We start from the raw sequence: 112,620 nt of genomic DNA, 5'->3' as shown, positions 1-112,620 counted from the left end.
CGCCGTTCAAGGTGAGCCGTCCCTCGCCGGTTTTGGTCAACACGCCCGTACCCGTCACCCTGCCGGACACCGCGAGGAAGCGGTCGCCCGTCACCTCGATGACCGCGCCGGCCGCGCTGAGGGCGACGTCGCGCGCGGTACTGAAGCTGTGCAGCACCTTCAGCGCCGCGCCGTCCAGCGACAGCGCGGTGCCGGCCTTGCCCAGGCTCTCATCGGCATGCACCGCCAGCGTCGCGCCCGACACTGAGGTGCCGCCCGCATAGGTGTTGATGCCACCGAGTTCCAGCGTGCCGCCGCCGGCGAGAAGCAGCCCGCCATCGCCGCCCACCCTGCCGGTGAGTGTCAGCGTAATGCCCGTGCCGACACTGAACCCGCCACTACCGGTGAGCGTCACCGCCCGCGCGCTGGCGAAGGAGGCCGTGGGCGCCAGAACGCCGCCCGCGAGGGTGAGGGAGCCGGCCGCTGCACCGAGATTGCCGTCGGAAGCGACCTGCAGCGTGGCGCCCGAACCGACGCTCGTGCCGCCGGCATAGGTGTTGGCGCCGGTGAGCGTGAGCGTGCCCGCGCCATATTGCGCCACCGTGCCGCTGCCGGAAATGACGCCGCCAAAGGTGACCGCGTCGGCGCGGTTGAAGGCGAGCGTCCCGTCATTGACCACGTTGCCGGTGATCGCTCCCGACGTGCCGCCATTGCCGAGCACCAGCGTGCCGGCGGCGATGCGCGTGCCGCCGGTGTAGCTGCCCGTCCCGGTCAGCACCAGCGCGCCCGTGCCGGCCTGCACCAGCGTGCCCGCGCCCGAAATGGCGCCGGCATAGACAATGTTGTCGGAGCGGTTGAAGACCAGCGTGCCCGCATTCGCGACATTGCCGGAGATCGTCCCGGAGGTTCCGCCGTCGCCGACCTGCAGCGTGCCGGCTTCCACGACGGTGTTGCCGCCATAGCCGTTGCTGCCCGTCAGCACGAGCGTCCCGAGGCCGCTCTTGGTGAAGTCGCCCGTCCCGCCAAGGACGCCGGACAAGGTGAACACCGCCGCATCGGCGACGCGGATTGTGCCGCCGCCGACAAGTGCCACGGTGCGCGCGCTGGCAAAGCCCTGTTCGGCGGCCAGCGTGCCGCCGGCGAGCGTGATCCCGCCGCTCAATGCCCCAAGGGCGGAATCGGCGGTGACGTGAATGGCGCTGCCGGCGCCGATGCCGGTCCCCCCGGCGTAGCTGTTGTCGCCCATCAGGATCAGAGCGCCGGGGCCGACCTGCACCACGCTGCCACTGCCCGAGATGACGTTGTCGAACCGCGTTTCGTCGGAGCGGGCGAAAACCAGTGTGCCATTGTCGACGATCGGGCCGGAGATCCGGCCTGTCGTGCCGCCATTGCCGATCTGAACCGTGCCCTGGTCGATCCGCACCCCACCGATGGCGTCGACATCGCCCGTCACAACCAGCGTGCCGGTGCCTGCCTGCACCACCGTCCCCTGCCCTGAAACGTGGTTGCTGAAGCCGAAATCGTCGCTGCGGTTGAAGGCAAGGGTCGCATCATTGACGATCGCGCCGCGGATCGAGCCCGTGGTGCCGCCATTGCCCAGCTGCAGAACGCCGGAGTGGATCGTCGTCGTGCCTTCATAGTTGTTGTCGGCGGCAAGGATCAGCGTGCCGTCGTCCCGTTTCGTCAGGCCGCCATCGCCACTCACCGCGGAGGTCAGCTGCAGCGTCGTCCCAGTGGCGACGTTGAGCGTGCCGCCTCCCACTAGACCGACAGCGCGGGAGGTGGTGAAGCTCGCCGTGGTGGCGAGCGTGCCCTTCTCGATCACCAGCGGACCGGACACCTGCCCGAGATTGGCATCGGCGCTGACTTCAAGCGTACCGACCGAGACCAGCGTGCCGCCCGCATAGCTATTGGTGCCGGAGAGGACCAGCGTGCCGCTGCCGACCTGCGCCACGCCTCCCGTGCCGCTTATACCGCCCGCGAAGGTGATGACGTCGGAGCGGTAGAACGACAGACTACCATTATTGGTGACATTGCCGGCGATGCTGCCCGAGGTGCCGCCATTGCCGACGACGATCCCGCCAGCGGCAAGGGTGGTGCCGCCGGAATAGACGTTGGTGCCGGTGAGGACGAGCGTGCCCACCCCCTGCTTCACCAGCCCGCCCGTGCCGGTGATGGTGCCGGAGAACGTGGAACTGCTGGCGTCGTAACCCACCTGCAGCGTGTAGCTCTGCAGGTTCACCGCGCCGCTGCCTGCGAGCGAACCGATGCCTTCGTTCGCATCCAGCTGAAGCGTGCCCGCGGCCTCGATCCGCACGGCGGAGGCATCTGGAAGCGCCGCACCGCCTTGGGCCTCCAGCGTGCCCTCGGCGATCACCGTCGCGCCGCCATAGGTGTTGCTGCCGCTCAGTACGAGCGTGCCGAGCCCTTCCTTGCGCAGGCTGCCGGTGCCGGAGATGGTTCCGGAGAGGCCCAGCGTTTCGCCTGATGCCGTCTTCAGGCTACCGAAGCCCTCCAGCACCACCGCGCTGCCGAGAGTGAAGGAGCCGGTCGTCGCCAGCCCGCCGTCGGAAAGGGTGAGCACATTGCCGGCATCGCCCAGCGCCGATGCGCTGGCGACGCTGAGAAAGCCGCCGGAAACCTTGGTGCCACCGACATAGCTGTTGCTGCCGGTGAGGATGAGCGTGCCGGTGCCGATCTTCTCGATGCCGCCCGTGCCGCTGATCGGCGCGCTGATCGTCGCGGTGACGTCATGCCCCTCCACCCACAGCACGCCGCCGCCATCGACATGCAGGCTCGAAGCCGGCTCCGTGCCGTCGGCCTGGAGAACATAGCCGTCGGTGACAAATTCCAGCTTCTGGAAGGTCTGCTCGCCGTGAATCGTGACCGTGCCGGCGGTGCCGGTGAAGACGCCGGTCTGCCCGCCCCACGGGATCGTGTCGCCGCTGGAAGCGAGGTACCAGGTGTCACCGGTGGACGACCAGGTGCCCGAGCCGCCAAAGCTGGTGCCGTTGTCGGTAGTCCAGATCTGCAGCGGGCTGGCATCGCGAAGGAGCAGGTTCACGTGGCCGGGATTGCCGGTCTCGATGGTGCCGGTATAGGAGGCGGAATCGACAAGGCCCGACAGGTCGACCGAGGCGAAGCTGCCGCTGTTGGTGCCGGTATAGGTGAAGACGCGGTAGATGCCGGCGCCGTGCACGGCCTCGCCGGACACGCTCAGCGTGCCACCAAGCGCGAGATCGCCCGTCACCTCGGCGACGCCAGTATTGCCCGCCGCGCCCAGCGCCAGCGCGATATCGGCCGCATTGGCGAGGGTGAGCGAACCGGTGACGAGGGCGATGTGCTGGGGGTTGGGCTGGCCCGTCACGCCGCCGGCCAGCGTGCCGCCGGCCAGCACCGACACCGTGCCGGCGATGGTGCCGAAGCCCTGCAGCGTACCGCTATCCGCGACGCTGACCGAAGAGGTGGCCAGCGTGGCGCCGTAGAGGGCCAGCGTGCCGCTCGTCACCGACGTGCCGCCGGTAAAGCTGCTGGCGCCCGACAATGCGAGTTCGCCGGCGCCGATCTTCGTCAGTCCGCCGCTGCCACTGAAGGCGCCGGCCAGTGTCAGCACGGTGCCAGGCGCGACATCGAACGTGCCGTTGCCGGAACCCAGCGTCACGTTTCGCGCGGAGGTGAAGCTGGCCGTGGTGATGAGCTTGCCGCCATCGAGCGTGAGCCCGCCAATGGCTGCGCCGAGATTGCTGTCGGCCGACACCGCCACCGTGCCGCCGGACACAAGTGTGCCGCCGGTGTAGCTGTTGGCGCCACTCAGCACGAGCACGCCGTCGCCGGACTTGGTCAGCTGCGAGGTCGAAGTCTCGCCAATGGCGCCGCTCAGGGTCAGCGTTTGGCCCGAGGCAACGTCTATGCCGCCGGCCCCGCCGAGCACGACCTCGCGCGCGCTGCTGAAGGAGCCGGTCGCGGCCAGCGTGCCATTGGCGAGGCTGATGCCGCCATCCCCCGCGCCGAGATTGCCGTCGCTGCCGATCGACACCGTCGAGCCGTTGCTGATCGCGGTGCCGCCGGCATAGGTGTTGGCGCCGGACAGGGTCACCACGCCGCCGCCGATGGCGCTCACGCCACCCGTGCCCGAGATCGCGCCGCCGAAGCTCGGCGACGCACTGGAATTGAAGGCGAGCGTGCCGTTGTTGACGATATCGCCGGCGATCGCGCCCGCCACCGCCCCGCTGCCGAGGTTCAGCGTGCCGGCCGTGATGGTGGTGCCGCCCGTATAGGTGTTGCTAGCGTTGAAGGTCACCGGCGCATTGCCGGCATTGATCGTCACCGCGCCCGAACCGGAGATCACGTCCGCCAGCACCAGCTCCTGCGCAGGCGTCAGCACCAGCGTGCCATTATTGACGATGGGTGCGGCCTGGAACGTCGTGGCGGAGACGCCATCGCCGATCTGCACGATGCCGGCGGCGATGGTCAGGGCGGACAGGTCGTAGGTGCCGGTGAGGACCGTCGTGCCCGCGCCCTGTTTGACGAGGCTGCCATTGCTGATCGAGCCGCTGAAGCCCGTATCGGCGCCATTGCCGCCGAGGCTCAGCGTCGTGCCGGCAAGCGTGACCATGCCGCTGCCCGCGAGCCCGCCAATGGTTTCGCTGGCCTGCAGCTGCAATTGCGTGCCGCTGCCCACCGTCACGGCCGTGAGATCGCTGAGCGCCGCGCCGCCGGCCAGAACCAGCGTGCCGCCGCTGATGAGGGTCGGCCCGGTGAAGCTGTTGCTGCCCGAGAGGGTCAGCGTGCCGGTTCCCGCCTTCACGAGGCTGCCGCCATCCCCGGTGATGGCGCCGGCGAAGGTGAAGTCGTTCGCCGCCGCGACCGTGATGGTGGAACTGCCGAGGGAGAGGCTGCCATCGCCGGTGAGGCCGGCAACGGTCTGGTTTGAATTGAGCTGCAGGGTGGAGGACACACCGCCGGAGAAGGCGACGACGGTGCCGGAACCGAGAACAGACTGGGAATCAAGCACCAGCGTGCCGCCGGCGATGGTCAGCACACTCACATCGGCATCGACACCTTGCAGGGTAAGGGTGCCCGAGCCGGTCTTGGTGAGGCCGCCGGTCCCGGAGAAATTGCCCGAGAAGCTGGACGAGGCGTTGTTGGCGCCGACGGTGAGCGTATTGGTGCCGATAATGACGGCGCCGGCACCGGCGAGGCTGCCGGTCGCGATCGAGGTGTTGAGCTGGAGGGTCGCGCCCTCCTGCACCGTCACCGTCCCGTTTGAGCCAAGCGCCGTGGCGGAACCGGCGATCAGCGTGCCATCGGCAACCGTCACCGCGCCGGTGAAGCTGTTCGCCCCGCTCAGCAGCACCGTGCCCTGCCCGCTAAGAGTGAGGCCCCCACTGCTGCTGCCATCGCTGATGTTGCCGCTGATCTGCCCGGTCGTGGCATCAGGGGAGAAAATGGTCACATTGCCCGCGAGGGTGACAGCTCCCGTGAGATTTGTTGCCGGCCCATCCCCCTGAAAGGCGAATTCCAGCATGGTGCCGTCGGCGAGGCTCAGCGTGCCCGGCATTTCACCCAAGGGGAAGGCGCCGGCGACAGAGAGCGTGCCCTGCAGCACCGTGGTGGTGCCGGTGTACGCGTTGCTGGCGTCGAGGGCGAGCATCCCGCCGCCGGTGACGATCAGATTGCCGGGGCCCTGGATTTCCCCGCCGAGAATCAGCACCGTCCCGGTCTCGACGTCGAAGGTCGCGCCCGGCCCGCTGCCGCCGTACAAATCGATCGGCAGGTTGATCGCCATCGAAGCGGTTGTTGTCAGCTGCCCGGAATTGCTGATGAGCAGCTCGCTGGTGGGGTCGAGGGACAGGGGATCGTCGATCGACAGGGCCCCGTCCTGGATGTCCCAGCTCGCCCAGGAATAGGACTCGCCGGTCAGCGTCCAGCTCGTGTCGTCGATCACCTCATATTGGGAAAAACCGGAAAAGCTCGTGCCGATACTGCCGGCATCGAACACGCCGCCGCTGTCCCCGGCATTGCCGCCGAGGGCGAGGATGTTGAAGTCGCCGGAAACGGAGACACCGCCATTGGCGGCATAGCTCTGGGTGAGGACCAGTGTGTTTCCATTGCCGGTGATGGCGATTCCCGCCGACTGGCTGGCGGGATTGCCCCCCTGAATGCCGCCCGATGCCGTGCCAAACAGGGTGAGAACATTGTTGTCGCCCAAGATCAGGATGCCGTAGCCGCCAACGCCGCTGGTTCCCGAGAGAGAGATGCCGCCATCGCCGCCGGTGATCACTTGCCCCGCGTCGATGATCACATTCGTGGAGCTGCCCGCCATGACGAGGCCGTCGCCGCCGATGCCACCGAAGGTCGGGAGCAATCCATGGCCGCCCATGCCGCCATCGCCGCCATTGACGGAGCTCAGAACCTCCACCGTGCCGCCGGAGCCGTAGAGATAGACGCCGACGCCGGCATCGCCGCCATTGCCGGCGCCGCCCTGCAGCAGGACGGGAAAGTCGCCGCCATCATAGGTGAAGGAGGCGCCGCTGCCGCCATCGCCGCCGTCGCCACCGATCACATCATATTGGAGCGCGATGGGTGTCGGGCTGCCCTGAAGCTCGATGACCGCGCCATAGCCGCCCGCACCGGGTCCGCCGCCACCGCCGGCGACCCCCTCGAAATCCGTGTTGAACTCGCCGCCCTCGCCGCCATCACCGCCATCACCGCCGACCACGACGGTGTCCGGCGCGCTGGTCCCGACATAGGCGTGCGCGCCGCCGCCGCCGCCGCCGCCCGAGCCACCCAAATGGCCGTCCCCGCCATCCCCGCCATCCAGAAAGACCGGGCTTAAATCGGGGAGACCCGGCGTGCCGCCATCGCCATTATCCGTGAACCATTGCGGCGAATTGCCCGCCGCGCCCAAGCCGCCGGTCGTTCCACCCCCGCCGCCGCCGCCGCCGCCGCCCGGGGGGACTTCGATATAGGGTAGCCCGTTGCCGCCCGGCCCCGTCGGGTTGGTGGCGCCATTGATGGACTGACCGAGGGCCGGCGCGGCGGTTAGAAGGGCAGCGGAGGCCAGCAGAGCGGCCCGGAGCGAAGCTGTCGATTGTCGGGGTCGGCGCATCATGAATTCCGGTCCGCAACTTCACTGACTTCAGAATCTGCCCGCCGCCACACGCACACAGGCCTCATCTGGCTGGATATGCCTGACAGGTACTGGAGTGCGTCGCAACGCGGCCCCGCGCGCCTGCTCAGGTTGGCATCAGCGTATACTGAGATACCAGGCGATCAAGGGGGCTCCGTCGTTAACACCGCTCAGCTCTCGGCTCGTCCCACGCTCGATTGACTCGTTCAAGAAATCGACATACCGTCTGTTTGTGTTCGTAATATCTCTAGGCGATATGTAGATCGAGATGACCCAGACGGCCACCACACGCTTCCCCTTTTCGATCGGTCACGTGGCCAAGGTCACAGGTGTCGCTGTCTCGACCATCCGCTCATGGGAGACCCAGGGGCTTCTCACCTCCACCAAGTCTTCCGGCGGCCACCGTTCCTATGGCGAGGCGGATATTGAACGCATCCGCCGCATTGACCGCATGCGCCGCGTCGAGGGCCAGAGCCTGTCCGGCATCCGTCGGTTCCTCGAAAGCGAGGAGGAGGCCACCGCCGCGCCGGAGAGCGAAACCGCGCCGGTCGCTGCCTTCAACCATCTCGGCGCCCGCGTCCGCAGCCTGCGCCAGGAGGCTGAAATGTCGCTGCGCGAGCTGTCCGAGCGCACGGACATCGCCTCCTCGCATCTGAGCATGTTCGAGCGTGGCGTGGCCTTTCTTTCGCCGGCACGGCTCAATGCCATTGCCGAAGTCTTTGGCCGCACGCTCGCGGAACTGCTGGGCGGCACCAAGGGGCGTGACTTTCCCGTGGTGCGGCATGGGCAGGGGCGCATCGTCGGCTCCTTCGGCCCCGGCGTCACCATCGAGCAGCTCACCGTCTCACAGCGCCTGATGGATGCCGAGGTCTGGACGATCGACCCCGAGCGCGAGAGCGACGGCTTCTACGCCCATGAGGGCGAGGAACTGATCTATGTGCTGGAAGGCTCGCTCGAACTCGCCCTCGCCGACCGCGACGCGGAGGTGCTGAGCCCCGGCGACGGCGCCTATTTCAACAGCCGCATCGCTCATCGTTGGCGCAACACCGGCACTGTGCCGGCCAAGGTGCTGTGGATCAACACCGACAGCGACCGCCTCTCGACCATGAGCTTCGAGAAGACCGACCGGCGGCTCGGGCTCGGCGCCGGTCTTGGCGGCGGCATCGGCGAGGGAGCGCTCAGCCTCGAACTGCCGCAAGGCGCGCGGACCTTCCGCGTCATTGAGACCCATACCGAGGGGCATCCCACCCATATTCTCATCGAGCCGCTGGAAGGCCTCGACGCGGACAGCGTGGCCGGCAAGTCCCGCCAGTTTGCCGAGCGTTATGACAGCCTGCGGCCCATGCTCCTGCATGAACCTCGCGGCCATTCCGGCGCCTTTGGCCTCGTGCCCGTGGCGTCCAGCGCCGCCGATTTCGGCGCCTTTTTCATCTCGTCCTATGGCTATCCCGGCCTGTGCGGCCACGCGATCATGGGCTACACGGCGGCGCTGCGCGCGCTTGGCCGTCTTTCGCGCCACCCGCGCTTCACCATCGAGGTACCGAACGGCATCCTCACCGTTCATGTCGGGGTCGAGGGCGACGCGGACGCCATCGCGCTCGAAATGCCGCCGGCCATCGTCTCGGAAACTGGCCGGCATGCCCGCGTCGCGGGGCACGACCTCGACGTCGCCATCGCCATGTGCGGCGACTGCTACGCGCTGGTCGATGCCGACGCGACCGGTCTGCGGCTCGATGTGAGCAGTATCGACCATCTGCTCGCTGTCGGCGACGGGCTGCGCCACCACCTGAACGAAGCGTTGCCCCGCCGGCGTGGTGCGCAGCCGGCAGTCGACGCGGTGCTGTTCCATGGCGCGGGCGAGGATGGTGCCGTGCGTCAGTTCCTCGCCATTGATCGCCAGAAATTCGATCGCTCCCCGGGCGTCGCCGGCCTCGCCAGCCTGCTGGCGCTGCGCGGTGCCCAGGGCGCGGCCGCGCCGGGCGCGCGGCTGAACGCGGTCAGCCTGTTCGGCGGGCACCTCTCCGGCGAACTCATCACGACGACCCATGGCGCCGGCGGCGCCGTGGCGGTCACGACCCGGATCACGGGACGCGCGCATCTCAAGGCCGTGGCGACGCTCATCCAGGAAGCGGGCGATCCCCTCGGCAGCGGCTTCCTGAGATAGGCCCACGCCTCAATACCAAACCAGAGAACTAGGGAACCGACGATGATCACAGCCTCGTCCATTCGGCCGGCCCCGGCCGCCAGCTCGCTTTTCCGCTCTTTCGTCCTGCTGTTCGTGGGTGCCGTCGTGCTGGCGCTCTCAACCTTCCAGTCCGCCTTTGCCGCCGATCCGAACCTCGTGCTCGACCGCATCCGCAAGAGCGGCGAGCTGCGCGTGCCGGTCATGATCGGCGAGGAGCCCGGCTATATCCGCGACCGCAACACCGGGGAATGGAGCGGCTTCTACGTCGAGTGGGCCAACGACATCGCCACGCTGCTGAACGTCAAGGTCGTGCCTGTCGAAACCACCTGGGGCAACCTTGCAGCCGACTTCCAGGCCAACAAGATCGACATCGCGTTCGGACTGAACCCGAACCCGAAGCGCGGCCTCGTGGTCGACTATCTCAGCGTCCCGCTGTTCACCGACGCCTGGGCCATCGTCACCAAGCCGGGCTTTACCAAGAAGACCTGGGCCGAGCTGAACGACCCGTCAGTGCGCATCGTCGTGCAGAAGGGCGGCACGATGCAGGTTGTCGCCGAGGCGCTCACCCCCAAGGCCAACATCATCGTGGTGGAAGACCGCCCGCTCGGCATCATGGAGCTGCAGGCCAACCGCGCCGACGCCATGATCCTCGCCGTGTTCGACGCCATCGACGTCTCCAAGGCGATCAACGGCCAGATCGCGCTGCCGAGCCCGATGCTGCTCAACCCGGCGACCATCGGCATGCGCCGCGAGGAAGGCAATGAGGGCTACGAGAACTGGCTCACCAACTGGGTGAACCAGCAGCGCGCCCTCGGCCTCGCCCAGGGCAAGCTGCGCAAGGCCTTCGAGGCGCGCGGCATCGACCTCTCCGTGCTGCCGGCTGAATTCAACTTCTGACGTCGCCCCTCTCGTCGACGTCTCCTACGGTGCCGGCGCCCGCCGCCGGCACCGGCCTTTCCCTCCCCCGTAAGGTCGCCGCGCCGTGTTCGACTGGTCCGTCATCACCCAAAACGCCCATCTGTTCGCCTGGGGACTGGTCGTCACCCTCGAATACACGGTCATCACCTGCGTTCTCGGCCTGATCATCGGGCTGCTGATCGCGCTGGTGCAGCTGTCGCCGATCAAGGCGCTGCGCGTTGTCGGCCGGCTGTTCGTCGAGTTCTTTCGCAATGTGCCGCTGCTGGTCTGGCTGCTGTGGAGCTATTACGCGCTGCCGATCTTCGCCGGCATCAACATCAGCAAGCAGGCGGCGGGTATTCTCGCCCTCAGCCTCTATGGCGGCGCCTACTACGCCGAAATCCTGCGCGCCGGCATCCAGTCGCTCGACCATGGACAGGCGGACGCAGCCAAGGCGCTCGGCATGCGCTCCTGGCAGGCCATGCGCCGCATCATCCTGCCCCAGGCCTTCCGCCAGATGATCCCGCCGCTGGCGGGCCAGACCATCATCCAGATGAAGAACACCACGCTGCTGTCGGTGCTCACCGTGCCGGACCTGCTCTACCAGGCGAGCTACGTGTCGTCGTTCACCTACCGGCCGATGGAAGTCTACACGGTGGTCGGTATCATTTTCCTCGTCATTCTCATTCCCTCCAACTATCTCGCGCGCCGGCTCGAGATGAACTCCCAGTGAGGGCGCGAACCATGACCCGCCTTTCCCCCGATGCCGCGCCGCTGGTCGAGGTGAGCCAGGTGCGCAAGTCGTATGGCTCGCACGAAGTGCTCAAGGGCATCGACCTCACCGTCTATCCCGGCGAAGTGGTGGCGCTGCTCGGCTCGTCCGGTTCGGGCAAGACGACGCTGCTGCGCTGCGTGAACCTCTTGGAGAATCCCAGCTCCGGCCGGATCGCCATCGACGGCTCGCCGATATTCGACCGGGCGGCTGATGGCCACGACAATGCCCGCATCAGCGGCCGCGACGTGGCGGCCATGCGCAGCCGCGTCGGCATGGTGTTCCAGCAGTTCAATCTCTTTCCGCACATGAACGTGCTGGCCAACGTGATGGAAGGCCCGCGCACCGTGCTGGGCGAGGACGACGCCAGCAACCGCGCCCGCGCGCTCGACCTTCTCGCCAAGGTCGGTATGTCGGACTTCGCCGACCGCATGCCCGGCCGCCTCTCGGGCGGGCAGAAGCAGCGGGTCTCCATCGCCCGCGCCCTCAACATGCGCCCCTCGCTGATGCTGTTCGACGAGCCGACCTCGGCGCTCGACCCCGAACTGGTCGGCGAGGTGCTCAACACCATGATCACCCTCGCCCGCGAGGGGATGACGATGCTGGTCGTCACCCATGAGCTGGGCTTCGCGCTGGAAGTCGCCACCCGCGTGGTGTTCCTGGATCAAGGCGCCATCTGCGCGCAGGGAACGCCGCAGGAGGTTCTGCTCCACCCCACCAATGAGCGCGTCCGCACCTTCGTGAACCGCTTCCACGCCACCGCCGAGCTGATGCGCCCGCTGCTGCAGACCTGACGCGCCGGCCGGCGCCTCCCCTCACCTTCCGACGCCGCTGCGTGCCGCCGTTGCACGCCACGCCCCCGCTTTGTCCCGACACACCCGATCAAGAGCCGAGACCGACATGACCAAGACCAACTGGCAGGGCATCCACAGTGTCCTCGTCACGCCCTTCCTGCCCGAGGGCGCCATCGACTTCCCGCGCTTCGAAGCGCTTGCCGAGGCCAATATCGCCAATGGCGCCGACGGCCTCATCGTCTGCGGCTCGACCGGCGAATTCTACGCCATGAGCGTCTCCGAGCGGGTGAAGCTGTTCGAGGCGACGGTGAAGGTCGCCGCCGGCCGCGTGCCGGTGCTGGCCGGCGTGTCCGATCTCCACACCGATGTGGTTCTGGAACTCACCAAGGCCGCCGAGACGACGGGCTGCGACGGCATCCTCGCTTTGCCGCCGATCTACGCCAAGCCGGACCTGCGCGAGGCCGAGCACTTCTACCGCCGCATCTGCGCCGCTTCCGGCCTGCCGGTCATGCTCTACAACAGCCCGGTGCGCATCGGCGTCAACATCACGCCCGATCTGGTGGCGCGCCTCGCCGAGATTCCGAACGTCGTCGCCATCAAGGATTCCTCCGGCGACATCCAGCAGGTCGCCGAGCTGTGCCAGAAGGTGAAGGGCGAGCTGGCGGTGTTCGTCGGCTATGAGACGATGATCCGCTCCTCCCTGCCGCTCGGCGTCGTCGGTGTCGTCGCCATGGCGCACCAGCTCTCCGGCCGCCTCGTGCGCCGCTATTACGACGCCTGCCTCGCCGGAGACACCGCGACGGCGGACCGGCTGGAGCCGGCGCTGTTCGCCATCTACCGCTGCTTCAAGACCGGCAGCTTCTATGCCGGCATCAAGGCGGCGATGAACACGCTCGGCCAGCCAGTCGGCATCCCGCGCGAGCCGCTGCTGCCCTTCTCGGACACCCAGCTGGCCAGCGTGGCGAAGATCCTCGCCGACGCCGACGTCGCCGCCACCATCAACACGCTCGCCTGAACGGACACAGACATCATGCGCTCAACCCGCATTATCCAGGGCATCGATTCCCACACCGCCGGCTGCCCGCTGCGCCTCATCACCTCAGGCTTCGGGCCGATCCGCGGCGCCACCATGGTGGAAAAGCGCGCCGACCTGATGAGCCGCGACTGGCTGCGCCAACTCGTGCTGTTCGAGCCGCGCGGCTCGTTCAACATGCCCGCCGCCGTGCTCACCGAAGCCTGCTCGCCCGACGCCGATATCGGCATGCTGATCCTGGAGCCGGACACCTATCCCCCCATGTGCGGCCATTGCGCCATGGCGGTCGCCACCATCGCCGTTGAGGCCGGCTACATCACCGCGCAGGAAGGCGAGACGCTGGTGCGGCTCGACACCCCGGCGGGCGTCGTCCCGGCGCGGGTGAAGGTGGAGAATGGCCGCGCCGTTTCCGTCACGCTGGAGATGCCGCTGAGCTTCCTCTACCAGCGCGACGTGTTCGTCGAGACCAAGAGCTTCGGCAAGGTCCGCGCCGACATCGCCTTCGGCGGCGATTTCTATCTGATCGTCAAGGGCTCCGATCTCGGCCTCGACCTCACCACCGACAATGCTTGGGCGCTGGTGAGCGCGGCGGCGGAACTGCGCGCCGGGCTGAAGGACATTCCGGTCCAGCACCCGACGCTCGCCCATGTCAACGAGATCTACCAGATCGAGATCGTCGGCGACGGCGACGGCGTGCGCTTCGACGGCAAAAACGTCGTGGTCTGCCCGCCGACCGTGATCGACCGCTCGCCCTGCGGCACCGGCACCGCCTCGCGCATGGCGATGCTGCACGGCAAGGGCGAGCTGAAGGTGGGGGACATTTTCCGCCATGCCGGCATCCTCGACACCGTGTTCACCGGTGCGATCCAGGGCGAAGACAAGGTCGGCGACCTGCCCGCGATCGGCTGCACCGTCACCGGCTCAGCCTACCTCACCGGCACCTTCAACTTCTTCCTCGATCCCAACGACCCGTTCCAGCAGGGCTTCCGCCTGACGGGCGTCTGAGGAAACGGGTGCAGGAGAGGCATATGTCCCACGATTTCGACCCGAACGGCGTCGCCGCCATCACCGATCACCTGATCGACGGGCGACGCCTCGCCGGGGACGGCGCGGAAATCGCGCTGATCCGCCCGTCCGACGGCGCGGCGATCGGCACCCTCCGCGCGGCGGACGAGGCGCTGGTGGACGCGGCCATGCGCAGCGCCGCCAACGCCCGCACCGCCTCCGGCTGGGCCACCGCCACGCCGCTGGAACGGGCGCGGGTGCTGAAAGCGTGGGCCGACCTCATCGACGCGCGGCGCACCGAGCTCGGGCGGCTGGAAGCGGCGACGACGACCCGGCCGGTGGCCGACGTCATCACCCGCGACCTCGTCCGCGCGGCGGGCGCCGTGCGCTACTTCGCCGAATGGGCGGACAAGATCGAAGGAACGCTGATCGCCGGTGCGAACAGCGGCACCACCTTCCTCAAGCCGGAGCCCTATGGCGTCATCGCCTCCATCGCGCCGTTCAACTTCCCGGCGATCAACGCCATCTGGAAGTCCGCCCCGGCGCTGGCGACCGGCAATGCGGTGGTGCTGAAACCTTCCGAGCTCACCCCGTCCTCGGCTGTCATGATCGCCGAACTCGCCATCGAGGCCGGGCTCCCCGCCGGCCTGTTCAACGTGGTGCAGGGCGCGGGCGCCACCGGCTCTGCGCTGGTGCGCCATCCGCTCACGGCTAAGATCACCTTCACCGGCTCCTCCGCCACCGGCGCGCGGGTGATGGCGGACGCGGCGATGACCGGCACCAAGCCGCTCACCCTGGAACTCGGCGGCAAGACGCCCCAGTTGGTCATGGACGACGCGCATGATCTCGACGCGCTCGCCGCCACCATCGCCGGCGGGTTTCTGGCCAATGCCGGGCAGGTCTGCACCGCCGGTACGCGGCTGATCGCGCCGCGCCGGCTGCTGGACGAACTGACGGAGAAGATCATCGACATCGCGCAGGCGCGCATCGCCGGCCCCACCTGGGACACGCGCGCAACCCTGCCACCGATCATCAGCGAGAAGCAGGCGGCCCGCATCGACGCCATGCTGGCACAGACGGTGGCCGACGGCGCCACCGTCCTCACCGGCGGCCGGCGCTGCGCCACCATGAATGCCGGGGCCTATGTCGAGCCGACCGTGCTCTCGGGCGTGCCCGACACGTCGGTCGGCTTCCGCGAGGAGTTCTTCGGCCCGGTGCTGTCCGTCTACGCCTATGACGACGAGGACGAGGCGCTGGCGATGGCCAACCATCCCAGCTACGCGCTCGCCGCCAGCCTTTACACCACCAGCGCCGCCAAGGCGCTGGCCCTCCCCGCCCGCCTCAATGCCGGCACGGTCTGGGTCAACGGCCATGGCCGCCAGCCCGATTTCGCCACCCCGCAGGGCGGCTTCGCCGGCTCCGGCTTCGGCAAGGAAATGGGGCGTGCGGGGCTTGAGGGCTTCCTGCGCTTCAAGACCGTCTGGCTCAACCACGGCTGAGAACATGTCCGAACACGCATATGACTACATTGTCGTCGGCGGCGGCGCGGCAGGTGCCGTGCTGGCGAGCCGGCTTTCGGAAGCCTCGAACCTCAAGGTCGCGCTGATCGAGGCCGGGCCGGACACGCCGCCCGGCGCCGAGCCGGCCGACACGCTCGACGCCTATCCGATCGTCGCCTATTTCAACCGGCTCTATCACTGGCAGAACCTGTCCATCCACCTCAACGCCCCCAAGCCCGGCGCGGCGGGGCGGCGCTATGAGCAGGCGCGGGTGATGGGCGGGGGCACCTCGATCAACGGCCAGTTCGCCTTTCGCGGCGTGCCCTGGGATTATGAGCACTGGCGCGAGGACGGCGCCGAGGGTTGGGGCTGGGACGACGTGCTGCCCTATTTCCGCAAGCTGGAAACCGACCTCGATTATGGCGACAGCCAGCTGCATGGCAGCCACGGCCCGCTGCCGCTGCGCCGCATTCCCGAAAAGGACTGGTCGCCCTTCGCCAAGACCGTGGCGAAGGTGCTCGACACGAAGGGCGTGGCCAATATCCGGGACCATAACGGCGTCTTCGACGACGGCTATTTCCCGATGACCATCAACAATGTGGAGGGAAAGCGCGTTTCCACCGCCCGCGCCTATCTCACGCGCGAGGTGCGCGCCCGGCCGAACCTGACCATTCTCGCCGAAACCGAGATGACCGAGCTACTGTTCGAGGGCCGCCGTGTCACCGGGCTGAAGGCGCAGGGCCCGCAGGGGCCGCTCACCCTCAAAGCGCGCGAGGTGATCCTCTCCACCGGCGCGCTGCAGACGCCGGCCCATCTCATGCGCGCCGGCATCGGTCCGGCGGCGCATCTGAAGGAGTTCGGCCTCAATGTGCGGGCGGACCGGCCGGGCGTCGGGCAGAACCTGCAGGACCACCCGATGGTGGCCTTCGCCGCCTATCTGCCAAAAGCCGCGCGCCTGCCGGCCAGCCAGCGCCGCCACATCCAGCTGGGCTATCGCTACTCGTCCGGCCTGCCGGAGACCACGCCGGGCGACATGTTCGTGCTGCCCTCCAACCGCGCGGCCTGGCACCCGCTTGGGCGGCGGCTGGCCTCGATCCTCGTCTGCGTTAACCGGCCGTACTCCACCGGCGAGGTGCGGCTGCAGGGAAGCGACGCCGCGACCGCGCCCTTCGTCAATTTTCGCCAGCTCTCGGATGAGCGCGACCTCGTGCGGCTGGAGGACGGCATGCACCGGCTGTGGGGCATCGTCACCGATCCGGCGATGGACGGGGTGATCGAGAGCATCTTCCCCGCCACCTTTTCCGAGCGCGTACGCAAGCTCGGCGCGGTCAGCCGCACCAACTGGTTCATGACGCTGATGGCCGCCGGCATCATGGCCACCGGCCCGCTGTCCCGCAAGTTGATGATCGAGAATGTCATCACCCCCGGCCTCAAGGCGCGCGAGATGATGGGCGACCGCGAGGCGCTGCGTGCCTGGATCCGGGACAATGCCTGCGGCAGCTGGCACGCCTCGGGCACCTGCCGCATCGGCCGCCCGGACGATCCACGCGCCGTGGTCGACAGCGCGGCCCGGGTGATCGGCGTCGAGGGGTTGCGCGTGGTCGACGCTTCGATCATGCCGGCTGTCATCAGCGCCAACACCATGCTCACCACCATCATGGCCGGCGAGAAGATCGCCGACGCCATCAAGTCCGGCCGCTAGGACAGGGGAACGACATGGCAACCCGCCGCTGGATTTCGACCATCGACAGCCACACGGCGGGCCACCCCACCCGCGTCGTCACCGGCGGCGTGCCGCCGCTCAAGGGCGACACGGTGGAGGCGCGGGCCGAGGACTTCCGCGCCCGCTTCGACCCGCTGCGCACCTTCCTGCTGCATGAGCCGCGCGGCCATGCGGCGATGGTCGGCGTGGTGATGACGGAAAGCGCGCGGGCGGATTTCGGCGCCTTCTTCCTCGGCAGCTACAAATATCTTGAAATGTGCGGCCACGCGACGATCGGGCTCGCGGTGACGCTCGACCATATGGGCCTGATCGGCCCCTCCGACGCACCGCTCAGTTCCTTCACGCTGGAAGTGCCGGCCGGCATCATCACCGTCCATGTCGAGCGCCGCAACGGTGCCGTCGCTGCCGTCACCTTCGAGAACGTGCCGGCCCATGTCGCCGCCTGCAACGTCCCGGTCGCCGCCCTGGGGGTGAACGTGAATGCCGATGTGGTGTGGGGCGGCAACTGGTACGGCCTCATTGCCGCCCGCGCCGCCGGGGTGGAACTGGCGCCGTCCGGCGTCTCCCACGCCATGGCCGTCGGCGCGGCGCTGAAGGCGGCCCTGAACGCCGGCATCAATGAGGGCCGCGTGCCGGGCGCCACCCGGCCGGTCGATTCCATCCTGTTCTACGAGACCGAGGCGGACGATCACGGTCTGGTCAGCCGCCAGCTGGTGGTGCTGGAATCGAACAAGTTCGACCGCTCGCCCTGTGGCACCGGCTCCTCGGCGCGGCTGGCGCAGATGGTAGCGCGCGGCGAACTCGGCCTCGACCAGCCCATCCGCACCCGCAACATTCTCGGCGTCGATTTCACCGCCACCGCGCGGGCGGTCGCGGCGGAGGCCGGCGCCCAAAAGGCCGGCGCTATCGCGCCGCATGTTGTCGGTCTCGCCCATATCACCGGCGAGCACCGGTTCGTGCTCGCGCAAGGCGACCCATTGCCGGACGGCTTCCTCTGCCGCTGACGCTGATCCGCCCCTCATTCCGGCCCCTGGAGACTGCAATGACCGACCTTTCCACCTATGACGAAACCATCGAGCTGCTGATCGACGGCACCTGGTGCCAGGGCTCCGAGGGCAAGAGTGAGCCGCTGGAAAACCCGGCCACCGGCGAGGTGCTCGGCACCGTTCCGCATGCCTCCGACGCCGATCTCGCCCGCGCGCTCGACGCCGCGCAGCGCGGCTTCAAGGTCTGGAAGGCGATGACCGCGCAGGCGCGCTACACGCTGATGATGAAGGCGGCGGACCTCATCGAGGCGCGCAAGGAGCGCATCGGGCGCATCCTGACGCTGGAAAACGGCAAGCCGCTCGGCGAAGCCGTGCCGGAAGTCCAGTTCGCCGCCGACGCCACGCGCTGGTATGCCGAAGAAGGCAAGCGCGCCTATGGCCGCATTGTGCCCGCCCGCATGGCCAATGTGCGCCAGATGGTGCTGAAGGAGCCGGTCGGCCCGGTCGTCGCCTTCGCCGCCTGGAACTTCCCGTCCTCCAACGTCATCCGCAAGATCGCTGGCGCGCTCGGCGCGGGCTGCTCGATCATCATCAAGCCGGCGGAAGAGACCCCCGGCACGGCGGTCGCCATCGCCCGCTGCTTCCAGGAGGCCGGGCTGCCGGCGGGCGTGCTGAACGTGGTGTTCGGTGCGCCGGCGCATGTCAGCAAGGTTCTGATCGCCTCGCCCATCCCCAAGGCGGTGACGCTCACCGGCTCCACGGCCGTGGGCAAGCAGCTGCAGCGCCTGGCCGCCGATACGCTGAAGCGCTGCACCATGGAGCTGGGCGGCCATGCGCCGGTCATCGTCCATGACGATGCCGATCTCGATCTGGCCGCCCGCACACTGGTGGCGTTCAAGTTCCGCAATGCCGGCCAGGTCTGCACCTCGCCGACGCGCTTCTTCGTCCATGAATCGCTTTACCAGCCCTTCGTCGCCCGCTTCGTCGAGCTGGCCTCGGCGCTGAAGGTGGGCAACGGCCTCGATTCCGGCATCCAGATGGGGCCGATGATCGCCCGCCGCCGCCTCGCGGCGATGGAAGAGCTGGTGAACGATGCCGTCGCCAAGGGCGCGAGCCTGAAGCTGGGCGGCAAGCGCATCGGCAATCAGGGGCACTTCTTTGCCCCCACCGTTCTGGCCGACGTGCCGGCCGACGCCGCGATCATGTCGAGCGAGCCGTTCGGCCCCATCGCCCCGCTCACCCCGTTCTCCAGCTTCGACGAGGTGATCGAGCGGGCCAATGCGCTGCCCTATGGCCTCGCCTCCTTCGTCTTCACCCGCTCCGGCGCGCTGGCGGCCCGCACGGAGGAAGCGCTCGACGCCGGCCTCGTCGGCGTCAACCACATGGCAGTGTCGACGCCGGAGACGCCCTTCGGCGGCGTCAACGAGTCGGGCTACGGCTCGGAGAGCGGCATCGAGGGGCTGGACGCCTTCCTGCGCACCAAGTTTGTGTCTGAACTCGCCGCTCTTTGATGATGGGCTGGTCGCGCGCTCGGTCGGCGATTCCCGCCGATCGACCGCGCGAGGCTTTTCGGTGACGAGGGCCGTCTTTCGGCTTCTCGTCACCTGTTCGTTCAAGGCTGGCGTACCTCCGGGCACCTCGACGAAAGGCTGGCCCCTCTGCCGGTGATCCACTAGCCTTCGCCAAAACAAGGTGCGAAGCCCGTGGAAACGCCTGACCTGCCCGCCTTGCGGTCCTATCACTCCTGGATCGCCAATGAGACGCTTGAAGACTATTCGTTGCGCTACACCGCGCGCTCCTTCCGCCGCTGGTCGCCCTTCGTCATTGCCAACACGGCGCTGGGGGGCATTTCCTTCCTGGCGCTGGAGACGATCGGCGCCTCGATCACGCTGAGCTACGGCTTCATGAATGCCGGGCTGGCGATTCTCGTCGTGTCGCTCTTCATCTTCGTCACCAGCCTGCCAATCGCCTATTACTCCAGCAAATACGGCATCGACCTCGACCTGCTGACCCGGGGCGCCGGCTTCGGCTATATCGGCTCGACCATCACCTCGCTGATCTATGCCAGCTTCACCTTCATCTTCTTCGCGCTGGAAGGCGCGATCATGGCGCAGGCGCTGAAGATCTACGCCGATGTGCCGTTGGTGCTGGGCTATATCGTCTCCTCGCTGGTCATCATCCCGCTGACGCTGATGGGCATCACCATGATCTCGCGGCTGCAAATGGTGACGCAGCCGCTGTGGCTGGGCATGATGATCCTGCCCTTCGTGATGATCGCGGTGAAGGCGCCGGACGACATCGCGAAATGGGTGGACTTCGCCGGGCTGGAAACCGGCTCGCGCGGCTTCGATGTGCTCGCCTTCGGCGCGGCCGTCAGCATGATGTGCTCGCTGGTGGTGCAGATCGGCGAGCAGGCGGACTATCTGCGCTTCCTTCCTGAGAAGACCAGCGCCAACCGGCTTGGCTGGTGGAGCGCGGTGATCTCGGCCGGGCCGGGCTGGATCGTGATCGGCGGGCTGAAGATCCTCGCCGGCGGGCTGCTCGCGGTGCTGGTGCTCGGCAGCGGACTGCCGCGCCCGGCGGCGCTGGAGCCGATCCACATGTACATCGTGGCCTATGGCCACGTGTTCCAGAACCCCGCTCTGGTGCTGTTCTGCGCCACCTTCTTCGTGCTGATCTCGCAGATCAAGATCAACGTCACCAACGCCTATGCCGGCTCGCTTGCCTGGTCGAACTTCTTTTCCCGCGTGACGCATTACCATCCCGGCCGGGTGGTGTGGCTGGTGTTCAACATCCTCATTTCGCTGCTGCTGATGCTTCTCGGCATCTTCGACACGCTGGAGGTGGTGCTCGCGGTTTATTCCAACATCGCCATGGCCTGGGTGGGCGCGATCGTCGCCGATCTGCTGGTGCTGAAGCCGCTCAAGGTCAGCCCGAGCTTCATCGAGTTCAAGCGCGCGCATCTGCACGACATCAACCCGGTGGGCTGCGGCGGCATGGCGCTCGGCTCGCTGGTGTCGCTAACGGCCTTCACTGGCGTGCTCGGGCCGCTGATGCAGGCCTATGCCGCGCCCTTCTCCTTTCTCATCGCCTTCCTGACCGCGACGCTGATCGGTTTCGCCACCGGCGGGCGCTATTATCTCGCCCGCCCGCCCGTGCATCCGAGCCTCGGCTCCGAGCCCTCGGCGGTGCTGCGCTGCGAAATCTGCGATCATGGCTATGAGCGGGACGACATGGCCTATTGCAGCTTCTATGAGCGGCCGATCTGCTCGCTGTGCTGCAGTCTCGACGCGCATTGCCACGACGCCTGCAAGAAATCGCACCAGGATCTGGAGAGCTCGCGCTCGCGCTATTTCGGCGGCGGCTTCACCCGGCGCATCGCCCCGCACATGCCGCAGCGGCTGCTGAAGGTCGCTGGCGTACTGATTGCGCTCTCCGTGGTGACGGGGGCGCTGTTCCTGCTCACCTACCGGCTGATCGACCCGGGCGAAGACGTGCCGCATCTCGACAATGGCGCGCTGCTGCTGCGCATCTTCCTCGCGCTGCTGCCGCTGCTGGCGATCAGCGCCTGGTGGATCGTGCTGGCCAATGAGAGCCGGGAACTGGCCGAGCGCAATCTCGTCGGCTCGCTGGAAAAGCTCTACGAGACGCGCGAGGAACTGACCCGCAGCGAGCGCCTCGCCGCGCTCGGCCAGCTCACCGCGACGGTGAGCCATGAGCTGCGCAACCCTCTCGGCACGCTCGCCACCTCGGTCGCGGTGCTGCAGCGGGCGGGCGGCATGGCCGGGGAGCGGGAGCGCAGCGAACTCGACCGGATCCAGCGCAATGTGCGCCGCTGCGTGCGGATTATCGACGACCTGCTGGAATTCTCGCGCCGCCCCAATGTCACCATGGTGCCGCTGGCGCTCGACGCCTGGATCGTCGAGCAGGTGGCGGACCTGCGGGCGCTGTCGCCGGTGGCGCTGGAGCTGGAACTGCGTTGCGACCGCATGATCGAGGCCGATGGCGAGCGGCTGCGGCAGGTTCTGGTCAATCTGGTGCAGAACGCCATGCAGGCGGTGCTCGAACGCCCGGAGGCGAGCCCGGCGGGGTGGGTGCGGATCGTCACCGCCTGCGAGGACGAGAGCGTGCGCCTGACCGTCGCCGACAATGGCGTCGGCATGAGCGAGGAGGCGAGCCAGCGCCTGTTCGAGCCGCTTTTCAGCACCAAGCCGTTCGGCCTCGGCCTCGGCCTCGCCCTGGTCCGGCGCCTGGTCGAGCGCCATGGCGGCCGCGTTGTTGTCGCCTCGCGTCCCGGTGACGGCACACGGGTCGACATTTTCCTGCCCGCCGCCCCTGCGGAGCACCAGCATGTGGCATGACGAAAAGCGGCGCGTCCTGATCGTGGACGATGACCACGACTTCGCGGCCAGCCTTGCCCTGCTGCTGGAGTTGGAAGGCTATGAGGTGGTCGTCGCCCATCATGGAGCGGCGGCGCGGGAAGCGGTGGCGCGCGTGCCGGTGGCGGTGGCGCTGGTCGACATTCGCCTCGGCCATGAGGACGGGGTGGCCGTCGCGGTTGATCTCGGGCGGATCCGTCCGGACCTGCTCACGGTCATGGTCACCGCCTATGCCTCGGTGCAGACCGCGATCAAGGCGCTGCAGGCCGGCATCTACGACTATGTCTGCAAGCCGTTCGAGCCCGCCGAGCTGCTGGCGACGCTCGCCCGATGCTTCGACCGGCACCGCCTGGCGGCAGACCGGGCGCAGGCGGAGGAGTTGCTGCGCCGCAGCCGCCGCATGGAGGCGGTTGGCCGGCTTTCGGCTGGCATCGCCCATGATTTCAACAATCTGCTCACCGTTGTCGGCGGAAGCCTCAAGCTTCTGCAGGAGGAAATGGCGCGGGGCGCGGCCGGCGACGCCGCCATCATGCGCGAACTGGTGGTCGACGCCCTGGGGGCGGTGGAGGAAGGCATTCTGGCCAATCGGCGTCTGCTCGCCGTCGGCCGGGCGCAGCCTCTGTTGCCGCGCGTGCTGGATCTCGGCGACGCGGTCGAACAGGTGGTGAGCCGGGCGCGCCACGCCTTTGGCGCGGGGGTGACGCTGGAGCTGCGCCCGTCGCCGCTGGCCTGCCTCGCCCTTGCCGATCCCCATCAGTTGGAGGCCAGCCTGCTAAACTTGATCTTCAATGCCCGCGACGCGGTGGCGGGCGCCGGCACCGTGCGCGTGGCCATCGACACATGCGATCTGCCGCCGGGCTCCGCCCTTCTCCTGGGTGACATGGCGCCGGGCCTCTATGCCGGGATCGTGGTCGAGGATGACGGCTGCGGCATGGCCTCGGATATCGCCGAGAATGCCCTCCAGCCGTTCTTCTCCACCAAGCCGGCCGAGAGCGGTAGCGGCCTCGGCCTGCCCACCGCCTATGGGTTCGCCCGCCAGTCCGGCGGCAATCTCCTCATCGAGAGCGAGGCGGGCGTCGGAACGCGCGTCACGCTTCTGCTGCCGGCGACGCCGCCGCGCCCCTGAAAAGGCCGCGGCCGGGGTCAGTGCCGCAGAGTTCAGTGCGATGGGGGCGGCGTGAAGACATAGCCCTCGCCACGGACGGTCTTGATGATCTGGAAGCCGGTGCCGTCGTCCAGCTTGCGCCGTAGCTTGCCGACCAGCACGTCGATGCTGCGGTCGAACGGCGCCCATTGCCGGTGCGCGACCAGGTCGAGCATCTGGTCGCGGGTGAGCACGCGGCCGGGCCGCTCGGTGAGCGCCACCAGGAGGCGGAATTCGTGGCTGGTGAGGGCGACCCGGCTGGTGTCCGGGCGTATCAGCTCCCGGCCGTCGAGATCGAGCTGCCACGTCCCGAACCGCCGCCGGTTATCAGCCGCCTCCGCCGAGGGGGCGCCCCGTCCCATGCCTCGGGCGCGCCGGAGCAGCGCGCGGATGCGCGCCAGCAATTCGCGCGGCTCGAATGGCTTGGTGACATAGTCGTCGGCGCCGAGTTCGAGGCAGACGATTTTGTCGACCGTCTCGCATTTGGCCGAGAGCACGAGCAGCGGCATGTGCCCGGTCGCGCGCACGGTGCGCGCCAGCGACAGGCCGTCTTCCCCGCGCGGAAAGGTCAGGTCGAGAATGATCAGGTCGAAGCTTGTGACGGCGAGCGCGTCGCGCATGCTGCTGCCATCCAGCGCGAACTCCGCGGAAAAGCCTTCCCGCGCGAGGAATTTGGTGACGAAGCCGCACATCCGTCGGTCATCATCCACCATCAATATGCGCGGCATGCACGCCGTTTCGCCCATGAACCCGCCCCGTGCATTCGCGCACCGAGACGACCGCTTGCGTCGCCTTGCGCCGATCATAGCCTCCCGGCGCCGGCTATGGGCAGTCACCGGGTGGGAATTACAAAACTTTACATTCGCCGGCCCCGGTACGGGCAAGGCGCTTACATACGGCTCCTAGCCTTCCTCGGCAGGGTGCAGGCAGGGCGGCTTCGACCGCCCGCCTTCAGCAACGGCATGAAAGCCGCGGCACCCTCACAGGAGGAAGCTCATGGCCAAGACCGTCTTCAAGATCGATCTCAACAAGGCGCCTGAAGATCAGGACATCAAGACGCATAATCGCTGGCATCCCGACATTCCCATGGTCGAGATGTTCAAGCCCGGCGACGAGTTCCGGGTCGAGTGCTACGACTGGACCGGCGGCCAGATCGGCAACAATGACAGCGCCAACGATGTGCGCGATGTCGACCTGACCAAGGTGCATTACCTCAGCGGCCCGTTCGGGGTCGAAGGCGCCGAGCCGGGCGACCTCATGGTCGTCGACATTCTCGACATCGGGCCGCTCGAAGGCTCGGAATGGGGCTTCAACGGCCTGTTCGACAAGAACAATGGCGGCGGCTTCCTCACCGAGCACTATCCCGATGCGGTGAAATCCTGCTGGGATTTCCACGGCATCTACACCACTTCGCGCCACGTACCGCGGGTGCGCTACCCCGGCCTTGTCCATCCCGGGCTCATCGGCTGCCTGCCCGACCACAAGCTGCTGGCGGAGGCCAACCGGCGCGAGGCCGCCCTTGTCGCCACCAATCCCAACCGCGTGCCCCCGCTCGCCGCGCTGCCCTATTCCGACACGGCGCTGATGGGCCAGATGCACGGCGCCGCCCGCGACAAGGCGGCGGCGGAAGGCTGGCGCACCGTGCCGCCGCGCGAGCATGGCGGCAATTGCGACATCAAGAACCTGTCGCGCGGCGCCCGCTGCTATTTCCCGGTCTATGTGAAGGGTGGCGGCCTCTCTATGGGCGACATCCATTTCTCGCAGGGCGACGGTGAAATCACCTTCTGCGGCGCCATCGAGATGGCCGGCTGGATCGATATCGGCGTCAGCCTGATCAAGGGCGGCATGGCGAAGTACGGCGTCATCAACCCGATCTTCAAGCCGAGCCCGATCGACCCGCATTTCGACGACTACCTCATCTTCGAGGGCATCTCGGTCGACGAGCACACGGGCGAGCAATACTATCTCGACGCGCATGTCGCCTACCGCCGGGCCTGCCTCAATGCCATCGAATACCTGAAGAAATTCGGCTATTCGGGCGAGCAGGCCTACACGATCCTCGGCACCGCCCCGGTCGAGGGGCGCATCGCCGGCATCGTTGACATCCCCAATGTCTGCGCGACCGTGGCGATCCCGACCAAGATCTTCGACTTCGACATCAACCCGAACTCCACCGGGCCCACAAGGCAGGTGTCGGGCGTCGACGTCGCCCGCGCGAGCTGAACCCTTCCGGCAACTTGGCGCCCCGGCTGGCCGGTCCGGCCGGGGCTGAGGAGATCGACCATGCTGCTCGGACTGGGCCTGCTTTATGTCGGCGCGGTGCTTGTGCTCAACGGCCTCTGGCTGCTGGGCAAGATCGAGGATCGCGAAATCATCGTGGTGAACGTCGTCTCCGGTGTGGTGACGCTCGCCATCTCGCTGTTCTGGGCGTTCAATCCGCAGGCGGATGCCGGCTCCATCAAGGGCGCGGCGCTCACCCTGCTGTTCACCGCCACCTATTTCTGGGTGGCCTATAACCGCGTCACCAAGGTGGACGGGCGCGGCCTTGGCTGGTTCAGCCTGTTCGTCGCCATCACCGTGGCGCCAGTGGCGATCCAGTCGCTGCGCGGGGCGGACAGCTCCATCAGCCTCTGGATGGGGTGGAACTGGGTGGGATGGTGCCTGCTGTGGTTCTGCTACTTCCTGCTGCTCACCATGAAACAACCCATCTTGCGCTTTACCGGCGCCTTCACGGTGCTGATCGGCATCGTCACCGGCTGGGTGCCCGGCGTGTCGCTGCTGCAAGGCTGGCTGCAGCCCTGATCGAGCAATGGCCACGGCCATTTGCTCTCCCGGATGGCCCATGGGCCATCCGCTTTCCCACATGGAGCGCGAACATGCCCCTCTATTCCTATGCCTGTGAGGATTGCGGCCCGTTCGAGGGCTGGAGTTCGATGAATGAGGCCGACCGGCCCGCCTGCTGCCCGGAATGCGCCGCCAGCGCGCCACGCGAAATGGCGATGCCCCGGCTCAGCACCATGAATGGCACGCTGCGCCGGGCTCTGGCCCGCTCCGAGGGCACCGCCTCGGAACCGAAGGTGGTCTCGCGCGAGCATCTGGCCGGCTGCGGCTGCTCGCTCTGCGGCGCGCGCAAGAACAAGCCGGCGCCGATCGAACGGCGCTGGTCGCTGGGGCACTGAAGGCGCCCCCACAGCAGCCCCCTGGCGGGGGCGATGCCGGCGCGTCGCTTTCGCCGGCATCGCCCTCTCGACAGCGATAACTGTATATCTTATTCTATATAGAAGTGAGATATCAGGACGCGGCGGTCGGCGATGGGGACGAGTGACGAACTGGTGGCGCTGAGCGGCGGCGAACAGGCGGCGCTGATACGCGAGCGCCGCCTGTCGCCGGTAGAACTCGTGGCGGCCTGCCTGGATCGCATCGAACGCTGGGACGGCCATTTGAAGGCCTGGATCACCGTCGATGGCGCGCGCGCCCTCGCCGCGGCGCGCCAGGCGGAAAGCGAGATCATGGCCGGGCGCTATCGCGGCCCGCTCCATGGCCTTCCCTATGGCGTCAAGGACCAGATGCACGCGGTCGGTTTCCCGACGACGCTGGGCACCCGCGTGCTCGACCCGCAGGAAACCATCGTCCCCGGCAATGCCGCTGTGATCGACCGGCTCGATGCCGCCGGCGCCATTCTGCTGGGCAAGCAGAACCTGCATGAATTCGGCAAGGGCGGCACGCTTGACTTCCCCTTCGGCCAGCCGCGCAATCCGTGGAACCCGGCCTATTCGGCCTCCAGCTCGTCGACCGGGTCCGGCATCGCGCCGGCCGCCCGTATGTGCACCTTCTCGCTCGGCGAGGACACCGGCGGCTCGATCCGTGGCCCTGCGGCGCTGAACGGCGTGGCGGGGCTGCGTCCCACCTATGGCCGGGTGAGCCGTCATGGCGCGGTGATGTCCGCCTATACGAGCGACACGATCGGTCCGCTGGCGCGCTCGGTCGGCGATCTCGCCCATGTGCTGTCCGCCATTGCCGGGCCGGATGAGCGCGACCCGTTGTGCAGCATGCGTCCCACGGAAGATTTCGCCGCCACGCTGGAGCGCTCCGTCCGGGGCCGCCGGCTCGCGGTTGTGCGCGAGATCGCCTGGGGCAACGGCACGGCCGATGAGGTGAAAGCCACCTTCGCCACCGCGCTGGACGTGCTGCGGGACCTCGGGGCGCAGATCGAGGAAGTCTCGCTGCCGCTCGCGCTCTATGCCGTGCCGTTGCAGCTTCTGAGCGCGGATGCCGATGTGGCGGCCTGGTTCCTCGGCAAATATCTGCGCGAGCGCTACCACCGTTTCGATGTCGGCACCCGCACGCGCCTTGCCGCCTCGGCGCTGGTCCCGGCGACGGCCTATAACCGCGCCATGCGGGCACGGGTGCTGGTGCGGCGTCAGGTGCTTGAGGCGCTGGAAGGGGTCGATGCGCTGGTGAGCCCGACCATGATCCGCCCGACCAAGCCGATCGACCAGGAACAGGAGACGGTGGAGACATCCGACGACGCGGTGAAGCGGCTGATGGAACGGCGCATCGGCGTCTATCCCTTCAGCCTCGCCAATGTGCCGGCGGTGTCGGTTCCCATGGGCTTCTGCCGCGCCGGCCTGCCGCTCGCCATCCAGTTCGCCGGGTGTCCCTTTGGCGAGGCGTCGCTGCTGAACATCGCCTTCGCCTATGAGCGCGCGGCGGGCTGGTGGCGGCAGGGCGCCGCGCTGGACGAAACGCTCGCCTCCTGGGCGGCCTGAGAGAACGACGCATCATGAATGTCACCCGCGATTATGTGCGTGCGGCCCTCGAATTGCAGGGCCTTTCGGTTCCCGAGGAGGAGGTGATCAATATTCATCTGCGTCTCTCCCTGTGGATGAAGGCGCTGGACGAGATCGAAGCCGCCATCGGCGACCAGATGGATGATGTCGACCCGGTTCCGCCCGTCTATCCTCATGAAAAATTCTGAGGATTGGGGACGCGATCATGGTGGCGATGACCGAGGCGGCAGATGCGGCCAAGCCGCTCTATCTCCGCATGAAGGAGGATTTGCTGCGGCGGATCCAGAGCGGGGAATGGCGGCCGGGCGAACTGGTGCCGAGCGAAAACGCACTCGCGGCCGAATATGCGGTGAGCGTCGGCACCGCCCGCAAGGCGATCGAGGAACTGGCCGACCAGCGCCTACTGGTGCGCCAGCGCGGGCGGGGCACCACGGTCGCGATGCATAATCATCGCGAGCAGGTGCAGCGCCACTACCGGCTGGAAACCCATGACCATGTAAGGCTCAACCGCGAGGCGACCTATCTCGACGTAACCGCGGCCCGCGCCAATGCGACCGAGGCCAAGGCTCTTGGCATCAATCGCGGCGCCTCGATCAGCCGGGTGCGCCGTCTGCGGGTGGCCAATAGCCGGCCCTATGTGATCGAGTATCTCGTCCTGCGCGAAGATCTGCTGCCGGGCATCGGCGCGCTGATCAACGCGACGCGCCCGCAGATTCTCTACGAACTACTGGAGCGCCAGTACCACATCATGATCGCCAAGGTGGAGGAACGGGTCACGGCCGTGAAGGCCGAGCCGGCCGACGCGGAACTGCTCGGCGTGCCGGTCGGCGAGCCGATGCTGCAGATTGAGCGCATTGGCTACGATCTCAAGGGCGTGGCGGTGGAGCGGCGCATCATGCGCGCGCGCAACGACACCCGGTACGTCTCCGAATCCTGATCCACCGCCGCGCTGCGGCCGAGCTTCCGAACCCGCCCCGCTGTGCCGGCCCTCCGGCGCAAACGCCACCGTTTTGCCCGGAGAACGCCCATGCCAGCTCCATCCCCTGCCCCCTCGCCTGCACCGTCCTCCTCTCCCGCCGCACGGCGCGGCGAAGCGTTGCTCCGCGCATGCCTGACGCGCCGGATCGGCGGGGAGAGCCGGGCATGACCGATCACATCGACGACGACCGCGCGCGGCGCGCGCCGGGCAATGACGATGAGTTCGAGGAAGAAATCGAGCGCGAGATCGAGGCATCGCTGGCCGGCCCCGCCAGCCGCGGCGCGCTGCAGAGCCGGTTCAATCGGCTGCCGGTCTGGCTCCGCATCGCCTGCGGCGGCGTGCTGGCGGCAGGCGGCGGCGTCATTGCCCATCACTTTCACCTGCCGCTGCCCTGGCTGCTGGGCGCCCTGTTCGGTTCGGCGGCGCTGAGCGTGGCCGGCTTTTCACTGCCGATCCCCGCCTTCGTGCGGCAATATGGGCAGACAGTGGCCGGCTTCGCGGTGGGCGTGTTCTTCACTCCCGAGGTTGGCCATCAGGTGCTGGATCTCGGCCTGGTGATTCTCATAGCGAGCCTGGCCTCGATCCTCATTTCAATCGTCCTTTCCCTGCCGCTGGCACGGTTCGGCGGTTGCGACCGGCGCAGCGCCTTCTTCGCGGTGATCCCCGGCGGCCTGGCCGAGATGGCGGGCCTGGCGCACCAGTTCAAGGCGAACATCACCGTGGTCTCGGTGGCGCAGAGCCTGCGCGTGGTGGTGATCGTGCTGACGGTGCCGGCAGCGCTCACGCTCTACATGCACCATGCCCGCGATGCCGGCGTGGTCCATCCGCCTGACATGTCGACGCTGATGCTGGTCATCGGCATCGCGCTCTCGGCGCTGTGCGCCCAGGTGATGAACCGGCTGCGCATCTTCAACGCCTTCCTGCTGGGCGGTCTCGTCATTGGCATGGCGGTGGGGATGACCGCCGAGGGGGCCGTGGCGGCCCCGCCCTATGCCCGCGCCATTGCCCAGATCGCCATCGGCGCTTCGCTCGGTGCGCGGTTCCATTGGCTGACACTGCGCCAGGCCGGGCCGCGCTTCGTGCCGGCGAGCATCGTCGCGACCTTTCTGCTGATCTTCGCCAATGTCGCGATTGCCGCTGCGGTTGCGGCCTATGTCGACTTTCCGACCGCCGTGCTCGCCGCCTCGCCGGGCGGCATCGCCGAAATGGCACTCACGGCGGAGGCGCTTGGACTGGCGCCGCCGATCGTCGCGGCCTGGCACTTCGCCCGCATCCTGCTGGTGGCGCTGCTCACCGCTCCGCTGTTCCGCTTCTGGGAGCGCAGGTTGTAGCCGCGCCCGGCGTTACCGGCATACCCACCCTCGAAGACGTGTTTCCGTGCGCACGCTGCGTGCCGCGCTGTGCGGCGCAGGAACCTCAGCTGCCGCAGCGGCCACTCTGCCCCTATGCGTTGCGAATGCTCAAAGTTTGCGCGGCTTCTGCTTGCCATTCAAGCGCCGCTCACATTGACGCTCTGCCCAAAACGCTAAATGTTAAACACTATAGAACTTGAGTCAGGAGCGGCTGATGAACCGACGTCTCACGTACCGACTGATGGCCGGGCTGGTGGCGGCTGCCTTCGCGGCAGCGCCGGCTTTTGTGCCCGGAACGGCGCTCGCGCAGGGCACGCTGCGCGTGGCTATGACGCTGGCGGATATCCCGCTGACCGACGGCGCGCCCGACCAGGGCACGGAGGGCGTGCGTTTCGCGGGGTACACGATCTACGACCCGCTCATTTCCTTCGACCTTTCCTCGGCGGAAAAGGCGGCGGTGCTGCGCCCCGCCCTCGCCACCTCCTGGGTGCCGGATGCCACTGACAAGACCCGGTGGACCATCAAGCTGCGCGAGGGTGTGAAATTTCACGATGGGTCGGACTTCAACGCCGACGCGGTCATCTTCACTCTGGAGCGCACCTTCAACAAGGATTTCCCGGCCTATGACGCCTCGTTCAACCGGCAGCTGAAATCCTACCTGCCGAGCCTGAAGGGCTGGAAGAAGATCGACGATACAACGGTCGAGCTCACCACCAACGCGCCGGACTCCCTGTTCCCCTATCAGCTCACCCGCCTGCTTATCGTCTCGCCGGCGCAGTATGAGAAGCTCGGCAAGGATTGGGCGAAGTTCCGCGAGCAGCCCTCCGGCACCGGCCCGTGGAAGCAGGTCGCCCTGGTGCCGCGCCAGCGGCTGGAGCTGGATCCGAACAAGGACTATTGGGACAAGAACCGCGTACCCAAGCTGGACAAGCTGATCCTTCTGCCGGTGCCGGAAGTCTCGGCCCGCACCGCCGCGCTGCTCTCCGACCGGGTGGACTGGGCGGAAAGCCCCTCGCCGGACACGGTGGAGCGGCTGAAGGAAGACAAGATCACCGTGTCCACCAACGCGATCCCGCATATGTGGCCCTATACGCTGAGCCAGCTGCCGGATTCGCCCCTGGCTGACATCCGCGTGCGCAAGGCGCTCAATCTGGCCATCGACCGCGAGGGGCTGGTGGAAGTCCTCAGCGGCCTCGCCGTGCCCTCGGTCGGCAATGTCACGCCCGACAGTCCCTGGTTCGGGACGCCCAGCTTCAAGGTTGAATACAACCCGGACGAGGCCCGGCGTCTGCTAAAGGAAGCCGGCTACGGACCCGACAAGCCGCTGAAGCTCAAGGCAGCGATCTCCACCGCCGGTTCGGGCCAGATGTACCCGCTGCTGATGAACGAGTTCATCCAGGAGAATCTGCGCGAGGTCGGCGTCGAGCTGCAGCTTGAGGTGTTCGAGTGGGAGGCGCTGCGCGCCCGCCGCCGCGCCGGCGCCCAAGGCGAGGAGAACAAGGGCATCACCATGCTGAACAACAGCTGGAACAGCATGGACCCCTATGCCGCGTTGCTGCGCTTCCAGACCGAGGCGGAAATTCCGCCGGCCGGCACCAATTGGGGCAACGTCAAGGACCCGCAGATGGAAGAGCTGGTCAGCCAGGTTCGCAACGAGTTCGATCCGGCCAAGCAGGACGCGCTGCTGGCGCAGATCCACACCCGCCATGTCGACCAGGCCAATTTCGTCTGGGTGGTGCATGACGTGGGCTCGCGCGCCCTCTCGCCCAAGGTGAAGGGGCATGTGCACGCCAAGAGCTGGTTCGTGGACTTCTCCCCCGTCTACATCGAGAACTGAACCGAGTATCCCGGCATGCTGCTCTATGTCGTCCGCCGCCTGCTCTATGCCGTTCCGATCGCGCTGGGCGTGACGCTCGTCGTGTTCTCCCTGGTGCATATCGCGCCGGGGGATCCGATCAGCGCCCTGCTGCCCAACGAGGCGACGGAGGAGATGCTGCAACAGGCCCGCAAGGAGTTCGGTCTCGACCGGCCCCTTCCGGTCCAGTACGCGATCTGGCTGGGCCATGCGGCGGTCGGCAATCTCGGCGTTTCCATCGGCAGCGGCCGTCCCGTCGCGGACGAGGTGGCCGCTGCCGTGGTCAACACGGTGATCCTCGCCGTCAGCGCCGGCCTTCTCTCCTGCCTGCTCGGCTTCGTGCTCGGCATGGTGGCTGGGCTGCGCCGCGACGGCCTCATCGATCACCTGGTGAACCTGTTCACCATCTCGGGCGTCAGCCTGCCGCATTACTGGCTGGCGATCCTTCTGGTGATCGTGTTTTCGGTGAACCTGTCCTGGCTTCCCCCCCTCGGCGTGGGCCCGGACACCTCCGATGGCTGGCGACCGGACTGGGCGCATCTGCGCCACCTGATCCTGCCGACGCTGGCCACCGCCGCCATCCCGATGGCCGTCATCGCCCGCACCATGCGCGCGGGCGTGGTCGACGTGCTCGACCAGGATTTCATCGGCACGCTGCGGGCCAAGGGCCTGCCGCCGCGCCGCATCCTCTGGCATGTCGTGCGCAACGCCCTGCCGACCACGCTGGCGGTGATGGGGTTGCAGCTCGGCAACATGCTCGGCGGCTCGGTGCTGGTGGAAACCGTGTTCGCCTGGCCCGGCACCGGCTTCCTTCTCGCCTCGGCGATCTTCCAGCGCGACCTGCCGCTGCTGCAGGGCACGATGCTCGTGCTCGCCATGTTCTTCGTCTTCCTCAACCTGATCGTCGATCTCGTCCAGAGCGCGACCGATCCCCGCATCAGGAGGTCGTGATGCACGGGACGCTCGGCGGACCCGCCACAATCGACGCCGCCGTGGCGCCGGCGGTGAGGCATAACCGCTACGCGACGGTGGTGCTGCTGCGCTTCCTGCGCCAGCCGGTCCCGATGACAGCGGCGGTCATCCTGCTGGTGGTGATGCTCGCGGCGATCTTCGCCGGCTTCATCGCGCCGGCCGACCCGTTCCAGACCCGGGTCGCGCGCCGTCTCGCCGAGATCGGCACGCCCGGGCGCTGGCTCGGCGGCGACGAGCTGGGCCGCGACGTGCTGAGCCGCCTGATCTATGGCGGGCGGATCTCGCTCGCCATGGCGATCCTGCCGGTGGCGGTGGGGCTGTTCGTCGGCGGCTTCCTCGGCGTTCTCGCCGGCTATGCCGGCGGGCGAACCAACATGGCGATCATGCGCGCCATGGACGTGTTTTACGCCTTCCCCTCCATCCTGTTGGCGGTCGCCATTGCCGGCGCGCTGGGGCCGGGGCTGGTGAATGCCATCCTGGCGCTGTCGCTGGTGTTCATCCCGCCAATTGCCCGAATGGCGGAGAGCGTGACCACGCAGGTGCGTTCCTATGAATACGTCATCGCCGCCCGGCTGACGGGCGCCTCGACGCTGCGTATCCTGCGCGAGCATGTGCTGAGCAATGTGGCCGGCCCGATCCTCGTCTTCGCGTCGAGCCAGGTCAGCGTGTCGATCATCGCCGCCTCGGGCCTGTCCTTCCTCGGCCTTGGCGTCTCGCCGCCGAATTCCGACTGGGGGCTGATGCTGTCGGCCCTGCGCCAGTCGATCTACATCAACCCATGGGTCGCCGCCTTGCCTGGCGCCATGATCTTCCTGTGTTCGGTCTGCTTTAACCTCGTCAGCGACGGCGTTCGCCAGGCCATGGAGGTGCGGCGATGAACCCGGATCCTTCCCGCGACCTTTCCCGCATGCCCGCGCCCTTGCCGGAGATCGCGGATCGCGGCGGCCCGTTGCAGCCTCTGCTCAGCGCCACCGGCCTGCGCAAGGAGTTCCGCCTCGGCGGTGGCTTCTTCGGCCCGCGCGCCGTGGTCCACGCTGTCGACGATTTCTCGCTCACCGTGATCAAGGGCGAGACGGTCGGCATCGTCGGCGAATCCGGCTGCGGCAAGTCCACCGCCGCGCGGCTGCTGGCCGGCATCACCCCGGCCGATGACGGCGAGATTATCTTCGACGGCGAGACCTTCTGGACGCCGAGGTCCCGCATTTCCGGCGAGCGCCGCCGCGCCATCCAGATGGTGTTCCAGGACAGCGCCTCCTCGCTCAATCCGCGCATGACGCTGACCGAAACGCTGGCCTTCGGCCCGCGCGCCCATGGCGTGCCGACCGCGACGGCGCGGGCCTATGCGCGCGATCTTCTCGCCGCCGTCGGCCTGCCGCCGGCGCGCTTTGCCGAGCGCTATCCGATCGAGCTGTCCGGCGGCCAGCGCCAGCGCGTCAACATCGCCCGCGCGCTGGCCATCCGGCCGCGCCTGCTCATCTTGGACGAGCCGGTCTCGGCGCTCGACAAATCGGTCGAGGCGCAGGTGCTTAATCTTCTCGTCAGCCTGCGAGATCAGCTGGGGCTGAGCTATGTGTTCATTTCCCACGATCTCAACGTGGTCCGCTACATCTCCGACCGCGTGGTGGTGATGTATCTCGGCCAGATCGTCGAGGAGGCGAGCGCGCAGGACATCTTCGCCGCGCCGCGCCACCCTTACACACGGGCGCTGTTCGCCTCCAAGCCGTCGATCGATCCGCGCCAGCGGGTGACGGCGCCGCCACTGGTGGGCGACCCGCCGGACCCGGTGAACCCGCCCTCCGGTTGCCGCTTCCGCACCCGGTGCCCGATCGTCGAAGCCATCTGCGCCAACGCCCGGCCGCCGCTCAGCGCCATGCCCGGCGCCGGGGGCACCCACCGTGCCGCCTGCTGGGCCGCCTTGCCGGGCAATGAGCATTCCCTCTCGCCACGCCAGAAGGGAGCCCTGCAATGAATGTGCAAATGACCATTCCAGAGGCAGGGCCGAGGGTGGCGACCGCGCCCCTGCTCGACATTGCCGGCCTCCGCGTCGCCTATCGCGGCCTCGCCGGCTGGACGCAGGTGGTGCGCGGGGTCGATCTCTCGCTGGCGCCGGGCCGCACGCTGGTGCTGCTGGGCGAATCCGGTTCCGGCAAGAGCGTCACATTGCGCGCCATTCCCGGGCTGCTGCGCGAGGAGGGTGCGCGGGTCGAAGGGCATGTGCGTGTCGGCGGGCAGGATGTGACCACCCTGCCACCCGCCGAGCTGTTGAAGCTGCGCGGCGGGCGGGTCGGCTTCATCTTCCAGGAGCCGATGACCGCGCTCGACCCGGTGTTCCGCATCGGCGACCAGATCGCCGAGACCATTGTGCAGCATCGCGGGGTGAGCTGGCGCGCGGCGATGGCGACGGCGCGCGAACTGTTCGATCTCGTGCAGATTCCCTCGGCGGAGCGCCGGCTCAAGGCCTATCCGAACGAGCTTTCCGGCGGGCTGCGCCAGCGTGCCATGATCGCCATGGCGATGAGCTGCGAGCCGGAACTGCTGCTCGCCGACGAGCCGACCACGGCGCTTGACGCCACGGTGCAGATCCAGGTGCTGCTGCTGCTGCGCGAGATCCAGCGCGAGCGCGGCACCGCCATGGTGTTCGTCACCCATGACCTCGGCGTCGCGGCCGAGATCGCCGATGAGGTGGCGGTGATGTATGCCGGCCGCATCGTCGAGCGTGGCGGGGCCGAGCAGGTCCTGCTCTACCCCCGCCACCCCTATACGCGCGCGCTCACCAATTGCGTGGTGCAGGGCAGCTACCGCGACCAGCGGCTCGGCGAGTTGAGCGGCGCGCCTCCGGATGTCAGCCGGCTGCCGCCCGGCTGCAGTTTCGCCCCGCGCTGCCCCGCGCGCGCCGAGGACTGCCTGCGCCACGAGCCGGATTTCCGCTCCCTCGCGCCCGGCCATGACGCCGCGTGCCTTCATCCTTCCGGCCCCAGTGCCGACCCATCCTCCAGGCCGGGCGTACCGGCCGGTTCGCCCAAGGGACACTGACATGAACCTTCATTTGCGGGACGACCTGGCGCGCCTGACGGCGCTGGAAGCGCGCACGCGCATCGACGAGGGCAGCCTCACTTCCGAGCGGCTGGTCGCCGCCTGCCTGGAGCGGATCGCGCTGCGCGAACCCGAAGTCGAGGCCTGGACCCACCTTGATGCCGAGGGCGCGCTCGCCCAGGCCCGCGCGCTCGATGCCGGCCCGTCGCAGGGGCTGTTGCACGGCATTCCCTTTGGCGTGAAGGACATTCTCGACACGTTCGACCAGCCCTCCAGCTATGGCTCGCCGATCTACCGCGATCACCGCCCGGCCTGGGACAGTTCCACCGTCGCGCTGTCGCGGGCTCAGGGCGGCATCGCGCTCGGCAAGACCGTCACCACCGAATTCGCCAACCGCCACGCCGGCAAGACCCGCAACCCGCACAACCCGGCGCACACGCCGGGCGGCTCCTCTTCCGGCTCGGCGGCGGCGGTGGCGGATTTCCATGTGCCACTCGCCATCGGCACCCAGACCGGCGGATCGGTGATCCGGCCCGCCGCCTATTGCGGCGCCTATGGCTACAAGCCGAGCCTGCATGTGTTCGGCGAATCCGGCGTGCGCACCAATACCGAACAGTTCGACACGGTCGGCATCATGGCGCGCTCGGTGGCCGACCTCGCGCTGTTCAAGGCCGCCGCCGCCCAGATGCCCTATGTTCCGGTGGCGCCGGACGCGGTGTCGCGACCGCGCCTCGGCCTGTGCCGCAGCCCGCATTGGGACAAGGCCGCCCCCGAGACCCGGGACGCCATCGAGGCCTCGCGCCGGGCGCTGGAGGCCGCTGGCGCGCAGGTGGTGGATTTCGAGCTGCCCGACTTCTTCGACGGCCTCGACAGGGCGCACCGCGTCGTCTGCGGCTTTGAGAGCGTGCGTAACTATGCCGATGAGCTCGCCCGCTTTCCGGCTCTGGTCAGCGACGATTTCCGCCGCGAGCGCGTCGATGTCGGCAACGCTTCGAGCCTCGCCGATTTCCGCGAGGCACTCCGGCTCGGCCTGCGCGCCCGCCGCTGGATCGATGCCGCGCTGGCGGAGGCGGGGATCGATGCGCTGCTCACCCCGAGCGCGGCCGGCGAGGCGCCCGCCGGGCTCGCCTCCACCGGGCAGGCGACCTTCAATTATATCTGGACCCACATGTACATGCCGGCGGTGACGCTGCCGCGCTTCACCGGGCCGAACGGGCTTCCCGTCGGCATTCAGCTCGTCGGCCGCCGCCACGAGGACGACCGTCATCTCACCCTGGCCGCCTGGGCCGATCGCGTTCTCGCCGCGAACTGAGGAGCGTACCCATGAACATCCGTCAGACCGCCGAGGCGGTGACGACCGAGCCCTGCGAGCTGAGCGCGGTCGCGGCCGCCGCCGCCATCGCCCGGGGCGAATTGACTTCCGTTGCGCTGGTGACGAGCCTGTTGAACCGGATCGCCGAACGCCGCGAGGCGGTGCAGGCGTGGGTGTATCTCGACCCCGAGAAGGCGCTCGCCGAAGCCCGCGCCGCCGACGCCCGCACCGCTGACGTCCTTGCGCCCTCCGGCCCGCTGCATGGCGTGCCGGTGGGCCTCAAGGACATCATCAACGTCGCGGGCATGCCGACACGGTTCAACTCGCCGATCTATCCCGACTACATCCCCTTCGCCAATTCGGCCTGCGCGGCGATGATCCGCAAGGCCGGCGGCTTCATCCTCGGCAAGACCGTCACCACCGAATTCGCCAACCGCCATCCAGGCCCGACCATGAACCCGCATGATCCGGCCCGCACGCCGGGCGGCTCCTCCCAAGGATCGGCGGCGGCGGTGGCCGACCGGCAGGTGCCGCTCGCCATCGGCACGCAGACCAGCGGCTCGATCATCCGCCCGGCCGCCTTTTGCGGCATTGTCGGCTACAAGCCGAGCTTCGGCGAGATCAGCCGCGTCGGGGTGAAGCCGCATTCCGGCACGCTCGACACGCTCGGCCTGTGTGCCCGCTCGGTCGGCGATGTCGAGCTGCTGCGGGCGGTGCTGGTCGGCATCCCCTATGAGCCGGTGGCGCCGGCCACGGGGCGGCTGCGCGTCGCGATCTGCCGCGACCATTGGGACGCGGCAGAGCCGGCGGCGCGGGCCTCCGTCGAAAGCGTGGCCCGTCTCATGGAGGCTTCCGGCGCGGAGATCGGCGAACTGGTGCTGCCGCCGGCCTTGTTCCAGGGCTGGCAGGAGGACCATCGCCGCATCGCCAATTTCGAGGCCGCGCGCGGCTTCGGCCATGAAAAGCGGCTGCACCGCGACAAGCTGAGTCGCGAATTCTATGAGGGGCGCGTGCTCGATGGCGAGATGTGCAGCGTCGACGACTACATCGCCGCGCAGCGCCGGTCGGAAGCGATGCGGGTGTGGATCGAGGGGGCGCTGGAGGATATCGACGTCGTGCTGACGCCGGCGGCGGCGGGCGAGGCGCCGCTGGGCCTGGCCCGGACCGGCGATGCCGGGTTCAACTCGCTCTGGACCCTGCTCTATACGCCAAGCCTCACCCTGCCCTGCGGGCGCGGGCCGGCCGGCATGCCGCTCGGGGTGCAACTGATCGGCCGCCGCTTTGAAGACGAGCGGTTGTTCGCCATCGCCTCGGCGGTCGAGCAGATGCTGGCGCGGGTCTGAGCGTTCTCATGGACATGATGGCCAGCTTCGGGTCGCTCAGCCCCGGCCAATTTCTGCTGCTGGGCGCCATCGCCTTTGTCGGCGCCATATTGGGCGGCATTTCCAGCTTCGGCGCCGGCCTCATCGTCACCCCCTTCCTGATGCCCGTGGTCGGGGTGAAGGCGGTGGTGCCTGTGATGTCGATCGCGATGACGCTGGGCAATCTCTCGCGGGTCTGGGTCTACAGGCACGAGATCGACCGCGCCATCGTGCTGCGGATCATGCTCCCGGCCCTGCCCTGCGTGGTGATGGGAACGCTGGTTTACAGCTATCTCCCGCAAGCGCTGCTGGCACTGCTGATCGGGCTGTTCCTGCTGGTCTCCATCCCGCTGCGCCGCTACATGGCCCGCCGCGCCGTCACCCCGACGCCCGGAGCGGTGCTCGGCGTGTCGGGCGTGTTCGGCCTCGTCTCCGGCGCCCTGCCCGGCGGCGGGGTGGTGCTGATGCCGCTGCTGCTCGGCCTCGGCCTGGCACGCGGCGCCATCGTCGGCACCGACGCGCTGATCGGCACGGCGGTGAACGTCACCAAGACGCTCATGTTCGGCAAGCTGGACCTGATGACGACCGAGCTGTTCCTCGCCGGCCTGCTCATCGGCCTGTGCATGGTGCCGGGCGCGTATGGGGCGCGATGGCTGATCGAGCGCATGCATGTGAAGATGCACACCGCCCTCGTCGAAGTGCTGGTCATCGGCAGCGGGTTCTCCTTCGTCTGGACGGGGCTGGTGGCCTGGTGACGTGGTCATGGGGTGAGGGTGTGGGCTTCGCGCCGGAACACACGGCGCGGAAGGTCCTGCCCGGCGGTGCGCGATGGGCGGGATAACCGAGCGGTCGCCTGATTGTTCTTGATTTGTTCAAGATCTTGACGCCAGAGTGCGGCAACTCGGGAGTCGCGCATGACGAAGAAGACCTTCTATGTCGTCCAGCCCTTCGTGGCCGGCAAGCGCGGAGCGATAAAGGCCGGCATCCCGATGGAGGTCCGCAACGCCGCCGACGCCGAACGCATCGCCGAGCGCATGAGCCTTGTGCAGATCGGGGCGATCGCTTTCTCGACCGATGTGGAGCCCGAAAGCGGCGATGCCGATCCACCCGTGCTGATCGCCCGTTTCGGCCAGGTGCCCGACGGGGTGCTGGACCCGAGCTAGAGGCCCGGGAGTTCTGAGCGATCACGCGCCTGAACGGTGCTCCGGCGAATGCGGTAGACGGCGGCGGGCGGCAGATTGGCCAGCGTTCCGCCGATGCGCTCGGCTTCCAGCCCGAGCGGGGCCAGCAGCCGCGGCGGCACCGGGCAGCGCGGGCCATAGGTGAACTGGTAGAAGGCGCCCTCCGGCCGCATCTTGCCGAAAGCCCCCATCAGGATCGCCCGCACCTTGCGCGGGGTGATCGACAGCAGCGGCAGGCCGCTGACCACGGCGCCGGCCGGCGCGCCGCCGAAAAGCTCCACCGTGTCGAGCCGCGCGGCGTCCATCCACAGCGTGCGCGCGGCGGGGAAGCGGGCCTGCAGCGCCACGGCGAATTCCGAGCCGAACTCGATCAAGGCGAGGTCCGCCGGCCGCACCCCGCGCGCGATCAGCGCCCGGGTGAAGGCCCCGGTGCCCGGTCCGAGCTCGATCACCGGTCCGATGTCGGGCGAGATCTCGCTGGTGATCAGGCGGGCGAGCGCGCGGCCCGAGGGGGCGATGGCGGCGACGCGCAACGGGCTGCGCAGCCAGGCCTGGAAGAAGCCGAGGGTCTCGGCCATACGCTGAGAAGACATTGCAGATGTTCCGGAATCGGTTGTCTGGGGCGCGCCCCTGAAGGGCGCTAAAACACGGGACCGCGCGGCGGGCGCAAAGCCCGCGGCCGATCGCGTTCAGCGACGTGCGAAGGTGGCGGCGATGCGGCGGTTGGCGACCAGCATGGCGAGCGCGGTGGCGATGGTCGCCACCGGAACCGTCAGCAGGCCAAGCGCGAGGCCGTTCGGGATCTGCGCCGCACTGGCGGCATCGCTGACCATGCCGACGATCAGCGGTCCCAGCGCCGGCCCCATCAGGCCGGAGCCGACCATGACGATGCTGGTCGCCTGCGCCTCCCGGCCCTTGCCGGCGACGAGATGGGAGGCGCCGAAGGCGAAGGGCAGCATGAAGGCGAAGGAGAGCATGCCCGGCACCAGCAGGCCAACGGACAGCCAGCCGACGGGGGTAAACAGCGCGGCGGTGGTGGTCACGCTGGCGAGGAGGAACAGATAGGCCGGCGGACCCAGCACCCGGCCGGTGCCGGACTGCACCGCACGGTCGAACATCCGCCCGCCGGTCACGGCGCCGATGATGCCCATCAGCCCCTGCAGCAGGCCGAAAGCCAACCCCGCCTCCCCGGCGGTGAAACCGTGGATGCGGATCAGAAACGGCCCGGCAAAAGCATAGAACGGCGCCGAGGCGAAGCCGACCGCGATGGCGCCGACGAACAGCCAGCGGAAGGCGGGCCCCGCCAGCAGCCGCGCGCAGGAGCGCAGGAAGCTTTCGCCGGTGGCGGCGGACTGGCGCAGCGGCCGCGTCGGCCCGATGACGAGGAGAACCAGCAGGGCGATCACCCCGCCAATCGCTCCCGCGCCGACAAGCACCACCCGCCAGCCCAGCTGGTCGGCGATGGCGCCGCCGGCGGCGAAGCCCACCATGGAGCCGAGTGGCAGGCCCAAGGCGAAAAGCCCGATCGCCAGCCCGCGCCGCTCCGGCCTTATCGTGCGGGCGATGATGGCATGGCCGGCCGGGAAGGCGCCGGCCTCGCCCGAGGCCACGCCGAAGCGGGTAAGGGCCAGAACGAGGAAACTCGCGGCCACGCCGCCCAGCGCCGTCATCGCGCTCCAGGCCAGGAGGCACAGCACAAGCACGCGGCGCGGCGAGCCGCGATCAGCGGCCCGGCCCAGCGGCAGCGACAGGAGGGTGTAGCAGATCGCGAAGGGGATGCCGGTAAGCAGCCCAACCTGCGTGTCACTCAGCGAAAGCTCGGCCTTGATGGCTTCCGCCATAATGAAAGGCAGGATACGATCGGCCTGTGAGATCGCACTCACGAGGAATAGTGTCAAAAGTGTAGCATAGACTTGCCACCCGCTCACGTATTCGCTACCGGATTCAGCGGATGGATAAGGGATATCCTTCGATCCATCTATTGATCTCAGGGTGCTTTCCGTCATTCTGGGCAGGCTCCTCAGCTTGGTTCGCACCAATAGGCTAGAAGGAGTGCCCAATGATCAGAATGCCCGAAACGTCAATAAACCTGCCTATTCCTGCAGTCCCCCCTGCCTCTTCCGGTGGGCGAGCCGGGCGCGGCAGGTCGCGCAACGCACCGGAGGCCTGTGTGCCGTCATCGCTGCTTGAGACCGTCACGGCGTATATCGACAGCAGGGGCGGCGGGCAGGGCCTGTTCCCCACGCCGATGCCGGGGGTCAACATCATCCGTTCCTTCCAGGAAGTGATGCCCCACCGCAAGATCTATCAGCCCTCCCTCTGCATCGTGCTGCAGGGCGCCAAGCAGATCCTCTTCGGCAATGAGACGCTGGATTATGGCGTCATGGAATGCCTGGTCGTGAGCATCGCGCTCCCGGGCACGGGCCGGATCGTCAAGGCCAGCGAGACCGAGCCCTTTGTCGGCCTCACCGTCGATCTCGACATCGCGGTGGTCCGCGACATGGTCGAGCGGCTGGAGGCGCTGCCGGCCGCCCCCGCCAGCGGTGGCCCCTGCGCCTTCGTGGCGCAGATCGACGAACCTTTCGCCGAGTGCATCCAGCGTCTGGTGCGGATGGCCGACAGTCCGAAGGCGGTTCCCATTCTCTACCCCTCGGTCATGCACGATATCTGCTACTGGCTGCTGAGCGGGCCGCATGGGGCGGAGATCTGCAAGCTGTCCCTGCCCGCCTCCAACACCGAGCGGGTGGCCAAGGCCATTCACCTGCTGCGCGAGAACATCGCCCAGCCCATGCGGGTGGAACAGCTGGCCGAGGCGGCGCGGATGAGCCCGTCCTCCTTCCACCAGCATTTCAAGGCGCTGACCTCGATGACGCCGCTGCAATATCAAAAACAGCTGCGCCTGCTGGAGGCGCGGCGGCTGATGGTAGCGAACGCCGCCAGCGTGGCGGATGCCTCCTACAAGGTCGGCTATGAGAGCGCCTCACAGTTCAGCCGCGAATATTCCCGCATGTTCGGCATCGCCCCCAAGCGGGACGTGATGAACCAGCATCGCCTGTATCGTTCATTGACCGGCCGCGACATGCCGACCTCCCCAGCCTCCCCGATCAGCCCGGCCGCTTCGCCCGCCTGACGCGCCCGCCCTCTCGCGCCGCCCGCCCCCCTCAGCTGGAACGCGCCCCCTCGTCAGCCCGCGCGGCCTGACGAGGGGGCGTTTTTTTGGCACGCCGACAGGCGGCGGCCGGTCGGCCCTCTATTCCCCGGCGACATCGACATCCGGCACCCCTGCCCGTCCAAAGCATTTGGAGAATCAGGCAGGTTTTCTGTGCGTTCCGGCATTCGCCCGCGCTCCCTCGGCGGCTAACGTCCCGCTCCGATGACCACGCCAAAAGGCGTAGTTGCCCGGTCCGTCCGCACCGGGCCCGGCCCTCCCTGCGCGCCGGCGGCACGGCTTTGATCGCCGCTCCCCGCGCGCCCTCTCTCCACAGGAGCCCGTCATGTCGAACGCCCTCAAGGCATGCCTCTTGGCCGCCGTCGCGGCCGCGGCCCTCGCCTTCACCACCATTGAGGCCGCCGCGCAGGCCGCCTCGCCGAACCAGATCGTCGGGGTCCGGGAGGCCGAGAACGGCGCCATCAAGCTGGAAATGTTCGATGCCGGGGGCAGTTACGCCGCCCGCATGCTCTATGGCCGGCAATTGATGGAAGCCGACGGCACGACCTTCAAGAAGGACACGCTGAACCCGGACCCGGCGCTGCGCGGGCGCTCGCTGGAGGGCATCGTCTTCGTCACCAACCTCACCTGGGACATGCGGGACCGCCGCTGGGAAGGCGGCGATTTCTATAGCGGCCTCACCGGCCGCACCATGTCAGTTCAGGCCGAACTCGTTGGCGAGACGATGCAGGTGCGCGCCTATATGGGCGCACCGCTGCTCGGCCAGACCATCGTCTTCCGCCGCGTGCCGTGAGGCCGCCCGAGCGACGCCCGTCCGGGCGCCCGCCGCATTGGAGGAATGGGCATGTTTTATGCGCGTTCCGGCATGGCGATTCCCGGCGCGGCCGTCACTCTTGCGCCGAAGCGCGGTCGGCCGGACCCGGCCCTTCGCGCGGCCCTTTCCAACTGCCAAGGAACGACCATGACACGATGGACCACGCGGGACATTCCCGCCCAGCACGGCCGCGCGGCCCTCGTCACCGGCACGGGTGGCCTCGGCTATGAGGACGCGCTGGCCCTCGCCCGTGCCGGCGCCAATGTGGTGATCGCCGGGCGCAACCCGGCCAAGGGGGCGGCGGCGGTGGCCGCGATCCGGCAGGCGGTTCCCGGCGCGCAGGTGCGGTTCGGCGAGGTCGACCTCGCCAGCCTCGCCTCGGTCGCCAGCTTCGCCGCCCGGCTCGCGGGCGAACAGGATAGCCTCGACCTCTTGATCAACAATGCCGGCGTGATGACCCCGCCGCAGCGGCGCGAGACGCGCGATGGCTTCGAGCTGCAGTTCGGCACCAATTATCTCGGCCATTTCGCGCTCACCGCGCAGCTGATGCCGCTGCTGAAGAAGGGGCGCGATCCCCGCGTCGTCACCGTGGGCAGCATCGCGGCGCGCCGGGGCACGATCGATTTCGACGACCTGCAGGCGCAGCGCAGCTATCGCGCCTTTCACGTCTACGCCCAGTCGAAGCTGGCCTGCCTGCTGTTCGCCTTCGAGCTGAACCGGCGCAGCGCTGCCGGAGGATGGGGCGTGCAGAGTTTGGCGGCGCATCCCGGCCTCTCGCGCACCGATCTGCTGTTCAACACCCCCGGCGGGCCCACCCGCACCATCTATTTTCTGCGCCGCGTCTTTCGGCTGCTGTTCCAGCCAGCGGCGCAGGGGGCGCTGCCGACCCTCTTCGCCGCCACCGATCCGAACGCGCGCGATGGCGCCCATTACGGCCCCGACCGGCTGGCGGGAACACGCGGCTATCCCACCGAGGAGCCGGCGCCGCCACGGGCGCTGGACAAGGCCGTGGCGGTGCGGCTGTGGGAGGTGTCGGAGAATTTGGCGAAGGTGCGGTTCGCGTGAAGAGCCGCGACTTCCGTAGAGGCATGGCCCAGAATCGCCGTCCCGGCCCGCGCTCTATTGGTTAGAGTTCTTTAACAGGCTGGTCATGACTCGCTAAATTGTGGCGTCTGCGAACCGGACGTATCGTAACGGCAGATGAGGCGAACGGCTTTAGCCGTTTTGACCTCGGCCCGGCGCCGGTGGTGTCATCCTGACAGTGCCGCTTCCGATAATGCCGGGCCGCTCTTCGCATTCACCGCCAACCAACAGGGATGGCACGTCCGAACGACATGCCGCGCCCTCGCGCCCTCCCCCCACGCCGCTTCGTGCGGGGGGCAGGACAGCCGCGCGCGCAGATTTGAGGAAACCGACATGCGACGCATCTGCACCACCCTGCTTCTCGCCGCCACGACACTCGGCACGACCCTCGCCACGCCGGCCCTCGCCCAGACTCCGGGCGAAAGCCCGTCCGCGCCCGCCTGCGTAACGGGAGCGGCGCGGCAGTCGGCCGAACCGGAAGCGCAGGCCGGCAACCGGCAGATTGTCACCGAGGCCTTCAATCGCTGGCAGGCGGGGGGCTCGACCTTCTTCACCGACCTCCTGTCCCCGGACGTGATCTGGACAATCGAGGGTTCCGGCCCGAGCGCCGGCCGCTATGAAGGGCGCGAGCCCTTCATCGAACGCGCCGTCCGCCCATTTGTCGCCCGGCTGTCCAGCCCGATCCGGCCGGTCAGCAAGACGGTCTGGGCCGATGGCGACCATGTGATCGTGAACTGGGAGGGCGTCGGCACCGCGCAGGATGGCCAGCCCTATGCCAACAACTATGCCTGGATCCTGCGCATGCAGGATGGCAAGGCGGTCGAGGTGACGGCATTTCTCGACCTTGTCCCCTATGATGACGTGCTGCGGCGCATTCCCGCCCCGCGCCCGGAGTGAATCCGGCAGTGTTTCCGGCGCGGCGGCAAGAACAACCTCCGCACGATCGCGCAGGAATGACGGACGTTGCAGCATAGGCAGCCGGAAGCGCGGCCCTTATCGTGACGATCGATGATGCCTCACGCCGGCGTTACCTGCCGGATCGAAGCCTTACACAGCCCGTCGCAGCCTCCATCGCCGGAATGACTGTGTCCACGCCGCGCGCGCCCTCATGGCCGGGCGCGGCAGGCGTCATCTTTTCAGAATTTCTGGCCGGGAGAGGGAGATGCCGTCATGACCGCCTTCACCATCAATGGGCGCGCCGTCCAGGTCGCCGCCGAACCCGACACGCCGCTTCTGTGGGTGATCCGGGAGAATCTCAAGCTCACCGGCACCAAATATGGCTGCGGCATCGCTGCCTGCGGGGCCTGCACGGTGCATGTCGACGGTGAACCCACGCGCGCCTGCCAGACCCAGCTGCAGGACGTGGCCGGGCGGCAGGTGACAACGATCGAGGGGCTCTCCCCCGATTCCAGCCATCCGCTGCAAAAGGCGTGGATCACGGAGCAGGTCCCGCAATGCGGCTACTGCCAGTCCGGCCAGATCATGCAGGCGGCCGGGCTGCTCGCCAGCACGCCGCACCCGAGCCGCACGGAGATCGTCGCGCATATGGACGGCAATCTGTGCCGCTGCGGCACCTACGACCGGATCGTCAGCGCCATTGAGCGCGCGGCGCAGGAGGGCTGAACCATGGTGACTCGCCTTGAGCCCCACACCACCGCCCTGTCCCGGCGCAGCTTTCTCGTCACGCTCGGCGGGGCCGGCATCGCCGTGGCCTTTGGCGGCCTCGTCCCCGTCGCGCACGCCGCCACCGAGACAGGCGCCGCCGAAGGCCTCACGCTCAATGTCTGGGTGACGATCGCCCCGGATGGCATCGTCACCCTCGTCTCGCCCGCCGCCGAAATGGGCCAGGGGGTGAAGACCGCCCTTCCCCTGCTGATCGCCGAGGACATGGATGCCGACTGGGACAAGGTGCGGGTCGTGCAGGCGCCCTCCGACGCCGAAACCTACGGCAATCCCGGATTTTACGGCATCCAGCTGACCGGCGGCAGCGAGACGGTGCGCGGCTATTACCAATTGCTGCGCCTTGCCGGCGCGCAGACGCGCAAGATCCTCCTCGCCATCGCCGCGACGCATCTCGACGTGCCGGTGGGCGAACTCACGACCGAGCCCGGCCTTGTCGTGCATGCCGGCAGCGGGCGCACGCTCTCCTATGGCGCGATCGCCGCTCATGGCGTGCTGCCCGACCCGCTGCCGCAGGCGAGCGAGGCGGACCTGAAGCCGGCCGACCAATGGCGCTATATCGGCCGCCGCGATGTGGACCGCGTCGACGTGCCCTCCAAGGTCAACGGTACCGCGCAGTTCGGCATCGACATCAATCTGCCCGACATGCTGCATGGCGCCGTGCTGCGCCCACCCGTGCCGGGTGAGCGGCCGGAGCGCATCGACGACGCAGCGGCGAAGGCGGTAAAGGGCATCACCCGCATCGTGCCGCTGGCCTATGGCATCGGCATCATCGGCGAGAGCACCGACGCGGTGCGACGGGCGAAGGAGGCGCTGGTCGTCACCTGGAGCACCGACTCCCGGGCGCGGACCTATGACAGCGCGGCGCTGGCACAGGCTTATCGGGACATTGGCCGCGATCTCGCCCGGCAGGGCGTGCCCGCCCGTGCCGAGGGCGATGCCCCCGCCGCCATCGTCGGCGCCGCGCGGGTTGTCGTCGCCGACTATGTGACGGACCTCGTCTATCACGCGCCGATGGAGCCGATGAACGCCACGGCGCGTGTGATCGGCGACCGGGTCGAGGTGTGGGCGCCGACGCAGGGCCCCACGGGAACGCAGGGCTTCGCAGCCGCCGCCGCCGGCACGACCCCGGACAAGGTGACGGTGCACACCACCCTGCTTGGCGGCGCTTTCGGCCGCAAGGCCGAGGCCGATTTCATCACCGATGCCGTGCTGCTCGCCAGGGAGGTCGAGGGCCGTCCGGTCAAGATGATCTGGAGCCGCGAGGACGATGTGCGGCACGGCAAATATCGGCCGCTCGCCACCCAGCATGTCGAAGTGGGCCTCGATCGCGCCGGCGCCATCACCGGCTGGCGCCACCGTGTCGTCGCCGACTCCATCTTCGCCCGCACCCTGCCGGAGATGTTCAAAAGCGATGGCGGGCTCGACACCGTCGTCACCGATGGGACGATCTTCAACTACCGCGTTCCCGCCCATCTGGTGGAGTACATCCGGCAGGACAGCGGGCGCGATGTCGGCTTCTGGCGCGCCGTCGGCTATGGCCAGAACGCTTTCGGCGTGGAGTGCATGATCGACGAGGTGGCGGCCGCCAGCGGCGTCGATCCGGTCGCGCTGCGGCTGCACCTGCTGAGCGATCAGCCCCGCGCGCGCAAGGTGATCGAGGCGGTCGCGCGAAAAGCGGACTGGCCGCGTCCGCGTGAAGGCCGGGCGCTCGGCCTCGCCTATACCGACGCCTTTGGCGGGCATTGCGCCGAGGTGGCGGAGGTCTCGCTCGATCGCGACAGCGGCGAGATCCGCCTGCACGAGGTGTGGTGCGTGATCGATCCTGGCGTCGCGCTGCAGCCGCGCAATATCGAGGCGCAGATCACAGGCGCCATCGTCTTCGGCGTCAGCCACGCGCTCTATGAGCAGATCAACATCGTCGCCGGCGAGGTGCAGGAAAGCAATTTCGACAGCTACCGCATCCTGCGCCTGTCGGAGATGCCGCGCATCCATGTCGAGGTGACGCCGACGCCGGAGAACAAGCCGGCCGGCATTGGCGAAATCGGCCTGCCGCCGATCGGCCCGGCCATCGCCAATGCCGTGGCCCGCCTCACCGGCGGCGTGCGGCTGCGCCATTACCCCTTCCTGCCCGACCGGGTGAAGGCGGCGCTCGCCGGCTGAATGGGCCGGGGCTGGGGGGCCTCGCTCACACCTAGGGAAACACCACATGCAGAGGCCCGACGGCAGCTGGGACCCTTTCGACGACCACGTCATCGACTTCGCCCTTGCCCGGCTGCGGCAGGGCGAGCGGGTGGCGCTGGTCACGCTGTTTGCCATCGATGGCGCCTCCCCGAGCCCGCTCGGCGCCCAGATGGCGGTTACGGCCGGCGGCGAGAGCGTCGGCTACCTCTCCGGCGGCTGCCTGGAGCGCGCCGTGATCGCCGAGGCGCAGGAAGCGATGCAAGCGGGCGCCAACCGCCTGGTTCGCTACGGCAAGGGCTCGCGCTATCTCGATATCCAGCTGCCCTGCGGCAGCGCGATCGACCTCTATTTCGACGTGTCGGTCACGAGCGCCGCTCTGGCGCGGATCGAGCGTCCGTATCGCGCCCGCAGGGAGAGCACGGTCGAGATCGGCCCGGCACCGGGGGAAAAGGGCCCGGTGCTGCGGCGCCATTACCGCCCGCAAACCCGGCTGCTCGTCGCCGGCACCGGCGCGGCGGCGGTTCAGCTCCTGCTGCTGGGCCGGGTCAGCGGCTTCGAGCCCCAGTTGCTCTCGCCGGACGCGCCGACCCGCGCGGCGTGCGAACGGGAAGGGATAAGCGCGCGGTCGATCCCCAGCACCGGTGCGGCCCGGGATTTCGTGGCGGATGCCTACACCGCCTTCGTGCTGATGTTCCACGATCACGACTGGGAACACGATTTTCTCACCGCCGCGCTGGCGAGCGAGGCGTTCTATCTGGGCGCGCAGGGCAGCAGGAGCGTGCATGCGGCCCGCCGCCAGCGCTTGCTCGCGGCGGGCCACAGCGCGGCGCAGGTGGCGCGGCTGCGTGGGCCGGCGGGGCTGTTCCATGGCGGCAAGAGCGCCTATGCCATCGCCGCCTCGATCCTTGCGGAGATCATGGAGGCGGAGCAGCGGCGCTTTCCCTCGCTCGTCTCGCTGGCGTCGTCGCCGGTGGCGCGGCGCTACTCCGCCGCCCGGGCGGCCGACGGCGCCGTGCGCCCATAGTGGCGGGGCGAGCAGCCCATCATCCGCTTGAACGCCGTGCTGAACGCGCTTTCCGATTCATAGCCCACCGCCAGGGCGACCGTCCCGACCGGGTCGCCGCTGTTCTCCAGCCGGTCGCAGGCCAGCAGCATGCGCCAGCGGGCGACATATTGCATCGGCGGTTCGCCCACGCTCTCGCGGAAGCGCAGGGCGAAGGTCGTGCGCGACATGCCGGCCTGCTCGGCCAGTAGCTGCAAGGTCCAGCCATGGGCGGGATCGGCATGGATCGCCCGGATCGCCGCCCCCAGCTGCCGGTCCGCCAGCGCGGAGAGCCAGCCGACGCCGGCGCCGGCCTCCAGATGCACCCGCAGCGCCTGCACCAGCATCATGTGGGCGAGATGCTGCAGCACCAGCGCGTTGCCGGCCTGGCGCTCGCGCAGTTCCTTCATCATCTCCTCAACCGACCAGCGCAGCGCCGCCTGTCCGGCCTGGCCGGTGATATGGACGATGGGTGGCAGCAGTCCCAGCAGCATGTCGGCATGGTGGCCGCGCACGCCGAAGCGGCTGCCGACAAGGGCAAATCCGCCGCCGCCATTCAGCCGCACCACCCCGCCCCGCTGGGCGGGCGGAAAGATCTGGCCGGAGGGCGTGGCCGGCAGGTCGAGAGCGCTGCCCATGCGAAACGGCCGGCCCCTCGGCAGCACGAAGCATTCGCCGGCCTCCAGCCGCACCGGCGCGCTCACCCCCTCGACGGCGAGCCAGCCGCCGCCCGCGACGACCGCGTAGCATTTGATCAGCGTGCTCTGGTCGCCGAACTGCACCGCCCAGTCGCCCCCGGCCTCGAAGCCGGACGACACATAGGCATGCGGCTTCAGCAAGGAGAGGACGTCGGAGAGCGGATCCATGAAATCCCCGGGGTCAGAGCGATTGAATGAAAGCCGGCAAATGACCATTTCATCGCCGCCATTGCGTGCACTTTGGCGAGTTTGGCGGCGCGCCTAGGCGCCATTACAAAGCCGACTTATCTTCTCGCTATCGGCAGCACGCGCCGGCACATAGGCCATCAACCGCAGGTCCGGCCGTCCATCGATGGCAAAGGAGGAGAATTCCAGCCTCAGCTCGCCCACCACCGGGTGGCGGATGGTCTTGGCGCCCTCCCCGGTCATCTGCACGTCGTTCTCGCCCCACAGCCGGGCGAAGTCGGCGCTTTGGGCTGACAGTTCGGCGACGAGTGCGCCCGCCCGCTCATCCTCGCCCACCCGGGCGGTCTCGGCACGAAACGTCGCCACCAGGAACCGCGCCACCGCCTCCCAGTCGCCCTGCGCCGCGCGCGTGGCGGGGTCGAGAAACATCCGCCGCAGGATGTTGCGCGCCTCGGGCGCCATCGCCTCATAATCGGCCAGCACGAGCCGCGCCGCCCGGTTCCAGCCGATAATGTCCCAGGTCGCGGTGGCGACGGTGGCGGGAATCGTCGGCATCGCGTCGAGAAAGCGCTGCAGCCGGCCGGAAATGCCCTGCTGCGAAGGGGCGCTCGCCTTGGGGCGATGGCCGATGCCGACCAGGAACAGGTGCTCGCGCTCCGCTTCCGTCATCATCAGCGCCCGGGCGAGGCTGTCGAGCACGCGCGGGGAAGGTGCCCCGCCCCGCCCCTGCTCCAGCCATGTGTACCAGGTGGTGCTGATATGGGCCCGCTGCGCCACTTCCTCGCGCCGCAGGCCCGGCGTGCGCCGTCGCCCGCCAAAGCCGAGCGCGGCGGCGTCAAGCCGCTGCCGGCGATCCCTCAGGAACGCGCCGAGCCGGTGCTGGTCGCTCTCATCGTGCAACATGGTAGTCATTATACCCGTATAACGTCACTTCTTTAACTGGGTATAGTTTGGCTGTCATTCTCCTCGCCGACAAGAAGGAGAAGTTGTCATGCAAGTATTTGTGACCGGCGCGACCGGGTTTGTCGGTTCGGCCGTAACCGCCGAACTTCTGGCCCATGGGCACCAGGTTATGGGTCTGGCCCGCTCGAACAAAAGCGCGGACGAACTCGTCCGCAGCGGCGCGCAGGTGCTGCGCGGCGATCTCGAAGCGCCGGAAACGCTGCGCGAGGGCGCGCAGTCTTGCGACGCGGTCCTCCATGCCGGCTTCATCCACGACTTCGCCGACTATGCCCGATGCTGCGCCATAGACAGTGCCGCCATTGAGACGCTGGGCGCCGCCATCGAGGGCACGGGCAAGCCGTTCATCGTCACGGCGGGCCTCGCCGGTCTCGCCGTCACCGGCAACGCCGTGACCGAGGACGATGTCGCCCCGCCGCCTTCCGAGATCTACCCCCGCGCCTCCGACAGCGCGGCGCGGGCGCTCACCGCGCGCGGCATCCCCACCATGATCCTGCGCCTGCCGCCCTCCGTGCACGGCAAAGGCGACCATGGTTTCGTGCCGATGCTGATCCAGCGGGCAAGGGAAAAGGGCCGCTCGGCCTATGTCGGCGCCGGCGACAATGCCTGGCCGGCGGTGCATGTGACCGATGCAGCCCGCGCCTATCGCGTCGCGCTGGAGCGCGGCCCGAGCGCTGACACGTTCCACGCGGTAGGCGAACAGGGCGTGCCGTTCCGGGCGATCGCGCAGGCCATTGCTGTCGGTCTCAACCTGACCTGCGTGTCGCTGAGCCCGGAGGAGGCGCGCGAGCACTTCGGCTGGATGGCCCGCTTCACCACGCTGGACCAGCCCACCGCCAGCGAACGGACCCGGCATGTCCTGGGCTGGCACCCCACGGGACCGGGCCTTCTGACCGACATCGCCGAAGCCGGCTATTTCCCGGTTGCCGCCGGCTGAGAGCGGCGGCGCGCCCGACGCCAAGAAGGCCGTCGGGCGCCTCACTTTGTATCAATTCTTATCAGGGTCTGCCCTTGCGACAGGTCGCGACAATCCAGCACGCGGGCGGCACGCTTCTGCGACACCGCGTGCCTAGCCTCTCCCGGTCGACCAATGCCAGCCGCTACGCGCCGGGCCCTCATGGCCGAGGCCAGCGCGGCAGGCTCCGTTTCTCCAGCCGGGAGGCCACCATGGTCCAGCTCACCGTCAACGGGCAGACGCACGACATCGAGGCCGAGCCCGATACGCCGCTTCTCTGGGTGCTGCGCGAGCAAATCGGCCTCACCGGCACCAAGTTCGGCTGCGGCATCGCCATGTGCGGCGCCTGCACGGTGCACATTGACGGGGTGGCGACGCGCTCCTGCGTGATGCCGCTCTCTGCCATCGAGGCCAGCCAGAAGATCGTCACCATTGAGGGCCTGTCGCCGGATGGTTCGCACCCGGTGCAGAAGGCCTGGCTGGCGCTGGACGTGCCGCAATGCGGCTATTGCCAGACCGGCATGATCATGGCGGTAGCCAGCCTGTTGGAGAGCAATCCCACGCCGAGCGACGACGACATCAACGCCGAGATCACCAACATCTGCCGCTGCGGCACCTATAACCGCGTCCGCGCCGCCATCCACATGGCGGCCGACGGCAAGGCCGGCTGAGGGAGAGCGCCATGAGCATTGTTCAGTCGGTCTCGCGCCGCAATTTCATCGTCGGCTCCGGCGCCACCGTGGCCGGCCTGTCGCTCGGCTTCCATGTGCCCTTCCTGGCCTCGGCCTCGGCGCAGGAGGCGGCCGCGACGCTGCCGCCGGAGATCAATGCCTGGGTGGTGGTGAAGCCTGATGACACCATCGTGGTCCGCATCGCCCGCTCCGAAATGGGCCAGGGCACGCTCACCGGCCTCGCCCAGCTGGTCGTCGAGGAGCTGGAAGGCGACTGGTCGAAAGTGACGACCGAATATCCCCCGCCGGGCGAGAACCTGAAGCGCGACCGCGTCTGGGGCAGCTATTCCACCGGCGGATCGCGCGGCGTCCGCGATTCGCATGACTATGTCCGCAAGGGTGGCGCCGCCGCCCGCCACATGCTGGTCGCGGCGGCGGCGGCGCAATGGGGCGTGCCGTCAAGCGAATGCGCGGCGGCCAACAGCGTCATCACCCACGGCCCCAGCGGGCGCACGCTGCGCTTCGGCGAAGTCGCGGAAGCCGCCGGCCGCCAGACGCCGCCGGCCGAAGTCGCTCTGAAGGACCCGAAGGACTGGAAAATCGCCGGCAAGCCATTGGCGCGCCTCGACACGGTAGAGAAGCTCACCGGCAAGCAGGTCTATGGCGCCGATCTCAAGCTTCCCGGCATGCTGAGCGCCGCGATCAAGGCCTGCCCGGTCTTCGGCGGCACGCTGGTGAGCTTCGATGCGGCGGCCGTTGAAAAGATGTCCGGCGTGAAGAAGGTGATGAAGGTGGATGAGCGCTCCGTCGCCGTCGTCGCCGACACCTGGTGGCGCGCCAAGACGGCGCTGGATGCGCTCCCCATCATTTGGGACGAAGGCCCCAACAAAAGCCTCTCCAGCGCCGATATCAGCGCCATGCTGGCGGAAGGGCTGGAGGCGGAAGAGGCCTTCATCGGCAACAGCCAGGGCGATGCGAAGGCCGAACTCGCCCGCGTCGCGGCCGCCGGCGGCAAGGTCATCACCGCGACCTATGCCTTCCCCTACCAGAACCACGCCACCATGGAGCCGATGAATTCCACCGCGCTCTGGACGGCGGAAAAATGCGAGGTGTGGGTGCCAACCCAGAATGGCGAGGCCAGCCTTGCCGCCGCAGCGGAGGCCGCCGGGCTGCCGGTCGGCCAGTGCGAGGTCTACAAGATCCATCTCGGCGGCGGCTTCGGCCGGCGCGGCAATTTCCAGGACTATGTCCGCCAGTCGGTCAGCATCGCCAGGCAGATGCCGGGCACGCCGGTAAAGCTGCTCTGGACCCGCGAGGAGGACATGCTGCACGGCGCCTATCACCCCACCACCCAGGCCAAGCTTACCGGGGCGCTGGATGCCGACGGCAACCTCACCGCGCTGCACCTGCGCATTTCCGGACAGTCGATCCTGGCGGCGGTGCGGCCGCAGGGCATGCAGGGCGGCATGGACCCGGTGGTGTTCCAGGGGCTGACGGCGAGCCTGCCGGAGGGCCACCTCGCCTACACCGTGCCGAACCTGCTGATCGACCACGCCATGCGCAACCCGCCGGTGCCGCCCGGCTTTTGGCGCGGGGTCAACCTCAACCAGAACGCCATCTATGTGGAGTGCTTCATCGACGAGCTGGCCCATGCTGCCGGCACCGAGCCGCTGGCCTTCCGCCGCAAGCTGATGGCGAACCACCCCAAGCACCTCGCGGTGCTGGAGGCGGCGGCCAACGGCATCGGCTGGGATACGCCGCCCGCGCCCGGGCGCCATCGCGGCCTCGGCCAGATCATGGGCTTCGGCTCCTATGTCGCCGCCGCCGCCGAAGTGTCGGTGGAGAATGGCGCGCTGAAGATCCACCGCATCGTCGCCGCCACCGATCCCGGCCATGTGGTGAACCCGGCGCAGGTGGAGCGGCAGGTCGAGGGTTCCTTCGTTTATGGCCTCTCCGCCTGCCTCTATGGCGAATGCACCTTGGCCGGCGGGCGGATGCAGGAGGAGAATTTCGACACTTATGAGGTGCTGCGCATGGCTGAGATGCCTGCGGTGGAGACCATCATGCTGCCCTCCGGCGGCTTCTGGGGCGGGGTGGGCGAGCCGACCATTGCGGTCGCCGCGCCGGCGGTGCTGAATGCGCTGTTCGCCGCCACCGGCAAGCGCTACCGCACCATGCCCTTGAAGAATCACGAGCTTGCCTGATGCGCCTGTTTCCTCTCATGCTGCCGGCGCTGGCGCTGTTGATCTCAGCCGCGCCGGCAAACGCCGCGCCGCCACGCGGGGCGGCCTCCTGCTCCGGCTGTCATCCGCGCACCGACACCAACGGGCCGGTGCCGAGCCTGAACGGCCAACCGGCCGAACAGATCGTGGCGGCCATGGCCGCCTTCCGCTCGGGCGAGCGCCGCTCGACCGTGATGACGCGCATTGCCAAGGGTTTCACCGATGAGGAAACACAGGCCATCGCCGCGTATTTCGCTGCGGGAGGCAACGCGCCCGCTCAGCCGTAGGCGCGTGCTCGGCGCCTTCGCGGCGGGGGCCTGTGCCGCGCTCGCAGGCCCTGCCGTGCTGGCGCAGGCGGCGCCGCGCGTGGTGGTGATCGGCGGCGGCTTCGGCGGGGCGAGCCTCGCCCGTGCGCTGAAGCGCGAAGACCCCGGCATCGCGGTGGCGCTGGTCGAGCCCAACGCCCATTACACCGCCTGCCCGCTCAGCAATGCGGTGATTGCCGGGTTGCGCGACATGAAGGCCCAGCATTTCGGCTATGCCGGGATCGAAGCCGACGGCATCACCCATGTGCCGCAGAAGGCCGTGCGCGTCGAGGCGGACCAGCGCCGCGTCGTGCTCGCCGACGAGGTGCGGCTCAGCTATGACCGGCTCGTCATCGCCCCGGGCATTGACCTCAACTTCGACGCCCTCCCCGGCTATGACGCGGCCGCGAGCCAGCTGATGCCGCACGCCTGGAAGGCGGGCGAGCAGACCCTGCTGCTGCGCCGCCAGCTGGAGGCGATGGAGGATGGCGGGCTGGTGGTCATCTCAGCGCCGACCAATCCGTTCCGCTGCCCGCCCGGGCCCTATGAGCGGGCGAGCCTGATCGCGCATTACCTCAAGGCGCACAAGCCGCGCTCGAAGATCCTCATCCTCGACGCCAAGGACGGCTTTTCCAAGCAGCGCCTGTTCGAGGCTGGCTGGGCCGCGCTCTATCCCGGCATGATCGAATGGGTCGGGTTGTCGTTCGGCGGCGCCGTCACCGGGGTCGACGCCGCGACACGGACGCTGCGCACCGATTTCGGCGAACACCGCGCGGCGGTGGCCAATGTCATTCCCCCCCAGCGCGCCGGCGCCATCGCGGCGCTGGCCGGCGTCGCGGACCGCACCGGCTGGTGCCCGATCGATCCTGTCAGCTTCGAATCGCGGCTGGTGCCCAACATCCATGTCATCGGCGACGCCGCCATTGGCGGGGCGATGCCGAAATCCGCCTTCACCGCCAACGCCCAGGCCAAGGCCTGCGCCAGCGCCGTCATCGCCCTGCTGCGCGAGCGAAATCCCGCCGAGCCGAAGCTGATCAACACCTGCTACAGCCTGCTGGCGCCGGATTACGGCATCTCCATCGCTGGCGTCTACGCCCCGCAGAACGGGCTGCTGGCGGAGGTCGAGGGCGCCGGCGGCACCTCCCCGCTCGACGCCCCGGCCTCTGTCCGGGCCGAGGAGGCCGCCTATGGCGAGGCCTGGTTCCAGACCATCACCACCGAGGCCTTCGCGTGAGGCAGGCGCTCGTGGGCGCCGCCTTAGCCCTCGCCTGCGGCGGAACGGGGAATGCCGCGCGGGCGGAGGAACCGGCCGGGCCGGAGCGCTATGTCGTCACGGGTGACGCGATAATTGAGCCGCTGGCGGGCAGGCGCGGCGATGCCGCCCTCGGGCAGGCGCTGATCGGCGAGCGGCACCGCAGCCTGTGCATCCTGTGCCACGCCGTCCCGGGCGGCGCGGCGCAGCTGCAGGGCACGCTGGCACCGAGCCTTACCGGCATCGGTTCACGGCTTGACGAGGGCCAGATCCGGCTCAGGATCGTCGACATGAAGCGGCTCAACCCGGAGAGCCTCATGCCCACCTATCATGCGCCGCCTGATGGCGCACGGATCGCGCCGGCCTGGCAGGGAAAGCCGGTGCTCGGCGCCGCAGAGATCGAGCACCTGGTCGCCTATCTCGTGACGCTAAAGGAGTGAGCCGATGACAGAACCCATCGCACTGGAACCCGCCGGCGGCCCCTCGCTCGGCCGGCGCGCCGTGCTGGCGGGCGGGGTCGGCATTCTCGTCATGGCGCTGCCGCTGCGCGCGCTGGCGCGGCCCTCGCTGGAGCAGGCGGTGGCCGGCTTCACCGGCGGCGTGCCGGTCACGGCCGGCCGGGTGAAGCTCACCGTGCCGCCGCTGGTGGAAAACGGCAATGCGGTCGGCGTCACCGTCGAGGTCGAAAGCCCGATGACGGACGCCGCCCATGTCCGCCGCATCGGCCTGTTCAATGAGAAGAACCCGCAGGCGGATGTCGCGATCTTCCGCCTCGGCCCCCACAATGGCCGGGCGCGGATTTCCACCCGCATAAGGCTGGCGACCTCGCAGACCGTGCTCGCCGTCGCCGAGCTCAGCGACGGCACCTATTGGTCGAGCGAGGCGAATGTCATCGTCACCCTCGCCGCCTGTATCGAGGATTTGTCATGACCCGCGCGCTCGTCAGTGTGCCGCCGGAAGCCAAGCGCGGCGAGATTGTCGACGTCAGGGCGATGATCGCCCACCCGATGGAGACCGGCTACCGCATGGGGCCCAATGGGGCCGAGATCCCCCGCGACATCATCACTCGCCTCACATGCACCTATGGCGGCGCGGAAGTGTTCTCGGCCGAGTTCTTCCCGGCCGTCTCCGCCAATCCCTTCGTGTCGTTCAGCCTCATCGCGACGGAGAGCGGCACGGTGGCGTTTGAATGGACCGACGACAAGGGGCAGACAGAGACCGCCAGCGCCGAGATCGTGGTCAGCTGATGCGCCGGCCGGCCGCGCGCCTGCCCGTCTTTGCCGCTCTGGCGCTGGCGCTGCTGGGCGGCGACGCGTCGGCGGGCGAGATCGCCCCGGGAGAGCGGCGCTCAGGCCGCGCCTTCATGGCGCCGCAGACGCAGGCGATGCAGGCGGATGACACCAGTAATCCCGGCATGCTCTGGGTGCTGCAGGGCGCCAGCCTGTGGGAAGAGAAGGCCGGCGCGTCCGGCCGCTCCTGCGCCGGCTGCCATGGCGCGGCGGAGGCGATGCGCGGCGTCGCCACCCGCTTTCCCGCCTTTGACGCCGCCAGCGGAAAACTCATCGACCTCACGGGACGCATCCGCCAGTGCCGCAGCGAGCGGCAGGGCGCGCCGGACCTGCCGCGCGACAGCGACGCGCTGCTGGCGCTCACCACCTTGGTGGCGCATCAATCGCGCGGCCTGCCGATCGCGCCGCCGAAGGAGCCCCGGCTCGCCCCCTATCGCGAGACCGGCCGACAGATCTTCACCACCCGCATGGGCCAGCTCGACCTTTCCTGCGCCAATTGCCACGACGACCATTGGAACCAGCGCCTTGCCGGCAGCGCGGTCACGCAGGCGCACCCCACCGGCTATCCCCTCTATCGGCTGGAATGGCAGGGCATCGGCTCGCTGCAGCGCCGGCTGCGCAACTGCATGATCGGCGTGCGCGCCGAACCCTTCGCGGCGGGCTCCGAGGAGTTCATCGCGCTGGAGCTCTATCTCATGCAGCGCGCCGCGGGCATGGAGATCGAGACGCCGGCTGTGCGGCCGTAGTCAGAAGCGGGCGGGCAACATCACTCCGCCGGCGTGCGGGCGCCGAGGACAAGGCCGGGCCGACGCGACGCGCGCACCGGGCCTTTCGCTTCCGGCCCGGCGATGGCGGCATGGGGCAGGCTGATGGTGGCGCGCAGCCCCTGCCCGGTATTGGCCAGCGTGATGTCGCCGCCATGATGGCGCACCATGTTGCGCGAGATCGACAGGCCGAGGCCGATCCCGCCGGTTTCGCGGTTGCGCGAATGCTCCATGCGGAAGAACGGCTCGAACACCTTCTCGGCGATGTCGGCGGGAATGCCCGGACCGTCATCCTCGATCTCGATCTCGATCGCCTGCGGCGTTGTGCGCAAGGTGACGCGGGCGCGCTCGCCATAGCGCACAGCGTTCTCCACCAGATTGCGCACCGCCCGCTTCAGCGCGTCCGGCCGGCAGCGATAGCTGATCTTCGGCCCTTCGACGCAGGTGATCTCATAGCCAAGCTCGATCAGGTCGTCGCACAGGCTGCCCACCAGCGCGGTGAGGTCGACATTGCGCGTGACCTCCTCGGTCGCCTGCTCGCGCGAGAAGGCCAGCGTCGCCTCGGTCATGGCGCGCAGCTCGTCCAGCGTGTCGAGCATCTTCTCGCGGGTCTCGTCCTCGGAGACGAATTCCGCCCGCAGCCGCAGCGAGGTGATCGGCGTGCGCAGATCATGCCCGATCGCCGCCAGCATGCGGGTGCGGTCCTCGACGAAGCGCTGCAGCCGCGACTGCATCAGGTTGAACGCCACCGCCGTGTGGCGCAGATCGTCCGGCCCCTTTTCCTGCAGCGGCGCCACGCTCTCGCCCCGGCCCAGCGCTTCCGCCGCCGCCGCCAGCCGCCGCATCGGCTTGGTCATGGTGCGGGCGATGAAGGCCGCGCACAGCGACAGGATGAACGCCGTCACCCCCAGCGAGATCAGCGAGCGGGCGGAGAGCATGCTGTTCGACATCTTCTTGGAGAAGGCGCTGTTGAGCCAGGAGCCGTCCTTCAGCTGCACGGCAAGGCCCATGCCGGTGGCATCGCCCCAATACATGAACTTGGCCGCCCGCGAGAGCGGCCAGGCATGCGCCGGCAGGTCGAGCCAGGTCGAATAGGGCGCGCCGCTGGCAGGGGTCGGCGAGGCGACGGTGACGCTCACCGGCTGCGGCGCGAGCGCCGGCGCCGCCGCCCTCTCCACCACCGTTTCCGGCCCCCCCTGTTCGGTGCCCGCCAGATTGGCCAGCGTCGGCAGCGGCTCGGCGAGCTTGTCCTTCGCCTCCACCCGCCAGCTCTCGACATTGCCGGGGAAGGTCGGCGTCACCCAGAAGCGGGTGTAGCTGGTGCCGCTGGCCTGCAGAATATCGTGCTGCACGGCGGGCGGGGTGGTTTCCAGCACCTGCGCCACCGAGGCGCTGCGGCTGAGGAATTCGGCCTTGGCCGCGCGCAGCAGCACGCCGCCCATCTCATCGGTGAACAAAAGGAAGCTGATGCCCTGCGAAACCGCGAGCGCCAGCAGCATCACGGCGACGAAGCGGGCGGTCAGGCTGCGGTTCCACATGGCGATCATTGGCCTTCCACCTCGGCCGAGAAGCTGTAGCCGCCGCCCCAATGCGTCTTGATGAGCGCGGGCGATTTCGGGTCGGTCTCGATCTTTTTGCGCAGCCGGCTCACCTGATTGTCGATCGCCCGGTCAAACGGCTCGGCGCTGCGCCCCACGGTGAGGTCAAGCAGCTGGTCGCGGCTCAGCACCAGCCCGGCATGGTCGAGAAAAACGCTCAGCAGCCGGAATTCCGCCGTGCTCAGCGGCACGGTCAGCCCGTCCTGGTCGATCAGCTCGCGCCGCCCGACATTGAGCGCCCACCGGTCGAAGCGCAGTTCCTTCGCCTTCAGCTGACCGCGCTGCGGCGGCAGGCTCTGCACCCGGCGCAGCACCGCCTTGATGCGGGCGAGCAGTTCGCGCGGGTTGAACGGCTTGGAAAGATAGTCATCGGCGCCCAGCTCCAGCCCGACAATGCGGTCGGTCTCCTCCGCCATGGCGGTGAGCATGATGACCGGCAGGCTGGTGGATTCTCGGAGATAGCGGCACAGCGAGAGCCCGTCCTCGCCCGGCATCATCACGTCGAGCACCACGAGGTCGAAGGCATTGCGCTCCATCAGCCGGCGGAACGCGCTCGCGTTCTCGGCCAGCGAGGTGCGGTAGCCGTGCCGGTGCAGATATTTGCCGACCAGATCGCGAATGTCGCGATGGTCGTCGACGATGGCGATGTGCGGTACGGCGTCCATGCGAAAACTCCACGCCTTTTACATACTGCCATCGCCCTTTGCCCGCTGGGAAAAATTGTAACAAAGCGTATAGCGCCGATCGGCTGCGACAGGCCGAGACAATTGGCGGCTCTTTCGCAAGAAGTTCTGCGACATCTCTCCCCTAGATTGGCTTCATCGGACGACGGCAAGCCGATGCCGCGCCGGACACCCGAGTAAACGCAATTACTCGCTTCACCTATACGCATTCTCCTGCGCACCGAAAATTCGGAACAGGAGATAACCAAAATGGAGAGAAGATTATGACCACGTTCAACTGGAAGATGACCCTCACCGCCGCCGTTCTTTCCCTTTCCGCCGCCGGCCTCGTCAACACGGCGCTGGCGGAAGGACGCGACCCGGTGGAAAAGGCCGGCTATGACGCCGCCGTCCGCAGCGCCAGCGAGGCGCGGGCCAATGGCGGTGCCGGCGCGCCTGTTATCGAGGGCCGCAACACCTATGTGCAGCAGCCCGCCACCCAGAATGTCGAGCCCTACATCCAGCGCCAGATCGAGCAGAACGCCCGCTCCACCCGCTGAGAGCTTCGTCAACGGCAAACGCAAGGGCGCGGTCCGCGAGGTCCGCGCCCTTCGCACGTGCGGCAATGTCACTCCCCTTGCCGGCGAGTCCGGAGTCCCTACATCACCCGCGCAGGCCGCAAATGGCCGCATGGGGAATGAGTATGTCGTCGCGTTACGTCCGCCTTGATCCGGAAACCGTCCGCCTTCTCGACCGATGCATCGCCCAGGCGCAGGACGCCGCCACGCGGCTCAATCGCGACGGGGTCGACGAGGTGATGCGGATGCGGCTGGCCTCCGCCCTGATGGAAGCCCTCCGCCTTGGCGAAAGGGATGAGGAGCGGCTGGTCGCCTTCGCCCTGCAGGTGCTGCCGGCCTATCGCGAGCAACTGGCCAAGCCCGCTCATTCGCCCGCTCACGCGCCCGCTCATGCGCCTGATCCTTCGCCGGTTCCCGGGGCGGCGGGCGCTGCACGGCGCCAGGTCGCCGTCGCGCCCGGCCGGTGAACGGGAGAGGTTGCGCAACCAGACAGCCCTTGCGCCCCAGCCTGCCGGGAGGCGATACATCGCTACCCCCTCGGTAGCGGACCCACCCCCATGGATATCAGCGAGCTTTACGATCAGAGCGACGCCGTCGCCCTTGCCGAGCATGTCGCCAAGCGCGACGTCACCCCCGGTGAGCTGCTGGACGAGGCGCTGGCCCGCGTCGCCGCGCTCAACCCGCAGCTGAACGCGGTGACGCTGCTGCAGGAAAAGGTGGCGCGGCGGCTGATCGAGGAAGGCCTGCCCGAGGGGCCGCTGCGGGGCGTGCCGTTCCTGCTCAAGGACCTTGGCGCCGAGGCGATCGATTTTCCCAGCAACAACGGCTCACGCCTGTTCGCCGACACCCGCTATGCCAAGGATTCGGCGATCTATGCCCGGCTCCGGGCGGCCGGCCTCGTCACATTCGGCCGCACCACCTCGCCCGAGGGCGGCGTTGGCCCGACCACCGAGTCGGCGGTCTATGGCGGGCCGACCCGCAACCCGTGGAATCTCGACCACACGCCGGGCGGCTCGTCCGGTGGCGCCGCCGCCGCCGTCGCGGCCGGCATCCTCCCCGCCGCGCATGGCTCGGATGGCGGCGGCTCGGTGCGGATTCCCGCCTCCTCCTGCGGGCTGTTCGGCTTCAAGGCCACCCGCGCCCGCACCCCGGATGGGCCCTATGTCGGCGAGGGCTGGGCCGGTATGGCGATCGACGGCTTTCTGACACGCTCGGTGCGCGACAGCGCGGTGCTGCTCGACGTGACGCAGGGCCCCGACCTCGGCGCACCCTATGTCGCGCCGCCGCTGGAAGCCTCGTTCGGCGCGGCGCTGGCGCGGCGCGACGGGCCGTTCACCATCGCCTTCACCACCACGACCCTGACCGGCGATCCCATCGCGCCGGACTGCAAGGCGGCGGTAGAATCAGCGGCGAAGCTGCTGGAGAGCCTCGGCCACCGTCTGGTCGAAGCCCGGCCGGAGGCCGATACGGCGGGCATGATGGCGGCCTGGACCAAGATTGTCGGCTGCGGCACCGCCCTGACGGTGGAAGGCGCGGTGCGGCGGCGCGGCCGGCCGCTGGAGGACGGCGAGATCGAGAGCGTCGCCCGCTCGGCGGTCGAGTATGCGCGCGGCATCAGCGGCGCCGACTATCTCGAAGCCGTCAACAAGGTGCACGCCTATGGGCGGGAGATGGCGGCGTTCTTCCAGCGCGCCGATTTTTTCCTGACCGCCACGCTGGCCGAGCCGCCGGCGAAGCTCGGGCGTTTCGACCATGTCGGCCGGAATTATCTCGATTACCGGATGGGGCCGGACGGGGTGTTCGCCTATTCGCCCTTCACCGCCGCCTTCAACGCCTCCGGCCAGCCGGCCGCCTCGCTGCCGCTGCACTGGACGGCGGAAGGGCTTCCCGTCGGCATTCACCTCGCCGCGCCCTTCGGCCATGACGAGGCGCTGCTCGGCCTGTGCGCCCGCATCGAGGAAGCCGCGCCCTGGGCCGGACGCCGCCCGCCGATTGCCTGCAAACAGGACGAGCCAAAAATATGATCACATTCGGCGCCACCCCGCTTGCCGGATGAAGAGGGCTCACATACGCTGCTTCACGATAGCGCCGTGAGCGGTGTGTTCGCCTTCCCTGAGAAGGCTCGTGTCTAGCAACGGGTGAATAATGCCGGAGCCTGCCGCTGTACCGGACGCCCGCATCGCTGTCGAATGCAGGGGTATCGTCAAGCAATTTGGCGAAGGACCGCGCGCCTTGCGCGCGCTGGACAATGTTTCCGTCGCCATTCGCGAGAATGAATTCTTCACGTTGCTGGGTCCTTCCGGCTGCGGCAAGACCACGCTGCTGCGGATGATCGCGGGATTTGAGTATCCCACCGAAGGCTCCATTCGCCTGCATGGCGAGGACATTGCCGGCCTGCCGCCTTTCAAGCGGCCGATCAACACCGTGTTCCAGAGCTACGCGCTGTTTCCCCACCTCACCGTTTGGGAGAATGTGGCGTTCGGCCTGCAGATGCTCGGCCGGCCGAAGGGTGAGATCGCCTCCCGCGTCGCCGAGATGCTGAAGCTGGTGCATATGGAGGAGCTGGCGCAGCGCCGCACCGACCAGATTTCCGGCGGCCAGGGCCAGCGCGTCGCCCTCGCCCGGGCGCTGGCACCGGCGCCGAAGGTGCTGCTGCTGGACGAGCCGCTCTCCGCGCTCGACTACAAGCTGCGCAAGGAGATGCAGATCGAGCTCAAGCGCATGCAGAGCGAGACCGGCATCACCTTCATCTTCGTCACCCACGACCAGGAAGAAGCGCTCACCATGTCCGACCGCATCGCGGTCATGTCCAAGGGCAAGGTGCTGCAGATCGGCACGCCCTGGGACATTTACGACAAGCCGGCCGAGCGCTTCGTCGCCGACTTCATCGGCGAGACCAATTTCCTCCCCGCCGCCATGGTCGGCATCGAGGCCGGCATGGCGCGGGTGCGGCTGCCTTCCGGCGTCGAGATGTCCGCCACCCTCGCCGATGGCTATGTGCCCTCAGGCGAGGCGACGCTGGTGGTGCGGCCCGAACATGCCCGCGTGGTCGCAAGCGGCGGGCAACTCTCCGGCCTGGTGGAGAACGTCGTTTATTTCGGCACCGATACCCACATCCATGTGAAGCTGGACGAGGGGATCACCTTCATGGTGCGCCAGCAGAATTCGCGCAGCCAGTCCTGTGGCGCCGAAGTCGGCGCGCGCGTCGGCATCGAGATCGCGCCCGATGCCGCGCAAGTGCTGCGGGACTGAGCCATGGCCAGCGCCGCAGAGATCGCCCGCCGGGACGAACAGGGCAAGATCCGCTCGCGCTGGCTGCTCTCGGCGCCCGCGCTGCTCATCGTCTTCATCGCCTCCATCGGCCCGCTCTTCGTCATGTTGGCCTATTCCTTCATGGCCAAGGGCGATTATGGCGACGTGAAGCCGGGCGAGTTCTCGCTCGACGGCTGGTTCTCGGTCTTCTTCCAGCGCGACATCTTCGACGACACCCTGTCCCTCGCCGACGCGCATCTGTCGATCCTGTGGCGCTCGGTGCGGCTGTCGGTCATCACCACCGTGCTGACCCTCGCGCTGGGGTTCCCGACCGCCTATTTCATCGCCACCCGGCCGCGCCACAGCCGCGAGATCTGGGTGTTCCTGGTGACGATCCCGTTCTGGACCAATCTGCTCATTCGCACCTTCGCGATGCAGCAGGTGATCCGCAATGAGGGCGTGCTGAACACGCTGCTCATGTGGCTCGGGGTGATCCAGGAGCCGATCCCGATCATGTACACCGACTGGGCGATCCTGTTCGGCATGGTCTATGTCTATCTGCCGCTGATGGTGCTGCCGCTCTATGCCAGCCTCGAAAAGCTGGATTTCCGGCTGATCGAGGCGGGGTACGACCTCTATGCCGGCCGGCTCGCCGTGCTGCGGCGGATCATCATCCCGCTGGTGAAGCCCGGCATCGTCGCCGGCTCGATCCTCGTCTTCATCCCCTCGCTCGGCGCCTATGTCATTCCGCGCGTGCTCGGTGGTGGCAAGAACCTGATGCTCGGCAATCTGATCGAGCTGCAATTCGGCGCCGGCCGTAACTGGCCGCTCGGCGCGGCACTGTCGATCACGCTGATGGTGCTGGTGATGGTGGCCATGCTGTTCTATGTGCGCAACGCCGCGCGGTCGGGAGGCGGGCATGGCTAGGGCGCTGTTTGATTTCCGCACCCGGGGGCGGTTCGACATCCGCTCCCAGCCCGGCTTCGGCGCCATCGCGCTGTTCACCTTCGTGCTGCTCTATCTGCCGATCATCACCCTGGTCGTCTACGCCTTCAACGCCAGCGACTCGCTGTCCTCCTGGGGCGGGTTCTCGCTGCACTGGTTCGCCGCCGCCGCGCAGAACCAGTCGGTGCAGGACGCGGCGTGGCGCTCGCTGATCATCGCGGCGAGCGCGGCAAGCATGGCGACCATCGCCGCCACCATGGCGGCGCTCGCCACCACCCGCACCCCGCCCTATCCCGGCCTGTCGTTCAAATACGCCTTCATCAACCTGCCGCTGATGGTGCCGGAAATCGTCACCGCCGTGGCGCTGCTGATCGTGTTCGCGAAGGTGAAGGTGTGGACCGGCTATACGGGCCTGGGCTACCTCATCCTCGCGCACACCGCCTTCTGTATCCCCTTCGCCTATCTGCCGATCCGCGCCCGGCTGGAGGGGATGGACCAGTCGCTGGAGCGCGCGGCGGCGGACCTCTACGCCCCGCCCTGGCAGGTGTTTCGCCGGGTGACGCTGCCGCTGCTGCGGCCCGGCATCATCGCCGGCTTCATGCTGGCCTTCGTCATCTCGCTGGACGACGTGGTGATCTCCGAATTCGTCAAGTCGGGCGGGCAGGACACGCTGCCCACCTATATGCTCGGCCAGCTGCGCCGGGCGGTGACGCCCGAGATCAACGCCATCGCCGCCGCCTTCCTCGTGCTGTCGGTGGCGCTGGTAACGATGTTCTTCTTCATCAACCGCAAAAAAGCCTGAACCAACACAGGACGGAGTGGGACCATGAGCTTGAAATCGACGACGCTGGCGGCGGCGCTCGCCCTTCTCGTCAGCGCGGGCGCGGCCAGCGCCGAGGGGCAGCTGAACATCTACAACTGGGGCGACTACACCAGCCCCGAGTTGATCAAGAAGTTCGAGGAGACGCACAAGGTCAAGGTGACCGTCACCGACTACGATTCCAACGATACCGCGCTGGCCAAGATCCGCGCCGGCGGCCATGGCTTCGACATCGTGGTTCCCTCGGCCAATTACCTCCCGATCTGGATCAAGGAGGGCCTGCTGCTGGAGGCCAGGCCCGACCAGATGCCGAACTTCAAGAATGTGGACGCGCGCTGGGTGAATGTCGCCTGGGATCCGGGCCGGCACTATTCGGTGCCGTGGCAGTGGGGCCTGAGCGGCATCGGCGTCAACAAGAAGGTCTATGGCGGCGACATCAACACCTCCGCGATCTTCCTCGATCCGCCGAAGGAACTGGTCGGCAAGATCAATGTCGAGCCGGAAATGAACGACGTGCTCTACGCCACCATCCGCTATCTCGGCGGCGAGTGGTGCACCACTGACAAGGCGCTGCTGAAGCAGGTGCGCGACAAGCTGCTGGAAGCCAAGCCGAAATGGCTGGCGATGGATTATTCCGTCACCGAGAAGCTGCCCTCGGGCGACTATGCCGGGGTGTATTACTGGAACGGCGCCATCCTGCGCGCGCGCCTGAAGAACCCCGATGTCGCCTTCGGCTATCCCAAGGAAGGCTATCCGCTGTTCATGGACAGCGTGACCATCCTCAAGGACGCCAAGAATGTTGAGAACGCCAAGGCGTTCATGAACTTCATCATGGAGCCGGAAAACGCGGCGATGATCTCGGCCTTCGCCAAATATGCCAACGGCATCAAGGGTTCGGAAGCCTTCTTCCCCGCCGACATGAAGGGCGCGCCGGAGCTGAACGTGCCGCCGGAATTCGAGAAGGCCGGCCAGTTCCTGGAAACCTGCTCGCCGGAAGTTTCCCAGCTCTATGCCCGGATCTGGACCGACATCAACAAGTGACGCCTCAGGGCATCGGACAGGGGGAGGGCCAAACGGCCCTCCCCTTTTTGTGTCCGGCGAGGGGCGGAGAGAGCAACCGGACGTGGAATGCGTCCAGCGGCGTCATCCCGGAAGGACTGCAGGTCCTGTCCGGGATGCTGGCCTTTCCTGGCGGACGATCCCGGCGCGCCGCCTTGCGGCGGCGGCCGGGATGACGGAGGCCCGAGGCCCCCGGCTTGACGACAGAATGAGCGGCCGGCAAGAGCGCCCGCAGGAGCGGCAGTCAGCAGGCGGCAGTCAGCAGGCCGCAGTCAGCAGCGGCCGGCATTTGGCACCGGCCGCCCCGCTCGCGCTTCAGTTCTTCACCGTCTCTTCAAGGAAGAAGCGGCCCAGCGGGTTCTGGTGGAAGTTCTCGATATTCTTGGCGGTGACGTTGATATAGGGGCTGTAATAGAGGTCGATCCAGTTGACGTCGCCCTTGGCCAGCTTCTGCAGCGTCACATACATCGCTTCGCGCTTGGCCGGGTCGGTTTCCAGCCGGGCGGCTTCCACCAGCGCCTTCACCTCGTCATTCTTGTAGCGGGTCATGTAGTTCATGTTGGTGTCGTGGCCGAGCACGAAGGTGGTCTTCTGGTCGACATCGAGAATGTCGTTGGTCCAGTACATCACCGAGATGTCGTAGTCGCCGTTCACCAGCATGTCCCAGCTCTGGCTGGGGTCGACCTTCTGCAGCGTCACGCCGACGCCGGCCTTGGCCAGCTGCTGCTGCACGAGAACGGCGATCTGCTCGTCCGTCTCCTTACCGGCATTGACGACGTAGTTCAGCGTGAGGCCGGAGGCGCCGGCATCGGCCAGCATCTTCTTGGCCTTTTCCGGGTCATAGGGCCGGCGCAGATTGTCGGCATAGTGATAGAGCGCGCCCTTGGGCACATAGGAATAGGCGACCTCGCCCAGCCCGAAAGTGGCGGCCTCGACGATCGCCTGCTTGTCGATCGCCATATCAAGCGCCTCGCGCACCTCCTTCTTCGCCAGCGCGCCATGCTCATGGTTGATGAGCATGTGGTCCTCGCGGGTCGAGGGATCGCTGATGACCTTGAGGTCCGGATTGGTCTTCAGCTCGGCGACGCGGGAGAACGGCACGGTGATGGCGGCATCCACCTCGCCGGCCTGGATCTTCAGCATGCGGGTGTTGTCGTCGGGAATGACCAGCCATTCCACGCCGTCGAGGCTCACCTTGGCGGCGTCCCAGTAATTGGGGTTCTTCTTCAGGATGATGCGGTCGCCGCGGCGCCACTCCACCAGGCTGAAGGCACCCGAGCCGACCGGCTTCTCGGCGAAGGCGTCGGCGGCGGCGCCGTCCACCAGCTTCTTCGGCAGCACCGAAGCGTTGGGCAGCGCCATCATCGACAGGAACGGCACCGACTTGCCCTTCAGCTTCACCACCAGCGTCTTGGGGTCGGTGGCGGTGGCGGTGTCGATCACCTTGAAGCTGTCGCCCCAGAGCGAGCCCTTGTCGTCGCGGATGCGGATCAGCGAGAAGGCGGCGTCCTCGGCGGTGACGGGGGCGCCATCGGAGAACTTCGCGTCGCGCAGCTTGAAAGTGTAGGTCAGGCCGTCATCGGAAATCGTCCAGCTCTCGGCAAGGCCCGGCACCAGCTTGGTGCCGCTGGCGTCCACCCGCACCAGAACGTCGAACACGTTCGAGAACACCCAATTGTCGACATTCTGCGCCGACTTGATCGGGTCGAACGTGGTGGAATCCTCGTTGCGGGCGATGGTGAGCACGCCGGCGGCGTGGGCATAGCTGGTCGACAGCGAAAGAAGCGCGGCAAAGGCCGCGAGGCGGGATTTGCGGAAGGCGGTTTTCACGTGTTTCTTCCTCTGGTGGTTAGCTGGCTAACTTCTCCACCGGCGGCGCCAGCAGGCGCCGGTCCGGATCGATGTCGGGAATGGCGGCGATGAGCGCGGCGGTGTAGGCCTCGCGCGGCCGCTCGAACACCTCGGCGCAGGGCCCCTCCTCCACGATGCGGCCGTGATGCATCACCACCACCCGCGCGCAGAGATGGCGCACGATGGCGAGGTCGTGGGCGATGAACACCAGCGTCAGTTCCATGGTCTTCACCAGCCGCTGGAACAGCGCGACGATCTGCGCCTGGATGGTGACGTCGAGCGCGGCGACGCATTCATCGGCGACGATCAGCCGGGGATCGACCGCCAGCGCCCGGGCGATGCCGGCGCGTTGGCACTGGCCGCCGGAGAGCTGGCGCGGCCGGCGGCCGGCGAGTTCGGGGTCGAGTTCCACCAGCGCCAGCAGTTCCGCCACCCGTGCCGGAATAGCGGCCGAAGGCACCTTGCCCTGCACGCGCAGCACCTCGGTCAACGTCTGGCCGATGGTCAGGCGCGGGTTGAGCGAGTTGAACGGGTCCTGGAACACCATGGCGGCCTGGTGCCGGATCTTCGCCAGCGCCACCCCCGGCTGCCCCCGCAGGGTGGTGCCATCGAAGCTGATGTGCCCGTCGGAGATCGGGGTGAGGCCGAGCATCGCCCGCGCCAGCGTCGACTTTCCCGAGCCGCTCTCGCCGACAATGCCGACCGTCTCGCCGGGCCGGATCTGCAGTGACACCCCGTCCACGGCGCTGAAGCTGCGGCGGCGGCCGAACAGGCCGCCGGGGAGCGGGAATCGGATGTGAAGATCGTCGATCTCCACCAGCGGGCGTGCCGGCACGGCGGAGGAGGTCGGCAGGTTGGCCTCTTTGGCCTCATCGGCCTGATCGTCCACCTCACTGCACTCATTGGTCACGGGCATTGAGGGGTGGCTGGCGATCAGCGCCCGCGTATAGGCATGGGCGGGCCGGGCGAGCAGCGCGCGCTTGTCGCCCGCCTCGACCACCCGCCCCTGCCGCATCACCGCGATGCGGTCGCAGGTCTGCGCGACCACGCCGAGATCATGGGTGATCAGGATGATGGAAAGGCCGCGCGCCTCCCGCAACTCCATGAGAAGACGCAGGATTTGCGCCTGGATGGTGACGTCGAGCGCGGTTGTCGGCTCGTCCGCGATGAGGATTTTCGGGTCGCAGGCCAGCGCCACCGCAATCATGGCGCGCTGGCGCATGCCGCCGGAAAACTCGTGCGGATAGGCGGCGAACTGGCGCGGCGGATCAGTGAATCCCACCTGCCGCATCAGCGCGATCGCCTCCGCCTGCGCCGCCGCCCGATCCAGCCGACGGTGAAAGCGCAGCCCCTCGGCAATCTGGTCGCCGACCCGCATGACAGGGTCGAGATGGCTGCTAGGGTTCTGAAATATCATGCCTATTTCGGCGCCGCGCACCTGCTGCATCTGCGCTTCGCTGAGCGCCAGCAGGTCGCGCCCGCCCATTCTCACCTCGCCCTGGGTGACGGAGATGGCGCGCGATGGCAGCAACTGCACCAGCGACCGGCACAGCAAGCTCTTGCCCGACCCGCTCTCGCCGACAAGCCCGAGAATCTCGCCGGGCTGAAGGTCGAGCGAGACGCGGTCGAGCAGGGTGCGCGGGCCTTGTTCGCCGCGCACCCTGACGGAGAGATCGCGGATCGACAGCAGCGGGGTGCTCATTCGTGCACTCCCATCGCTTCGCCGAGCGCGTCGCCGATCATCGAAAAACCGAAGGCCAGCAGGACGATAGACAGGCCGGGGAACAGGGTGATCCACCAGGCCTGGGAGAGAAAGGCCTGCCCCTCCGCCACCATGATGCCCCACTCCGCCGTCGGCGGCTGGACGCCAAGGCCGAGATAGGAGATCGCCGCCCCCGACAGCAGCACCAGCACCGAATCCGACATGCAGAACACCAGCGAGCCCGCCACCGAATTGGGCAGCAGGTGCCGGAACAGCACGCGGGTGCGCGAAAAACCAAGGCTCACCGCCGCCACGGCGTAATCCGCATTCTTCAGAACGAGAATCTGCGCCCGGATGAGGCGCGCATAAGACACCCAGCCGACCAGCGCCATCGCGATGTAGAAGCTGGAAAGCCCCGGCCCGAGAATGGCGATAATGGAGAGCATCAGCACCAGGAAGGGGAAGGCGAGGATGATGTCGATCAGCCGCATCAGCACCGCATCAACGAGGCCACCGAAAAAGCCAGCAATCGCGCCGATCACGGTGCCGATGACCAGCGGGAAAAACACGCCAATCACGGCCATCTGCAGGTCGACCCGGGCGCCAAAAATGATGCGCGAGAGGATGTCGCGGCCGAAATTGTCGGTGCCGAACGGGTGCGCCAGCGACGGCGGCTGGATGCGCGCCGCGCCATCCTGGAAGATCGGGTCATAGGGAGCGATCAGCGGCGCGGCGAGAGCGGCCAGGGCAAAGCCCCCGACAATCACAAGTCCGGCGAGAAGCGTGCGGTTCATCCGCGTGGCGGAGACGGGCGCGCTCACAGCTTCACCCGTGGATCGGCGGCGACGGTGGCGATGTCGGCGAGGAAGTTCACCAGCACGGTGGCGCAGGCGAACACCATGGCGACGCCCTGCACCACCATGTAATCGCGCGAGAAAATGGCGCGCACCAGCAATTGCCCCATGCCAGGCAGGGCGAAGATGCTCTCGATCACCACCGTGCCGCCGATCAGCCAGCCGATGTTCACCGCCAGCAGGTTGATGGTGGGCGCGATGGAATTGGGCAGCACATGGCGCCAGAACACGATGGACTCGGGCATGCCCCGCGCCCGGGCGGCGGTGGCAACGTCCGATTTCAGCCAGTCCACCATCGCCGCGCGCAGCGAGCGCAGCAGCACGGTGGACAGCGACAACGCGATGGTGAGCGCGGGCAGCGCCAGATGCGCCAGCTTGTCGCCCAGCGTCTCGCCATAGCCGGAGACGGGGAAAATCGGGAACCTCACCGCCAGCAGCATGATCAGCATCAGCCCCAACCAGAAGGGTGGAAAGCCGATGCCGAAAGTGGAGACGACGCGGATCGCGTGGTCGACCGGCCTGCCCTGGTTGCGGGCGGCGAGCGCCGCCAGCGGCACGGCGATGAGGATGGAAAGCAGCACGCTGCACAGGATGAGCGCAAAGGTCGGCTCGATGCGGGTGCCGATCAGCCGCAGCACGTCGATCCGATAGACGATCGACATGCCCATCTCGCCATTGGCGAGATTGCGCAGGAAATACAGATATTGCAGCCACAAAGGCTCGTCGAGGCCGAATTGCGCGCGGATATTGGCGATGGCGGTCGGCGTGGCGCGCGCGCCCAGCAGGACCCGCGCCGGATCGCCGGGGATCATCCGCACCAGGATGAAGGTGATGAGGCTGACGCCGAACACGACCGGCACGAATTGCAGCGGCCGCATCAGGATGAAGGAATAGCGGCGCATCTCTATCGCGATACGCTGGCGAGGAAGTCGAGCAGAGGCGGGTAATAGCCGGCTGGGTTCTCGTAGAACGGCATGTGGCTGGCATTGGCGACGACATTGATCCGCGCCTGCGGCAGAGCGTGCTTCATCTTCATGGCGCAGGCCGGGGTCAGTTCGTCGCGCTCGCCCACCACGATCAGCGTCGGCACGGTGATGCGAGGCAGATCCGGGATGCGGTTCCAGTCCTTCAGATTGCCGGTGTAGAGAAACTCGTTCGGCCCCTGCATGGTGCCATAGGGGCCCATGTTCCAGTCGGCCAGCGAGCGCTGTACCGGCGCCGGCCATTCCGGCAGGCGGCAGACATGGCGGTAGTTCAGCAGCGTGATGGCGGCCTGGTATTCGGGATGGTCGAAGCTGCCGGCCGCCTCGTGCTTCTGCATCATTGCCACCGTCTCCGGCCCGAGCGCGGCGCGCAGCTTCTCCAACTCACTCACCAGATGCGGCATGTCGGCCACCGTGTCGGCGAGGATCAGGCTTTTCAGCGCCTGCGGGTAGGCCAGCGCGTAGTCGATGGCGAGCCACCCGCCCCAGCTATGGCCGAGCAGATGCACCTTTCCGAGGCCAAGCGCGGCGCGCACGGTCTCGGTCTCTTCGACATAGCGCGCGATCGTCCACAGCGCAGGGTCTGTCGGCCGGTCGGCGGCGCCGGTGCCGAGCTGGTCGAACGCCACCACCCGGTAGCCCTGATCGATCAGGCAGGAATGCGCCTCGCGCAGATAGTCGCAGGCCAGCCCCGGCCCGCCATTGAGGAGAAAGACGGTTTCCGCGCCGGTGCCGAATGAATAGGCCACCACCCGGTGCTCACCGACCCTCACCTCATGCCGCTCATGCGGCTCAATCTCCCGCCACATCGTCCGGCCCGTCCCTGCTCAACAAAAAGGCATGCTCAATTCGTAGAGAAAACGGGAGTCCAAACCAGCTATCAGAAGTGATAGGTTTGCCCCTAGAGGCGGGGGACGCTCGGGCGATGGGTGCCGATATCGGAATGATCGAACAGCGGCTGGACGCGGCCACGACGCTGGGCGCGCAGGTCGATCTCCTGTTTGAAGCCATGCACGGTTTCGGCTTCGACGCGCTGATCTATGACTACACCCCGGCGCGCTTTGACCTCGATGGCGCACAGATGATGCCCTCCGTGCTGGAGCTGCGCAATGTCGACGAATCCATGCGCGACTACTGGGTCGGCCAGGGTTATTTCCGCCTCGACCCGGTGCAGAAGGTGGCGCTCGGCACCACACGGCCTTTCGTCTGGAACTACGACGCACGCGCCGAGACTCTGATCCGGGCCTTCATGAACGAGGACAGCGCCCCGGTGGCCGACTTCCTCGCCGCGCGCGGCATGAGCGCCGGCGTCACCGTGCCGGTGCACATGCCCGGCGGCGACTACGCCACCATCACCGGCATACGCTGCGGCGATGGGCGTTTTGCCGAGCGCGAGGCCAAGCACTGCCTGGGCGAATTCGGCCTGCTGGCGCACCTGTTCCAGCACGCGGCGGCCGGCGCGCTGCGGGAGGACCGCCGGCTCGACGGTCTTCCCCGCCTGACCGCCCGTGAGCGCGAATGCCTGCGCCATGCTGCCGAGGGACTATCCGCGAAGGAGATCTCGCGCGCGCTCGGCCGCTCCGTCCCCACCGTGGTGATGCATCTCAACGCCGCCATGCGCAAATTGCAGGCGAAGAACCGCACACAGGCGGCGGTGCGTGCGGCGCGCCTGCGCCTGCTCGATTGACCCTGCGCCCTCCCCTTCCCGCCTATCACTTCTGATAGCTGCCGCACGCTTCGCCGACTGCCTATTTTCCTCGCCATCGACACGGGCGGCAGGGAGATCAGGCATGAACGCAGTGGGCAGCGTGGAGGGGTTTCTGTCCTTCCGAGGATACCAAACCTGGTACCGCGTGACCGGCGCCCTCGACAGCCCGCGCCTGCCGCTTGTTGTGGCGCATGGCGGCCCCGGCTGCACCCACGACTATGTCGATTCCTTCAAGGATATCGCCGCCCTCGATGGCCGCGCCGTCATCCATTACGACCAGCTCGGCAATGGCAAGTCGACCCACCTGCCCGAGAAGGGTCCTGACTTTTGGACCGTGGAGCTGTTCCTCGCCGAGCTCGACGCGCTGCTGGCGCATCTGGGCATCGCGCAGCGCTACGCCTTTCTCGGCCAGTCCTGGGGCGGCATGCTGGGGGCCGAGCACGCGGTGCGCCGGCCGCAGGGGCTGAAAGCGCTCGTCATCGCCAATTCCCCCGCCAACATGCACACCTGGGTCGCCGAGGCGAACCGCCTGCGCCGCGAACTTCCCGCCGAGGTGCAGGCGACGCTGCTCGCCCACGAGGCGGCCGGCACGCTCACCCATCCCGATTACATCAAGGCCTCGATGGCGTTCTACGACCGCCATGTGTGCCGGGTCACGCCCTGGCCGGCGGAGGTCGCCCGCACCTTCGCGGCAATAGATGCGGACAACACGGTTTATCGCCACATGAACGGGCCGACTGAGTTCCACGTCATCGGCACGATGAAGGACTGGACCATCGAGAGCCGGCTGCCGCAGATCGCCGCGCCGACCCTGCTGATCTCAGGCGCCCATGACGAGGCCACGCCCGAGGTGGTGCGTCCCTATCGCGAGAAGGTACCCGATATACGCTGGGTGTTGTTTCCCGAGTCCAGCCACATGCCGCATGTCGAGGAAAAGGAGGCCTGCCTGACGGTGGTCTCCGACTTCCTCCAGCAGCACGATTAAAGCGAGCCGGCCAACCCGGCACACTTGAGGGCATAGCCTCCCGGTCGCTGCGCCGGAACCGCGGGTCGCTGCCGCTACTTGTCCCCGGCCAAAGGGGACACGTACATGCTCGACATCGCGGCCAACCGCACCAGGGGACATGAATCGCTGCTTGGCGATCTGCGCCGCCTTGCCCGCCACACGGCGGTGCTGGACGAAGACGGCAGCTTTCCCTCGCAGGACATCGCACGCCTCGCCGCCATCGGCGCCCTCACCGCTCCTTTCGGCACGAAGGAGGCGGCCGGCATCGCCATCGGCGCGCCGGACGAACTGTCGGAGGTGCTGCGCCTCATCGGCCATGGCGGCCTGCCGCTCGGGCGACTTTACGAAGGCCACGTCAATGCCGCGGCGCTGATTATCCGCTACGGCACCCGCGCGCAAATCCTTCGCGCCCGAAGCCGGGCGGCCGAGGGGGCTCTGTTCGGCGTCTGGAACACCGAGGGCGCGGATGGGGTGCGGCTGGTGCGCGAGGGCGACGCACACCGTCTTGTCGGCAGCAAGACCTTTGCCTCCGGAGCCGGCCATATCGCATGCCCGCTGATTACCGCCCGTGACGTGGATGGCGCATGGCGGATGGTGCTGCCCCGGCTGGACGACGCCGAGCGCGCCGACCTGTCGGACTGGCGGGCCCATGGCATGCGCGCCTCGGCCACCGGCAGCTTCCGCTTCACCGGGCTGGCCGTGCCGGATGAGGATCTTCTCGGCGGCGCCGGTGACTATCACCGGCAGCCGCATTTCTCTGCCGGCGCCTGGCGCTTCTGCGCCGTCCAGCTCGGCGGCATTGAGCGGCTGATCGACGAGGCAAAGGACTTCCTGCATGCCAACGGGCGGCACGAGGACCCGCATCAGCTCGCGCGCATGGGCGAGGCGCTGATTGCTGCCGAAACCGCCCGGCTCTGGGTCGGGCAGGCCGCCCGCCTGGCCGAGGCGACGGAGGTGGCCGATACGCCCGAAGCGGCGGAGCGCGCCGTCGCTTATGTGAACCTGGCTCGTTCGGCGGTGGAGCGCAGCGGGCTGGAGACGCTGGAGCGGGTGCAGCGTTCAGTCGGACTCGCCGGGTTTCTGCGCACCCACCCGCTTGAGCGCCTGTGCCGGGATCTTGCCACCTATCTGCGCCAGCCGGCGCCAGACCGCGCCTTGTGCGCTGGCGCCGCCCATGCGTTCCGCGACGAGTGGACCGGAGACCTCTGGCGATGAGCCCGACCCTCGGCGATGCGCTGGAGGCCATGGCCGGCTTCCCCGAAATGGAACCGAGCGATTTCGTCCGGCGCGGCCTCCTCGTCATCGCGCCCCATCCCGACGATGAAAGCCTGGGCTGCGGCGGCCTCATTTCCGACTGCCGCGCGGCCGGCCTGCCGGTGTCCATCCTCATCATCAGCGATGGCGCCGGCTCGCATCCGGGTTCGGTACTGTTTCCGCCCCCGGTTCTTGCCAAGCTGCGCCAGCAGGAGGCGATCGAGGCAGCGGCGGCTCTCAGTGTCGGGCCATCGCATGTGCATTTCGCCGGACTGCCGGATCGCCATGTGCCGATGACGGGGCGCGAGGCGGAACAGGCCTGCGACCGTATCGCCACCCTCGCCGCCGCTGCGGACGTGGTCGCCGTCACTTGGCGGCACGACCCGCATGGCGACCACAAGGCCAGCTTCGCGCTGGCGCGCGCGGCGGCGCGGCGCGTACCCGGCGCGACGCTTTGGGAATACCCGATCTGGGGCCTTACCCTGCCGCCGCAATTGCCGCTGCCGGGCGCGCGGCCGCACGGCGTGAGAGTCCGTGTCGCCAATCACCTGCCGGCGAAGCGGCGCGCCATCGCCGCCCATGCCTCACAGACCACGGCGCTCATCGTCGACGATCCCAAGGGCTTCCGGCTCACGCCGGATATGCTGGCGCGTTTCGACACGGATTGGGAAACCTTCATGGAGTGCCCGCTATGAACCCTTCCCTGCCCACTACCTATTTCGACACCCTCTATGAACGCTCGCCCGACCCCTGGTCGTTCGAGACCAGCCCCTACGAGCAGGCGAAATATACCGCGACGCTGTCCGCTCTGCCCCGGCCACGCTATGCGCGGGCGCTGGAAATCGGCTGTTCGATCGGCGTGCTGACCGAGCGACTGGCATCCCGTTGCGATGAGCTGATCGCGATGGAGCCGGCAGCCATCGCATTGGGGCGGGCGCGCCAGCGCTGTCGAGGCCTCAGCCAGATCGCCTTTCTGGAAGGCAGCGCTCCGGCCACCTGGCCAACGGGCACGTTCGACCTCATCCTGCTGTCGGAGGTTGTTTACTACCTTGACCCAACCGACGTGTCCCGGCTCGCGGCGCGCGTGACGGATTCGCTCCGTCCCGGCGCCCATGTCGAGCTCGTCCATTGGGTGCGGGAGACGGATTATCCGCTCTCAGGCGACGACGCTGCCGAGCTCTTCATCGCGGCCACTGCCGGAACCTTGGCGCCGATAACTCAGCAGCGCACCGAGGATTATCGCCTGGACCTGCTTGTCGTCGCCTGAGGCGCTATCGAGTGCCCGCAGCAGCTGGCGGGCGGCGACGAGATGGCGCTCCATTTGCGAGGGCCGTAACGGGCGCCGCGCGAGATGAGGGCTGTGAGCCTCCACTCTCGCCCACGCCTCGCCGAATTGAAGGCGCGCCGGGCTCTCCAGCGTGCCGGCCTGCAAGGCCAGTCGGTGCTCCCACGCCGGCGCGTCGAGACCTTCGGCGACGGCCCGCCGCAGGCGAAGCCGTAGCACCATGCGGCGCAGGGCGACGGGAAGCGCCTCCAGTCTGTCGTCGCCGGGCATATCGTGGTGTTCGAGCCGCTGGCGCAGCGTCGCGGCGCACCCGCCGCTCGCTCGCCCCTCCAGCCGCGCGGAGGTGGTGACAAGGATGTCGGGGTCGTGCCGGATCGGGATGTCATGGCGCGCCAACGCCGCCGCCAGCGCCTGGTCCTCGCCGACCTCCACCTCCGGCTGGCCGCCAATTCGGCGATAGGCGGCAAGGCTCACGGCGAAGCTGGCGCCGGACGCGGTCCAGTGATTCGGCCAGGGATCGTGCGGCAGCGGGTCGAGCCGTCCCGCCAGCGCCAGCAGCGCCGCCTCATAAGCGGCCTCAATCCGGCGACGCCTCCGCAGCGCCGATGGCAGCGCCGATGGCAGCGCCGCCGCTTCGACGGGATCGAGCTCGAACCGGCCAGCCACCGCGCCGCACCCGGCCGAAAGCCCGGCGAGATTGCGCGCCAGCCAGTCCGGCGCCACCACCGTATCGGCATCCGTGGTCAGCAATGCCCCCTGCGCCCCGCCGCGCTCGACCCAGGCGCCGGCAAGGTCGAGCGCCAGCCCGCGTGCAAAGCCGGCATTGGCATGGGTGGGCGGCACATCGAGGCTAAGGACCCGATGCGGCAGTCCGGCAGCGGCAAGCACGTTCCGCGCCCGAGGCACCGTATGGTCACGGCAATTATTCGCCAGAACCAGCACCCCGAAGGCGCCGAAATCACCCTCCGCCCGGCGCTGTCCGGCGAGCGCGGCAAGGCAGCGCTCGATGCGCCCCTCCTCGTCGCGGGCAGGCACCGCGACCACCACGCGCGGCGCAAAGCGCGAGAAGCCGGCCTGTCGTTCGAGCAGGCGGGCGAGACCGAGACGGAGCGGCGAGATGGATGGGGACACGGAAGACCTCTGGAGCACAGCGCGAACGCTCATGCGGGCCTTCCGGTTCCGTCAGCCCCCTCTCCGGAGGGGTGCGGGCTCCGTGACGCTCAGGGGCGCTCACCTCGGGCGAGACGGCCATTGATGGCGGCGAGCACCGGCAGCAGGTCGGCGACGCCATCGATCACGTAATGCGCCCCGGCGGACGCCAGCTTGCCCACCGCCTGCGCCCGGCGCGCGGCGAAGTCGTGCGCCGAGAGGGCGTCGGTGTCGGCCCGCGACAGGCCGAAGACATTGCCGGTGACGGCGACGCCGACGGTCCAGGCCCCGCAATTGAGCCCCTCGCTGATACCCACTTCGGTATCGTCGATCTTGACCACGGCCCACGGCGGATAGATTTCAAGCTCGGTCAGCACCTTCCACATCAGGAAGGGCGTCGGACGCCCGTCCGGAACGTCGCCGGTGCAGGCCATGGCATCGGCGGAAAAGCCCTGCGCGGCGGCGATCGGGGTGATCCGCGCCATGATCTCGCGGGTATAGCCGGTGGTGCTGCCGATCTTCAGCCCCTCGGCCCGCACGGCGGCTGCCGTCTCCGCCGCGCCGGGAATAAGATCGGCGTAGCTTGCCGCCACGGCGATGTTCTTCGGCACGAACACAGCGTAGACCGCATCGATGTCCGCCTCGGTGGGGGCGTGGCCATGCACGCGCTGCCATTCGCCTGTGATGCGCGGCATGGCAAGCAGTGCCGCCACATGCGGGCGCTTGGCCATGCCCATCGGCACACGCGCCTCGTCAATGCTGATCGCGACATTGAACTCGGCGAAGGCATCGACAAAGGCGCCCATCGGGGCGAGCGACCCGAAATCGACGACAGTGCCGGCCCAGTCGAAGACGACGGCCTTTAGGCGAGACAGTGACATGGCGTTCATCCGGTTGAAGGCATGTGCTCCGGCGCCCGACGACCCGGGCCGAACGCACGGCGCTAGGCTATCCCGCTGTTTCATGTCACGTGCAAGGGCTAGGCGGCCTTGCCTGACTGTCCTTTTTCGCCAGCGCCTCACCGTCGCCGCCGGCGCCGGGAAACGATGCCGGCGGCCGGCACAGCTAACGCGGCTTGCGCAATATGGGGCAGCCATAGTCCGCTCCACCCCGGCCGCCCGCGTCCCGTGAGCAGCGCATCGGGTTGTGCGCCGCCTTGGGGCAGCTGCTGACCATGCGAACCAGCTCGACGGGCGACTGCACGCCCATCTTGTGCAGCAGATTGATGCGATGCCCCTCGACCGCCTTGACGCTGAGATTCAACGCATGCGCCGCCACCTTGTTGGGCTGGCCGCGCAGCATGCATTGCAGCACCGATTGCTCGCGCTCGGTCAGCGTCGCCAGCTTGGCGCGAATGTCGTCGCAGATCAGCTCGCAGGCATAGTTCTGCGAATCCCAGCGTATCCAGTGCTGCACCAGCTGGAGGAGGACGGTATCGTTGACCGGCTTCTCCAGAAAGTCGCGCGCCCCCGCATGCAGCGCCCGCACCGCCATCACCACATCGGCATGGCCGCTGATCATCAGCACCGGCATGGTCCAGCCGATCCGCCCCACCTGCTCCAACACCTCGATACCGTTGATGCCAGGCAGGCGAACGTCGAGCAACAGGCAGGACGGCCGGCTGATATGGGTGAGTTCCAGAAAGGGCTGGGGATGCTGGAACATCTCGGTCTTCAGGCCTACAGACCGAAACAGCGCTGCGAGAGAAGCATTTAGACCGGGATCGTCATCGACAATGTAGACCGCCGGCTCACGCATCGTGCGCCTCATCTTCGCCGCGGCAAGGCAGGCGAATGGTGAAACGACTGCCTTCGCCCGACTCCGCCGCCGCTTCGATGCTGCCGCCCAGCCGCTGGGCCAGCGTGCGGGCGATGGACAGGCCGAGCCCGGAGCCGTTCACCTTGGTGGTGATGAAGGGCTCGAATATCCGCTCGCCAAGCTCTGCCGGCAGGCCGATTCCCGTGTCGCGCACATCGACCCGAACCTTCGAGGCGCCCTCGCGCGTGGTGCGAATGTCGAGATGGCGCCGACCGACGGGCTGCGGCCCCATGGCCTGGATGGCGTTCGTCACCAGGTTGAGGATGATCTGCTGGAGAATGATCTGGTCGCCCTGCACCGGCGGCAGCTCTGGGGCCAGTTGCAGCCGGAAATCGATGGATTGCTCGCGCATAGCCGGCTCGGCAAATCCAAGAACCACCTTCACCGCAGCGTTCAGGCAGGCATCGGTCGAGGGCTGCGGTGCGCCCTTGAGAAAGGAGCGCAGGCTCTTGACCACATCGCCGGCCCGGGCGGCCTCGGCGCCGATATTGATCAGCACCTCGTCCAGTTCGCCGGCCCGCACGGCCCGCCCGGTGAGCGAGCGGCGGGCGGCACCGGCGAAATTGACGATGGCGCCCAGCGGCTGATTGATCTCATGCGCCAGCGCCATGGCCATCTCGCCCAGCGCCGCCTGACGGTCAGCGCGCAGAAGCTCTTCCACCAGCACCTCGGTGGAGCGCTGGGTGGCCCGCCACGACGTCTCGTCGATGAAGGACAGCGCCCGCAACGCCCCCGCGCCCTCCCCCTGAATGGCGAAACGTCGGACCCGCAGATCCTGAGGCAGCTGACCGGCGGCGGTCCGTACCAGATCGATGTCCTCGACCTGCTCCGCCGCCTCCGAGAGCAGCGCCTCGATATCGCTGGGGGCGAAAGCCAGGCGGGCGAGAACCCCCTGCACGGGACGTCCGACGAGCTGGGCGCGCGTCAACCCGAACAGCCTGGAGAATGCGGTATTGGCCGACCGTATCGTGCCGCGCCTGAAGCTGATCACGCCCTCGGGGAAATTGGCCAGCACGGCATCGACAGACTCCCCCAAAGGCAGCTTCCTGGAGCGCGCCCTGGCGACAGATTTCGACGGATGTACCGGAGACTTTGGCTCAGCATCAAATATTATCGGCGATTTCATTTCAATTTTCCCAATAAACTCTCGCCCCCGAGACCGTTTATCGCAAGACGTTTGGGCTATGAATATGATCGATCGGCTGCTTCGGTACAGCTGTATTCGGAATTATGCAAATGATTATTTCATTTAAGCGACATGGTCACGGCCACGTCTTTCGAGCGCTGGGCGCGACTCGTCGCATCGCGAGCCCCCGGCTTTCGCCTGCCGGCATCGCGCACCGGTTGAATGACCCACCGTCGCCCCCCGATAATACCACCCCTTGATGTGGTGGGAAGCGGTTCTTGAGCAATCCAGCCGCCCCGCGCCCGGAGCACCCTCGGGTTTTCCCTAGTCCGGTGGGGGATTACCCCCTGTTGGTGCCATGTTCCTCCGCCACCATGGCGGGTTTCCATACCGCCAAGGGGGGATCATGTGCCTTTCGCTCCGGGGTGGGTCCATCGCAGTGTTGCGTCGCTCGAAGGCTCCGTCGGAGGCTCTGTCGGAGCTCGTTCGGTGACATTCGGGAATTATCCAGCTTTCATTCTGAGGAGGTTCAAATGGCCGTAGAGAAGATCAACGCCTCGAGCAGCCTCGCCGAAGTCGTGGATCGTATCCTCGACAAGGGCGTGGTGGTCGATGCCTGGGTTCGCGTTTCGCTCGTTGGTATCGAGCTGCTGGCCGTCGAGGCCCGCGTGGTCGTCGCCGGCGTCGACACCTACCTGAAGTATGCCGAGGCCGTCGGGCTCACCGCGAGCGCCCAGGCCGCGTGAGGCCGGGCCGGGCGGATCGCCTGATCCGCTCAGCTCGACCTCCCGGAACGAACCCTGCGGCACGACATGAGTCACTGCGTGCAGGGTTTGGAAGCCGGCACCGATCGGTCTGCGTGCAGACTGATCGGTGACTTCGGCACGTGGTCCGCCAGCCTGGATGGCTGCAGTGCCCTTTCGGGCATCCAGCGGCGACGTCAAGAACCCCGTCAACTTGGGCAAGGAGCATCCGAGCATGTCTTTGGCCGGCCAGATTTCGAACACCGTCGCGACCCTTGCCTCCACGCGCGAGGCGCGCCACGGGGCGCTTGGTCGCATCCGCAAGGATACTGCCCGTCATCTCAGCGATGCGCAGGCTTCCCGGCGCCGAATGGCTTCGGAGCAGCAGCATCGCCTCGGCGAGGCATTGCGCACTATCAAGCTTGGAACCGCGATCCTCCTCGGCGAGGCGGATGAGCGGATCGATCGTTACCGCAAGGAGCGCGTCCAGCAGGCCGCCCGCCTCGACCGCGCGCTCGCCGAGGGCTTGGCGTCCCTGCGCGGCAACACCCGCAAATGGCTCGGCACGCAATCGGCGGCGCGGAGTACGGAAGCCGCCAGGTCGCTTCGCCAGCGACAGCAGGACCGCAAGGACCTCGGCACGACGGTGCAGGAATTGACGGCGGACAACCTCGCCTTCCTTGCCGCGCTGACCAAGGACCGGCAGCAGGCCGCCAGCCTGTGGCATGGGCGCGCGACGTCGGTTTCCAAGACCCCGTCGGCTTCAAAGACCCACGCCAGCGCGCCGGTCGCCAAGGCCGAACCTGCCAAATCGGAACCTGCCAAATCGGAGCCTGCCACGCCCGAGCCGGTCAAGGCAGCGGCGGTCGAGGAGCCGGCCAAGCTCGCTCCCGCCCCGGTGGAAGCCGCGCCCGCCGAACCGACCAAGGTGGAAGTCGCCAAGGTCGAGCCGGCCAAGACCGAGTCCGCGAAGCCGGAAGCGTTCAAGGCCGACGCGCCCGACAGCGCGGCCGCCAAGCCCGCCACGACCATGGCCGACAACAAGCCCACCGGCTCCAAGCCGGCAGGCGACAAGATGTCGTCCGGAAAGTCCGCGTGACTTTCGACGACGTCTCCATCGACCACGAGCGCCGGCGTCTTCGCTACGCCGGCGCTTGGCAGCTAGCGGCAACCACGTGTTCGGGCAACGACGAGGAGTTTCGGCATGACCAGTGAGGCCGCATCAAAGGACCCGATTTCGGTTCTGTCCGGGTTTGGCAGCGGATCGTCGACGAGCGCGTCGAAGACCGGCGGGCGTTCCGCCCCGTCCGCGCTGACACCGCGTCCGCGCACCGGCTTTGTCGAAACCGAGCAGGTCCGCGACCTGACGCGGCGTGGTCTCGGTTTCCTCCATGCTGGCTACCCCCTGCATTTCCGGGGCCCGGCGGGAACCGGCAAGACCACGCTGGCACTGCATGTGGCGGCGCAACTCGGACGGCCGGTCATCATCATTACCGGCGACAATGAACTGGGCACGGCCGACCTCGTCGGCTCGCAGCGCGGTTATCATTATCGCAAGGTGGTGGACCAGTTCATCCACAACGTCACCAAGCTGGAAGAAACCGCCAACCAGCACTGGACCGACCATCGGCTGACCACGGCCTGCCGCGAGGGCTTTACCCTCGTCTATGACGAGTTCACCCGTTCCCGGCCCGAGACGCACAATGTGCTGCTCGGCGTGTTCGAGGAGAGGATGCTGTTCCTGCCGGCGCAGGCGCGCGAGGAATGCTACATCAAGGTCCATCCTGAATTCCGGGCGATCTTCACCAGCAACCCGCAGGAATATGCCGGCGTTCATGCCAGCCAGGACGCTCTCGCCGACCGGCTCGCCACCATCGACGTCGACTATCCCGACCGGGCGATGGAACTGGCGGTGGCGTCCGCCCGTACTGGCATGCCGGAAGCCAGCGCCGCGCGGATCATCGATCTGGTGCGGGCCTTCCGCGCTTCCGGCGACTACCAGCAGACCCCGACCATGCGCGCCAGCCTGATGATCGCCCGCGTGGCGGCGCAGGAAGGCCTAGAGGTGTCGGTCGACGATCCGCGCTTCGTGCAGCTGTGTTCCGATGCGCTGGAATCGCGGATCTTCTCCGGTCAGCGCGCCGAGGCTGTCGCTCGCGAACAGCGTCGCGCGGCGCTTTACGCGCTCATCGAAACCCATTGCCCGTCGGCAGCCAAGCCGCGCGCGCGCCGCGCCGCCGGCGGCCGCCCCGGAGTGGAGGGTGCGCTGCCATGAGCACCGACAGCAAGACGGCGCGCACGCGAGGGCTGCGGGACGTCGCCACGGTGCAGACCCGGCTTACCCGCGCCACACCTTCCAATCGCACGCAGGCGGTCAGCCGCTTCGCGCGGCTGGAGAATGAACGCACCCGCCTCCTGCGCGAGTTGGAGGCGTGGAACGCCCGACGGACGGAAGCGGAGCGGATGCTGGCCAAGGTCGACGAGGAACTCGCCACGATGCGGGCGATACTTCTCGATGCCCCCGCCTCGCCGCCGCGCGAGGCCCCGGCACCGCGCCGGCGGCGGGAACGCGACGAACCCGCCGCCGCGCCGACCACCCATTCACACGCACTCATCGAATACTAGACCTCCAGTTCCGCGAAGGGGATTGGCACCATGACCCGCAAGGACGACACCAAGGACAAGGACGAGGGCCCCCGCAAGAAGGCGGGCGCCCGGCCGGACAGCGACCCGAAAGCCGAGGCCATGGCCGATCTCGGCGCCGCGTTTCGCGGCCTTGGCGGGCTGGTCGAGATGCTTGGCTCGCTGGTGGAGAAGGCCGAGGACGTGCAGCGCGAGGGCGAGTTCAAGGTCAAGGGTCTCGGCGACCAGGCCCGGGGCGTCTATGGCTTCAGCCTGCGCACGGGCATTGGCGGCGTGCCGCAGGTCCGGCGTTTCGGCAACATCAATCCCACCGCCAAGGGCCCGGCGGTCGACGATGTGCGTGAGCCGCTGGTCGATGTGTTCGACGAGGACGATGAAGTGATCGTCACCGCCGAGATCCCCGGCGTGGCAGAAAGCGAAATATCGCTCTCGCTGGAGGAGAACCGCCTCTCCCTCTCCACCACGGGCCGCCACCTCTACGCCAAGACGGTGACGCTGCCGGGCACGATCGACCCGGCCTCGCTGGAGCGCAGCCATCGCAACGGCATCCTTCAGGTCAAGCTGCGAAAGGTCTGACCCGATGACCGGCATGGCGGAGGGAGTCGGCGCGTTCAACGTCGGTGCGGCCCAGGTCCGGGTTGTGACCGACTGCGCGGCCGACATCTCGGCCATCGTGCAGGCGGAAGAGCGCGTCGTGCGCAAGCTGGTGGACCAGGGCGTTTGGCCACACGAGACTGTGACGCTGTTCGTCCTCGACGATCTGGCACCCCTGGTCGGCCAGCTGGCCCGCACCCACCGGCTGCTGGCGGATGATCTCGTGCGCCTGCCCCAGCGTCCCATGGTCAATCTCTACGATCCACGCCACGCCATGGAGTGCTTCGTCTTCGTCAACCGTCACATCATGGAGGCAGAGGGCTTCTGGGGCGACGGCCTCGCCGCAGAGGCCCTGCTCGCGCATGAGCACGCGCACCCGCTGTCGGAAGCACCGGCAACAACGGCCGCACGCGCCCTGCAGGTGGAAGCGGACGGCCCGGCCGCGCTCGCCCCCCTCGCCGCCGAACTCGGGCGCACGCTCTCCACCGGCGCGGTGACGGAGTTGCTCGCCAATGCCTATTGCATCGCCCATGGCTTCGCCGACGCCCTGCGCCATCTCGACCGCACCACCCTGGCGCGGGCGGTGAACAACTTGGCCCAGCGCGACGAGCTGGAGCGCCGCGCCGGCGCGGCGGTGGCGGCTGGCACACTGCCTACCGAACATCTGCGTCCCTTGCTGCGGCTCGCCGATGCGCAGATCGCCCTGCCCTTCGCGCTGGAAGTGGTTCCGTTTGTCCAGGCGGGTCGGTCCGCCGAGGCCGCCGAACTGGAGGCGCTGCTGGTCGAGGGGCTGATGCCGCGCATGGCGGCCGAGGTAGCGGGCATCTACCGCGACCTGCGTGAGTGCTTCCTTCACCTGCGGCCGGAATGGGGGGCCGAGGCGATCGCCGCCTGGTGCACGCGCATTCTCCGGCGCCTCTCCGATTTTCTCTCCGCTGGCGGCGAGCGCCTCAGCCTGCGCCTGGCCGGGTCGCCGCCCCCCAATGCTGAAGGCCTGCCATGAGCGCCACAATCACCGCCCCCGGCACCGCCAACGCCGAGGTCAACGCAGCGGCCGAAGGCAAGTATCTCTACGGCATCATCGAGGCACCGGCCCCCGCCACCTTCGACGTCCCGGCGATCGGTGGGCGGGGCGACGAGGTGCACACAATCACGCTCGGACGGCTCGCGGCGGTGGTGAGCAATTCGCCCCGCATCGACTACGACAACAGCCGCCGCAACATGCTGGCCCACACGAAGGTGCTGGAAGCGGTGATGGCGCGCCACACGCTGCTGCCGGTGTGCTTCGGCACGGTCGGCTCGGACGCCGAGGTCATCGTCGAGAAGATCCTGCGCGAGCGCCGTGACGAACTCGCCGGCCTGTTGGGCCAGATGCACGGGCGGATGGAGCTCGGGCTCAAGGCGTCCTGGCGCGAAGAGGTCATCTTCGAGGAGGTGCTGGCGGAGAACCCGGCCATCCGCAAGCTGCGCGATTCACTGGTCGGCCGCTCGCCGGACAAGAGCCATTACGAGCGCATCCAGCTCGGCGAGCTGATCGGCCAGGCGCTGCAGCGCAAGCGCCAGGACGATGAGGAGCGCATCCTGGAGCGGGTGCGCCCCTTCGTGCACAAGACACGGCTCAACAAGGTCATCGGCGACCGCATGGTGATCAACGCCGCGTTCCTCGTGGATGCGGCCGTCGAATCCCGGCTCGATGCCAGCATTCGCGCCATGGATGAAGAATGGGGCGGGAGGCTGACCTTCAAATATGTCGGCCCGGTGCCGCCCTACAACTTCGTCACCATCACCATTCACTGGTAGGAGGAGGCACCATGAGCATGCTGACAGATGTCGTCTTCGCGCCAGCCGTGGGTCCCCTCAAGGGTGTGCTTTGGCTGGCCCGCATCATCGCCGAGCAGGCCGAGCGAACGCTTTACGACGAGGGCGTCATCCGCGCCGCACTGTTGGATCTGGAGCAGCAGCTTGAGGCGGGCGAGATCGACGAGGACGCCTATGAGACGCAGGAAACGGTTCTGCTGGAGCGCTTGAAAATCGCCCGCGAACGCATGCGCAGCGGCCTCTAGCGAAACCGGCGACTGAGCGGAGCCCCGGCTTCGCTCAGCACGCGGACAATCCTCGGCACAGGTGAAAGGCCCCACGGCACGGCCGCGCGGAGCCAGGAGACTAGGCATGGCAACGACACTGGAACTGATCCGCAATGTGAAGACACAGGTGCAGGAACTGACGGGTTTCTCTGCAGACAGCGTTTCCGAATTCAATGCCACCGACGGCGGGTGGGAAATGACCGTCAATCTGCTGGAGCTGAAGCGCATCCCGTCTTCGACCGACCTGCTGGCGGCCTATCGCATCACGCTCGATCCCGTCGGCAATGTCACCAGCTATCACCGCACGCGCCGCTATCTGCGCGACCAGGTGATGGAGGACGCACCGTGAGCGCAGCGGCGCGCATCGTCGGTCCTGCCGGCATCTTCGCGCCGCGGGAGGCCGAGATGCGCCGCCACACCGAGGCCCTCACCCCTGCGTCCGGCGCTTCGGCGCGGGCGGGGTTGGCGCGCCAGCTGCAAAGCGTGGCGGAGGCTCTTCTCGGCTACGCCGGCCAGCGGCTGGGCAACGTCAATGACCGCCTATGCCAGCACGTTTCGCGCCTGCGGGAGAACGCCGCCGGTCTCATCCGGCGCGCGGCACGGCTGGCGTCCTGAAATACGCCATGCGCCGCTGCGGCGTGTGGAAGCGGAGTGGACCGAGATGAACGAACAGCGGATGGAGCATTCCCTTCAGGCCGTGGGGCTGGCGGACATTCTCGAGCGCGTGCTGGACAAGGGCATCGTGATCGCCGGCGACATCACCATTTCGCTGGTCGAGGTGGAACTGCTGAACATACGCCTGCGCCTCGTGGTGGCGTCGGTCGACAGGGCGATGTCGATGGGCATCAACTGGTGGCAGAGCGACCCTCACCTCAATTCCCATGCCCGGGAACTGGCGGATGAAAACAAGCTGCTGCGCGAGCGGCTGGATCGGCTGGAGGCGGCCGTCGTCCCGCCCGTGCTGCCTGCGGACGCGGCACGGGAACCATCCCTCACCGGCGAGGAGGCGTGTCATGGTGGATGAACCCGCCCCGGCCAGCTTCCGTGTCTGCGAAGCGCCCACACGCGATGTCGGCCGCGGGCTGATCCGCCTCGATCCCGAGGACATGGCACGGCTCGGCGTGGAGGTGGGCGACGTGGTGTCCATCATCGGCCGCCGCACCACCGTGGCGCGGGTGATGCCTGCCCATGCCGGCATGCGGCGCCAGAGCCTGGTGCAGATGGACGGCCTCGCCCGGGTCAATTCCGGCGCCAGCCTCGACGAGCAGGTGACGCTCCACCCCGCGACGGTGGCGCAGGCGCGCGCCGTCACCCTGAGCCAGGTGGGCGCGCGGACCCGTCCCCCGGATGCGCGCACCCTGACGCGGCTGCTGGACGGCATCCCCATGCTGGCCGGCGACCGGGTTCGCACCTCGCTGGTCGGCGCCCAGACCCGCGAATTCACCGTCGACAGCTCCGACCCGCCGGGGCCGGTGATGATCGGCCCGGACACCCAGCTGCGCTGTCTCGACGGCACCGCCGAGGGCAATGCCGTCACCTATGAGGATGTGGGCGGCCTGTCCAAGGAAGTGCGCCGCATCCGCGAGATGATCGAGCTGCCGCTCAAGCATCCCGAGGTTTTCCAGCATCTGGGCATCGACCCGCCAAAGGGCGTGCTGCTGTGCGGGCCTCCGGGCACCGGCAAGACGCTGATCGCCCGCGCCGTGGCTCGCGAGGCCAATGTCCATTTCATCCATGTCAACGGCCCCGAGATCATCGACAAGATGTATGGGGCAAGCGAGGCGCAGCTGCGCCGCATGTTCGACGAGGCGGAGAAGAACGCCCCGTCCATTATCTTCATCGACGAGCTGGACGCGATCGCCCCCAAGCGCGAGGAGATGAGCGGCGACCGCCAGGTCGAGCGCCGGGTGGTGGCGCAGCTTCTAGGTCTGATGGACGGCCTGCAGTCGCGCGGGCAGGTCATCGTCATCGCCGCGACCAACATTCCCAATGCCATCGACCCCGCCCTGCGCCGGCCGGGACGTTTCGACCGCGAGATCATCGTCGGCGTGCCTGATGAGAACGGGCGCCGCGAGATTCTGGAGATCCACACGCGCGGCATGCCGCTGGCCGGCGATGTAGATCTCGGCCGGCTGGCTTTCCGCACGCCCGGCTTTGTCGGCGCGGATCTGGCGGCCCTGTGCCGCGAGGCGGCGATGAGCGCGCTGCGGCGGCTGATCCCCGACATCAACTTCGCCGATGGCCGGGTGTCGGACGAAAAGCTCGCCGCCCTCGTGGTGACGGCGGACGATTTCGTCGCTGCCCAGGCTGGCACCCAGCCGAGCGCGCTGCGCGAGATCGTCACCCAGGCCTCGCACAAGCGGTGGTCCGATGTCGGCGGGCTCGACGACATCAAGCAGTTGCTGGTGGAGGCGGTGGAGTGGCCGACCCGCCACGCCGCCCTCTATGCCGCGGCCGGCATCCAGCCGCCCAAGGGCATCCTGTTCTATGGCGGCCCGGGCACCGGAAAGACCTTGCTGGCAAAGGCGCTGGCGGGCGAGAGCGGCGCCAATTTCATCGCTGTGAAGGGCCCGCAGCTGCTGTCCATGTGGGCCGGAGAATCCGAGCGCGGTGTGCGCGAGGTGTTCCGCAAGGCCCGCCAGACCGCGCCCTGCATCATCTTCTTCGACGAGATCGACACCCTCACGCCCAATCGCGGCGGCACAGGCGGCGCCCTCACCGACCGGGTGGTGGCGCAACTGCTCACCGAGATCGACGGTATCGAGGATCTGCGGGGGGTCACCGTGCTGGCCGCCACCAACCGTCTCGACCAGATCGACGCCGCCTTGCTGCGCCCCGGCCGCTTCGATTTTCTCGTCGAGTTCCACGCGCCGGACCTGCCCGGCCGCCGCGCGATTCTGGATGTCCATGCCGGCCGGATGCCGCTGGCACCAGAGGTCGATCTCGCCGCACTGGCCGAGGCGACCGAAGGCATGGTGGGGGCGGAAATCGAAGCACTGTGCCGCCATGCCGGCGTGGCCGCCATCCGCGATGTGGTGACGCGCGATGTCCCGGTCGAGGGCGACACCGGTGCCACCACTCTCCGGGTGACACCCCGCGACTTCACCGAAGCCCTGATCGCCATGAAGAGGGAACGTGCCGCATGACCGACCTTCTCGTCTTCGCCGTGGTGCCGGCCGACAGGTTCGATCCCGCGATCCTCGCCGCGGGGGAAGGACTACTGCCGGGGCTGCGATCGATCGCCGCCGGCCCACTCGCGGCCGTCGTCGGCGCGGCGCCGGAAGGCGGGCTCAAGGGCCGGGAGCGCAGCGCTCTGCTGCCCTGGTTGCTCGCCAGCCAGAAGGTGATGGAGCGTCTTCTGGTCAGCGCCCCGGTTCTGCCGGTCGCCCTGGGCACGGTGGTGGAGGATGAGGGCCGCGTCCGCCATATGCTGGACGCCGGCGCGGCCGTTCTCGGCCAGGGTTTTCAGGCGGTCGGCGAGGGCATCGAGATGAACCTCGCCGTCCTGTGGCACCTCGACACGGTGGTGGCCCGGCTGCTCCCCAGTGTCGCCCCGGAGTTACGGCAAGCCGCCGCCGGCGGCGACGAGATTGAACGGCGGGTGCTCGGTACGGTGCTTGCCGGCCTGGTCGCGGCCGAGCGGCGCCGCGTGCGGGCAAAGGTCGTCGAGGAGCTGCAGGCGGTAACACGGGATTTCGCCATCAGCGAACCGACCGAGCCCGGCGGCGTCGTCAGTCTGGCGCTGCTGGTCGATCGCGCGGCGGAGACGGCGCTGGGGGCGGCGCTGGAGGCGCTCGACGCCGAATTCGACGGCGCCCTGACCTTCCGACTTGTCGGCCCGCTGCCGCCCTACAGCTTCGCCTCGGTGCAGGTCCATCTAGCGCCAGCGACGAAAGTCTGCGGAGCGCGCACCGCCCTTGGGGTTGAGCCGGGCGCCAGCCCCGCGGCGGTCAAGGCGGCCTATCACCGGGCGGCACGGGACAGTCATCCCGATCTCGTACCGATGAATGGCGACGAGCACGACGAGGGCGGCGTCGCGGCGATGGCCGACGAGACGGCCCGCTTCGTCACGCTTTCCGATGCCTACCGGGTGCTGGAAGCCGAGTACGCGCCGGTGTCGCTGCGCCGGCTGGATTCGATCCTGACAGAGTGAAAAGCGTGCGGCACCGCTGGCGGCAGACCGTGCTGCACGTGGTGAAAGAAGAACCGCCGCAAGCGGTCGTGAGGGGCACATGGCCCCGGGGGAACGGGTCTGCGCGGCGCGCAGGCGGGAGGTGAGCATGCTGTATGTCTATGCCATCACGGCCCACCACGCCGCAGGAGCGGAACCGCGCCTGCCGGAGGAAGGCATTCTTCCCGGCGTGGCGGTTCAGCATTTCGCGGCGGGTCCGCTCGGCGCTGTGGCAAGCACGGTGCCGGACAGCATCTTCGGCAAGGAGGTGCTGCAGGCCCTGCTCAACGACGCCGACTGGACACGCGCCCGCATTCTCGACCATCAGCGCGTGGTCTCGTCCCTCCTGCCGGTGGCCACCGTGCTGCCGCTGAAATTCGGCACCCTGTTCGCCGGGGAAACCTCCCTTATCAGCGCCCTCGCCTCGCAGCGCGAAGTGTTGGAAGCCACGGTCACCCGTTTGCGCGGCACGCGGGAATGGGGCGTGAAACTGTTCTTCGAGGCCCCCACCCGACCCGTCCGAACCGCCGAACCTGTCGGCGCCGGCTCGGGCCTGGCGTTCTTCCGTCGCAAGAAGGAGGAGCAGGAAGCCCGCGCCGCCGCCGAGGTCGCCCTCGACCACTGCGTGGCGGGCAGCCATCGCCGTCTCGCCGCTCTTGCACGCGCGGCGGTGGCCAACCCGCTGCAGCCGCCGGAACTGCACGGGCACGCCGGCACGATGGGGCTGAACGGCGCCTATCTCGTCGCGTCGGAAACTGAGGCGGCGTGGCGGGCGTGCCTGTCGGAACTTGAGACGACCTATGCGGCCGATGGCGCCCGCTACGTGCTGACCGGCCCATGGGCCGCGTATAATTTCACTGGAGGCGGGCTTGTCTGAACTTCCCCCCATGCCATCGCGCCATTCCGGCGAGATTGCCGTTGCCGATCTTCTCGACCGCGCCCTGCACAAGGGACTCGTGGTCTGGGGCGAGGCGACGATCTCGGTGGCCGGCGTCGACCTGGTCTATCTCGGCCTCAAGCTCCTTCTAACCTCGACTGACACCGTCAATCGGATGCGCGAGGCGGCCAACGCCACGCCGGACGAGCGGCACCTTCACGCCGACTAGGGCTACGCCCATGCTGTACCTCTACGCCATCCTGGAATCACCGCCGCCGCAGAAGCGGCTACCGCCCGGCATTGGCGGGGCGGCGCCGCTCTTCGTGGAATCGCACGGGCTCGTTAGCGCAGTCAGCGAGGCGGCCGATGCGGCGATCGCGCCCGAGCCGTCGCAGATCTGGCGCCATCAGGAGGTGGTTGCCGCGCTCATGGAGGGCCGGCCGGTGCTTCCGCTGCGGTTCGGAACCGTGGTGGAGGACAGCGCCGCCTGCCTGCGGCTGCTGGCGCGGCACCATGCCGAGCTCAGCGCCCAGCTCGACCGGGTGCGCCATTGCGTCGAGTTCGCGCTGCGGGTGGCGGGCCTGCCCGAACTGCCCGATCCCGACCCAAGCTCGAACCTTGCGGGACCGGGTCCCGGCACGTCGCATCTTCGCACGCTGGTCCGTCGCGAGCGCGGCTGGCCCACCTCCAGCGCCGCATTCCCCCATGACATGCTCAGCGCCCATGCGGCGTCCCGGCTGCTGTGGGCGCGCTCGCCCTCGCAGCCGGATCTGCGGGCCTCCTTCCTGGTCCAGCGCCGCAGCGCCTCGGCCTTTCTCGACGATGTTGGCACGCTCCAGCGCCTGCGGCCGGATCTCGGCATCACCGTCACCGGCCCCTGGCCGCCCTATTCCTTCTCCGACCCCGACCTGTCTGGAGGCCGCGAATGAACGCGCCATGCACGGCCGAAACCCTCGAAAACGCCCTGCGTGGTCGTATCGACATCGACCCGGAAAAGGTGGAGCAGGGCCTCGTCAAGCTGGTGCTGATGCTGGTGGAAACGGTGCGACAGGTGGTGGAGCGTCAGGCGATCCGCCGGGTGGAAGGTGGCACGCTGACCGAGGACGAGACCGAGCGCCTCGGCCTCGCTCTGATGCGGTTGGAAGAAAAGATGGCCGAGCTTCGCCTGCATTTCGGCCTGGAAGAGGGCGATCTCGACCTCAAGCTGAAGCTTCCGCTGGGCGAACTCTGAATCTCCCGGTCGGCAGCTCCGTGCTCCTGTAGCGCGACATCAGCGGCGACCCAGCACCTGAAGGGCGCCCGGCGTTCCTCGCTCGACCGGCGGGGCGTGAGCCGCCCCTTGCACACACCCGCCGTATAGGGTACCCCCCTATCCTATGTCCCATCTCTCCACGCCCAACCCCGCCTTGCTTGCCCGTGTCCAGCGCATCGCCGGGCAGGTGGCGGCGATCGAACGCGGCCTCGCCAGCGGCGCGGACTGTACAGCCCTGCTGCACCTCGTCGCCGCCACCAAGGGCGCCATCAGCGGCCTGATGGAGAAGATCGTCGAGGAGCATTTGCACTCGCATGTCGCCGATCCCGACCTCTCGCCCGACGCACGGGCCGAGGGCGCGCGCGAACTGATGGACGCCATCCGCCGCTACTCCAAATAGGTCATGCTCATGAACCCGCTACCGGACACGCAGGCCTTCACCCATCCGCACCTGTTCCTCAGTGCCAGCCATGACGAGAGTTCGCGGCGGACCCTCCTCGTTGCGATCCTGACCGCCGTCATGATGGTCGGCGAGATTGCCGCGGGCTTCTACACCGGCTCGATGGCGCTGCTGGCCGATGGCTTCCACATGGCCACCCATGCCGGCGCGCTCGGCATCGCCGCCCTCGCCTATGGCTATGCCCGCCGGCACGCCGGGGATGCCCGGTTCAGCTTCGGCACCGGCAAGGTGGGCGATCTCGCCGGCTTCGCCTCGGCCGCCATCCTCGCGATCGTCGCCGCCGTCATGGCCTTCGAATCGGTGCTGCGGCTGTATGACCCGGTGGAAGTGGCGTTCGGCGACGCCACCTTGGTCGCCGTGCTCGGCCTCGGGGTCAATCTGGTCAGCGCGTTCCTGCTGGGGGGCGGCCATTCGCATGGAAATGGCCATGGCCATGGACATTCCCATGGCCACAAGGCTCACGCGCACACGCCGCATGATCACGACCATCCACATCACGATCATCCGCACAACGATCATCCCCACCATGGCGAGGCCCAGCCGGCCGCGGCACGCGGCCAGGACAACAATCTGCGTGGCGCCTATCTGCATGTGCTGGCCGATGCGCTCACCTCCGTGCTCGCCATCGTCGCTCTGCTTGCCGGGGGCGCGCTCGGCTGGGTGTGGCTCGACCCTCTCATGGGCATTGTCGGCGGCCTCGTCATCGCCCGCTGGGCCTGGAGCCTGATGCGCGACACCTCGGCCGTCCTGCTCGACCAGACCGACAGCCAGCTCGCCGGCGAGGTGACGGAAGTCGTCGAGGGGCCGGGCGATGTGCGCATCGCCGATCTTCATGTTTGGCGTATCGGGCCCGATTCGCACGCCGCCATCATCAGCGTGGTGGCCCCGCTGGGCCTAACCTGCGACGCCATCCGCGCCCGTCTGGCGCCCGTGCACGAGCTGAAACACGTCACCGTCGAGTGCCGCCACGCCGCATGAGGCGTGGGGCGATCACAGCCTCGCGAAGGCGTCCCGTCCTAACGGTCTGGAAACCATGACGGCATTAATCGGGGGTGTCCGGCGGCCCGGGCGCCCCTCGCCGCGCGCGCGCCGTCGATCCGCCTTGTTGCGACGCTAGCCGAGCTGACATGAACCTGTTGCGCACCGCCTTGCTGCTCTGCCTCGCCGTCCTCCTCGCCGGTTGCGCGTCGATGGATGGCGATGATCGCGGCTCGATTCCCATTCCGCAGAAGCTGATGCAGGAGATGGCGGCGAAGGGCATGAGCCCCGACGACCCGATCATGGTGCGGATTTACAAGCAGGAGAGCGAGCTGGAGGTGTGGAAGCGCACCCGTTCCGGGCGCTATGCCCTGCTCAAGACCTATCCGCTCTGCCGTTGGTCGGGCAAGCTTGGCCCCAAGACCCGCGAGGGCGACCGGCAGGCGCCAGAAGGCTTCTACACCATCACGCGCGGCCAGTTGAACCCGCGCTCGCAATACTATCTCTCCTTCAATCTCGGCTATCCCAACGAGCTGGAAGAGGCGCTTGGCTATACCGGCAGTGCGCTCATGGTGCATGGCGCCTGCACCTCCGCCGGCTGCTATGCCATGACCAATGACGGCGTCGGGGAGGTTTATGCGCTGGCGCGCGAGGCGCTGGCCGCCGGCCAGCCGGGCTTCCAGGTGCAGTCCCTGCCCTTCCGGATGACTCCTGCCAACATGGCTGAGCACCGCGCCAACCCGAACATGCCTTATTGGCGCAACCTGAAGGAAGGCACCGACCTGTTCGCCGTCACCCGCGTGCCGCCGAATGTGTCGGCCTGTGGCGGGCGCTATCGATTCACATCTGGCACCCAGCCGGCGCAGCCGATGGCCGATCCGCTCGCCCCCTGCCCGCTGCCGGTTGCCGATGCCGCGCTGATGGCGGCGACGAACAAGCAGATGCAGGACGAGCAGAGCATCGCCGTCCTGGCGGCCGCGCGTCCGCCCGCCAACGCCACCTATATCGATGGCGGCATGCATATGAGCTTCCGCGACATTCTGCGCCGCTCCGGCCCGCAGAAGCTGGCGGCCATGACATCGGGCGGCAAGATCCCGGTCAGCGAGCCCAATGCCGCCCTCGCCGATCCCTACAAGGGCGCCGAACAGCACTATGAGGAGGGCGACACCGCCAATTAGCGCGGTCGCGGGCACTTCCCCCTGACGCCGCTTTGCGGCAGATAGGCGTCTCATCCCTTCGTATGAGGCGACGATGCACGAGGCAAAGATGCACGAGGCGATATGGCGACCCGAATGACCCCGAACGAGATGCTGGCCACGGCCCGCGATCTCCCGCGCCTGTCCTTCACGGAAGCCGACCTCGCCCTCATCCGCTCCGGCACGCCGGCGGTGGCTCCGAAGCTGTCAGCGAAGTACGAGCCCTCCGAAGGCCTCTATTATCTCGCCGCCCCCTCGCTCCACATGGAGTTCGTGGTGGTGAAATCGGAACGGATGCGCCTGCCCTTCCTGACGTTGCCGCGCTACACCATCATGATGGGGTTCGAGCATGGCGATGTCTGGGAGAAGGGGCCGGTGGTCAACCGGCTTCGCGCCGTGCCGTTCATCTTCAAGCGGATGGCGGCAGCCGATAACTGGCTCGACGACGAGTTCGGTCGCAAGAAATAATGCCGCGCGCCGCGCCTTTGGCTCAACCTGCCGGAAAGGATCGGCGCGTAACGGATTGATCCCGCTCGCCGATTCGCGCCGTCGGCGGCCGGCCGCCGACCAGCAGCAGGTCGCTCTCATCCTTCAGGCTCACGCCGGTGAGCTGCCGCGCCAGCGCCTCCTTCAGCAGCCAGGCGAGCTTGAAGGCGGCGAGCTCGTGCGAAAGCCCCTCGCCGCGCACATTGGAAATGCAGTTGCGCTCGGCGTCCGAGCGCCCGGCGCGCGGGGCGAAGGTGAGATAGAGACCGAGGCTGTCCGGCGAGGACAGGCCGGGCCGCTCGCCGATCAGCACCACGCAGGCGCTGGCCTTAAGTCGCTCGCCGACTTCGTCCCCAAGCGCCACCCGCGCCTGACTTGCCACGCACACGGGCCCGACACTCCAGCCCGCCTCGGCGATCCGGGCCTTGAAGGCGGTGAGGAACGGCACCGCCTGTGCATGGATGGCGGTGGAGGACAGACCGTCGGCGACGACGAGGGCGACATCCACCGGTGCCCCCGCCCGCGCCTCCAGCAGCGCCCGGCTCTCCTCCGACAGCCGGCGCCCGAGATCGGGCCGGCGCAGATAGGCGTCGCGCGCCGGGGCGGCGGAGGTCAGTTCCAGCGTCTCGAAGCCGAGCGCCGCGATATCGCCCGCCATGCGGGCGGACTCGAAGGGCAGATGCACCGCATCGCGCGCCTGCGCATGGGCGAGTGCAAACCGCAGCACCTCGCGGGTCGGCATTCCGGTCCCGGCCCGCCCCAAGGCGATGCGCGCGGGGGTAACGCCGGCCAGCCGGCGCCAGCTATCCTCGATCACCGCCCCCTCGATAGCCGCCCCCTCGATAGCCGCCCCCTCGCTCGCCGGGGCCTCGCTCACCGAGTCGGCCGTGAGATCGCCTTCACCCGCCGGCTCGCTCATGCCGCCAGCTCCGGCGCGGCGGCGAGCAGCGGGTGGCTTCCGCGCTGCGTCTTCAGCCGGCCATCCGGCTCGGTGATGCCCATGCGCTGCAGCCACGCCTCGAATTCCGGCGCCCGCTTCAGGCCCAGCACCTCGCGCAGATAGAGCTGGTCGTGGAACGAGGTGGACTGGTAGTTCAGCATCACGTCGTCCGAGCCGGGAATGCCCATGATGTAGGTCACGCCCGCCGCGCCGAGCAGCGTCATCAGCGTGTCCATGTCGTCCTGGTCAGCCTCGGCGTGGTTGGTGTAGCAAACGTCGCAACCGAGCGGCACGCCCATCAGCTTGCCGCAGAAATGGTCCTCGAGGCCGGCGCGGATGATCTGCTTGCCGTCGTAGAGATATTCCGGGCCGATGAAGCCGACGACCGTGTTCACCAGCAGCGGCTTGAACGGCCGGCACACCGCGTAGGCGCGCGCTTCCAGCGTCTGCTGATCGACGCCGTAATGGGCGTTGGCGGAGAGCGCCGAACCCTGCCCGGTCTCGAAATACATCACATTGTCGCCAAGCGTGCCGCGATTGAGCGACAGCGCCGCCTCACGGCCCTCGCGCAGCGTGGCGAGGTCGATGCCAAAGGAGGCGTTCGCCTTCTGCGTGCCCGCAACCGATTGGAACACGAGATCAACCGGCACGCCGCGATTGATCACCTCGGTGGAGGTGGTGACATGGGTTAGCACGCAGGCCTGCGTCGGAATGTCGAAACGCTGGATGATGCCGTCGATCAGCTTGAGCAGTTCGCTCAGCACCGGCACGCTGTCGGAGGCCGGGTTGATGCCGATCACCGCGTCGCCGCAGCCATAGAGCAGCCCGTCGAGGATAGAGGCGGTAACACCCGCCGGGTCGTCGGTGGGATGGTTGGGCTGAAGCCGCACCGCCATGGTGCCGGGCAGGCCGATCGTGTTGCGGAACCGCGTCACCACCCGGCACTTCTTGGCGACGGCGATCAGGTCCTGGTTGCGCATCAGCTTGGACACCGCCGCAGCCATCTCAGGCGTCACGCCGGGGGCAATGGTGGCCAGAACCTCGCTGGTGGCACTGCCAGACAGCAGAAAATCGCGAAAATCGCCGACCGTCATGTGCGAGAGCGTCCGGAAGGCCAGCGCGTCATGGCTGTCGATGATGAGGCGCGTGACCTCGTCTTCCTCATAGGGCACCAGCGCCTCGTTGAGGAAGGTTCTCAGTGGCACGTCGGCGAGGCACATGCGCGCCGCCACATTCTCCTCGGCCGTGGCGGCGGCGACGCCGGCCAGCATGTCGCCGGAGCGCAGCGGCGTCGCCTTCGCCATCAAATCCTTCAGGTCGGCGAAGGCGTAAGTCTGCGATCCAGCGACGGTGCGATAGGCCATGGTGCGGTCCCTGCGGCGCCCTGTGCTCAACGCGGCGCCATGGGCAAAATGTACCCTGCCGCCACGCGCCGGCAAAGCGCAACTTCGGTCCAGTGAGCGCGACTTCTGGCATGCCACGCTGGACGCGGCACGTCCCGGCCGCTACCACGCGCCACGGATTTTCGGAGGAAACGCCATGGCCACCTTCATTCTCATCCACGGTTCCTGGCACTGGGGCGGCTGCTTCCAGAAGGTAGCGAACCTTCTGGGCGCCGCCGGCCATGCGGTGATAGCCCCGGACCTCGCCAGCCATGGCTTCGACCCCACCCCCACCGCCTCCGTCACCGACATTGCCATCTATGCCGCCCCGGTGCGCACCGCACTGGAAGCGATCGAGGGCAAGGCGATTCTCGTCGGCCACTCCGTGGGCGGGGCGACCTGCACCTGGCTGGGCGAGGAAATGCCGGAGCGCGTTGAGGCGCTGGTCTACCTCACCGGCTTCATGGCGCCGCACGGCAAGAGCGCCCGCGATTTCGTCATGACGCCGACCTATCTCAAGGACCCCGCCATCGTCGAAACGCAGGGCATGCTGCGGCTCGGCAAGGAAGGGCTCGGGCTCGATCTTTCCCGCCGCGACCTCATCGCCCGCTCGCTCTATTCCGACTGCACCGCGCACGACATCGACCGCGCGCTGCCCAATCTCGTGCGCCTCACCCCGCACGCGCCCTTCGCCGCCGTCTCGGCCATCACCCCGCACCGCTTCGGCAAGCTGCGCCGGCACTATATCGAGTGCCTGCAGGATCGTGGCCTGCCGCTCGCGGTGCAGCGGGAAATGCAGGTGGCCGTGCCGGGCGCGAAGGTGCATGCGCTCGACACCGGCCATTCGCCCTTCCTCAGCGCCCCGGAAGCGGTCGCCGAGATCTTATTGAACATTTGCTGAGCTCGCGGCGCCACACCTTGCTCTATCCGACGAAGGAGGGGCCCGTGCCCCCTCCCCGGCCGCGCCGGCACAGGCTAGCCTGACCGAACTTCCAGAAGCCGCTAGGCTCACCAAGAGGCACGAATGTCCGATCAGGAAAAGCTCGCCGCGCTGCGGGCGAAATATGCCGGCGTCGGCGGTGGCGTCGTCTATGACGAAACCTTCAAGCGCGTCGCCGAAATGCAGTTCAAGGACGGCGAGAAGCGTGTCTGGCCGTGGGCCGGCGCCGCCACCCTGCTTGACGCCCCCTATCGCCCCGATGTGCAGGAACAGGCCGATTTCGGCGGGCTCGACATGGCGCTGATCGGCGTGCCGATGGACCTCGGCGTCACCAACCGCGCCGGCGCCCGCCTCGGCCCGCGGGCCGTGCGCGCCATCGAGCGCGTCGGGCCCTATGAGCATGTGCTCGGCATGGTCCCCGCGGCCGAGGCGAAGGTGGCCGATATTGGCGACGTGCCGTTCCGCTCGCGCTTCAGCCTCGATTCCTGCCATGAGGACATCGAGGCCTTCTACAAGAAGATCGTGGCGGCAGGCGTCATCCCGCTCTCCTGCGGCGGCGATCATTCCATCACCGGCTCCATCCTCAAGGCGGTGGGCGAGAAGCGGCCGGTGGGCATGCTGCACATCGACGCCCATTGCGACACCTCAGGCACCTATGAGGGCGCGAAGTTCCACCATGGCGGACCGTTCCGCAACGCGGTGCTCGACGGCGTGCTCGATCCCACCCGCACCATCCAGATCGGCATTCGCGGCGGCGCGGAATTCCTGTGGGAGTTCTCCTATGAGAGCGGCATGACCGTGATCCACGCCGAGGAGGTCACTGGCCTCGGCATGCCCGCCATCATCGCCAGGGCGAAAGAGGTGCTGGGCGACGGGCCGGTCTACGTCTCTTTCGATGTCGACAGCCTCGACCCCGCCTTCGCGCCGGGGACCGGCACGCCTGAGATCGGCGGCCTCACCTCGCGCGAGGTGCTGGAACTGCTACGCGGGCTGAACGGGCTCGACGTGATCGGCGGCGACGTGGTGGAGGTGGCCCCGCAATATGACGCCACGTCCAACACCGCCCATGCGGCGGCGCAGGTGCTGTTCGAGATCTCCTGCATGGCGGTGACGGCGCACAAGACGCGGAAGGGCTCGTGATGCGGCTTGCCCTTTTGCAGACGGCGGGCGATCCTGGCAACGACCCCGCCGCCAATCTCGACCGGCTGGACGCGGCAGCCGCGACGGCGGCGGCCGGCGGCGCCGACCTCTTGCTGGCGCCGGAAATGTTCCTCACCGGCTACAATATCGGCCGGGAGGCGGCGCTGGCGAAGGCGGAGCCGGCGGAGGGCCCGAGCGCCCGGCGCGCCGGCGAGATCGCACGCGCGCATGGGATAGGGCTTTGCTACGGCTATCCCGAATTGGGCGAGGGCGGCGCGATCTATAATTCCTGCCTGCTGATCGGCAAGGATGGCGTGCCGCTGCTGAACTTCCGCAAGACCCATCTGTTCGGCGATCTCGACCGGGCGATGTTCGCGCCCGGCGAGGGCTCGGCGGAGGTCGTGTCCTTCGCGGGATACAGGGTCGGCATGCTCATCTGCTACGACGTGGAGTTCCCGGAGGCGGTGCGGGCGCTGGCGCTCGCCGGGGCCGACCTCGTTCTGGTACCGACCGCCAACATGAAGCCCTACGACGCCGTCTCGCATGTCGTCGTGCCGGCGCGGGCCTTCGAGAACGAGCTTTTCGTCGCTTATGCCAATCGCTGCGGGGTTGAAGGCGAGCTCGACTATATGGGGCTAAGCTGCATCGGCGATCCCCACGGCCTCAATCTGGCGATGGCCGGCGATGGCGAGGAACTTCTCGTCGTCGATCTCGACCCCGCGCGGCTGAAGGCGGCGCGGGCGATCAACACCCATGTTCCGGACCGGCGCCCCGAGGTCTATCGCCGGCTGATTCCCTGAGGCCCCGCACTGTGGGCGCGGCATGGGCGGAACCCGATCCACCTATGCCGCGTTCAGTTACCGCTTGGCCTTTCCGCGCGTGGTGGGTGGCCGAGGCAAACGGGGAAAACCATGAATCGTAATATCCTGATCGTCGCCGTCATCGTGCTTGCGGGCGTGGCCGGCTTCTTCGCCTACCAAGCCTATGAGCGGGACCAGAACTCGCTGCAGATCGACGTCGGGCCGGAGGGCGTGAAGGTCGATCCGCCGGGCTGACCGGGCGCACGGCACGGGGGCAGCCAGTGCCACGAAACTCTGGCGCCCCCGGCTGCTTTTCCGGGCCCGATGCTCTAAAAGCGCCTCCAACACCCACCCGGCCGCGCCATGAGGGCGCGCAACCGGCTGCCGTTGCGGAGTGCCTTTATGTCATCCACCCTCGCCGCCGGGCATGCCGGTGCCGTCGCCAATCCCCGCTCGCGCGTCCTGTTGGCGAGCCTGATCGGCACCACCATCGAGTTCTACGACTTCTACGTCTACGCCACGGCGGCGGTGCTGGTGTTTCCGCATCTGTTCTTCCCGCCCGGCAATGACACGACGGCGCTGCTGGCCTCGTTTGCCATCTTCGGCGCCGCCATGGTGGCGCGCCCGCTCGGCGCCATTTTCTTCGGCCATCTCGGCGACAAGCGCGGGCGCAAGGTGACGCTGGTCGGCGCCCTGCTCACCATGGGCATCGCCACCTTCCTCATCGGTCTGCTGCCGACCTTCCACCAGGCGGGCTGGTTCGCCCCGGCCCTCTTGGTGGTGATGCGCCTCGCGCAGGGATTCGCGCTCGGCGGCGAATGGAGCGGCGCGGCGCTGGTGGCGACCGAGAACGCCCCGCCCGGCAAGCGCGCCGTCTACGGCACCTTCCCCCAGCTCGGTGCGCCGCTTGGCTTCATCCTCGCCAATGGCCTGTTCCTCGTCATTGCGGCGCTGCTGCCCTCGGAAGACCCGACGCGCCCCTCCGACGCCTTCCTCGAATGGGGTTGGCGCATTCCCTTCCTGTTCTCCATCGTCATGGTGGCGGTCGGCCTGTGGGTGCGCCTGCACCTCGTGGAAAGCACGGCCTTCAAGAAGACGGTGACGGACGGCAAGGTACACAAGCTGCCGCTCGCCTCGGTGTTCCGCACCCATTTCCGCCAGCTGGTGCTCGGCACCTTCTACATGCTGGCGACCTATGTGCTGTTCTACCTGATGACCACCTTCTCGCTCAGCTATGGCCGCGCCGGCACCGGTGCCGCCCTGCCCGGGCTCGGCTATGACTACACGACCTTCGTGCTGATGATGATTATCGGCGTCGTGTTCTTCGGCATCTTCACCTTGCTTTCGGGCCCCTGGGCGGAGCGCTGGGGCCGCCGCCGGACGCTGATCGCGGTGACGCTGGCCATCATCGCCTTCGGCCTGACCTGGGTGCCGATGCTCGCCGCCGGCCCGGTCGGGGTGATGGCCTGGCTCATTCTTGGCTTCAGCCTGATGGGCATGACCTTCGGCCCGATGGGCGCGCTGCTGCCGGAGCTGTTCCCGGCGAATGTGCGCTACACCGGCTCGGGCATCGCCTACAACGTCTCGTCGATTCTCGGCGCGGCGGTCGCCCCCTTCATCGCCATCGCGCTGTGGGCGTGGGGCGGCGGCAGCCCGTTCTGGGTCGGCATCTACCTCTCGGCGATGGCGGGCCTCACCCTGATCGCGCTGCTGCTCGGCAGCGAAACCCGCGACATCGACATCGAGGCGTAACAACCGCCGGGCAGGTTACTCCCCTGCCCGGTAGCCCACCCCCGGCTCGGTGATAATCAGCGTGGGATTGGCGGGGTCGGCCTCCAGCTTGGCGCGGAGCTGGCCGACATAGACGCGCAGATATTGCGTGTCGTGCTCATGCGCCGGGCCCCACACCGCGCGCAGAATGTGGCGGTGGGTCAGCACCTTGCCGGCATGGCGCGAGAGAAAGGCGACCAGCTCGAACTCCTTGGGGGTGAGCTTGATCTCCTCGCCCCCGCGCAGCACCCGATGGCGGGGAATGTCGATTTCCACCCCTCCCAGCCGCAGCACCGGCGTCTCGCCCTTGTCCTGCATCCGGTGCCGCAGCGCGGCCCGCAGGCGCGCCATCAACTCGCCCATGCCGAAGGGCTTGTTGATGAAATCGTCGGCGCCGAGATCGAGCGCCTCGATCTTCTCCACTTCGCGATCGCGGGCGGAGAGCACGAGGATGGGAACGGGCGACCACTCGCGCAGGCGGCGGATCACCTCCTTGCCGTCCATATCGGGCAGACCGAGATCGAGTATCACCACGTCCGGCTGGCGATTGGCCACCAGCGCCAGCGCCTGCGCGCCCGTGTCGGCCCGCAGCGCCTCATAGCCATTGGCCGCCAGCGCTGGGGCCATGAAACGGTGGATCGCCGGCTCGTCATCGACCACCAGCACGGTGCCCGCGCTCATGCCTCATCCTCCGGCGTCGCGGCCTGCGGGGAAAGCGGCAGCCGCAGCGCGATGCGGGCACCGTTGGTCTGGCCGGGCGCGGGGCTGCGCGCCGCGACCGAGCCACCATGGGCCTCGACGATACCGCGGGTGATGGCAAGCCCAAGCCCCGAGCCGTCGCCGCCATCGCCCGCCCCGCGTGGGGCGCGCACGAACTTCTCGAACACATGCGGCAGCGTCTCGGCCGGAATGCCCGGCCCGTCATCGGTGACCGCAATCACCATCTGACCGTCGATCACGGTGGCGGAGAGGCGGATGCGCGCGCTGGCGCCGGCATAGCGCACGGCATTGGCGACCACATTGCCGAGCGCCTGGTCCATCAGGCTCGGATCGGCTTCGATCAGCGGCAAGCCGGGAGCGCTGGTGACGACGAAGCGCTGGGTGGCGCCGCGCTTCTTCACCGTCGCAACGGCCCGGTTCATCAGTTCCACAACGTCCACCCAGTCGCGCCGCATGTCGAGCGCCCCGGCCTCCAGTCGAGTCATGGAGAGCAGGTTGCGCACCATCAGGTCGAGATTCTCGGCCTCCTCGCGCATCTGAACCAGCAGGTCGTGGCGCGCCTCCTCCGGGATGCCGGGTCCGTAGTCGAGCAGGCTGGTCGCCGCGCCGAGAATGGAGGCGAGCGGCGTGCGAAAATCATGGCTGATGGACGCCAGCAGGATGTTGCGCACCCGCTCGGTTTCGGCGGCGGTCCGCACCCGCGTCACCTCGGCTGAGAGCAGGGTGCGCAGCAGCGCGGCGGCCGTCTGCTCGGCCAGCGTGCCGAGAAGGCCCGCGCTTTCGGTGTCGAGCGGCGCCGTGCCGTCATGCTCGATGCCGACCACGCCGATCCGCCCGCCGCGCTCGCCCCCGCCCAAAGGCAGGAAAAGCCAGGGCGCGCGCGGCAGGGTGCCGGTGCCCGCGCCCGCCGCCTCGCCATGGTCGAACGCCCAGCCGGCCGCCGTCATCGAGGCGGTATCGAGCCGGTCTTCCGGTGGCCAGGCGGCCGTCAGCGCGAGAGCGCCCTCCTGCGCCAGCAGAATGACGCTGGCCCGCCCGAGCGCAGCGTGCAGTTCCACCACGGCCGCTTCCGCCACTGAGCTCCGGTCCGGCAGTGCCGCGAGTTTGCGGGTGAAATCATAGAGCCGCCGTGTCGCCCGCATGCGCTGGGCGGCGAGCCGCGCCTGCTCGCGGGCCCGGCCGGCTATGGCGGAGATGATCACTGCCACGATGAGGAACACCAGCAGCGCCAGCAATTCGTGCGGCCGGGCGATGGTGAAGGTTTCCACCGGGTCGATGAAGAAAAAATTATAAGCGAGGAAAGACAGCCCGGAAGCGAGGATCGCCGGCCACACGCCATGCAGCAGCGCCGGCAGCAGCACGGCGAGCAGATAGAGCATCGAGACGTTCGGCAAGGCGACGAAACGGGTCAGAACCAGGCCGAGCAGCGTCGCCGCCGCCACGCCGAGCCCGGCGGTGACATAGCCGGCCAGCGGGCCGGCCGGCGCCAGCCTGGAGCGCCAGCCGGCACGCGCCTCCCCCGCCTCGGCGGTGACGACATGGATGGCGATGCCAGCGGAGCCGCGCACCAGCGCGTCCGACAGCGGCCGGCGCAGCGCACTGAGCGGCCAGCGGCGCCGGGCCTTGCCGATGATGATCTGGGTGACGTTCTCGAACCGGGCGAAGCGCAGTACTTCGGCCGCCACATCCGCCGCCACCAGCGAGCGCACTTCGGCGCCGAGACTTTCGGCGAGACGCAGACCGGCATCCAGCTTCTGCCGGTCAAGGCTGGCCATCACATGGCCGGGACGCTCCACCGTCACCGCGAACCAGGCGGCGTCCATGAGGTCGGCGAGCCGCTTGGCCTCGCGCACCACCCTCTCCGCCGCCATGTCAGGCCCGACACAGACCAGCAGTCGCTCGCCCGCCGCCCACGGCCCCTCGATCGCCGCGCCCTGCATGCGCTCGACGAGATCGCTGTCGACCTGGGCGGCGACACGGCGCAAGGCGAGTTCGCGCAGGGCGGTCAGGTTGCTGGGCTTGAAGAAGCTTTGCACCGCGCGGGTGGCGGTGTCCTCGACATAGACCTTGCCGTCCGCCAGTCGCTTGAGAAGTTCGTCGGAGGGCAGGTCGACGAGGATGATCTCGTCCGCCTTGCTCAGCGCCGCGTCGGGCACCGTCTCGCGCACCCGCACGCCGGTGATGCGCTGCACCACGTCGTTGAGGCTCTCGACATGCTGGATGTTGAGCGTCGTCCATACGTCGATGCCGGCGGCGAGCAGGTCCTGGACGTCCTGCCAGCGTTTGGGATGGCGCGAGCCTTCGACATTCGAGTGGGCGTATTCGTCGACCAGCAGCAGCGCCGGCCGGCGGGTCAGCGCCGCTTCGAGGTCGAATTCCGGCACCAGCCGGCCGCGATAGGCCATGCCCTTGCGCGGCAGCAGCTCCAGCCCGGCGATCAGCGCCTCGGTCTCGGCCCGGCCATGGGTCTCGACTAGGCCCACGACGACGTCGCGGCCACCCGCCTGGGCGGCGCGGGCGGCGGAAAGCATCGCATAGGTCTTGCCGACCCCCGGAGCGGCGCCAAGGAAAATGCGCAGCTTGCCGCGCGCCTCACGTTCGGCGGCGGCAAGCAGGGCGTCCGGATCGGCGCGAGGGGCCTCCTCACCGCTCATTCTCATCTCCGTCTCACGCGCGCGGCGCATCCTTGGCGAGCGCGTCGAGCGCCAGGTTCAGCGCCAGCACATTGACGCGCGGCTCGCCGAACACGCCGAGCTGCGGGCGCTCTATGTGCGCTTCGACGAGGGCGCGCACAACGCCCACGTCGAGCGCGCGCGCACTGGCGACCCGCGCCACCTGCGCCAGCGCGTTGGCGGGCGTCACGTGCGGGTCGAGTCCGCTGCCGGAAGTCGTCACCGCATCGGCGGGAACCGGGCCGGCGAGGCCTGCCGCGCGAAGGGCGTCGGCATCGGCCTTGAGCCGTTCCGCGAGCTTGGCACTTGTGGGGCCGAGATTGCTGCCGGAGGAGGCAGCGGCATCATAGCCATTGCCCGCCACGGAGGGGCGCGGATGGAAATAGCCGGCAGCGGTGGTGGCTTGGCCGATCAGCGCCGAGCCGACGACCACGCCGTCGCGGACCACGAGCGAGCCATTGGCCTGTCGCGGAAACAGCGCCTGCGCGGCCTCGGTCATCGCCAGCGGATAGGCAAGGCCAGTGAGCAGGGTGAAGGCGATGAGCAGCGTCACCGCCGGGCGGAGATAGATGAGCATGGAACACTCCTTGAGGGGGGCGCGTCACCCCGGACGGCCGAAGGCCGATCCGGGATCGCGGGAAGCAGGCGAACGATCCCGGCGCTTCGGCTTCGCCTTCGGCCGGGATGACAGGCGTTGCCTTACGCCAGGCCGATCGCCACCAGAGCGAGGTCGATCAGCTTGATGCCGATAAAGGGCAGCGCCAGCCCGCCCAGCCCGTAAATGGCGAGGTTGCGCGCCAGCACCGCCCCGGCCTCGCCCGGCCGGTAGGCGACGCCGCGCAAGGCGAGCGGGATCAGCGCGATGATGATCAGCGCGTTGAAGATCACCGCCGAGAGGATGGCGCTCTGCGGCGAGGCGAGCCCCATCACATTCAGCAGACCCAGCTCGGGAATGGCGGCGATGAACAGCGCCGGGATGATGGCGAAGTACTTCGCCACGTCGTTGGCGATGGAGAAGGTGGTGAGCGCCCCGCGCGTCATCAGCAGTTGCTTGCCGATGCCGACGATCTCGATCAGCTTGGTCGGGTCGCTGTCGAGGTCCACCATATTGCCGGCCTCGCGCGCCGCCTGCGTGCCGCTCTGCATGGCGACGCCGACATCGGCCTGCGCCAGAGCCGGCGCGTCATTGGTGCCGTCGCCGCACATGGCGACCAGCCGCCCCTGGCGTTGCTCGGTGCGGATATAGGCCAGCTTGTCCTGCGGGGTGGCCTCGGCGATGAAATCGTCGACGCCGGCCTCGGAAGCGATGGCGGCGGCGGTCACGGGGTTGTCGCCCGTCGCCATCACCGTGCGGATGCCCATGCGGCGCAGTTCGGCGAAGCGCTCCTTGATATCAGGCTTCACCACGTCCTTGAGGTGGATGACCGCCAGCAGCCGGCCATTCTCGGCCAGCCCCAGCGGCGTGCCGCCGGAGCGGGCGATCCGCTCCACCGCCGCATCGAAAGCGGCGATGCCGGTAGAAGCGTGCGGGTCGACCCCGTGCACGAAGCGCTTGATGGCGTCGATAGCGCCCTTGCGAATGCGCCGGCCGGCGACATCGACACCCGAGAGCCGGCTCGCCGCCGAGAACGCGACGAAGCTCGCCCCTTCCAGCGCCGCCGTCTCGGGGGTGATGCCATAGGTCTCGCGCGCCAGCGCCAGGATCGAGCGCCCTTCCGCCGTCTCGTCGGCGAGGCTCGCCTGCACCGCGATCAGCGCCGCCTCATGCGGATTGATGCCGGGAACCGGGATGATCTCCGACGCCATGCGGTTGCCGAAGGTGATGGTGCCGGTCTTGTCGAGCAGCAGCGTGTCGACATCGCCCGCCGCCTCCACCGCGCGGCCGGACATGGCGAGCACATTGTGGCGGATCAGCCGGTCCATGCCGGCAATGCCGATGGCCGAGAGCAGGCCGCCGATTGTGGTCGGGATCAGCGTCACCAATAGCGCCACCAGCACCGGCACCGGCACGTCGGCCGCCGCATAGCGCCCAAGCCCCGCCAGCGAGACCACGGCGATGAGGAAGATCAGCGTCATGCCGACCAGCAGCACGGAGAGCGCCAATTCGTTCGGCGTCTTCTGCCGCTCGGCGCCTTCCACCAGCGCGATCATCCGGTCGAGGAAGGAGGAGCCCGGCGCGGCGGTGATCCGCACCACCAGCCAGTCGGAGATAACAGTGGTGCCGCCGGTCACGGCCGACCGGTCGCCGCCGGATTCGCGGATCACCGGCGCGCTTTCGCCTGTTATGGCGGCCTCGTTGACCGAGGCGATGCCCTCGACGATCTCGCCATCGCCGGGAATGAGATCGCCCGCCTCGACCAGCACATGGTCGCCGATCTTGAGATCGAGCGCCGATACCGTGTCGAGCCCGGTGCGGATGGCGGGATTACGCAGCCTTTTGGCCACCGTGTCGGTGCGCGCCTTGCGCAAGGAATCGGCCTGGGCGCGGCCCCTGCCCTCCGCCAGCGCCTCGGCGAAGGTGGCGAACAGCACCGTGAACCACAGCCACGCCATGATCTGGCCGGTGAAAGCCAGCGGGTTGCCGGCGACAAGATCGCGGACGAACAGCACGGTGACGAGGGCGGCGACCACCTCGGTGACGAAGATCACCGGGTTGCGCATCAGCGCCACCGGATTGAGTTTGACGAGGGCATCACGCGCCGCCCGCCCGATCAGCTCGGGTGAGGCGAAGGCGGAGGTCGCCTTGGTTTGGGTGGACATGGGAGTCTCTCCGGAACGGCGGGATCAGAAGGTCTTGCTCAAAAGGTCTTGCCGGCCAGCATCTGCACCTGCTCGGCGATCGGGCCGAGGGCGAGAGCGGGGAAGAACTGCAGGCCGCCGAGAATGAGGATGATGCCGATCATCAGCCCGACGAAGAGCGGGCCGTGGGTCGGGAAGGTGCCGGTTGAGGCGGTAAGGCGCGTCTTGGCGGCGAGCGAGCCGGCGATGGCCATCATCGGTACGATGTAGGCGAAGCGCCCGCACAGCATGGCGAGCCCGAGCGTGGTGTTCCACCAGGGCGAATTCGCCGAGAGCCCGCCAAAGGCCGAGCCATTATTCCCCGCCGCCGAGGAATAGGCGTAGAGGATTTCCGACAGGCCATGCGGGCCGGCATTGCCGAGGCCGGACAGCGCCGCCGGCAGCACCGCCGCGACGCCGGAAAAGCCGAGAATGGCCGCCGGCAGGATGAGAATGGCGAGCATGGCCATCTTCACCTCCTTCGCCTCGATCTTCTTGCCGAGATATTCCGGCGTGCGCCCGACCATCAGGCCGGCGACGAATACGGCGAGAACCGCCATAACCAGCAGGCCGTAGAGCCCGGAACCGACGCCGCCGGGAAGGATCTCGCCGAGCTGGATCAGGAACAGCGGCACCATGCCGCCGAGCGGGGTGAACGAGCCGTGCATGGCGTTCACGCCGCCATCGGACAGGCCGGTTGTCACAGA

The 112,620-nt window shown here is 68.1% G+C and carries 106 protein-coding genes (2 of these 106 running past the window's edge); 82 read left to right on the top strand and 24 right to left on the bottom strand.

Going from position 1 to position 112,620, the window contains the following annotated elements; translation table 11 throughout:
• Positions 1-7,090 carry the 5' portion of an autotransporter-associated beta strand repeat-containing protein gene (locus tag A3M1_RS0120435; RefSeq protein ID WP_018963985.1) on the bottom strand. Its footprint begins 1,997 nt before the window's first position, so the window shows 7,090 of its 9,087 coding nt (coding positions 1-7,090); its start codon is at positions 7,088-7,090; its stop codon lies beyond the left edge, outside the window.
• A gap of 289 nt (positions 7,091-7,379) precedes the next feature.
• Here A3M1_RS0120435 and A3M1_RS0120430 point away from each other — a divergent pair, with 289 nt between their 5' ends.
• From A3M1_RS0120430 to A3M1_RS0120375, 12 genes are all read left to right on the top strand, one after another.
• Entirely contained in the window at positions 7,380-9,275 is a 1,896-nt protein-coding gene (locus A3M1_RS0120430; protein ID WP_018390854.1) for a proline racemase family protein, read from the top strand.
• Positions 9,276-9,317: 42 nt separating this feature from the next.
• Complete coding sequence (locus A3M1_RS0120425; RefSeq protein WP_018390853.1) at positions 9,318-10,193, top strand: transporter substrate-binding domain-containing protein; 876 nt, start codon at positions 9,318-9,320, stop codon at positions 10,191-10,193.
• 85 nt (positions 10,194-10,278) lie between these two features.
• Positions 10,279-10,926, top strand: a complete 648-nt coding sequence (locus A3M1_RS0120420; protein ID WP_018390852.1) for an amino acid ABC transporter permease — start codon at positions 10,279-10,281, stop codon at positions 10,924-10,926.
• Positions 10,927-10,937: 11 nt separating this feature from the next.
• The gene (locus tag A3M1_RS0120415; RefSeq protein WP_018390851.1) at positions 10,938-11,759 is read left to right on the top strand and encodes an amino acid ABC transporter ATP-binding protein; all 822 of its coding nucleotides are present in this window, start codon (positions 10,938-10,940) and stop codon (positions 11,757-11,759) included.
• Between the two features lie 106 nt (positions 11,760-11,865).
• Complete coding sequence (gene dapA / locus A3M1_RS0120410) at positions 11,866-12,774, top strand: 4-hydroxy-tetrahydrodipicolinate synthase (RefSeq protein WP_018390850.1); 909 nt, start codon at positions 11,866-11,868, stop codon at positions 12,772-12,774.
• A 15-nt stretch (positions 12,775-12,789) separates the two neighbouring features.
• A complete protein-coding gene (locus tag A3M1_RS0120405; protein WP_018390849.1) occupies positions 12,790-13,797 on the top strand; it encodes a proline racemase family protein in 1,008 nt (335 codons plus the stop codon).
• Positions 13,798-13,820: 23 nt separating this feature from the next.
• Positions 13,821-15,296, top strand: coding sequence for an aldehyde dehydrogenase (locus A3M1_RS0120400; RefSeq protein WP_018390848.1), 1,476 nt, complete (start codon positions 13,821-13,823; stop codon positions 15,294-15,296).
• A 4-nt stretch (positions 15,297-15,300) separates the two neighbouring features.
• Positions 15,301-16,998, top strand: coding sequence for a GMC family oxidoreductase (locus tag A3M1_RS0120395; protein WP_018390847.1), 1,698 nt, complete (start codon positions 15,301-15,303; stop codon positions 16,996-16,998).
• 14 nt (positions 16,999-17,012) lie between these two features.
• Positions 17,013-18,023, top strand: a complete 1,011-nt coding sequence (locus A3M1_RS0120390; RefSeq protein WP_018390846.1) for a proline racemase family protein — start codon at positions 17,013-17,015, stop codon at positions 18,021-18,023.
• A 38-nt stretch (positions 18,024-18,061) separates the two neighbouring features.
• A complete protein-coding gene (locus tag A3M1_RS0120385) occupies positions 18,062-19,516 on the top strand; it encodes an NAD-dependent succinate-semialdehyde dehydrogenase (protein WP_018390845.1) in 1,455 nt (484 codons plus the stop codon).
• A 192-nt stretch (positions 19,517-19,708) separates the two neighbouring features.
• A complete protein-coding gene (locus tag A3M1_RS0120380) occupies positions 19,709-22,366 on the top strand; it encodes an ATP-binding protein (RefSeq protein WP_018390844.1) in 2,658 nt (885 codons plus the stop codon).
• Complete coding sequence (locus tag A3M1_RS0120375) at positions 22,356-23,510, top strand: response regulator (protein ID WP_018390843.1); 1,155 nt, start codon at positions 22,356-22,358, stop codon at positions 23,508-23,510. Before A3M1_RS0120380 ends, A3M1_RS0120375 begins: the two co-directional genes overlap by 11 nt.
• 32 nt (positions 23,511-23,542) lie before the next feature.
• On the opposite strand, the gene A3M1_RS0120370 is transcribed toward A3M1_RS0120375, so the two are convergent.
• Positions 23,543-24,256: a response regulator gene (locus A3M1_RS0120370; RefSeq protein WP_245261778.1), complete on the bottom strand. Its 714-nt coding sequence runs from the start codon at positions 24,254-24,256 to the stop codon at positions 23,543-23,545.
• Positions 24,257-24,524: 268 nt separating this feature from the next.
• Here A3M1_RS0120370 and fmdA point away from each other — a divergent pair, with 268 nt between their 5' ends.
• The 16 genes from fmdA to A3M1_RS0120290 all read left to right on the top strand — a co-directional run bounded on the left by fmdA (position 24,525) and on the right by A3M1_RS0120290 (position 40,345).
• Positions 24,525-25,751 carry a formamidase gene (fmdA, locus tag A3M1_RS0120365; protein WP_018390841.1) on the top strand — a complete coding sequence of 409 codons (1,227 nt, stop codon included), beginning with the start codon at positions 24,525-24,527 and terminating at the stop codon, positions 25,749-25,751.
• Positions 25,752-25,811: 60 nt separating this feature from the next.
• Entirely contained in the window at positions 25,812-26,330 is a 519-nt protein-coding gene (locus A3M1_RS0120360; RefSeq protein ID WP_018390840.1) for an AmiS/UreI family transporter, read from the top strand.
• 74 nt (positions 26,331-26,404) lie between these two features.
• The gene (locus A3M1_RS0120355) at positions 26,405-26,707 is read left to right on the top strand and encodes an FmdB family zinc ribbon protein (protein ID WP_018390839.1); all 303 of its coding nucleotides are present in this window, start codon (positions 26,405-26,407) and stop codon (positions 26,705-26,707) included.
• A 132-nt stretch (positions 26,708-26,839) separates the two neighbouring features.
• Positions 26,840-28,297 (top strand): amidase, encoded by a 1,458-nt coding sequence (locus A3M1_RS0120350; RefSeq protein ID WP_018390838.1) that lies wholly within the window; start codon positions 26,840-26,842, stop codon positions 28,295-28,297.
• A 14-nt stretch (positions 28,298-28,311) separates the two neighbouring features.
• On the top strand, positions 28,312-28,506 hold the full coding sequence (locus A3M1_RS0120345; RefSeq protein ID WP_018390837.1) for a hypothetical protein: 195 nt from the start codon (positions 28,312-28,314) through the stop codon (positions 28,504-28,506).
• Between the two features lie 17 nt (positions 28,507-28,523).
• On the top strand, positions 28,524-29,255 hold the full coding sequence (locus tag A3M1_RS0120340; protein WP_018390836.1) for a GntR family transcriptional regulator: 732 nt from the start codon (positions 28,524-28,526) through the stop codon (positions 29,253-29,255).
• 206 nt (positions 29,256-29,461) lie between these two features.
• Positions 29,462-30,628 (top strand): AbrB family transcriptional regulator, encoded by a 1,167-nt coding sequence (locus A3M1_RS0120335; RefSeq protein ID WP_018390835.1) that lies wholly within the window; start codon positions 29,462-29,464, stop codon positions 30,626-30,628.
• Between the two features lie 262 nt (positions 30,629-30,890).
• Positions 30,891-32,486 (top strand): ABC transporter substrate-binding protein, encoded by a 1,596-nt coding sequence (locus tag A3M1_RS0120330; RefSeq protein WP_018390834.1) that lies wholly within the window; start codon positions 30,891-30,893, stop codon positions 32,484-32,486.
• A 15-nt stretch (positions 32,487-32,501) separates the two neighbouring features.
• A complete protein-coding gene (locus A3M1_RS0120325; protein WP_018390833.1) occupies positions 32,502-33,455 on the top strand; it encodes an ABC transporter permease in 954 nt (317 codons plus the stop codon).
• Complete coding sequence (locus A3M1_RS0120320; RefSeq protein ID WP_018390832.1) at positions 33,455-34,354, top strand: ABC transporter permease; 900 nt, start codon at positions 33,455-33,457, stop codon at positions 34,352-34,354. Before A3M1_RS0120325 ends, A3M1_RS0120320 begins: the two co-directional genes overlap by 1 nt.
• On the top strand, positions 34,351-35,445 hold the full coding sequence (locus A3M1_RS0120315) for an ABC transporter ATP-binding protein (RefSeq protein WP_018390831.1): 1,095 nt from the start codon (positions 34,351-34,353) through the stop codon (positions 35,443-35,445). The genes A3M1_RS0120320 and A3M1_RS0120315 overlap by 4 nt, the downstream gene beginning before the upstream one ends.
• Entirely contained in the window at positions 35,442-36,509 is a 1,068-nt protein-coding gene (locus tag A3M1_RS0120310; protein ID WP_018390830.1) for an ABC transporter ATP-binding protein, read from the top strand. Before A3M1_RS0120315 ends, A3M1_RS0120310 begins: the two co-directional genes overlap by 4 nt.
• A gap of 1 nt (position 36,510) precedes the next feature.
• Positions 36,511-37,821: an amidase gene (locus tag A3M1_RS0120305; RefSeq protein WP_018390829.1), complete on the top strand. Its 1,311-nt coding sequence runs from the start codon at positions 36,511-36,513 to the stop codon at positions 37,819-37,821.
• Between the two features lie 11 nt (positions 37,822-37,832).
• Positions 37,833-39,164, top strand: a complete 1,332-nt coding sequence (locus A3M1_RS0120300; protein WP_018390828.1) for an amidase — start codon at positions 37,833-37,835, stop codon at positions 39,162-39,164.
• An 8-nt stretch (positions 39,165-39,172) separates the two neighbouring features.
• A complete protein-coding gene (locus A3M1_RS0120295; RefSeq protein ID WP_018390827.1) occupies positions 39,173-39,937 on the top strand; it encodes a sulfite exporter TauE/SafE family protein in 765 nt (254 codons plus the stop codon).
• Positions 39,938-40,096: 159 nt separating this feature from the next.
• Complete coding sequence (locus A3M1_RS0120290) at positions 40,097-40,345, top strand: hypothetical protein (protein ID WP_018390826.1); 249 nt, start codon at positions 40,097-40,099, stop codon at positions 40,343-40,345.
• Here the strand turns inward: A3M1_RS0120290 and A3M1_RS0120285 are convergent.
• Together A3M1_RS0120285 and A3M1_RS0120280 are read right to left on the bottom strand one after the other, a co-directional pair.
• Positions 40,342-40,941 (bottom strand): class I SAM-dependent methyltransferase, encoded by a 600-nt coding sequence (locus A3M1_RS0120285; RefSeq protein WP_018390825.1) that lies wholly within the window; start codon positions 40,939-40,941, stop codon positions 40,342-40,344. The genes A3M1_RS0120290 and A3M1_RS0120285 overlap by 4 nt on opposite strands.
• A gap of 111 nt (positions 40,942-41,052) precedes the next feature.
• Complete coding sequence (locus A3M1_RS0120280) at positions 41,053-42,369, bottom strand: MFS transporter (RefSeq protein ID WP_026221423.1); 1,317 nt, start codon at positions 42,367-42,369, stop codon at positions 41,053-41,055.
• Positions 42,370-42,533: 164 nt separating this feature from the next.
• Between A3M1_RS0120280 and A3M1_RS0120275 the strand changes: the two genes are divergently transcribed.
• The 7 genes from A3M1_RS0120275 (at position 42,534) to A3M1_RS0120245 (ending at position 50,317) form a co-directional block, all read left to right on the top strand.
• Positions 42,534-43,493: an AraC family transcriptional regulator gene (locus A3M1_RS0120275; protein ID WP_018390823.1), complete on the top strand. Its 960-nt coding sequence runs from the start codon at positions 42,534-42,536 to the stop codon at positions 43,491-43,493.
• A 364-nt stretch (positions 43,494-43,857) separates the two neighbouring features.
• Positions 43,858-44,325 (top strand): DUF2147 domain-containing protein, encoded by a 468-nt coding sequence (locus tag A3M1_RS0120270; protein ID WP_018390822.1) that lies wholly within the window; start codon positions 43,858-43,860, stop codon positions 44,323-44,325.
• A 168-nt stretch (positions 44,326-44,493) separates the two neighbouring features.
• On the top strand, positions 44,494-45,411 hold the full coding sequence (locus A3M1_RS0120265) for an SDR family oxidoreductase (RefSeq protein ID WP_026221422.1): 918 nt from the start codon (positions 44,494-44,496) through the stop codon (positions 45,409-45,411).
• Positions 45,412-45,762: 351 nt separating this feature from the next.
• The gene (locus A3M1_RS0120260; RefSeq protein ID WP_018390820.1) at positions 45,763-46,326 is read left to right on the top strand and encodes a nuclear transport factor 2 family protein; all 564 of its coding nucleotides are present in this window, start codon (positions 45,763-45,765) and stop codon (positions 46,324-46,326) included.
• Between the two features lie 273 nt (positions 46,327-46,599).
• Positions 46,600-47,052, top strand: a complete 453-nt coding sequence (locus A3M1_RS0120255) for a (2Fe-2S)-binding protein (RefSeq protein WP_018390819.1) — start codon at positions 46,600-46,602, stop codon at positions 47,050-47,052.
• A 3-nt stretch (positions 47,053-47,055) separates the two neighbouring features.
• Positions 47,056-49,272 (top strand): xanthine dehydrogenase family protein molybdopterin-binding subunit, encoded by a 2,217-nt coding sequence (locus tag A3M1_RS0120250; RefSeq protein ID WP_018390818.1) that lies wholly within the window; start codon positions 47,056-47,058, stop codon positions 49,270-49,272.
• A 46-nt stretch (positions 49,273-49,318) separates the two neighbouring features.
• Complete coding sequence (locus tag A3M1_RS0120245; protein ID WP_018390817.1) at positions 49,319-50,317, top strand: XdhC family protein; 999 nt, start codon at positions 49,319-49,321, stop codon at positions 50,315-50,317.
• Here A3M1_RS0120245 and A3M1_RS0120240 read toward each other — a convergent pair.
• Both A3M1_RS0120240 and A3M1_RS0120235 read right to left on the bottom strand, forming a co-directional pair.
• Positions 50,275-51,201, bottom strand: a complete 927-nt coding sequence (locus tag A3M1_RS0120240; protein WP_018963988.1) for an AraC family transcriptional regulator — start codon at positions 51,199-51,201, stop codon at positions 50,275-50,277. The genes A3M1_RS0120245 and A3M1_RS0120240 overlap by 43 nt on opposite strands.
• A 93-nt stretch (positions 51,202-51,294) precedes the next feature.
• Positions 51,295-52,122: a helix-turn-helix transcriptional regulator gene (locus A3M1_RS0120235; RefSeq protein ID WP_018390815.1), complete on the bottom strand. Its 828-nt coding sequence runs from the start codon at positions 52,120-52,122 to the stop codon at positions 51,295-51,297.
• A gap of 88 nt (positions 52,123-52,210) precedes the next feature.
• On the opposite strand from A3M1_RS0120235, the gene A3M1_RS0120230 reads away from it, so the two are divergent.
• The 9 genes from A3M1_RS0120230 (at position 52,211) to soxA (ending at position 59,619) form a co-directional block, all read left to right on the top strand.
• Positions 52,211-53,116: an SDR family oxidoreductase gene (locus A3M1_RS0120230; protein ID WP_018390814.1), complete on the top strand. Its 906-nt coding sequence runs from the start codon at positions 52,211-52,213 to the stop codon at positions 53,114-53,116.
• A gap of 230 nt (positions 53,117-53,346) precedes the next feature.
• Complete coding sequence (locus tag A3M1_RS0120225; protein WP_018390813.1) at positions 53,347-53,805, top strand: (2Fe-2S)-binding protein; 459 nt, start codon at positions 53,347-53,349, stop codon at positions 53,803-53,805.
• Between the two features lie 11 nt (positions 53,806-53,816).
• A complete protein-coding gene (locus tag A3M1_RS0120220) occupies positions 53,817-56,009 on the top strand; it encodes a xanthine dehydrogenase family protein molybdopterin-binding subunit (RefSeq protein ID WP_018390812.1) in 2,193 nt (730 codons plus the stop codon).
• Positions 56,009-56,314 carry a c-type cytochrome gene (locus tag A3M1_RS0120215; protein WP_018390811.1) on the top strand — a complete coding sequence of 102 codons (306 nt, stop codon included), beginning with the start codon at positions 56,009-56,011 and terminating at the stop codon, positions 56,312-56,314. The genes A3M1_RS0120220 and A3M1_RS0120215 overlap by 1 nt, the downstream gene beginning before the upstream one ends.
• A 4-nt stretch (positions 56,315-56,318) precedes the next feature.
• Entirely contained in the window at positions 56,319-57,566 is a 1,248-nt protein-coding gene (locus A3M1_RS0120210) for an NAD(P)/FAD-dependent oxidoreductase (protein WP_018390810.1), read from the top strand.
• On the top strand, positions 57,563-58,024 hold the full coding sequence (soxX, locus tag A3M1_RS0120205; RefSeq protein WP_018390809.1) for a sulfur oxidation c-type cytochrome SoxX: 462 nt from the start codon (positions 57,563-57,565) through the stop codon (positions 58,022-58,024). Before A3M1_RS0120210 ends, soxX begins: the two co-directional genes overlap by 4 nt.
• Before the next feature lie 4 nt (positions 58,025-58,028).
• Positions 58,029-58,514, top strand: coding sequence for a SoxY-related AACIE arm protein (locus tag A3M1_RS0120200; RefSeq protein ID WP_018390808.1), 486 nt, complete (start codon positions 58,029-58,031; stop codon positions 58,512-58,514).
• Positions 58,511-58,831, top strand: coding sequence for a thiosulfate oxidation carrier complex protein SoxZ (soxZ, locus tag A3M1_RS0120195; protein ID WP_018390807.1), 321 nt, complete (start codon positions 58,511-58,513; stop codon positions 58,829-58,831). The genes A3M1_RS0120200 and soxZ overlap by 4 nt, the downstream gene beginning before the upstream one ends.
• Positions 58,831-59,619 carry a sulfur oxidation c-type cytochrome SoxA gene (gene soxA, locus A3M1_RS0120190; protein WP_018390806.1) on the top strand — a complete coding sequence of 263 codons (789 nt, stop codon included), beginning with the start codon at positions 58,831-58,833 and terminating at the stop codon, positions 59,617-59,619. The genes soxZ and soxA overlap by 1 nt, the downstream gene beginning before the upstream one ends.
• A 20-nt stretch (positions 59,620-59,639) precedes the next feature.
• Here the strand turns inward: soxA and A3M1_RS0120185 are convergent, their stop codons facing one another.
• Together A3M1_RS0120185 and A3M1_RS0120180 are read right to left on the bottom strand one after the other, a co-directional pair.
• A complete protein-coding gene (locus A3M1_RS0120185) occupies positions 59,640-61,184 on the bottom strand; it encodes a HAMP domain-containing sensor histidine kinase (protein WP_018390805.1) in 1,545 nt (514 codons plus the stop codon).
• Complete coding sequence (locus tag A3M1_RS0120180) at positions 61,181-61,900, bottom strand: response regulator (protein ID WP_018390804.1); 720 nt, start codon at positions 61,898-61,900, stop codon at positions 61,181-61,183. The genes A3M1_RS0120185 and A3M1_RS0120180 overlap by 4 nt, the downstream gene beginning before the upstream one ends.
• A 281-nt stretch (positions 61,901-62,181) precedes the next feature.
• Between A3M1_RS0120180 and A3M1_RS0120175 the strand changes: the two genes are divergently transcribed.
• The 7 genes from A3M1_RS0120175 to A3M1_RS0120145 all read left to right on the top strand — a co-directional run bounded on the left by A3M1_RS0120175 (position 62,182) and on the right by A3M1_RS0120145 (position 68,533).
• Positions 62,182-62,457, top strand: a complete 276-nt coding sequence (locus tag A3M1_RS0120175; RefSeq protein WP_018390803.1) for a hypothetical protein — start codon at positions 62,182-62,184, stop codon at positions 62,455-62,457.
• Between the two features lie 143 nt (positions 62,458-62,600).
• Positions 62,601-62,942 (top strand): hypothetical protein, encoded by a 342-nt coding sequence (locus A3M1_RS0120170; protein WP_018390802.1) that lies wholly within the window; start codon positions 62,601-62,603, stop codon positions 62,940-62,942.
• 90 nt (positions 62,943-63,032) lie between these two features.
• Positions 63,033-64,499 carry an amidase gene (locus A3M1_RS0120165; protein WP_018390801.1) on the top strand — a complete coding sequence of 489 codons (1,467 nt, stop codon included), beginning with the start codon at positions 63,033-63,035 and terminating at the stop codon, positions 64,497-64,499.
• Positions 64,500-64,620: 121 nt separating this feature from the next.
• Positions 64,621-65,727 carry an ABC transporter ATP-binding protein gene (locus A3M1_RS0120160; RefSeq protein ID WP_018390800.1) on the top strand — a complete coding sequence of 369 codons (1,107 nt, stop codon included), beginning with the start codon at positions 64,621-64,623 and terminating at the stop codon, positions 65,725-65,727.
• A 3-nt stretch (positions 65,728-65,730) separates the two neighbouring features.
• Positions 65,731-66,654 (top strand): ABC transporter permease, encoded by a 924-nt coding sequence (locus A3M1_RS0120155; RefSeq protein WP_018390799.1) that lies wholly within the window; start codon positions 65,731-65,733, stop codon positions 66,652-66,654.
• The gene (locus A3M1_RS0120150; protein ID WP_018390798.1) at positions 66,647-67,474 is read left to right on the top strand and encodes an ABC transporter permease; all 828 of its coding nucleotides are present in this window, start codon (positions 66,647-66,649) and stop codon (positions 67,472-67,474) included. Before A3M1_RS0120155 ends, A3M1_RS0120150 begins: the two co-directional genes overlap by 8 nt.
• Positions 67,475-67,498: 24 nt before the next feature.
• Positions 67,499-68,533, top strand: a complete 1,035-nt coding sequence (locus tag A3M1_RS0120145) for an extracellular solute-binding protein (RefSeq protein WP_018390797.1) — start codon at positions 67,499-67,501, stop codon at positions 68,531-68,533.
• Between the two features lie 333 nt (positions 68,534-68,866).
• On the opposite strand, the gene A3M1_RS0120140 is transcribed toward A3M1_RS0120145, so the two are convergent.
• Genes A3M1_RS0120140 through A3M1_RS0120120 form a run of 5 tightly spaced genes read right to left on the bottom strand, consistent with a single transcriptional unit; the run spans position 68,867 to position 74,750 of the window.
• On the bottom strand, positions 68,867-70,381 hold the full coding sequence (locus A3M1_RS0120140) for an ABC transporter substrate-binding protein (protein ID WP_018390796.1): 1,515 nt from the start codon (positions 70,379-70,381) through the stop codon (positions 68,867-68,869).
• A 19-nt stretch (positions 70,382-70,400) separates the two neighbouring features.
• A complete protein-coding gene (locus A3M1_RS0120135; RefSeq protein ID WP_018390795.1) occupies positions 70,401-72,104 on the bottom strand; it encodes an ABC transporter ATP-binding protein in 1,704 nt (567 codons plus the stop codon).
• Entirely contained in the window at positions 72,101-72,898 is a 798-nt protein-coding gene (locus A3M1_RS0120130) for an ABC transporter permease (protein ID WP_018390794.1), read from the bottom strand. Before A3M1_RS0120130 ends, A3M1_RS0120135 begins: the two co-directional genes overlap by 4 nt.
• A gap of 23 nt (positions 72,899-72,921) precedes the next feature.
• Entirely contained in the window at positions 72,922-73,860 is a 939-nt protein-coding gene (locus A3M1_RS0120125) for an ABC transporter permease (RefSeq protein ID WP_018390793.1), read from the bottom strand.
• A 2-nt stretch (positions 73,861-73,862) separates the two neighbouring features.
• Complete coding sequence (locus A3M1_RS0120120) at positions 73,863-74,750, bottom strand: proline iminopeptidase-family hydrolase (protein WP_018390792.1); 888 nt, start codon at positions 74,748-74,750, stop codon at positions 73,863-73,865.
• Between the two features lie 116 nt (positions 74,751-74,866).
• Here A3M1_RS0120120 and A3M1_RS0120115 point away from each other — a divergent pair, with 116 nt between their 5' ends.
• From A3M1_RS0120115 to A3M1_RS26045, 5 genes are all read left to right on the top strand, one after another.
• Positions 74,867-75,628 carry a LuxR family transcriptional regulator gene (locus A3M1_RS0120115; RefSeq protein WP_018390791.1) on the top strand — a complete coding sequence of 254 codons (762 nt, stop codon included), beginning with the start codon at positions 74,867-74,869 and terminating at the stop codon, positions 75,626-75,628.
• Between the two features lie 103 nt (positions 75,629-75,731).
• Positions 75,732-76,634, top strand: coding sequence for a proline iminopeptidase-family hydrolase (locus A3M1_RS0120110; RefSeq protein ID WP_018390790.1), 903 nt, complete (start codon positions 75,732-75,734; stop codon positions 76,632-76,634).
• 105 nt (positions 76,635-76,739) lie between these two features.
• Positions 76,740-77,870: a hypothetical protein gene (locus A3M1_RS0120105; protein ID WP_018390789.1), complete on the top strand. Its 1,131-nt coding sequence runs from the start codon at positions 76,740-76,742 to the stop codon at positions 77,868-77,870.
• Positions 77,867-78,604 (top strand): PIG-L deacetylase family protein, encoded by a 738-nt coding sequence (locus tag A3M1_RS0120100; RefSeq protein ID WP_018390788.1) that lies wholly within the window; start codon positions 77,867-77,869, stop codon positions 78,602-78,604. Before A3M1_RS0120105 ends, A3M1_RS0120100 begins: the two co-directional genes overlap by 4 nt.
• Positions 78,601-79,176 carry a class I SAM-dependent methyltransferase gene (locus tag A3M1_RS26045; protein WP_026291360.1) on the top strand — a complete coding sequence of 192 codons (576 nt, stop codon included), beginning with the start codon at positions 78,601-78,603 and terminating at the stop codon, positions 79,174-79,176. The genes A3M1_RS0120100 and A3M1_RS26045 overlap by 4 nt, the downstream gene beginning before the upstream one ends.
• Here A3M1_RS26045 and A3M1_RS0120095 read toward each other — a convergent pair.
• The 4 genes from A3M1_RS0120095 to A3M1_RS0120080 all read right to left on the bottom strand — a co-directional run bounded on the left by A3M1_RS0120095 (position 79,066) and on the right by A3M1_RS0120080 (position 83,197).
• Positions 79,066-80,325 (bottom strand): glycosyltransferase family 2 protein, encoded by a 1,260-nt coding sequence (locus A3M1_RS0120095; protein WP_018963990.1) that lies wholly within the window; start codon positions 80,323-80,325, stop codon positions 79,066-79,068. The genes A3M1_RS26045 and A3M1_RS0120095 overlap by 111 nt on opposite strands.
• A gap of 89 nt (positions 80,326-80,414) precedes the next feature.
• Positions 80,415-81,233, bottom strand: coding sequence for a phosphonoacetaldehyde hydrolase (phnX, locus tag A3M1_RS0120090; protein WP_018390786.1), 819 nt, complete (start codon positions 81,231-81,233; stop codon positions 80,415-80,417).
• A 175-nt stretch (positions 81,234-81,408) separates the two neighbouring features.
• The gene (locus tag A3M1_RS25205; RefSeq protein WP_018963991.1) at positions 81,409-82,101 is read right to left on the bottom strand and encodes a response regulator transcription factor; all 693 of its coding nucleotides are present in this window, start codon (positions 82,099-82,101) and stop codon (positions 81,409-81,411) included.
• Complete coding sequence (locus A3M1_RS0120080; RefSeq protein WP_018390784.1) at positions 82,094-83,197, bottom strand: nitrogen regulation protein NR(II); 1,104 nt, start codon at positions 83,195-83,197, stop codon at positions 82,094-82,096. Before A3M1_RS0120080 ends, A3M1_RS25205 begins: the two co-directional genes overlap by 8 nt.
• 623 nt (positions 83,198-83,820) lie before the next feature.
• On the opposite strand from A3M1_RS0120080, the gene gvpA reads away from it, so the two are divergent.
• The 21 genes from gvpA to A3M1_RS0119970 all read left to right on the top strand — a co-directional run bounded on the left by gvpA (position 83,821) and on the right by A3M1_RS0119970 (position 98,753).
• Positions 83,821-84,033, top strand: a complete 213-nt coding sequence (gene gvpA / locus A3M1_RS0120075) for a gas vesicle structural protein GvpA (protein ID WP_018390783.1) — start codon at positions 83,821-83,823, stop codon at positions 84,031-84,033.
• Between the two features lie 232 nt (positions 84,034-84,265).
• On the top strand, positions 84,266-85,129 hold the full coding sequence (locus A3M1_RS0120070; protein WP_018390782.1) for a hypothetical protein: 864 nt from the start codon (positions 84,266-84,268) through the stop codon (positions 85,127-85,129).
• 105 nt (positions 85,130-85,234) lie between these two features.
• A complete protein-coding gene (gvpN, locus tag A3M1_RS0120060; protein ID WP_018390780.1) occupies positions 85,235-86,305 on the top strand; it encodes a gas vesicle protein GvpN in 1,071 nt (356 codons plus the stop codon).
• The gene (locus tag A3M1_RS0120055; protein ID WP_018390779.1) at positions 86,302-86,655 is read left to right on the top strand and encodes a hypothetical protein; all 354 of its coding nucleotides are present in this window, start codon (positions 86,302-86,304) and stop codon (positions 86,653-86,655) included. Before gvpN ends, A3M1_RS0120055 begins: the two co-directional genes overlap by 4 nt.
• A gap of 30 nt (positions 86,656-86,685) precedes the next feature.
• On the top strand, positions 86,686-87,249 hold the full coding sequence (locus A3M1_RS0120050; protein ID WP_018390778.1) for an Hsp20/alpha crystallin family protein: 564 nt from the start codon (positions 86,686-86,688) through the stop codon (positions 87,247-87,249).
• Between the two features lie 13 nt (positions 87,250-87,262).
• The gene (locus tag A3M1_RS0120045; RefSeq protein WP_245261773.1) at positions 87,263-88,270 is read left to right on the top strand and encodes a hypothetical protein; all 1,008 of its coding nucleotides are present in this window, start codon (positions 87,263-87,265) and stop codon (positions 88,268-88,270) included.
• Positions 88,267-89,067 (top strand): GvpL/GvpF family gas vesicle protein, encoded by an 801-nt coding sequence (locus tag A3M1_RS0120040; protein ID WP_018390776.1) that lies wholly within the window; start codon positions 88,267-88,269, stop codon positions 89,065-89,067. The genes A3M1_RS0120045 and A3M1_RS0120040 overlap by 4 nt, the downstream gene beginning before the upstream one ends.
• A gap of 11 nt (positions 89,068-89,078) precedes the next feature.
• Entirely contained in the window at positions 89,079-89,330 is a 252-nt protein-coding gene (locus A3M1_RS0120035) for a gas vesicle protein GvpG (RefSeq protein ID WP_018390775.1), read from the top strand.
• A 106-nt stretch (positions 89,331-89,436) separates the two neighbouring features.
• Positions 89,437-89,700, top strand: coding sequence for a gas vesicle protein (locus tag A3M1_RS0120030; protein WP_018390774.1), 264 nt, complete (start codon positions 89,437-89,439; stop codon positions 89,698-89,700).
• Positions 89,697-89,966: a hypothetical protein gene (locus A3M1_RS0120025; RefSeq protein ID WP_018390773.1), complete on the top strand. Its 270-nt coding sequence runs from the start codon at positions 89,697-89,699 to the stop codon at positions 89,964-89,966. The genes A3M1_RS0120030 and A3M1_RS0120025 overlap by 4 nt, the downstream gene beginning before the upstream one ends.
• Complete coding sequence (locus A3M1_RS0120020; protein WP_245261771.1) at positions 89,884-90,375, top strand: gas vesicle protein; 492 nt, start codon at positions 89,884-89,886, stop codon at positions 90,373-90,375. The genes A3M1_RS0120025 and A3M1_RS0120020 overlap by 83 nt, the downstream gene beginning before the upstream one ends.
• The gene (locus tag A3M1_RS0120015; protein ID WP_018390771.1) at positions 90,365-92,497 is read left to right on the top strand and encodes a CDC48 family AAA ATPase; all 2,133 of its coding nucleotides are present in this window, start codon (positions 90,365-90,367) and stop codon (positions 92,495-92,497) included. Before A3M1_RS0120020 ends, A3M1_RS0120015 begins: the two co-directional genes overlap by 11 nt.
• Positions 92,494-93,504, top strand: coding sequence for a GvpL/GvpF family gas vesicle protein (locus tag A3M1_RS0120010; protein ID WP_018390770.1), 1,011 nt, complete (start codon positions 92,494-92,496; stop codon positions 93,502-93,504). The genes A3M1_RS0120015 and A3M1_RS0120010 overlap by 4 nt, the downstream gene beginning before the upstream one ends.
• A 127-nt stretch (positions 93,505-93,631) precedes the next feature.
• Entirely contained in the window at positions 93,632-94,399 is a 768-nt protein-coding gene (locus A3M1_RS0120005) for a GvpL/GvpF family gas vesicle protein (RefSeq protein ID WP_018390769.1), read from the top strand.
• Positions 94,392-94,628 (top strand): gas vesicle protein, encoded by a 237-nt coding sequence (locus A3M1_RS0120000; RefSeq protein WP_245261770.1) that lies wholly within the window; start codon positions 94,392-94,394, stop codon positions 94,626-94,628. Before A3M1_RS0120005 ends, A3M1_RS0120000 begins: the two co-directional genes overlap by 8 nt.
• Positions 94,629-94,638: 10 nt before the next feature.
• Complete coding sequence (locus A3M1_RS0119995; protein WP_018390767.1) at positions 94,639-95,328, top strand: GvpL/GvpF family gas vesicle protein; 690 nt, start codon at positions 94,639-94,641, stop codon at positions 95,326-95,328.
• The gene (locus A3M1_RS0119990) at positions 95,325-95,630 is read left to right on the top strand and encodes a gas vesicle protein K (protein WP_018390766.1); all 306 of its coding nucleotides are present in this window, start codon (positions 95,325-95,327) and stop codon (positions 95,628-95,630) included. Before A3M1_RS0119995 ends, A3M1_RS0119990 begins: the two co-directional genes overlap by 4 nt.
• Before the next feature lie 145 nt (positions 95,631-95,775).
• Complete coding sequence (locus tag A3M1_RS0119985; protein WP_018390765.1) at positions 95,776-96,051, top strand: metal/formaldehyde-sensitive transcriptional repressor; 276 nt, start codon at positions 95,776-95,778, stop codon at positions 96,049-96,051.
• Between the two features lie 3 nt (positions 96,052-96,054).
• On the top strand, positions 96,055-97,089 hold the full coding sequence (gene dmeF / locus A3M1_RS0119980; protein WP_018390764.1) for a CDF family Co(II)/Ni(II) efflux transporter DmeF: 1,035 nt from the start codon (positions 96,055-96,057) through the stop codon (positions 97,087-97,089).
• A gap of 149 nt (positions 97,090-97,238) precedes the next feature.
• Positions 97,239-98,267 carry a murein L,D-transpeptidase family protein gene (locus A3M1_RS0119975; RefSeq protein ID WP_018390763.1) on the top strand — a complete coding sequence of 343 codons (1,029 nt, stop codon included), beginning with the start codon at positions 97,239-97,241 and terminating at the stop codon, positions 98,265-98,267.
• 102 nt (positions 98,268-98,369) lie between these two features.
• A complete protein-coding gene (locus A3M1_RS0119970) occupies positions 98,370-98,753 on the top strand; it encodes a hypothetical protein (protein WP_245261769.1) in 384 nt (127 codons plus the stop codon).
• A 22-nt stretch (positions 98,754-98,775) separates the two neighbouring features.
• On the opposite strand, the gene eutC is transcribed toward A3M1_RS0119970, so the two are convergent.
• Both eutC and A3M1_RS0119960 read right to left on the bottom strand, forming a co-directional pair.
• Entirely contained in the window at positions 98,776-99,690 is a 915-nt protein-coding gene (gene eutC, locus A3M1_RS0119965; protein WP_018390761.1) for an ethanolamine ammonia-lyase subunit EutC, read from the bottom strand.
• On the bottom strand, positions 99,687-101,075 hold the full coding sequence (locus tag A3M1_RS0119960) for an ethanolamine ammonia-lyase subunit EutB (protein WP_018390760.1): 1,389 nt from the start codon (positions 101,073-101,075) through the stop codon (positions 99,687-99,689). Before A3M1_RS0119960 ends, eutC begins: the two co-directional genes overlap by 4 nt.
• Before the next feature lie 175 nt (positions 101,076-101,250).
• On the opposite strand from A3M1_RS0119960, the gene A3M1_RS0119955 reads away from it, so the two are divergent.
• The 5 genes from A3M1_RS0119955 (at position 101,251) to A3M1_RS0119935 (ending at position 105,725) form a co-directional block, all read left to right on the top strand.
• Positions 101,251-101,994 (top strand): alpha/beta fold hydrolase, encoded by a 744-nt coding sequence (locus A3M1_RS0119955; protein ID WP_018390759.1) that lies wholly within the window; start codon positions 101,251-101,253, stop codon positions 101,992-101,994.
• A gap of 123 nt (positions 101,995-102,117) precedes the next feature.
• The gene (speB, locus tag A3M1_RS0119950) at positions 102,118-103,173 is read left to right on the top strand and encodes an agmatinase (protein ID WP_018390758.1); all 1,056 of its coding nucleotides are present in this window, start codon (positions 102,118-102,120) and stop codon (positions 103,171-103,173) included.
• A complete protein-coding gene (locus tag A3M1_RS0119945; protein ID WP_018390757.1) occupies positions 103,173-103,973 on the top strand; it encodes a carbon-nitrogen hydrolase family protein in 801 nt (266 codons plus the stop codon). Before speB ends, A3M1_RS0119945 begins: the two co-directional genes overlap by 1 nt.
• Before the next feature lie 111 nt (positions 103,974-104,084).
• Positions 104,085-104,228: a hypothetical protein gene (locus tag A3M1_RS26770; protein ID WP_018390756.1), complete on the top strand. Its 144-nt coding sequence runs from the start codon at positions 104,085-104,087 to the stop codon at positions 104,226-104,228.
• Between the two features lie 147 nt (positions 104,229-104,375).
• On the top strand, positions 104,376-105,725 hold the full coding sequence (locus A3M1_RS0119935) for an MFS transporter (RefSeq protein WP_018390755.1): 1,350 nt from the start codon (positions 104,376-104,378) through the stop codon (positions 105,723-105,725).
• Positions 105,726-105,740: 15 nt separating this feature from the next.
• Here A3M1_RS0119935 and A3M1_RS0119930 read toward each other — a convergent pair whose 3' ends face one another.
• The 5 genes from A3M1_RS0119930 to kdpA all read right to left on the bottom strand — a co-directional run.
• On the bottom strand, positions 105,741-106,424 hold the full coding sequence (locus A3M1_RS0119930) for a response regulator (protein ID WP_018390754.1): 684 nt from the start codon (positions 106,422-106,424) through the stop codon (positions 105,741-105,743).
• A complete protein-coding gene (locus A3M1_RS0119925) occupies positions 106,421-109,117 on the bottom strand; it encodes a sensor histidine kinase KdpD (RefSeq protein ID WP_018390753.1) in 2,697 nt (898 codons plus the stop codon). The genes A3M1_RS0119930 and A3M1_RS0119925 overlap by 4 nt, the downstream gene beginning before the upstream one ends.
• A gap of 13 nt (positions 109,118-109,130) precedes the next feature.
• Complete coding sequence (kdpC, locus tag A3M1_RS0119920; protein ID WP_018390752.1) at positions 109,131-109,712, bottom strand: potassium-transporting ATPase subunit KdpC; 582 nt, start codon at positions 109,710-109,712, stop codon at positions 109,131-109,133.
• 122 nt (positions 109,713-109,834) lie between these two features.
• Entirely contained in the window at positions 109,835-111,895 is a 2,061-nt protein-coding gene (kdpB, locus tag A3M1_RS0119915) for a potassium-transporting ATPase subunit KdpB (RefSeq protein WP_018390751.1), read from the bottom strand.
• Positions 111,896-111,933: 38 nt separating this feature from the next.
• Positions 111,934-112,620 carry the final stretch of a potassium-transporting ATPase subunit KdpA gene (gene kdpA / locus A3M1_RS0119910; RefSeq protein ID WP_018390750.1) on the bottom strand. The gene runs 1,023 nt beyond the window's last position, so 687 of the gene's 1,710 nt are visible here — the last part of the coding sequence; its start codon lies off the right edge, out of view; it ends in the stop codon at positions 111,934-111,936.

Origin of the sequence: Ancylobacter sp. FA202 (genome assembly GCF_000380205.1) — a bacterium.
Classification (GTDB): Bacteria; Pseudomonadota; Alphaproteobacteria; order Rhizobiales; family Xanthobacteraceae; genus Ancylobacter.
Note: the sequence above shows the minus strand (reverse complement) of the source record. Positions and strands in the feature narration are given on the sequence as shown.

What these genes read in the sequence shown, in the direction of transcription:
- A3M1_RS0120430 (WP_018390854.1), top strand. Translation starts at nt 7,380, where the DNA reads ATGACCCAGACGGCCACCACACGCTTCCCCTTTTCGATCGGTCACGTG.
- A3M1_RS0120425 (WP_018390853.1), top strand. Translation starts at nt 9,318, where the DNA reads ATGATCACAGCCTCGTCCATTCGGCCGGCCCCGGCCGCCAGCTCGCTT.
- A3M1_RS0120415 (WP_018390851.1), top strand. Translation starts at nt 10,938, where the DNA reads ATGACCCGCCTTTCCCCCGATGCCGCGCCGCTGGTCGAGGTGAGCCAG.
- dapA (WP_018390850.1), top strand. Translation starts at nt 11,866, where the DNA reads ATGACCAAGACCAACTGGCAGGGCATCCACAGTGTCCTCGTCACGCCC.
- A3M1_RS0120405 (WP_018390849.1), top strand. Translation starts at nt 12,790, where the DNA reads ATGCGCTCAACCCGCATTATCCAGGGCATCGATTCCCACACCGCCGGC.
- A3M1_RS0120400 (WP_018390848.1), top strand. Translation starts at nt 13,821, where the DNA reads ATGTCCCACGATTTCGACCCGAACGGCGTCGCCGCCATCACCGATCAC.
- A3M1_RS0120395 (WP_018390847.1), top strand. Translation starts at nt 15,301, where the DNA reads ATGTCCGAACACGCATATGACTACATTGTCGTCGGCGGCGGCGCGGCA.
- A3M1_RS0120390 (WP_018390846.1), top strand. Translation starts at nt 17,013, where the DNA reads ATGGCAACCCGCCGCTGGATTTCGACCATCGACAGCCACACGGCGGGC.
- A3M1_RS0120385 (WP_018390845.1), top strand. Translation starts at nt 18,062, where the DNA reads ATGACCGACCTTTCCACCTATGACGAAACCATCGAGCTGCTGATCGAC.
- A3M1_RS0120375 (WP_018390843.1), top strand. Translation starts at nt 22,356, where the DNA reads ATGTGGCATGACGAAAAGCGGCGCGTCCTGATCGTGGACGATGACCAC.
- A3M1_RS0120370 (WP_245261778.1), bottom strand. Translation starts at nt 24,256, where the DNA reads ATGCCGCGCATATTGATGGTGGATGATGACCGACGGATGTGCGGCTTC.
- fmdA (WP_018390841.1), top strand. Translation starts at nt 24,525, where the DNA reads ATGGCCAAGACCGTCTTCAAGATCGATCTCAACAAGGCGCCTGAAGAT.
- A3M1_RS0120360 (WP_018390840.1), top strand. Translation starts at nt 25,812, where the DNA reads ATGCTGCTCGGACTGGGCCTGCTTTATGTCGGCGCGGTGCTTGTGCTC.
- A3M1_RS0120355 (WP_018390839.1), top strand. Translation starts at nt 26,405, where the DNA reads ATGCCCCTCTATTCCTATGCCTGTGAGGATTGCGGCCCGTTCGAGGGC.
- A3M1_RS0120350 (WP_018390838.1), top strand. Translation starts at nt 26,840, where the DNA reads ATGGGGACGAGTGACGAACTGGTGGCGCTGAGCGGCGGCGAACAGGCG.
- A3M1_RS0120345 (WP_018390837.1), top strand. Translation starts at nt 28,312, where the DNA reads ATGAATGTCACCCGCGATTATGTGCGTGCGGCCCTCGAATTGCAGGGC.
- A3M1_RS0120340 (WP_018390836.1), top strand. Translation starts at nt 28,524, where the DNA reads ATGGTGGCGATGACCGAGGCGGCAGATGCGGCCAAGCCGCTCTATCTC.
- A3M1_RS0120335 (WP_018390835.1), top strand. Translation starts at nt 29,462, where the DNA reads ATGACCGATCACATCGACGACGACCGCGCGCGGCGCGCGCCGGGCAAT.
- A3M1_RS0120330 (WP_018390834.1), top strand. Translation starts at nt 30,891, where the DNA reads ATGGCCGGGCTGGTGGCGGCTGCCTTCGCGGCAGCGCCGGCTTTTGTG.
- A3M1_RS0120325 (WP_018390833.1), top strand. Translation starts at nt 32,502, where the DNA reads ATGCTGCTCTATGTCGTCCGCCGCCTGCTCTATGCCGTTCCGATCGCG.
- A3M1_RS0120320 (WP_018390832.1), top strand. Translation starts at nt 33,455, where the DNA reads ATGCACGGGACGCTCGGCGGACCCGCCACAATCGACGCCGCCGTGGCG.
- A3M1_RS0120315 (WP_018390831.1), top strand. Translation starts at nt 34,351, where the DNA reads ATGAACCCGGATCCTTCCCGCGACCTTTCCCGCATGCCCGCGCCCTTG.
- A3M1_RS0120310 (WP_018390830.1), top strand. Translation starts at nt 35,442, where the DNA reads ATGAATGTGCAAATGACCATTCCAGAGGCAGGGCCGAGGGTGGCGACC.
- A3M1_RS0120305 (WP_018390829.1), top strand. Translation starts at nt 36,511, where the DNA reads ATGAACCTTCATTTGCGGGACGACCTGGCGCGCCTGACGGCGCTGGAA.
- A3M1_RS0120300 (WP_018390828.1), top strand. Translation starts at nt 37,833, where the DNA reads ATGAACATCCGTCAGACCGCCGAGGCGGTGACGACCGAGCCCTGCGAG.
- A3M1_RS0120295 (WP_018390827.1), top strand. Translation starts at nt 39,173, where the DNA reads ATGGACATGATGGCCAGCTTCGGGTCGCTCAGCCCCGGCCAATTTCTG.
- A3M1_RS0120290 (WP_018390826.1), top strand. Translation starts at nt 40,097, where the DNA reads ATGACGAAGAAGACCTTCTATGTCGTCCAGCCCTTCGTGGCCGGCAAG.
- A3M1_RS0120285 (WP_018390825.1), bottom strand. Translation starts at nt 40,941, where the DNA reads ATGGCCGAGACCCTCGGCTTCTTCCAGGCCTGGCTGCGCAGCCCGTTG.
- A3M1_RS0120280 (WP_026221423.1), bottom strand. Translation starts at nt 42,369, where the DNA reads ATGACGGAAAGCACCCTGAGATCAATAGATGGATCGAAGGATATCCCT.
- A3M1_RS0120270 (WP_018390822.1), top strand. Translation starts at nt 43,858, where the DNA reads ATGTCGAACGCCCTCAAGGCATGCCTCTTGGCCGCCGTCGCGGCCGCG.
- A3M1_RS0120265 (WP_026221422.1), top strand. Translation starts at nt 44,494, where the DNA reads ATGACACGATGGACCACGCGGGACATTCCCGCCCAGCACGGCCGCGCG.
- A3M1_RS0120260 (WP_018390820.1), top strand. Translation starts at nt 45,763, where the DNA reads ATGCGACGCATCTGCACCACCCTGCTTCTCGCCGCCACGACACTCGGC.
- A3M1_RS0120255 (WP_018390819.1), top strand. Translation starts at nt 46,600, where the DNA reads ATGACCGCCTTCACCATCAATGGGCGCGCCGTCCAGGTCGCCGCCGAA.
- A3M1_RS0120250 (WP_018390818.1), top strand. Translation starts at nt 47,056, where the DNA reads ATGGTGACTCGCCTTGAGCCCCACACCACCGCCCTGTCCCGGCGCAGC.
- A3M1_RS0120245 (WP_018390817.1), top strand. Translation starts at nt 49,319, where the DNA reads ATGCAGAGGCCCGACGGCAGCTGGGACCCTTTCGACGACCACGTCATC.
- A3M1_RS0120240 (WP_018963988.1), bottom strand. Translation starts at nt 51,201, where the DNA reads ATGGATCCGCTCTCCGACGTCCTCTCCTTGCTGAAGCCGCATGCCTAT.
- A3M1_RS0120235 (WP_018390815.1), bottom strand. Translation starts at nt 52,122, where the DNA reads ATGTTGCACGATGAGAGCGACCAGCACCGGCTCGGCGCGTTCCTGAGG.
- A3M1_RS0120230 (WP_018390814.1), top strand. Translation starts at nt 52,211, where the DNA reads ATGCAAGTATTTGTGACCGGCGCGACCGGGTTTGTCGGTTCGGCCGTA.
- A3M1_RS0120225 (WP_018390813.1), top strand. Translation starts at nt 53,347, where the DNA reads ATGGTCCAGCTCACCGTCAACGGGCAGACGCACGACATCGAGGCCGAG.
- A3M1_RS0120220 (WP_018390812.1), top strand. Translation starts at nt 53,817, where the DNA reads ATGAGCATTGTTCAGTCGGTCTCGCGCCGCAATTTCATCGTCGGCTCC.
- A3M1_RS0120215 (WP_018390811.1), top strand. Translation starts at nt 56,009, where the DNA reads ATGCGCCTGTTTCCTCTCATGCTGCCGGCGCTGGCGCTGTTGATCTCA.
- A3M1_RS0120200 (WP_018390808.1), top strand. Translation starts at nt 58,029, where the DNA reads ATGACAGAACCCATCGCACTGGAACCCGCCGGCGGCCCCTCGCTCGGC.
- soxZ (WP_018390807.1), top strand. Translation starts at nt 58,511, where the DNA reads ATGACCCGCGCGCTCGTCAGTGTGCCGCCGGAAGCCAAGCGCGGCGAG.
- soxA (WP_018390806.1), top strand. Translation starts at nt 58,831, where the DNA reads ATGCGCCGGCCGGCCGCGCGCCTGCCCGTCTTTGCCGCTCTGGCGCTG.
- A3M1_RS0120185 (WP_018390805.1), bottom strand. Translation starts at nt 61,184, where the DNA reads ATGATCGCCATGTGGAACCGCAGCCTGACCGCCCGCTTCGTCGCCGTG.
- A3M1_RS0120180 (WP_018390804.1), bottom strand. Translation starts at nt 61,900, where the DNA reads ATGGACGCCGTACCGCACATCGCCATCGTCGACGACCATCGCGACATT.
- A3M1_RS0120175 (WP_018390803.1), top strand. Translation starts at nt 62,182, where the DNA reads ATGACCACGTTCAACTGGAAGATGACCCTCACCGCCGCCGTTCTTTCC.
- A3M1_RS0120170 (WP_018390802.1), top strand. Translation starts at nt 62,601, where the DNA reads ATGTCGTCGCGTTACGTCCGCCTTGATCCGGAAACCGTCCGCCTTCTC.
- A3M1_RS0120165 (WP_018390801.1), top strand. Translation starts at nt 63,033, where the DNA reads ATGGATATCAGCGAGCTTTACGATCAGAGCGACGCCGTCGCCCTTGCC.
- A3M1_RS0120160 (WP_018390800.1), top strand. Translation starts at nt 64,621, where the DNA reads ATGCCGGAGCCTGCCGCTGTACCGGACGCCCGCATCGCTGTCGAATGC.
- A3M1_RS0120155 (WP_018390799.1), top strand. Translation starts at nt 65,731, where the DNA reads ATGGCCAGCGCCGCAGAGATCGCCCGCCGGGACGAACAGGGCAAGATC.
- A3M1_RS0120150 (WP_018390798.1), top strand. Translation starts at nt 66,647, where the DNA reads ATGGCTAGGGCGCTGTTTGATTTCCGCACCCGGGGGCGGTTCGACATC.
- A3M1_RS0120145 (WP_018390797.1), top strand. Translation starts at nt 67,499, where the DNA reads ATGAGCTTGAAATCGACGACGCTGGCGGCGGCGCTCGCCCTTCTCGTC.
- A3M1_RS0120135 (WP_018390795.1), bottom strand. Translation starts at nt 72,104, where the DNA reads ATGAGCACCCCGCTGCTGTCGATCCGCGATCTCTCCGTCAGGGTGCGC.
- A3M1_RS0120130 (WP_018390794.1), bottom strand. Translation starts at nt 72,898, where the DNA reads ATGAACCGCACGCTTCTCGCCGGACTTGTGATTGTCGGGGGCTTTGCC.
- A3M1_RS0120125 (WP_018390793.1), bottom strand. Translation starts at nt 73,860, where the DNA reads ATGCGCCGCTATTCCTTCATCCTGATGCGGCCGCTGCAATTCGTGCCG.
- A3M1_RS0120120 (WP_018390792.1), bottom strand. Translation starts at nt 74,750, where the DNA reads ATGTGGCGGGAGATTGAGCCGCATGAGCGGCATGAGGTGAGGGTCGGT.
- A3M1_RS0120115 (WP_018390791.1), top strand. Translation starts at nt 74,867, where the DNA reads ATGGGTGCCGATATCGGAATGATCGAACAGCGGCTGGACGCGGCCACG.
- A3M1_RS0120110 (WP_018390790.1), top strand. Translation starts at nt 75,732, where the DNA reads ATGAACGCAGTGGGCAGCGTGGAGGGGTTTCTGTCCTTCCGAGGATAC.
- A3M1_RS0120105 (WP_018390789.1), top strand. Translation starts at nt 76,740, where the DNA reads ATGCTCGACATCGCGGCCAACCGCACCAGGGGACATGAATCGCTGCTT.
- A3M1_RS0120100 (WP_018390788.1), top strand. Translation starts at nt 77,867, where the DNA reads ATGAGCCCGACCCTCGGCGATGCGCTGGAGGCCATGGCCGGCTTCCCC.
- A3M1_RS26045 (WP_026291360.1), top strand. Translation starts at nt 78,601, where the DNA reads ATGAACCCTTCCCTGCCCACTACCTATTTCGACACCCTCTATGAACGC.
- phnX (WP_018390786.1), bottom strand. Translation starts at nt 81,233, where the DNA reads ATGAACGCCATGTCACTGTCTCGCCTAAAGGCCGTCGTCTTCGACTGG.
- A3M1_RS25205 (WP_018963991.1), bottom strand. Translation starts at nt 82,101, where the DNA reads ATGCGTGAGCCGGCGGTCTACATTGTCGATGACGATCCCGGTCTAAAT.
- gvpA (WP_018390783.1), top strand. Translation starts at nt 83,821, where the DNA reads ATGGCCGTAGAGAAGATCAACGCCTCGAGCAGCCTCGCCGAAGTCGTG.
- A3M1_RS0120070 (WP_018390782.1), top strand. Translation starts at nt 84,266, where the DNA reads ATGTCTTTGGCCGGCCAGATTTCGAACACCGTCGCGACCCTTGCCTCC.
- gvpN (WP_018390780.1), top strand. Translation starts at nt 85,235, where the DNA reads ATGACCAGTGAGGCCGCATCAAAGGACCCGATTTCGGTTCTGTCCGGG.
- A3M1_RS0120055 (WP_018390779.1), top strand. Translation starts at nt 86,302, where the DNA reads ATGAGCACCGACAGCAAGACGGCGCGCACGCGAGGGCTGCGGGACGTC.
- A3M1_RS0120050 (WP_018390778.1), top strand. Translation starts at nt 86,686, where the DNA reads ATGACCCGCAAGGACGACACCAAGGACAAGGACGAGGGCCCCCGCAAG.
- A3M1_RS0120045 (WP_245261773.1), top strand. Translation starts at nt 87,263, where the DNA reads ATGGCGGAGGGAGTCGGCGCGTTCAACGTCGGTGCGGCCCAGGTCCGG.
- A3M1_RS0120040 (WP_018390776.1), top strand. Translation starts at nt 88,267, where the DNA reads ATGAGCGCCACAATCACCGCCCCCGGCACCGCCAACGCCGAGGTCAAC.
- A3M1_RS0120035 (WP_018390775.1), top strand. Translation starts at nt 89,079, where the DNA reads ATGAGCATGCTGACAGATGTCGTCTTCGCGCCAGCCGTGGGTCCCCTC.
- A3M1_RS0120030 (WP_018390774.1), top strand. Translation starts at nt 89,437, where the DNA reads ATGGCAACGACACTGGAACTGATCCGCAATGTGAAGACACAGGTGCAG.
- A3M1_RS0120020 (WP_245261771.1), top strand. Translation starts at nt 89,884, where the DNA reads ATGACCGCCTATGCCAGCACGTTTCGCGCCTGCGGGAGAACGCCGCCG.
- A3M1_RS0120015 (WP_018390771.1), top strand. Translation starts at nt 90,365, where the DNA reads ATGGTGGATGAACCCGCCCCGGCCAGCTTCCGTGTCTGCGAAGCGCCC.
- A3M1_RS0120010 (WP_018390770.1), top strand. Translation starts at nt 92,494, where the DNA reads ATGACCGACCTTCTCGTCTTCGCCGTGGTGCCGGCCGACAGGTTCGAT.
- A3M1_RS0120005 (WP_018390769.1), top strand. Translation starts at nt 93,632, where the DNA reads ATGCTGTATGTCTATGCCATCACGGCCCACCACGCCGCAGGAGCGGAA.
- A3M1_RS0119995 (WP_018390767.1), top strand. Translation starts at nt 94,639, where the DNA reads ATGCTGTACCTCTACGCCATCCTGGAATCACCGCCGCCGCAGAAGCGG.
- A3M1_RS0119990 (WP_018390766.1), top strand. Translation starts at nt 95,325, where the DNA reads ATGAACGCGCCATGCACGGCCGAAACCCTCGAAAACGCCCTGCGTGGT.
- A3M1_RS0119985 (WP_018390765.1), top strand. Translation starts at nt 95,776, where the DNA reads ATGTCCCATCTCTCCACGCCCAACCCCGCCTTGCTTGCCCGTGTCCAG.
- dmeF (WP_018390764.1), top strand. Translation starts at nt 96,055, where the DNA reads ATGCTCATGAACCCGCTACCGGACACGCAGGCCTTCACCCATCCGCAC.
- A3M1_RS0119975 (WP_018390763.1), top strand. Translation starts at nt 97,239, where the DNA reads ATGAACCTGTTGCGCACCGCCTTGCTGCTCTGCCTCGCCGTCCTCCTC.
- A3M1_RS0119970 (WP_245261769.1), top strand. Translation starts at nt 98,370, where the DNA reads ATGGCGACCCGAATGACCCCGAACGAGATGCTGGCCACGGCCCGCGAT.
- eutC (WP_018390761.1), bottom strand. Translation starts at nt 99,690, where the DNA reads ATGAGCGAGCCGGCGGGTGAAGGCGATCTCACGGCCGACTCGGTGAGC.
- A3M1_RS0119960 (WP_018390760.1), bottom strand. Translation starts at nt 101,075, where the DNA reads ATGGCCTATCGCACCGTCGCTGGATCGCAGACTTACGCCTTCGCCGAC.
- A3M1_RS0119955 (WP_018390759.1), top strand. Translation starts at nt 101,251, where the DNA reads ATGGCCACCTTCATTCTCATCCACGGTTCCTGGCACTGGGGCGGCTGC.
- speB (WP_018390758.1), top strand. Translation starts at nt 102,118, where the DNA reads ATGTCCGATCAGGAAAAGCTCGCCGCGCTGCGGGCGAAATATGCCGGC.
- A3M1_RS0119945 (WP_018390757.1), top strand. Translation starts at nt 103,173, where the DNA reads ATGCGGCTTGCCCTTTTGCAGACGGCGGGCGATCCTGGCAACGACCCC.
- A3M1_RS26770 (WP_018390756.1), top strand. Translation starts at nt 104,085, where the DNA reads ATGAATCGTAATATCCTGATCGTCGCCGTCATCGTGCTTGCGGGCGTG.
- A3M1_RS0119935 (WP_018390755.1), top strand. Translation starts at nt 104,376, where the DNA reads ATGTCATCCACCCTCGCCGCCGGGCATGCCGGTGCCGTCGCCAATCCC.
- A3M1_RS0119930 (WP_018390754.1), bottom strand. Translation starts at nt 106,424, where the DNA reads ATGAGCGCGGGCACCGTGCTGGTGGTCGATGACGAGCCGGCGATCCAC.
- A3M1_RS0119925 (WP_018390753.1), bottom strand. Translation starts at nt 109,117, where the DNA reads ATGAGCGGTGAGGAGGCCCCTCGCGCCGATCCGGACGCCCTGCTTGCC.
- kdpC (WP_018390752.1), bottom strand. Translation starts at nt 109,712, where the DNA reads ATGCTCATCTATCTCCGCCCGGCGGTGACGCTGCTCATCGCCTTCACC.
- kdpB (WP_018390751.1), bottom strand. Translation starts at nt 111,895, where the DNA reads ATGTCCACCCAAACCAAGGCGACCTCCGCCTTCGCCTCACCCGAGCTG.